Raw genomic sequence first — 100,902 nt, forward strand, 5'->3', positions numbered from 1 at the left:
GTTTATTACCCCTTTAACTCACATGTTTTGCAATCTTGTGAGTTTACTACCCATTTAACTCACATCTTTTTCAATCTTGTGAGTTTACTACCCATTTAACTCACATCTTTTTCAATCTTGTGAGTTTATTACCCCTTTAACTCACATCTTTTTCACTCTTGTGAGTTTATTACCCCTTTAACTCACATGTTTTGCAATCTTGTGAGTTTACTACCCATTTAACTCACATCTTTTTCAATCTTGTGAGTTTACTACTCCTTTAACTTACATGTTCAACAATCTCGCGAGTTTACTCCGTCTTTAACTCACATCTTTCTTCACGCCCAAAATATTGTAGTTTCTTATATAAAAACCATTCCCAAACATACAAAAACGACAGGGTCTCATCGGCACCGCTCCCTTAATAAGGGTGCAGTGCCAAATCATGCCTCTGTCGCTATTTTTAATTTAGAAGAATATATGAGCTAATATAACGATTATCGGTAGAGCTATGATTGTACGTATAATATAAATCATAAATAGTTTCCCTAGGCTAACTGGTATTTTCGAACCGAGTATAACGCCCCCTACTTCTGATAAATATATTAATTGTGAAATACTTAAAGCACCTACGATAAATCTTGTCATATCACTTGGTACATTACTAATCAGTAATGATGGTAAGAACATATCTGCAAAACCGATTAATAATGTTTCAGACATTTCTTTTGCATATGGTATTTGCATTAATTCTAATAATGGTACAAATGGTGCGCCTAATATACTAAATGTTGGTGTATATTCAGCAACAATAGTTGCTAATGTACCGATTGTCATAACGACTGGTAGAACTGCTAACCACATATCCAACACGGTCTTCACACCGTTAATAAAGAATTGTTTAAGGTTAGGTGATTTTACAGCTTTTTGAGTTGCTTGTTCAAATCCCCATGATATTGGATTATGTGTTTTAGGAATTGATTCATTTAATTGCTCAGTGCTACCGTTTGAATACTTATCTGGAATTTGTTTAAGTGGCCAAATTCTAGGCATTATAAAAGCTGCTACAACACAAGCTAAAATAACGGATAAATAAAATTTAAAGAAATAATCCATTAAGCCGATTGTTTGAGCAATGACAATTGCAAATGTGATTGATACAACAGAGAATGTTGTCGCAATGACAGTTGCTTCTCGACGGGTATAAAATCCTTGTTCATATTGTTGACTTGTAATCATAACGCCAACTGTACCATCACCAATAAATGATGCTAGATTATCAACAGTTGATCTACCAGGTAATTTAAACATTGGTCTCATAATTGGAGCAAACATTGGTCCTAAAAATTCTAATAAACCAAAGTCCATTAATAATGGTAAGAACAAACCTGCAAAGAAAAATACGGCAAGTAATGTTGGTAATAAATCATTGTAAACCATTAATCCGGTATTTTCATTTACAACTACCCCTGGTCCGAAATCGAAATAAATAAATATTGCAAATATCGCACCTATTATTCTAATGACGACCCAAATCCAATTGACGTTAAATAATTCATTCGTTATAGATCTCTTAGTAGAAGTACTGAATATCGTAGAATAGATTAATGTCATTACTGCAGAGAAACTAATTAAAAGCATAATAATTAGCCCAGCATAGTCACCTATCCAATCTAAAGCTGTATTTGCAAGGTATGCAACAGGTAAACTTGTTTCCTTCTCCCCTTTATCGTCAGTTACCGTTACAGGTACTAAAAATAAATATATTCCTAACAGTGATAATATAATAAACTTTAACCTTCCTACTAAAACGCTCGTCTCTTTCATACTTTCTCTCCTTTACGCAAGACTAACTATACACAATAATTAATAAATATTCAATACTATTCATCTCTAATTTTATTATATATTTTTATGTAAGCGCTGTCATTATTTTTAGTAAAAATAAAAGAATTATTAATCATAATATACCAATGTATTTATTATATTTTTTCTTTAAATATTTTTAATTTTCAAACAACTATTTATTATCCGTATAATATATAGAACTATTCCAATTAATTCTTTCAATTTATACCTTAAAAACACCTTATATTTCTGATTGTTCGGGTATTAAATTTTATCTGTATTTTTACAAATCACACTGTTATAATCATGATTATATGTCAAAGAGAAGGAGTTATATGATGTCGAAACCTCGATTAATTACATTTATGTTAAGCGTATTTGTTGTGGGAATGGTTGAATTAATGATTGCAGGTATACTTACTTTAATGAGTAAAGATTTGAATGTATCAGAAGCAATTGTAGGACAACTTGTAACAGTTTATGCATTAACATTCGCAATTAGCGGACCCATACTTGTTAAACTGACTAAGAATGTCTCACCAAAGACTGTATTATTAGTGAGTATGGCTATATTTATTTTAGGAAACGGGATTATTGCGATTTCACCTAACTTTACAATACTTGTAATAGGTCGAATATTATCTTCAGCCGCTGCAGCAATTATTGTCGTGAAAATCTTATCTTTAACTGTTGTGTATTCAAAACCAAGTGAACGTGGGAAAATGATTGGTCTTGTTTATACTGGTTTCAGTGCAGCGAACGTACTTGGTGTTCCTCTAGGTACTAAAATAGGAGACTTAGTAGGTTGGAGAATGTCATTTGTATTTATTTCTACAGTTGGTATTATTGCGCTTATACTTATTATTTTTAATGTCGCAAGTAATAAAATTGATACGCTAGAATCTTCTAGCCAAAGTCAAGATTACAAAGTCGTTCATCCTTTAGAAATTGTAAAATATTTAAGCATTACTTTCCTTATATTAGCGGCAAATTATGTTGTCGTAACGTATATTAGTCCATTATTATCTGTGTATGGATATGATTTAAATATTGTATCACTCGTACTACTTGTTGCAGGTATCGGTGCAATTATCGGTACGTCATTAGGTGGATATATTACAGATGCATTAGGTAGTAAGAAGTGGCTATTAATTTCATTAAGTACTTATACAGTACTGATGCTTGTATTTGAACAATTCTTACCGATACTTGTTATTACATTAATTGGTGTATTTGCTTGGAATATTGTCCAATGGGGATCAAATCCACCTATCCAAATCGGTATTATCTCTCAAATTGAAGGAGATACAAGTGCAGCAATGAGTTGGAACATGTCAAGTTTAAATGCAGGAATAGGTGCTGGTTCATTATTAGGTGGTATATTCGTATCATACTTTAATGTCGTATCTAGTTTATATGTAGCAGGTGCATTAAGCTTTATTGCATTCCTAATTTGTTTAACGATTAAGAAACAACCAAAGGCGCAAAAAGCATAAAAAAAGCGAGTGAGAAAAATCTCACTCGTCTTTTTTATAAATTATTGTAATTCTTTATTGCCTTTTGATTGGCCTTCATCATCAGATGATGAATTTTTTTGTTCGTATTCTTTTCTACTCATTACATCATCAACATGCATATTTACTTCAACAACTTCAAGTCCAGTCATATGTTTAACTTGTTCTTTAACTAAGTCTGCAACTTTTTTGAAGATTTTAGGAGCTGATTCGCCATATTCTAAAATAACTTTTAAATCTACAGCTGCTTGTTTTTCTCCTACTTCAACAGAAACCCCTTGTGTTACGTTATTTCCAGATGTGAAACGATCAGTTAAGCTAGAAGCAAAGCCGCCTTTCATATCTAAAATACCTCTAACTTCTCTTGCAGCAATACCAGCAATTTTTTCTACTACTTCATCTGAAAATGATAATGTATTTGAAAATTGTTGCTCTTGAGCTTGAGCTTGTTGTTGTTGTTGAGCTTCGCGCTCTTGTTCGTTTACACCTGTTTGTTCATTGTAACTACTTTTTGCTTTGTTGTTGTCTACGTTTGCCATAATAGATTCTCTCCCTTTAATTTATAATTTGTTTGTTTTCTTTATTTATATTGTAAGCAGTCTAACTTATTCTATTTAGGAAATTTAAGAACTGCTGTGTACAATCTTTAATATACCCCAATCCTACACCTATTAAACATAGGACTAGGATTAAAACTGTTTTCCAAAAACCAATTGTTAAAAATAGTACTGCTAATATTAACATTGCGATAAAACCAATAATTCTCCATTTATATTCTTTAATAAAATTAATGAATTGATTTGGATCTTGATTTTCATTTGGCATAATCGGAACCTCCTATCCTTAGTCTTATAAAACTCTTGTGTCACTCGATTTTTGATCTCTGACATTAATCTCAATATTTTTTACAGGTATTTCTGAGAAATGCTCAACATTTTGTTTGATATCAGATTTTATTCGATCTGTTAATGTTTGAATTTGACCTGTATCTGAAACAACAAAGAAATCAGCTTTGATTGTTGCATAAGATTTATTTTTCTTATTATACAGTTTCGCAATAACATTTGGTTGACGTACTTCATCGTATTTTTGAATAGTACGATAAATACATTTTTCAACTGAATTTCTCGTAATATAAATGTGACCATCCTCATAGTCACGATGTAAGCCTGGCTTTTTATGTGTTGGTTTAAATGTTGCAAAGAACATCAATATACCAAAGAATATTAATACGCCTGCACAAGCAATCAACGTTGGTTCAAACCAATTATATTTTAATAATTCTTGTTGATAGCTCTTAATTTGGCTAATATCCAAGTACATAAAAAGAAGCGTGCCTACAACTACTATTATGAATAAGCCTAGGAAAAAATTTTTTAATCTTCTCACTGGCAACTGCACCTCCTATGTAAAGTTCTATTACTACTCCTTGTTATACCCCTAAAATGATTTTGAAAACAAAATTTTATAATTTATGTATACTTTTTTGAGAAATTTTAATAATTCTTAGAATGTGTCGTGATTATAAGCACGAAAAAACTCTCTTTCATTATAGAAAGAGAGTTCACTATTATATATGCGTTGATTTTTGCATTAAGTATAAGAAATATGGCGCACCTACAATTGCAACGATAATACCTGCTGGAAGTCCGTTAGGTTCTAATACAATTTTACCGATTGTATCTGCTACAACAAGTAAAATCGCACCATTTAAAACTGCAATTGGTAAGTATAATTGATGTCTAGGTCCAACAATACTTCTTGCGATATGTGGTCCCATTAAGCCAACGAAACCAATTCCGCCTGCTACTGAAACTGCAGCTGATGATAATACAACAGCTAAAAATACGAGTAGAATTCTTTCTCTATTATTATTAATACCGAAAGAAACGGAAATTTGTTCATTCGTACTTAATACATTTAATACATTTGCTTTATAGAACAAGAATGGCATAACAATCGCCAACCATGGGATAAATGCGAACACGAATGGCCATTCATCTCCCCATATGTTACCTGCGAACCATCTTGCGATAAATTCCATTTGATCTTGATCAAACGTAGACATAATTGTTATAGATGCTCCACTCAGAGCAGTAGATAAACCTACACCTATTAAGACCATTCTTACAGGGTTTATGCCTTCTCCACGTTTATGACTGAATATGAAAATAACCATTGCAGTTGCTAAACCACCGAGCATACTTACAAGTGGTAATACATATACAAAATCTCCTGCTTTAATCGTACCAACAACAAGAAATAGCGTAATCATAAATCCGCTTCCTGCATTAATACCAAGAATACCTGGTTCTGCTAAAGGATTCTTCGTAATACTTTGAAGGATTGCACCACTTAACGCTAAACTTGCACCAGCAAGTATTGTGATGAGCATTCTAGGCATTCTAAATTCAAATAATACCATTGTATCTAACTCATTACCTTGTCCAAATATCGTTTTGAAAAATTGCGTAAAGGACATATTAAACTCACCAGTTGTCATGGCAAATCCCATTGAAGCAATAAGTGCGATAACTAATATAATAAATGTAATACGTTGTTTTTTAATAACTTTAGGATGTATCATAGTATTTTACCGTCCCTTCTAACAAGATAAAGGAAGAACGGCACACCGATAATTGAGATAACAGCTCCAATAGGTGCTTCTCCTAACATTCTTGCAATCATATCTGCAAATAACAGAATAAAGCCTCCGAGTACTGCTGATAAAGGTATTACACGTTTATAATCTGTTCCAATCATAAATCGAACAATATGTGGCACCATTAAGCCGACAAATGCGATTTGTCCAACGATTGAAACTGCTATACCTGCTAGGAACATTGTAGCAATTAAACTTGTGTATCTTACAAATGTACTATTTTGGCCTAATCCTTTAGAAAGTGTATCACCTAAACTAAGTATAGTAAGTTGTCTACTCATAAAAATAAGAACAATTAAAATAACAATAACAACTGGTGTAGAGATCATAAGTTGTTTCCAAGTTGTACCACTTACACCACCAACACTCCAGAATGTTAATGTTTGATTTAATCTAAATATTAAAGCAATTCCTTCACTTGCAGCTGTTAAAAGCGCAGATACTGCAGCACCCGCAAGTACTAACCTCATCGGGCTGAATCCACCTCGTTTAGATGAGCCTACACTCATAACAAGTATCCCACCTATAGCTGCACCTACAAATCCTGCAAGCATTAATGTGAAATAGCCTGCATTAGGTATAACGGCTAAAGTTAACGCAAGCATCATACTCGCACCAGCATTAAGACCTAATAAACCAGGGTCAGCTAAGCCATTACGTGTAACGCCTTGCATGACAGCACCGGATACAGCAAGTGCCATACCTACAATAACAGCACCTATTTCTCTTGGAATTCTTATTTCTCTTAATATATTATGTTCTTCTATTTTAGGATTATAATGAAAAATCGCATCATAAACCATTTGTATTGAAGTCGTCTTTGCACCAAATAAAAATGACAGAAGTAAAACAGCTACAAGTAAAATGATTGTAACTGTTAATATAATTGGATAGCGATTAGCTTTTAATGTTTTAGTCTGAGTCATTGGGTTGCCATCCTTTTATAACTTCGTATAGTGCTTACATAATAAATTATATGTTACAAGCATTGGTTTTCCAGTACGTGGATCTGTAGAAAGCTCTGCATCAATATTGAAGACTTCTTCCAATATTTCATTTGTTAGAACTTCTTCAGTTTGACCTTGTGCAACAATTTTACCAGACTTCATAGCAATTAAATGATCTGAGAAACGGATTGCTTGGTTAATATCATGTAAGACCATAATAATCGTACAACCTTGTTCTCTATTTAATTCTTGTACAAGTTCTAAAATTTCTAATTGGTGTGAAATATCTAAATAAGTAGTTGGTTCGTCTAAGAAAATGATATCTGTTTTTTGAGCGAGCGCCATCGCAATCCAAACACGTTGTCTTTGACCACCACTTAAATCGTTAATTGATCTATATTTAAATTCATGCGTACCTGTTACATTTAAAGCCCATTCAATTTCCTCTTTATCTTGTTTAGATAATCTACCGAAACCTTTTTGATGAGGAAATCTACCATAAGATACGAGTTCTCCAACTGTTAATCCATCTGCAACATCAGGAGATTGGGGCAAAATTGCAATCTTTTTAGCTATTTCTTTAGTTGAAGTTGAATGCAAATTCTTACCGTCTAACAACACTTGACCTGTTTGTACATTTAAAATACGGCTTAAAGCTTTTAATAAAGTAGACTTACCGCAACCATTTGGTCCGATGATAGAAGTCACTTTGCCATCTGGTACTTCAAGATTCAATTCATTAACTATTAATTTGTCTCCATAACCTATTGAAATAGCTTCTCCCGTTAAACGATTCATAAAGAACCCTCTTTCCATTAAAATAAACTCTATTTATATGATATTTTCATTAATTGTATATATTTGTAAATGATAATCATTATCATCATTCACATTCATGTATTATAGCATTTAATAGTAGCTTTTTCTATCATTTTCTGAATATTTTCGTATTCCGTTCACAAAAAGAGGTTGGCACAATTAACGTGTACCAACCTCTTAAACATTATTATTCATCTACTAAAAAGCCATTTCCAAGAACGTCTCTTACGTCATGGACAACAACAAATGCATTTTCATCGAATTTTCTAATCATGCGTTTTGTTCTAGAAAGTTGTGTCTTTGCAATAACAACATATAAGACATCGGTATCTTTCTTAGAATAATAGCCTCTACCATTTAGAATCGTACAACCACGACCAATTTGTTCATCAATCATTTTGGCGATTTGATCGGGATTTTGAGAAATAATTGTAACGGCTTTTTTAGGATTGAGACCTTCAATTACAAAGTCCATCACTTTTGTTCCTACATATAATGAAATCACTGTAAGTAGCGCTTTTTCTAAAGGCATTACAGTAAGTGAGAACATCACGACGATAAGGTCAAAGAATAGTAGAGCATATGATGTATTAACGTCTAAATATTTATGCGCTATTCGAGCAAGAATCGTCGTCCCAGCAGTCGTACCACCAGATAATACAATGAGTCCTATACCTAGACCAACCATGAAACCACCAAAGATTGTGTTAATTAAAATTTCATTCGTATGCACAACCCAAGATTCAGTCAGACCTAGAAATACAGAAATAGCAATAACCGCTATTATCGTATATACAGTACTTCTCTTGCTTAAAAATTTATAACCTAACGCAATTAAAATAGCATTTAAAATAAACGTAGACCATGCAGGTGAAATATCGAATGCATAAAGTAAGATTAAAGAAACCCCAGTTACGCCACCTTCACCTAAATTAGCAGAAATGATAAAGGCATTAACACCCGTAGCAAAAATAAAAGATCCTGCCAAAATTAATATCATATCTCGTAAAATTCTATTTTTCATGACCTTACCTCCTCTATATTTTTTAACAGACATATAGATACTACCACAATCCTCAAATCCCCTCAACATGCCGATTTTAAATAGAAGACTCTTTTATTTGATTCCGTCTTTAACTCACATGTTTTACAATCTCGTAGGTTTACTGCCTCATTAACTCACATGTTTTACGATCTCGTGAGTTTATTCCTCTTTTAACTCACAAGTTTCACAATTTCGTGGGTTTATTCCATCTTTAACTCACATGTTTCCAAATCTCGTGGGTTTATTCCACCTTTAACTCACATGTTTCTTAATCTCGTGAGTTTATTCCGCCTTTAACTCACATGTTTCCAAATCTCGTGGGTTTACTTCGTCTTTAACTCACATGTTTCTTAATCTCGTGAGTTTACTTCGTCTTTAACTCACATGTTTTACGATCTCGTGAGTTTATTCCGCCTTTAACTCACGTCTTCCATCATCTTCCGCCTTCAATCCCACTCATTTTCACATTCCCCCCTTAATTCAAACAGTCACCACAAAAAATACCGACAAAATCTTTTCTAGACTTTGTCGGTACTACTAAAATCTTCATATATTAAATCCCTGATATATCTTACTATTAAAATTCTTTTTCAAATGGTGCTTGTATATCTTTCAACACTTTAACAGAGTTATCGAATAATGATTTTTCTTCTTCATCTAATGGCATTTCGATGACTTCTCTAATGCCTGATCTGTTTATAAGTGCTGGTACGCCTATATACACGCCTTCATGTCCATACTCGCCTTCTAAATATGCAGACACTGTCAACACCACATCTTGGTTATTTAAAATGGCTTTTGTAATACGCATTAACCCCATTGCTACTCCGTAATAAGTTGCGCCTTTTGCTTCTATAATTTCATAGGCTGCATCTCGAGTTTGTACAAATATTTCTTCTACTCTATGTTTACGTGATTCGTCTTTTTCAATAATACTTCTTAATGGTTTACCTGCAATGTTAGCGTGAGACCATACTGGTAATTCTGAGTCGCCATGTTCACCGATAATGTTTGCATGTACACTTTGTGGTGCGACATCGAATTCTTCACTTAATAAATATCTAAATCTTGCTGTATCTAATATAGTACCTGATCCGATTACACGTTCTTTTGGTAAACCAGAGAATTTCATAGTTGCATAAGTTAATACATCTACTGGGTTAGTTGCAATTAAGAATATACCATCAAATCCTGAGTCCATAATTTCAGTAACGATTGATTTGAAAATTTTCATATTTTTTGCTACTAAATCTAGTCTTGTTTCACCTGGTTTTTGTGCTGCACCTGCACAAATAACTACTAAGTCTGCATCACGACAATCTTTATAGTCACCTGATTTAACCTTAATTGGTGATGGTCCGTATACTGTACCATGATTTAAATCCATGACATCCCCGATAACTTTCTTTTTATCTAAGTCTATGATGACAAATTCATCACAAATACCTTGGTTTATCATTGAAAATGCATAACTTGAACCTACTGCACCATTACCTACTAATACGACTTTTTTACCTTTGAATTGTTTCATTATATTCGCTCCTCAATTTATATTTATAAAATTATTGTTAAAATAAATGTCCATACACAGATGAATATTAAGAATCCGACACTATATTTCAAAGTCATTTTGAGCAATTCAGACTCTTTACCAACTTCTCTAACAGCAGCTGTTGCAATCGCGATAGATTGTGGTGAGATTAATTTAGCTGCTACACCACCTGCTGTATTTGCTGCAACTAACAATGGTCCGCTTGTACCAATTTGACTTGCTACTGACGCTTGAATTGGTGCAAATAATGTGTTGTTATTAACGACTGAACCAGTCATGAATACACCTATCCAACCTAATACTGGAGATAGTATTGGGAAGATGTTACCAGCTTTTGCAATACCTTGACCCATTGCAGCTGTTAGTCCGCCATAAGTTGTGATTTTAGCAATAGCTAAAATAAAACAAATTGTCAAAATTGGTAACCACAATTCTTTAATTGTTACGCCTAGTAAATCGAATGCGTCACTAAACTTAAAGTGTTTCGAAATTAATATTGTAATCACAACTGAGATTAATATTGCTGTACCAGTTGCGCTAAAGATGTCGATTTTTAATGTGATCAGTTTATTAGTAATTTCATTAAATGTTCCCGGAATACTTATATTCCATACTAATGAAGAAAGTAAACCACCTTCAGCAAATAAAGCTTTGAAAAACGGTGCACTCCATATCATGACGAAAATCGTTAAAATATAGAATGGACTCCATGCATACATAATGGATTTAACAGAATGTTTCTTTGTTTCCAATACTTCTTGATCTGAAATTCTGAAAATATTTTTTGGTTGATAATATTTTGAGAAAATTGCTAATGCAACCATAGATAATAATGGTGGAATAATATCAGCCAATTCTGGACCTTGGAAATACGTAATCAATATTTGTAAGCCTGTATAAGTTGTACTTACAACAAGAATCATCGGTAAAATTTCTTTCACACCTTTAAATCCATCCAATATCATGACAAGTAAAAATGGAATAAAGAAGTTCAAGATTGGAAGTGTAAGTGTTGAAATCTGTGATACTTCAAGCGCTGAAATATTACCGTGAAGACCTAAACTATCTATAATGCCAACTGGAATACCAATCGCACCAAAAGCACCCGCTGCTCCGTTAGCAATTAAACAAAGCATTGCTGCCTGTAAAGGTTTAAAACCAATTTGAATTAACAATACACTACATATTGCGATAGGAACACCAAACCCAGCAGCACCTTCTAAAAATGCATTAAAACTAAAACCTATTAATAATAATTGGATACGTTGGTCTTGAGAAATACCTGAAATACTATCTTGAATGATACTAAATTGTCCTGTACCAATTGAAACTTTGTATAACCATACTGCCATTACGACGATATAGCCTATTGGAAGAATACCTTGAAAGAACCCTTCTGTTATAGCACCAATCGCTACAGTATGTGGTAATTCGAAGATAAATGATGCAATGACTAAAGTTACAATAAGTGTTGTAATAGATGCATAAATACCTTTCATTTTAAAAACTGTTAAACATAATAGAAATAATATAATCGGTATACTAGCAACAACTGCTGATAGTGTAACGTTGTCTAATGGATTTATATTATTTAGTAGCACAATGAACAACTTCTTTCTTAATTTTATTTTTTCAAGATGCGCATCTTTAACGTTTGTGATGTTTTTCACAATGTAAATATAGCACCTCAATTCCCTGAGGTCAATAGGTTTGACGTATATTTTGTGAAAAAATTCACGAATTATTTTTGACTCGTTTTTTGATATTTATTGAATCCTTTGCCCTATCTAAATGGTTGCGTTTTCATTATTTCTCATAATTTTTAAATTTTTTTACAATAAAAAACAAGATCCTGAAATATTTTTCTAGGATCTTGTTCAATTCACTTCTATATTATTCAGTTAAACTTTGCGTATTTACAAAATGTCTATACTTTTCATGAGAGCCTAATAATTCTTGGTGAGTACCTACGCCTGTGATTTCACCCTTATCTATAAATACAATTTGATTCGCTTTTTTAATCGTAGCAAGTCTATGAGCAATCACAATAGTTGTACGATCTTTCATTAATTCATTCAACGCTTGTTGAATGTAGAATTCACTTTCACTATCTAAATTAGCTGTTGCTTCATCTAGTAGTAGAATATCTGGATTCTTAATAAAACTTCGTGCGATATCTATACGCTGTCTTTGCCCGCCAGATAATTTGGTACCTCTTTCACCGATTTCTGTATCAAAGCCTTGTGGAAATGCCATTATAAAATCATAACAGCGTGCCATCTTCGTATAATGCACAAGAGTTTCTTCATCTACTTCTGAATAGACACCGTATGTTAAATTATCTCGAATCGTCCCTGACATCATCGCATTAGATTGCATAACATATCCAATTTTCTGTCGCCAATATTTTAAAGATATATCATCTATTGGTTGGTTTCCATATAATATTTGCCCATGATCGATTGGATAAAGTCTTTCAATTAAACTGAACAGCGTACTTTTTCCTGAACCTGAAGGACCAACAAATGCTGTCACTTCTCCAGAACGAATGGATAAAGATAAATCTTTAATGACAGGATTGTCTTCATATCCAAAAGAAACATTTTCAAATGTTATATCTTGATGATTCGTAATCGGTTGATTATGATCATTACCTCTTTTTTCCGCTTCTTCTTGATAAATCTCATAGATACGTTCACTTGCGCCGACAGCTTTCTTATAATCCGTTAAAAACATAGAAAAATTCAAAATTGGCGCTGATAATTGCACAACATAGAATATCATTGCGACTAATGTCCCTGCAGTAATCGCACCACTCGAAACTCTAATACCACCAAACCCAAGTATGACAGCTACGGTTAACGTCATAATAACGCCTGAAAGTGGAGATATGATTGCTCTAATTTTCGCTTCCTTTAATCCTAGATCATATATACCTAGTAAAGTACCTTTTGTTTTTTCTAGTTCTTTTTCTTCTGACGTTGTCACTTTTACTAATTTCATTTCTGTCAGTACTCTTCCTAATATACCGCTGAACCTAGAAATCTCAGTTTGTGTGTCTTTTGAGATTTTACCCATTTTTCGTCCTAATGGTACCATTATCCCGATAAATATAGGTAAGATCAGAAATGTCATGAGTGTCATTTGCCAATCTAAAATAAATAACATCACAATCGAACCAATAAGTGTTAACAATGATGGCAACACACTTGGTGCTTTTTCAGAGATAAATAAGTTAATCACATTTGTATCATCTGTAATTCTACTCATCAATTGACCACTTTCGTTTTTGTCAAAGAAACTCATTTTCAAATTGATTAAATGCTTCCATAACTTTTCTCTAATTGAATAAATTGTTTTTTCACCAATCTTGCTTAGTAAATATGTCCCGATACCGCTCAAGACTGCATTTACTAAAAATACACCTATAAATAGCCAAACCATTCTTAAATCCAAATTTTCTGCATTAAATGTATCTACTAATTTCCCAGTAAATAATGGTACAAGCAAACCACTAAGACTACCTAAAATAGAAAGTGTCATAGCCGTAAACACTAATTTTTTAGGCCAGTCTACCTTTTTTAATAAATAAAGCAGAGGATTTTGTTTTGTCATTTTAATAACCTCTTTACTAAAATTAATGATATAGTATATTTTACAGCATTGAGATTATACATACCAAATTTAAAATATGTTCACAAAAAATTAACGTTCATTTGTTATCTTATTGTAGGGTAGTTAATTAATATATGTTAGAATGATATAGTTAATTTTAAAAATAAATGAAGAGGTCTTATTCATGAAAAAAAGTCTATTATTATTTTTTGCATTACTTTTAATAAGCATACCAGTAACTCAAAGTGCTTATGCAGCGGATAATCCGAAATCACCAACACAAGTAGCCAATGAAGATGGATACTCACTCGGTGAAATCTATGAACCTGAAGGCGCTATTAACTATAGTTCTGATACTGGTCAAATTTTGTATGAATATAAAATAGATGCTAAATGGTATCCAGCTAGTATGTCTAAATTAATGACATTATATTTAACTGAGAAAGCAATCAATAGTGGCAAACTTGATAAAAATGCTAAAGTTAAAATGACAAACGAAGAATATCGTTTATCTACATTACCAGAATTAAGTAATACAAAGTTGTATCCTGGAGATGTTTATACAATCTCTGAACTCATGCAAATTACCGTTTCTAACTCTTCAAATGCAGGTGCGATGATTTTAGGAAGAGAAACGATGAAAGCTGAGAACTTAGCTTCTGCTAAAAAGATAGATAAAAAAGATAAAGACTCTAATAAAAATACAGCATCAAAACAACAAAAAAAGGATTTAGATTCTGACTTTGTTGACTACATGAATGAGACAGCTAAGAAATTAGGCATGGAACATACGAAGTTCTACAATGCTAATGGTGCTTCTAATAATTTATTACTAGAATATAAAGCTAAACGTTACCAATCAGATGAAGATAACTATACAACAGCTAGAGATTTTGCCATTTTAACGCAACATCTTGTAAAACAGTATCCTGACATTTTGGAATACACTAAAAAAGTTGCCCCTACTGTTCACTACGTTACATATTATACGTATAATCATTCACTTGAAGGTGCAGATATGTCACTTAAAGGTACTGATGGTCTAAAAACGGGTTCTAGTGACACTGCCGACTATAACCACAGTCTTTCTACTAAAAGAGATGGATTAAGAATTAACCAAGTTCTTTTAGGTGCAGGAGATTATAACAGTGTTGGTGGAGAGAAAGAACGTAATATGATGGGTAATAGCTTGATGGAAAAATCATTCAAAGAATATGAATGGAAAAAAGTATTATCTAAAGGTACTCAAAAAATTAATGGCAAAAAATACTACGTTACAGAAGACTTATATGATGTCGTACGTAAAGGCGAAGATTATAAAGTCGTACTTAAAGATGGACGTGCAAGCATTGATTATAACCGTTCTTATATCAATGATAGTTATGGTCCACCATCTGTAAAAGTAGAAACACCAAGTAAACATAAATTTAACGAAACAAAGAAAAAAGTAACAAGTACGGATAATAGACCTATTATTATGACAGCATCAATCTTACTTATTGCTGGAATCATTCTTTTATTAACTTGGTTAATTAAGCGTAAGAAAAAATAATAACGGATGTTAAGTCTTAAGTCCGACAACAAAAACGTCATTTTAGTGTAGAATAGTCTTAAACTATTCAATACGAGGTGACGTTTTTTTGATTCAATTTTTACCGAATTTTCTATCAGAACCAATTAATTTATCCTTAACAATGATAACGATCATCGCGCTTATATATGTATTTGTGCATCATAGACGACAACAGCCCATTTTAAGTTTAATTGATATCATTTTAGGTTATTTTCCAATACTCATCCATGAGATGGGTCATGTTATAGCAAATAAACTATCAGGTGGTAAGCCTAAAGACCTCGTAGTTGTTTGGCGTCGTAAAGAGCGCATGGAAACCGGTAGACAAGGTTATGCCGTTACTGGTTCCAAATCACGTTTAAATCAATTTATAACGACTTTATTCGGTTATATCATGCCGCCGATAATGTTGATTTTAGGTGTATGGCTAAAACATCACACATTCGGACCAATTTTCTTAATCATTCTTCTGATCATGTTTTTATTCTATGTCATATTAACATCTAGGAAATTTATCCCAAGTATCATTCTCGTCATTATTGCAGTAGCTTTATATGAAGTACTATCTGCACCGAATATACATGACTTTGGACAAATCATTACGTATATTTATCACATTAGTTTAGGAACATTATTAGGTGAAGTCGCACAATCAAGTATTACAATATTCCTATTAACATTCTCACGTTCAAGACAAGAATGGGATGGTAGTCAGTTAAGACAACTCACTAAAATTCCAACTATTTTCTTTAGTGTTATATGGATAGCGATTAATGTATATGCGGTTATGTATACATTCAATATTTTATGGCCATAGATATTGGAACTTTAAATATGGAGTCTTCGCGTAGTATAATTCGACTTTATACTTTAGCGCACGATATCTTGAAGTCTTCGTGCGTTATACCCTGATTTTGTACCTTAGCGCACGATATCTTGAAGTCTTCGTGCGTTATACCCTGATTTTGTACCTTAGCGCACGATATCTCGTAGTCTTCGTGCGTTACACCCTGATTTTGTACCTTAGCGCACGATATCTCTCAGTCTTCGTGCGTTATTTTAATCCATTAACAAAAAACCAGCAGAAATTCATTCGCTTGAATTTCTGCTGGTTTTTATTTATTAAGCTGTTTTTATACCAAACAAATATGATGCATTTGTTTCACTTATCATAATTGTTTTATCTTTTAGTTTAAGTTCTATGAGCTGGTTTAAGCTATCTTTATTGCTAATTGTTACTACATCGCCAATATGCAATTCTTGATTACTTAAATAATCTAAGAGATTCACGTAATCCATTACACGTTTAATTTCAACGTCATCTCCAATTTCAAACTCATTTAATGATGTATTATAAATTTCCTCTATTTGATTCTCTCTTGGAATAATACCACCATGCGGACAAGTTGTTGGATAACCCATTAACTTATCTATCTTATCTATAAAACGGTCAGATACACGATGTTCTAATATTTCTGCCTCTTCGTGAACTTCATCCCAAGTATATTCAAGTTCTTCTATTAAGAATCGCTCTATGAGTCTATGTCTTTTAATAATATTAGTTGTATGATCTAACCCCTTCTGAGTTAATTTCACACCTTTATAAGGACGAATATCTACGTAGTCATCCTTTTTCAAACGTAACATCATTTCACTAACTGATGAAGGTTTAATATTTAAATCTTGCGCTAAATTCTTATTGGATACGTAATCTGTTGTGCCATTTAATCCAAAAATCGCTTTTAAGTAGTCTTCTTGTTCTTCAGTCAACATCTACTCTGACCTCACTTTTATTATCATATATTTATTGTACCACGATTTATTTTTACAGGCTATCTCTTGACTTTAGATAATTTTCTAATATAATCGAATTATAGTTTAGGTTAACCTAAACTTATTTTTAGAAAAGGTGATAACATGTTGCAGGTAAAAAATTTGAATCTATATTTAGGTCAACAGCACATATTGCATGATATTAATTTAACCATTGAATCTACAGGTGAATTAATTGGCATTATGGGACCGAATGGTGCAGGAAAATCTTCATTTATTAAATCGATTTTGGGTGAATTTAAGGCATCAGGAGAAGTTTATTGGCATGATAAACCGATAAACCAACAGTTGAAACAATTAACGTATATTCCTCAAAGAAATCAATTAGATTTAGATTTCCCTATCACTGTTCAAGATAGTTTATTAACAGGCTATTATGCTACATCAGGTTGGTTTAGGCCATTAAAAAAAGAAGCGTATCAAAAAAGGGATCAATTAATGTCAGAGTTACAACTAACTGAATTAAAAGACAAGACATTAAATCAATTAAGTGGTGGTCAATTACAACGTGTTCTTTTAGCAAAATCTTTAATGAAAGACAGTGATTTATTATGTCTCGATGAACCATTTGTCGGTATTGATTTTAAAAGTGAAGAAATCATGATAAACATGCTTAGAAGATTAAAGTCAGAAGGAAAACTCATCATTATTGTTCATCATGATATTCAAAAAGCCAAATTATATTTCGATAGAATCATCCTCCTCAATCGAACTATTAAATTTTTTGGCACAGCATCTGAAGCTTTAACAGAAGACAATATTAAAGAAGTATTTCTAAAGGAAGGCGTTACACCATGATTAATGAATTTATCTCATCCCTAATACAATATAATTTCTTAAGTCGAGCGCTGATTACTGCTATTGTAGTTGGTGTTGTTTGTGGCATTGTAGGTAGCCTCATTATATTAAGAGGTTTGTCTTTAATGGGTGATGCTATGAGCCACGCTGTACTGCCTGGTGTTGCAATAAGTTACGTATTGAACATCCCGATGTTTATAGGTGCACTCATTACCGGTATGTTAACGAGCTTTCTGATTGGTTACATTGCCCAACACTCAAAAACTAAAAATGACGCAGCTATCGGTATTATCTTTACTGCATTCTTTTCCCTTGGAATTATTATCATAAGTCAAATTAACTCCTCTACTGATTTATATCATATTTTATTTGGGAACATATTAGCAGTAACTTCAAGTGCATTTTATACAACGAGTATAGTCAGTCTAATCGTTATCGCTTGTGTCATATTATTTTACAAACCCTTGCATTTATCAACGTTTGACCCTATTGCAGCTAGAATGAGCGGTTTAAATGTAAAAGTCATTCATTATTTTGTCATGATGCTATTAGCGCTCGTAACAGTTGCTAGTTTACAAACAGTGGGCATTATACTTGTCGTTGCACTACTTATTACACCGAGTTCAGCTGCATTTTTAATCACAAAATCATTAAAATCAATGATGATTGTCGCAAGTGTTATCAGTGCAATATGTGCAGCCTGTGGCATGTATATTAGTTACCTTTATAACTTACCAAGTGGCGCGTGTATCGTATTAGTCTGCTGCTTAGTGTACATGATTACATTCACCATACATAAAATGAAATTAAAATTTGCTTAGGAGGTTAAACATGAAGAAATTATTTATGCCATTACTCGCTATCATTGTTTTACTATGTGCTTGTAATGCAACATCATCTAATGAAGACAAACATTTAAAAATAGTAACAACAAATTCAATATTAGCGGACATGACTAAAGAAGTAACAAAGTCTGATGCAAAAGTTACAAGCATCGTCCCTATCGGACAAGACCCTCACGAATATGAAATTAAACCTAAAGACGTCAAAGCATTAACAGATGCAGATGTTATTATATATAATGGTTTTAACCTTGAAAGTGGAAATGGTTGGTTTGAAAAAGCATTAGAACAAGCAGGTAAAAAAGTCTCAGACAAAAATGTTATTCAAGCAACTGAAGACGTTACACCTATCTATTTAAAAGGTGGAGAAGGCGATAAAAATAAAATCGATCCACACGCTTGGTTAAGTATTGAAAATGGTATTAAATACGTCAATACAATTGAAAAGCACTTAAGTGATATCGATAAAGATCACAGCAAACAATTTAAAGATAATGCTGAAAAATACACGAATAAATTAGATAAACTACATCATAAAATGATGACAGCATTCAATGATATTCCTGAAGATAAACGTGCTTTTATAACAAGTGAAGGTGCATTTAAATACTTTGCGAAAAGCTATCATATAACACCAGGATATATTTGGGAGATTAATACAGAAAAACAAGGTACACCAGATCAAATGAAGCAAGCCATTAAATTTGTGAAAGACCATGATCTAAAATCATTAGTCGTCGAAACAAGTGTTGATAAGAAAAGCATGCAAACATTAGCAGAAGAAACAAACCTCAACATTAAAGATGAAGTATTCACAGATTCAATCGGTAAAAAAGATTCTAAAGGTAACTCATATTACAACATGATGGAACACAATGCAGAAGCAATTCATAATAGTATGAAATAATGAAAAAAGAGGCCGAGATGATGAAATCTCGGCCTCTTTTTTGTGTATTTAACTTCCATTATTCCGAATTGTGGTAATTAGAACGCTGTAACTTCCATTATTCCGAATTCTGGTAATTAGAATGCTGTAACTTCCATTATTCTGAATTCTGGTAATTAGAACGCTGTAACTTCCATTTTTCTGAATTGTGGTAGTTAGAATGCTGTAACTTCCATTTTTCTGAATTCTGGTAATTAGAATGCTGTAACTCCCATTATTCTGAATTCTGGTAATTAGAATGCTGTAACTTCCATTATTCTGAATTGTGGTAATTATAATGCGCTAACTTCCATTATTCTGAATTCTGGTAATTAGAATGCTGTAACTTCCATTATTCCGAATTGTGGTAGTTAGATGAGCGCTCTCTTACGGACATCTCTCGGAATTCTGTCCCTAACGACATCCCATAACATACACTTCTCAAATAAAATCTATTATTTTAATGTTGGATCATCTTTTTTCATGACTTGTTTATATTTACTAAATGTTTCTTTATCATTTTTAGAAAATGCTTCGTTCATCATTTGTCTTTTTTCGGCTCTTCTTCTTCTATCTTTCTTTGTTTCTTTACGATCATATCTAAAGTTTAACGAAGTACCTTTTTTAGTAAATTCTTTCATATACATATATGATCCTGAATTATAAGCTGCTCTAATAATCATATGTCCTGCTACTGGAGATGTTAAATATAAGAACAGTATTGTTAATAATGTTCGGACACTAAAGTATTCTTGTGTCACTAAGAAATATATAAACACACCTGTCAAAGTAAGCAACACAGATAATGTAGAACTTTTAGTAGCGGCATGACTTCGAAGAAATGTATCTCTAAAGCGTACAATTCCTATCGCACTGATGAGCGCTGCTATTGAACCTAACAATATTGATAAAGCGGCAATTAAACTAACGATCTCGCTTAGATTCAAAGACACGACCCCCTTCTATGAAACGTGAAATACCTACTGTACTCAAGAAAGAAAGTATTGCGATAATCAAACTCGCTTCTAAATAACTGAATGTATCATAAATAATGCTTAATACCCCTACTACGGAAACTAAAATCGCACCGATTGCATCAAAAGCAATGACTCTATCAGCAGTAGTTGGACCTATGATCGTTCTGAGAAGTACGACAACAATGGAAATACCATATATAACAAGCGCTGTTTTGATAATTGCTAATATGATAAATGACATTATTTAAGCACCTCCCAGATTAGTTTTTCATATTTCTTAATTTGCTTCGTTAAAATTTCTTTTTCTTTATCTGATATATCAATTGCATGTATAAAGAATCTTCTACCATCAGGTGAAAGTCTAAGCACGACGGAACCTGGTGTAAGCATAATAAGCAATGTTAACAATGTAATCGCCCAATCTTGTTTTAATGTTGTTTCATAAGTTACAAGACCTGGATTAACTTTGTTTGTTTTAAATAAAATATAATTGATTGTTGTCATACTTGAAGTCACAAGTTGATAGTTATAAACACATATAAACTTGAAGATTACCCAAACCTTTTTCAAGTAGAAGACATGTCCAAAGAATCTATGCATTAAATAAACAATAACAATACCAATGAGATATCCACCTACAAAGGTTGATAAATGAAATTTATCTTCATCTTGGAATAACGTCCATAAGAAGGCGATTAAAATATTTAATAACAACTGTGCCATTATTACTTCGCCTCCACTTCTACGTTTGGAATAATTTCTTTAATATATGACTGTTCATGTATGTTAAATTGTGCTGCCAATTCTGAAATGTTCAATACATATTGTGATGCTATACCTAATGCGATAGTAGCTACTGTTAATATGATCATCGCATATAATTTATGTTTAGAAAGTGGTACCCTTTCAACTTTAGGAATATCGTTTCTACCAAAGTACATCACTAAGAATATTCTTAGTAAACTGTACATTGCGATAACACTTGTAATCACCATCACGATGACACCTATTGTATAACCATTATCTAAAGCACCTTTAATAATTAATAATTTCCCAGGAAATCCACTAAAGGGTGGTACACCACCGATTGATAATATCGTGATAAAGAATATAATCCCTAGACTCGGATAATATTTAATTAATCCACCAAATTGATCATAATATCTCGTGCCTGATAATAATACGAAAGTACCGATGATTAAGAATAATAATGTTTTAATGATCATATCGTGACTGACATAGAATATTGCCCCTGTAATACCATCGCTATTATTTGCACTTAAACCGAGGACAGCAAATCCTATTGATAAAATAACTTGGTAAGCTGCAATCTTTTTAATATCTTTAAATCCTAATACACCGATACTGCCGATGATCATTGTGATGATAGCCATGATATATAATAGGAAATGTGTAACTTCTGGCTTTTCATCGAACATCAACACCATAACTCTTATCAATGCATAGACCCCGACTTTAGTCATAAGGCTGGCAAACAATGCTGCTAATTCAGTGTTTAAAGCTGCATATGCTTTCGGCAACCACATAAACATAACTAAGGCTGCTTTACCACCAAAGACGAAAATCATAATAACTGCTACTAAAGTAACGGTCGTTGGTTGATTACTTTCAGTTATGCGCATTGCGATATGTCCAAAGTTCAAAGTACCTAGCGTTCCATATAAATATGCTACACCCATTAAGAAGAACCAAGAACTGACAACGTTAATAACAACATAAATAACACTCGCTCTTAATTGTTCAATAGATTGTCCCAGTGTTAATAATACAAATGATGCTAATAACATAATTTCAAACATAACGTATAAATTGAAGATATCTGCCGTTAAGAAGCTTCCGTTAACACCTGTTAATAAAAATAGTATAAAAGATGGTAAGAAATATCTATTTGCTACTCTTTCTCGTTTACCAAAACCAAAATATATAATAACTGTTACAACAAAACAAGAAACAGACGTAAATAGAAGTGCTAATTCATCTCCGACAAACTGTATACCATATGGCGGTTGCCAATCTCCAAAGTTAATAACAAGTACTTTATTTAAACTAACTTCTATAAGTAGCCATACCGAAATGATTGTTGTAATTGATAAACTCGTTATCGCGATACGTCTTGTTAAAGCTAAACGTTCTTTAAAGAAGAACAATATTAATCCAGTAATTAAAGGTACGAGTAATGGTACTAATATTAAATTATTCATCTACATCTTCATCCTCACCGCGTAACGCCTCTATTCTATTTACTTTCGTCAACTTAAATGTTCTATATATAAGTACGAGTAAAAATGCTGTAACAGCAAAACCAATTACGATAGCTGTTAAGATCAATGCTTGAGGTAAAGGATCGACATAATCTTTTCCTTCTCCATTAATAAGTGGAACATTCTTTCCACCAAACTCGCTCATGGATAAAATCATTAAGTTTGCTACGTGTGTATAAATTGCTGTACCAATAACAATTCGAATTAAGTTTTTAGACAAAATCATATATGTTCCTACAAATGTGAGTACGCCTATTATAATAACTAGTATTAAATTCAACTGTTATCACCACTTATCGCAAGCATGATTGTTACAACTGCCCCTACTACAGTAAGTAGTATGCCGAGCTCAAAAAGTGTAACGCTTGATAAATGAATCTCACCTAACAACGGCCATGTCATATAGCCATCCTCATGTGTTAACATCGGATGTCCAAAGAACATTGGAATAATACCTGTACCAATTGAAATGAGACATCCAATAATCGTAACTGCTCTAAAGTCTAATGGCATTGATTGAACGACTGTTTCCACATCAAAAGCTAAAAACATTAAGATAAAGGCTGAGCTAAAGACGAGTCCACCAATAAACCCACCACCTGGGTTATCGTGACCAGCAAGAAAAATATAAAATCCAAACGTCAATATTATGAATGTAGCAATTTTGGATATCGTTTCTAATACAACATCATTTTCTTTCATTTGGCTCATCCTTTCTTATCTTAAATTTAACTAATGTAAATATACCTAATCCTGCAATTAATATAACGATTCCTTCAAGCATTGTATCTAACGCTCTAAAGTCTCCGAGAATACCGTTAACGATATTTTTAACACCTGCTAATTCGTATGCATTATCATAGTAGAATGAAATTTTGTCGAACAGACTATCTTGTTGCATCATAATGACAAAGACCACAACAAATACTGCCATTAATAAAGCAATTGTTAGTTTCACAATTTCACTCATAACGTTTGGTGTATCTTTCTGAACGTTTGGTAAATGATAGAACACTAATAAGAATAATACTGTCGTAATCGTTTCTATAACTAGTTGCGTTAAAGCTAAATCAGGTGCTTTCATAAATATGAATACGACCGCGATCGAATACCCGATGACACCATTTAAAATCGTCATTGTCATTCTCTCACGTATAAACATTAACGCTGTTGCAGTAATCACTATATTAATTAATATAATGATTTCAAATGTTGTCGCTTCAGTAATATGGTAATAAGCAATATCATAAATACCGACTTGATAAATACCATATCCCATAATGACAAAGAAGATTACATAAATAATGTGTAAATATTGGTTCAGTTTATTATTCATAATACCTTGAATTGAAAACGTACTGATACGATCTAATGCATCCATACCTTTTGTATATAGCGTATTGATTTCTAAGTTTTTAGAAATCTTACTATAAATAACATCCCATTTTGGCACGAGTATAAGAAGTGTCCCAATAATGTATATGCCAAGTGTTAAGAATAATTCTACTGTAAATCCGTGCCATGCTTTAATATGTGGTAAATGAGCCATAATCTCGCTATCGTGGAATATATCTCTTAATGCTGGTCCAATTAAATATTCTCCTAATACATTCGGTACAAAGAAAATGATTGGAACAAACAATACGATAATCATTGGTGAGATTAATAATCCGCCACCATCATGACGTGGTACTTTCGGTAATTGTTCTTTTTTAAGCTTGCCGAAAAATGGTTCTTTAATGAGTTTAATACAATATACAAATGTAAATATACTGCCGACAAACCCAGCTAATATCATCACGGTAGACATCGTTTGATTAAAGATATCTGTGTGACCTGTTTCAACTAAACTCGTAAAGAACTTCTCTTTACTTAAGAAACCATTAAATAACGGAATACCTGCCATAGATAGTGCACTGATTGTCATGACAACGGCTGTTATTGGCATGATTGTTCTTAATCCACCAAGCTTTTTAACATCTCTTGTTCCTGTTTCATGGTCGATAATACCAACACCCATAAATAGAACACTTTTGAAAATCGCATGGTTAATTAAATGGAATAATGCTGCAAATAAACTCGCTAAAAAGATTTCATTATCAGCTTTAAAATTACTATTTAATGCTAATAGCCCTAAACCGATCATCGTCATAATCATACCGAGCTGACTGATTGTTGAATAGGCAAGCATGGCTTTTAAATCTTTCTTGTTAACTGCAAAGAATGAACCGACTAATAACGTCACTAAACCGATAGTAACAACTGTATAAACGACCCATGTACTTTGACCGATAATTGGTGTAAATCTTAATAATAAATATAATCCTGCTTTAACCATTGTTGCTGAATGTAAATAAGCACTGACAGGCGTTGGTGCTTCCATTGCATCTGGCAACCAAATATGAAATGGAAATTGTGCAGATTTCGTAAATGCTCCGAGTAAGATTAAAATGACTGCAAGTACAAACCATGGTGATTCATAAATTTTATCAATCATACCGACTTGTTCAGTAATTGTATTCGTACCCGTAATGCTGTATAGCAAAATCAATCCTACTAACATTGCCATACCGCCAAACACTGTAATTAAAAATGATTTCAAAGCACCGTCTTGACTCTTTCTACGTTGATACCAATATGAAATGAGCAAGAATGAAGAAATACTTGTTAACTCCCAAAATGTATATAACAATATCGTATTATTTGAAAGTACGACACCTAACATTGCTAACATAAACATTAACAAATACGTATAAAATCTTGGAAGATTCTCTTTTTCATGTGAAAGATAATAAATGGCATATAAGAAGACACCTGCACCAATTAATGAAATAAGTAGTGCAAAAATTAAAGATAGACCATCTAAACGTAAATCTAAATTAACATCGACAAGTGGAATCCACTCTTGGAAATAAGTAATACTTTGGCCAGCATATATCGTCTTAATTTGACTTAAGAAATATATGGAACTTAGAACTGGCGCAATTAAACTTAGCCATCCAGCAAATCGGCTAAACTTTGTATTCATCGTCATGAGCACGATTGACATCACAACGATAATCATTAAAAACAGCCATATTAAAGCCATACATTAACCCCTTTCTCTCTATATATTAAGTTCAATTGTCGTTTCTTTTTTTATAGTTGTGACATCAATGAATTTTAATGTTTCTATTAAAGACTGATGTCCAAGGTATTTTTGAATAATCGAAACTGATACCCCTGATTTGAAGGCATGATATGCAAAAGTCTTCCTTAATGAGTACAACCCGATATTCTTCAACCCTACTTCTTCAGCTGCAACATGTATAATTCGATAAGCTTGTTGTCTTGATAATTGTTTTTTTGTTTTGATGGACATAAAAACAAAGTCATCTCTTTTTAATCCTTCTTCATAAATAAAAGTAGATAAACTCGATCTCAAATGTAACGGTATCACAACTTTAATTAAATCTTGTTCATCATTGATCCAATCTTGCTTTATATCATTGTCCTCATCAAATAAATCTTGGACTGTTAAATTAAGTAGCTGGTTTACTTTCATACCCGTATGAATAGCTAAGCTAAACAATAAATAGTCTCGTTCACTATGTGATTTCAATACTTCATACATTGCTCTAATGTCATCTTTATTCTTAATTGGAGATACTTGTTGCATAAATTTGGTCCATCCTTCCTAATTAAGGTACATATTAATAATAATATATATTTGAGTAACATGAAAGTAATTTATACATTTTTTTGTCGTTTTTACATACTTATTTCGATATATAAAGTGAAAGGAGGTTTTACTTATGGAAACAGTTAAAGACATCAACATTATTTTATTGCATCAGTATTTAGATGAAGCTTCTAAAGTAAAAACTGTTCAACGTAAATTTAATGCAATTAATTTAAACGTTACACCAGAACAAGTTAAAACTTTTAAAGGCATTATCGAAACATTAAGTGACGAGAAATTTAAAGATGCGTATATCGTCAAAACAATACAGATAGAAAATTAATGCTATCTAAAAACCATTTAGGAGGTGAAAATATGAAAAGAGTATTGGAGTTAACATTCAAAACATCATTAGATAAGACATTTACATTACAAATTCAAAATCCAAAAGCAAACTTAACAAGCGACATCGTTGAAGATGCGATGAATAAAATTATGAAGCTTAACTTATTTAACTTAAACAAAGGTGAGCTCGTATCAATCCATTCTGCACAATATATCGAGCGCAGCACACGTCAATTGATTAAATAAGTATTCTAGAATAGCAGAAAAGGCAAGGACATAAATTTTGTCCTTGCCTTTTTTCTTATATATCTTTAACGAGTGTTTCGTATTTTTCTTTATGTTCTGCATCCATAAAGTAGTAAACTTTTCTTTCGTCGAGATTACTTCTATATTTATCGATTAAACCTTTTCTATATAATTTTGCTAAGTTTGTACCAATATTAGAAGGTCTTGTTTTTAATTCTAAAAGCTTTCCACTTAGAATTTCTTTGATTGTAATTTCTTTTGCAGTGTATATTTCTTCTAAAATAATGAAGTCAACGAGTGATAATTTCTTTTCATTTTTTAAAGTTGTCACTTTATTTTCATAGTCGATCATTTGTTGAATAGTTTTGTTGAATGTTTCTATCAAGTAAAGCCCTCCCAATTAAATTTTTCCCGATTTTTAATAGTTCACAACACACAAATTTCATTAATTATTATTTTAACGCGTTTTAAATTCATATTTTGATTAAATCGATTAACATATTTGATTTATTATGAAGTATCTTCTCCATTTTATTAAATTAGGTAACATTTACATACGATTTTTGATATCATATTGTTAAATAAATAAATATAATGACAGATTTTGATGTTTTATTCCATAATTTGTCTTTATTGAGAGGTGATTATTTGTACAACTATAAGATTTCACTACATAAAGAAAGTATCATTAATCCGAAATTACTCGGATATGGCGCTTTATGTTTCGTTTTAGAAGGTCATACAGAACTTACTTTAAATCATACGACTTATGAGTATAATGTTGGTGATTTATTTTATCTTCAAGATAACGATAATTATTTACCTATTATTAATAATGGGTTGGTCGCTATACTTCATATTAGTTATGCCATGATGGAAAATTTAAGTGGAGAAGAAGCATTTGTCTTTAGAATCCCCCGTACTTCGAAGACTAATGAATTAGATAGATATAAACATGAAATTAAAGATTTATATATTAGGGCTATTCTCGCAAACTTAACAAACGTTAAAATTAGATGTAGTAATTATGTTGTTGAGATTTATAAAATCATGTTTGAACGCTTTCAAGTGGATACTAAAAATTATGGTCATATTGAAATAGAACTCAGCAGCCTTATTTATAAAGTAAAACAATATATTGATCAAAATTATCACGAAAGATTATCACTTAATAGTGTCGCGAGTCATTTTTATATTTCTCCTGAACATTTATCTAGAGAATTCTCTAAACAAATGGGGACAACATTCATTCAATATTTAAAAGAAACAAGACTTTTTCAAGCGACATATGCATTACTGTTCACGCAGTTTAAAACCGAGCAAATTGCAAACAGTCATGGTTTTTCTAGTTATCATAACTTTAATAGACAATTTAAAGAGCAGTTTCATGTAACGCCTAATCAATACCGACTACAATATAGACGTCATAAAAAAGATAAAGAAAATGCAGTGATTTCTAACGAAGAAAAAGCTTCATTGATTTCTAAATTACAAAAATTGATGCATAATAAATCGTTTGTTCATGAATATAAAAGAATGGCCTTTAGTGATGTACCTTTTAAGACCCTCTCAGCAAACCATAAGACATATTTACATGTCGGTGATGTTCATGATTTCTATACACCTTTTCTTGGGGAAATTTTAGAAAATGTAGAGAAAATGACGGATATGCCAATCATTGTTATTCACTGTTCTATGAAGACTTTCTTTGATACAGAACAACAAAATCATTATAAACAAAATTTAGCATTTTGTTTAAGTATGTTTTCAGATACGAGAATCATACCAGCCATAAAAATATATGATATTGATTATGACGACGACAACTTTAAAAACAACTGGCATGAATTAATAGATGCCATTTACAATTATTTTTATAACAAGAATGGAGAAATATTCTTTGATGTAGATTTTAGCGATATTCATCATGTTAAAAAGCAAATTAGAGAAACAAAGATAAAGTTACCTGATATACAAATTGGAATAAATGCGCCAAATCCATTTATGCATATATATGAAGAATTAGAGATTGATTTCTCGCAATATGAAGACATTGATGCTTTTGCATTAAGTTATAACTTTAACGACTTGTATAACTTAGATGAAATAAACAATTATGATATCGCAGACATTACAAACCAACATACGAAACAACTCATTCAAAATATGGCTTATTTAAAATCAAAAAATAAACATGTTATCCCAATGGAATGGAATATATTAAACGGTGATACGTATACTAGTAAAAGCTTTTATTTTAATGCGGCCATTATGTTAAAGCATTTAATGAGTATTACGAATTACATATCTGGTATAGGATTTTGGTTAATGGAAGAAGCTTCTGCTAAATATTCAGCTATCGAACAACCATTATCTTTGTATTTAAAATATCACTGTAAAAGTCCGACGAATTATTTATTATCTATTCTGAGTCATTTTAACGGTCATGAATTTTATGAAGGGCCAAACTATATTAAATTTGAAATTCACAATAAAATATTCTATTTATTATTTAACTATGAACTGTATCATCCCCATGATATCAACTATCAAAATAATATCGGGATTATCTTATCTTATCGAGACATTCCATTTGATAAATTCAGAGTCACGAAAATTACTTTCGACCAAGACAACGGAAATATCTTTAAAGCGATTAGAAAATTAGATCATACTCATGGTAATTTGGATTTCTTAAATACAGTATTATTAGATAGATATTGTTCACCCGATATAGAAATGGCAGATTATAATACAAATAAAATTGATGAAACTTATTTCTTAAAGACGAACGCTGTTCAATTATTGATCGTACAGAATAGAGGATAGAGAAACACATATTCAAACAAACTTAATAAAAATCCATAAAAAATCTTGGGCATCGTTTGATGTCCAAGATTTTATATTTAATCTAATTCTAAATTAGTACGATAGTTATCTACGACTTCTTTCTTGCTTGAATCGCTAGGTACGAAATAATACAATCCATCATCTAGAATTGTATCTTGGCCTTCTAATTGATTTCTATCAACATTATCTAATGCGTCACTATATTTAGATCTTAAACTATTGATTTGTGAAATTTTTAAATCTGTTTGAACATTATCACCTAATGTATCAAAGATTTGGTTGATTTTCGGTAATGAACCGATACTTACTAATTCATTTGCTAATGCTTGAATAACAAGTTGTTGTCTTTCTTGTCTACCAAAGTCTCCACCAGCACCATCTTCTTTTCTACTTCTAATAAATGCTAAAGCTTCGTCTCCATCAAGCTTGTACTTTTGACCTTTAACATATGAATTACCTTTAACGGTAAATGTTGCATTACTTTTAACGGTTACGCCACCTGCTTGGTCAACTAATTCTTTAACACCATCCATATTAATCGTCGCATAATGGTCAATTGGTACATTCATTAATTTCTCTAAAGAATTAATGGCCATCTTCGGTCCACCGTATGCATATGCATGGTTAATTTTCTCGACAGAATCTCTACCTACGATTTGAGCTCTCGTATCTCTAGGTACACTTACCATAACAGTCTTTTTCTTATCAGGATTGATAGATAATAATAAGATTGAGTCTGATCTTTCTCCTCCACCGGCTGCTGCTCTTGTTGAATCTGAATCTATTCCGAATAATGCGATAGATATCGGATCACCATTTGTATCTACTGCTTTCTTTCGTAATTCTGATTTATCTCTGTCTAATGGATTATGTATTGAATTACCTAATGCGAAGAATTTATAGACAAAAAATGCGATCACTAATAAAAATACGAGTAATAAAATAATGACGATTGTCGTTACTATTTTGAATGCTGTTGACTTCTTTTTCTTTGCAGAACGCTCATATTGGTTTGCCACGTGTTCTCAGTCCATTCTATTTTTTTCTTTATTATACATTTATTTATCTCATATTTCCATATTGAACATAATTCTGTGCACAACTTAAATTTTATTTTAATAATTTTAAAATTTATACAAAGATTTCCTACTTATTTCTGGAAAATCTATACATTATATGATAGAGTATTCTTGTAAATCTACAACGTTACTTGTTTTTTAATTTTAATGACATATTAAACGGGAAAGAGGATGAGATTCGGCGATCTCATCCTCTCTTTTTACGTCTTTTTCTATTTGTTTTTGATTTAATAACTTTTGTTTCTATATTAAACGCATCTGGATATCTAATTCTTACAACTTCACCATAAAATAACCTTTGTTCTCCGTATCTTGTACATAAAGATAACTCTGGATAAACTTCTTCTACTTTTGCAATATAATTATATGACTTATCCCTTTTCAATACATCAATATAATAACCAGGTTTAATACCCTTATTTGTTCCTGCATTAATAATAAATGACGTATCATCTAATATTCTTATAATTTCCACTTGTTTCATAACTTCACGCTAACTTTCTTTAATTCTTAATATATGAAATGTGATGATAAGTGCTTAGAGGACTGTTATGTTCGTTTCATAGAGTTGAAGAATATTTATATAATTTGTCTTATGCCATTTCTTTTTCTTTAGGATATTTAAACTTTTTTGAAATTATTAATATCATTACATTACATATTTTGGCAATAGGTTTATTAGTTAAATTGTACTATTTTTTTATTATTTTTTCAATATAATACTTAATAGAAAGAGCATGGACAAATGTCCATGCTCTTAACCATACTATTCAAGATACAATTCCACTGCATCTCTTGTTTTACTCATCGTTACAACGTGTTCATCATAATTTCTTGATAAATAACTATAGAAAAGAATATCTATTGTCATAAGTTGAGAGATAAGAGAACTTGTCGCTGCTAATCTTAAACTTTTTTCTGAACTTGCATCATGAATTAAATATATATCAGATTTTTTTGCTAATGTAGACTGTTCTGACTGAGTTAAACCAACTATTTTTACACCATATTTTCGAGCTACTTTAGCTAAAGATACCGTCTCATGATTCTCACCTGAATTAGATATACCGATGAGCACACAACTATCACTATGTGAAGCAATGGCTGTAGCTAAAAAGTGTGTATCTAAAGAATGAATCACTTGCTTACCTATTCTAGTGAACTTCTGATACAAATCTTGAGCAACCAAACTTGAAGCACCGACACCAAATACGATAATCGTATCTGTATCGTATAATTGATCAACAACCTGCTCAATATGTTTACTCGAAATATTCTTTTCGGTCATTTCAAGTGTATGCGAAGCTCTTGTGATGAGTTTCTTACTAATTGAGTCGACTGTTTCATCTTGTTTAATTTCTTGATAAATACTTTGTTCATGTTGCGGTAAATATCTAGAAATCGCTAATTTCAAGTCTGTGAACCCTTTAAATTCAAGTTTATGGGTACATCTAATAACAGAAGCTGCACTTGTATTCGTTAATTTGCCTAGTTCTTTAGCGCTCAAGTTAATTGTTTTTTCAGGATGTTCAATAAAATATTCTGCAATACGTTTTTCATGTTTTGTTAAACGTGGCATTTGTTCTTTTATAAATATGAGTAAATGTTGATGTTCCATATGATTTAATCCTCTTCTAATTCTTGTGGTGCCGTCATTTCTTTATTTGTTCCAAATAAATATGTGGCAATGAATCCGCCAAGATATGCCGCTAGCAATCCTGCGATATATCCTAAATACATATTATCAGAAATAAGTGGAATAAGTGAAACGCCACTTGGTCCAATTGCTGATGCACCGATATGACCAATGCCACCGATAACTGCACCACCAACACCTCCACCGATACATGCTGTGATAAATGGTCTACCTAAAGGAAGAGTTACACCGTAAATCAATGGTTCTCCAATACCTAAAATACCAACTGGTAATGCCCCTTTAAGTAAGTTGATAATCTTTTTATTTTTTCTACATTTAAACAATAATGCAAATGCTGCACCTACTTGACCTGCGCCAGCCATAGCTAGAATTGGTAAGAGGTAAGTTGCACCAGACTGATTAATCATTTCAATATGAATCGGTGTTAATACTTGGTGTAAGCCAAACATAACAAGTGGTAAGAACGTTGCACCTAGTACAAATCCACTAAATGCACCACCGATATTTAGAACCCAATCTATTACGCCTAATAAGCCATTTGAAATAAAGCCGGCAATTGGCATGATTAAGAATATTGTTCCTAGCCCCATAATAAATAGTGTAATCGTTGGCGTAACAATGATATCTACCGCACTCGGAACGACTTTGTGTAATCTTTTTTCAATTAAAGATAAAATCCAAACTGCAATGATAACACCAATGACACCACCTTGACCGGCAGCTAATGGTTCTCCATTAAAAATATTTTTAAGCGGACTTTCTGGATCCATACCCGTCAGCATGGTTGTACCACCAATAACACCACCTAAACCTGGTGTTGCGCCAAATTCTTTTGCCGCATTAATACCCACATAAATCACGAGATATGCGAAAATACCATTTTTAATGATATCGAATATTAATACGAACTGTTCCCATGTCGCACCATCTAATGTACCTGCTGTTAACATATTAGATAGTACTGCAGAAATACCACCAATTAAACCTGCACCAACAAAAGCTGGAATTAATGGTACAAATATATTAGCAATAGATCTTAATACTTTTTTAAATGGTGTTTGATTCTTCTTATTAATACTTTGCTTAAATAAATCCGCTTCTTTTTCAACTTGTTCTTTATTAGATGCTTTATGCTTTATATCTTCACCTAAAGGAACCCCTATAATTGAACTCATTTCATTAGCTACTTTATTAACAGTACCTGGTCCAATCACAACTTGAAGCATGTCATCTTCTACTACACCCATTACGCCCTTGATATTCTTTAAACCTTCGACATCGACCTTACTGTAATCAACGATATTCATTCTGACACGCGTCATACAATGTATCACTTTGTCTAAATTATCTCTTCCCCCGACTTCTTTGAGAATATTTTGTGCAATCTCTCTTTCTTTTGTCATAGCCTACACACCCCTTAATTTACGTATTTCTCACAAACCCTTTAGCTTGTTTAAGTCTTTCTAATGCTTCCTCTTTAGAAATCCCATGCATCCCCATTACTATTGCGACTTTCACTTGCTCATCACTTTGTTTGAATAATTTCTCACTATCTTCATCCGTTGTTTGTAATACTTCTTGAATCATGTTTACGGCTCTTTGTTTTAATTTTTTATTAGTTGGTTTAACATCAATCATTAAATTCTCGTATACTTTTCCTATACCAACCATTGCCCCTGTTGATATCATATTAAGAATTAATTTTTGGGCAGTACCTGCTTTCAATCTCGTTGAACCTGTCAATACTTCAGGGCCGACATCTACTTGGACCGGATAATCTGCATGTTTACCAACTTCAGATGCTTTATTGCATGTCACACAGCCAGTAGGTACATTTATACTTTGTGCGTATCTTAAACCACCTATTACATATGGTGTTCTACCACTAGCAGCTATCCCGATAACCGTATCATGTTCATTAATATTTAAATCTCTTAAATCTTGTTCGCCTAGACTTTCATCATCTTCTGCACCCTCAACAGCTACAGTCATCGCACTTGGACCACCCGCAATAAGTCCAACGACAACATTAGGTGTTACACCAAATGTTGGTACACATTCAGCTGCGTCTAATACACCTAATCGACCACTTGTACCTGCGCCCATATAAATTAATCTTCCACCATTGTTTAATCCTTTAATAACTTGCCTAATTAATTGAGCAATTGCATGATTTTCTTCTTTAATAAACTGAGCCACTTTTTGATCTTCGTTATTCATAACATCAACAAATTGCTCAGGTGTTAATGTGTCTAACTTAGACGAGTGCTCATTTCTTGATTCTGTCGTTAAACGACTAATATCCATTTATTCTTCCCCCTTAACAAACTGAAAAGCTGTACCTGCATCAATTAAATCTATGCATGGTATATCATGTTGGCATATATGTCCAATAACATTAACAGCTTCATGACGTTTTAAATCTTTATTGACGATTTGTAATTCATTCATATAGCGACCATACTTTTTATTATCTAAAGTGATCGCACCCCTTGTTCTTGCAACCGTGTTCTCAGGCAATATTTCAGATTGTAACATTTGCCGTCCTTCTTCCGCTCTAATCACATCTCTAGCTTTGTCTTTTCTATTATGAAAAATTCTCCCAATATAACTTTCTAAATGCTTTGTTTCAGATTGCACTTGAAGTGACACGATTCCTTTATGAAAGAAGTTGTTGAATTGATCGATCGTTGTTGTATCGATACCTGTATCCCCTATACAAATATCATCTACTCCTAAAGCTGCTAATTCATGAGCAGCAACTAATGGGTGGCAATATCTATGATCTTCTAATGTAGGTAAACCTTCATATACCGGACCTCTAAATACCGTACCTGGTACAAAAGCCATAATTGAAATATCCGGGAATGATGTCTTTAATTTTGTGTTTTGCTTTATAAAGTAAGCTTTATCCAGTCCAGTTTCAGGACGAGGATAATAATTATGCGCAACCATAATACGAGACATATCAATATCTTGATCTTTAAGTTCATCCATTAAACTTATCGCATCCGTACTCGCATTACAGACAATTTTAACTTCACTTAATAAAGAAATAATATCCGGAATCGCTAGCGAAATATCTAACCTTATATAATCAATACCTAAACCTTTTAATACTTCAGGTTGCTTATAAGAAAGCCCAAGATTTTGAAAAGCATGAGGACTCGCATCAGCTATAATCTCAGCTTTATCACCAATAAGTAGCTTCAATTCCTTCAACCTATCAAAATACAATTCCGAATCCTCTTCAGGAATTTGAAGAGAAGTAAACACATACTTGAAACCATGATTGAGCATCGTCTCAATATATAATTCATCAAACGTTTCACCTAAATATACCGAAAAACCTAACATATCAACACACCCTTATTGGAATCGTTTACATTATCTCATTTTCGGAACAATATTTCAATAGTTAAAAGTTTTTGTGGATATTTGTGAAATCATGTTACAGAATGTGGGGGATGGTAGGTAAATAATGTGTTTATATAGAATAAACTCACATCTTTTGCGATCTTGTGAGTTTACTACTCCTTTAACTCACATGTTTTTCAATCTCGTGTGTTTACTCCGTCTTTAACTCACATGTTTCGCAATCTTGTGAGTTTATTACCTCTTTAACTCACATCTTTTTCAATCTCGTGTGTTTATTCCACCTTTAACTCACATGTTTCTCAATCTTGTGAGTTTATTGCATCTTTAACTCACATCTTTTTCAATCTCGTGTGTTTACTCCGTCTTTAACTCACATCTTTTTCAATCTCGTGTGTTTATTCCACCTTTAACTCACATGTTTCGCAATCTTGTGAGTTTATTACCTCTTTAACTCACATCTTTTTCAATCTCGTGTGTTTACTCCGTCTTTAACTCACATCTTTTATAAATTTTCCTCCCCACCCCAAAAAAACGCCGGGACTTCTGCAGTTCCGGCGCTTTTCCTTATTCTATTATTTCTTATTTATCAAACGTTCTACTAATTGGTTTACTTGTTCGATATTTTTAGTTTGTTGATTCAATATTTCTATAATTTCTTGGTTGTCAGTGCTCGTTTTAATATCTTCTTGAGTATTATGTTCTTGCTTACGACTATGTTGACGCAATGCTTCATATAATACTTCATCTTTATTTGCATCATCTATCTTATCATACAATGCTTTTGTTTTTGAACTTACTTCTATTGTTGTCGCATGTGTATTGTTTGTATCTGCTTCTTCTGTAACGTGATTATTCTCACTTAATGCATGACCTTCTATATCGATTTTAGGTAAAATTGCATTTACCCAATTTGGAATATACCATGATGCTCTACCAAATAGTTTCGTCAATGCTGGAATAATTGTCATTCTTACAATAAATGCATCGAATAATACTCCGAATGCCAATGCTATACCCATCGATTTAATCATCACATCATCTTGGAATACGAAGCTGATGAATACACTGAACATAATGAGTGCTGCTGCGACAATAACTGGTCCACTTTCTTTAAGTCCGACTTTAATGGACTTCGTATTATTCATTGTACGTACATACTCTTCATGTACACGCGACATAAGGAATACTTCGTAATCCATGGCTAAACCAAATAACAGTCCTATTGTGATAACAGGTAAGAATGCTAATAATGGACCTGTTGTATCTACGCCAAACAGGCTACTCATAAAGCCATCTTGCATGATAAGTGTTGTAAATCCTAAAGTCGCTGCTAATGATAATACAAATCCTAGTACTGCTTTTAAAGGAATAATAATTGATCTAAATACAACCATTAATAATATGAAGGCTAATAATATAATAACCCCTGCAAATAACGGTATCGCATCGTTAAGTTTTTCAGACATATCTATATTAATAACACTTTGACCTGATATTTCTGTATCTAAATCATATTTGTCTTTAGCATCTTTATTATAATCTCTTAAATCATGAACTAAATCATATGTTGATTCTGCATTTGGTCCTTTTTCAGGAAGAACCGTCACAAGTGCATAGTCTTGATCTTTGTTCAATTGAGGTGGTGTGACAGTTTCAACATTTTTAATATCGCCTACATCTTTCATCAAATCTTGTAAATCTTTTTGTAATGCTTTAGGATTATCTTTTTTATCAGAAGTATCCACAAGCATGACGATTGGACCATTAAAGCCTTCTCCAAAATCGTCAGAAATTATATCATATGCTTTCTTTTCTGTAGAATCATTTGGTTTCATACCATTATCAGGTATACCTAAACGCATATGTGTAACAGGTAGTGCTGCTGCGATTAAAATAACAAATCCAATAATTAACGCAATCCATGGTTTACCTACTACAAATTTTGACCATGGTGTATCCAAACTTTCATTTGAATGTATTTTACGTTTTTTCGGATGAATTTGTTTATGGAAGACACTAATCAATGCTGGTAGTAATGTTATGGCACTGAGTACAGCAAAGATAACACTAAGCGCTGATGCAAATCCCATTGTAGCTAAGAAATCAATACCAACTAGTGCTAAACCACAGACAGCAATGACAACCGTAACCCCTGCAAAGATAACGGCACTTCCGGCTGTACCTAATGCTAATCCAATTGCTTTAATATGATTTTTCTCAGTCTTAATAATTTGTCTATATCTAAATAAAATGAATAAAGCATAATCAATACCTAACGCTAATCCAATCATAACTGCTAATGATAGTGTAACGTTTGGAATATCAAATGAATACGTTAGTAAAGCGATTGTACCAATACTAGAACCAAGTCCGATAACCGCACTTAATATTGGCATGCCCGCTGCAATAAATGATCCGAAAGTCACAAGTAATACAACGAAAGCAATTACGATACCAATAGCTTCAGAAGCGCCACCGATTTCAGTATTCGCAGTTAAAGCATTACCTGTTAATTCAGTCTGAATATCGTCATCATCTTCTAAAGATTTAACAGCATCTTTAACTTTATCAACGGAATCCGATTTAATAGAAGTTTGAGACACTTTATAATTGATATCTGCAAAAGCAGTTGTTTGATCTTTATTAATTTGTTTATTCTTATAAGGATCTGTCACTTCTTTAATATCATCATCTTTATCTTTTACATCTTTTAAAGCTTTTTGAATATCTTGCATAACCTTTTGATCCGTTATGCCTTTTTTATCTTCACTTTTAAAGACAACTCTTATATTTGCCTTTTCACTATCTTGATTAAATTCTTTCTCAATCTTTTCATTCGTATCGATTGATTTAATACCACTCATTGTAATATCGTTGTCAAATGTAGGTTTATTAATCGTTAATGGCGTTACGATTCCAGCTAATAAGATGACCCATATAAATATAGTTAACCACTTATGTTTAGCAATAGAAGAACCCAATTTGTATAAAAAGTTCGCCAAAAATATTTCCTCCCTTAAATCTACTATATAGTTTATGCATACAGTGTATACAACATAACGCTTATACTAACACCTGTAATATTCCCTAAAAAGAGATAAAATCCCAAATGTGTATACTTTGTCTACACTTTTCAAAAATTGTAGAAAAGCTGTTAACAAAACGTTCACATTTGGGATTTCTGAGTTCTATATTAATAGTAGAATTAATGCAATAATTGCTGGTCCACCTTGTTTTAAAATAATAGACTTTGAACTTGTAAGACTGCCATATATAGCCGCTAATATAATGAATATTAACAGAACTGCTACAAACTCTTTAGGACTACTTGATAAAAAGGCACCATAAAATAATGATAATGCCAGTAAACCATTATAAATACCTTGGTTTTTAAGAAGTGTTTGAATATTTTTATCTTTTAACTCTTGTTGCTTTAAATTAAATGTTTCTGCCGTTTTTTTAGAAGTCGTAGCGATTGTTTCTAAATACATAATGTACAAATGTTCAACTGCTACAATCACGACAAAAATCGTTGCTAGAATACTCATCTCTGGTCACCTCTATATAATTATTTGACTTTCCTTTTCATGAATCATTTCAATAATTTCATTCTTCTCATTCATAACTGCTACTTTCGGTGCATGAGATCTCGCTTCTTCATCTGTTACTTGTACATAGTTCATAATAATAATCACATCATCTACTTGAACAAGTCGAGCAGCAGCACCATTAAGACAAATTTTACCGCTTCCTCTTTCACCTTCAATAACATATGTTTCAAGTCTTGCCCCATTGTTATTATTAACAATCGCTACTTTCTCATTAGGCAAAATATCTACTGCATCTAATATGTCTGCATCTATTGTAATACTACCTACGTAATTTAAATTAGCTTCCGTAACTCTAGCACGATGAATCTTCCCGTTCATCATTGTTCTTATCATGAAATTCATCTCCATATATATTTTTATTTTAAATTTATAAATTTTGATACTCGTTATTATCATACAATGATATTTTCATCCGTCAACTATTAAGTTCTTACACTTTTTATTTTATTTATCTTCTACCACGATTATAGATAGTTCAAAAAGAAAATATTTGTAATAAACAACTTTTTTATTTCACACAAGATAATTATCATTTTATTTGTATAATACAATTATTTTTATAACTTTTCATTTTAATAAAATACATATGATTTTTTACTTATTATATTGCGTAAGTAGTTAATTTTTTGGTATTATTTAGGAGTAAACTATTTACTCTTTGAAAAATTCAACAAGTTTCAGACATTGCAATTTTACATTTTTAAAGATAAGAACAACTAAAAAATTAAACATTAGGAGGATAACATGGAAAACATTATTCATTATGAACTACTAAAAAAAGACATCTTTAATAGAATTTTTGATGAAACGCACTTAAAACGCATGGATTTAATCACACTATTCTATCTTAACGAAATCAATGAAGAGGAAGTCTACGTCCGTAAATTACGCAGACTCATGTTTGAACCTTCTTCGTCAGAATTAACAGGGGCATTAAAATCACTCGAAGAACTAAAATACTTCAATAAAGTAAGAGATCCTCAAGATGAGCGTTCTATCATTTTAAAAAATATTAATTATGATGCAATCAAAGAAACATTAGATACTTGCAAAAAAATCACTTACGAAAATTTAGAAAAAATCAACCAAACTTCTAACTAAAGTATTACATATATCATTATTACGCTTAACAAACTGAAACGCCTGGGACATTTACATATCCCAGACGCGTTTTAATGTTTATATTGATTGTTTATCCATAATAAACTTCCATTATTCTGAATTGTGGTAATTAAAATCCGCTAACTTCCATTATTCTGAATTGTGGTAATTAGAATCCTGTAACTTCCATTATTCTGAATTCTGGTAATTAGAAACTGCTAACTTCCATTATTCCGAATTGTGGTAATTAGAATCCGCTAACTTCCATTATTCCGAATTGTGGTAATTAGAATCCGCTAACTTCCATTATTCTGAATTCTGGTAATTAGAATCCGCTAACTTCCATTATTCCGAATTGTGGTAATTAGAAACTGCTCACTTAGAGACATTTCTCGGAATTCTGTCCCTAACAGCACCTCTTACGGACATTTCTCGGAATTCTGTCCTTAACAGCACCTACTGCTCACTTATTTCTTCTATTTCTTCTTATATCCGAAGTTTGGTATGTTATTCCAGCGTTTTCTGAAGTAATGTGCGACTGCTTTTGGTCTTCTTTCTCTAGTAAAGATACCTTTACGGTTTCCTTGTACGCGAATGACGCCATTACTTGTTTCAAAGTCTGCGAAATTCCATACTTGCTCTCCTACAAAATTAGGACATTGATCAATGATTTCATGGTTTGCTTCGTAATACTTAACTTGGTACTCTTCTGTAAACATAATATCATCTATTGCGTGTAAACCAACTACTGTATCTGCTCCATATTCTGTGAACATGATTGGTTTGTCTGGTTGTTTTTCTAGCCAACCGTCTAATTCTTGTCGCAATGCTTCTTTTGCCGCTTCTAAATCACCACTTTGTACATACCATCCATAATATCTATTTAGACAAATAACATCTACTAAGTCTTGCACTTGGCACACGTCTGGTAATGAATTAAGTAATGTCACAATCGTACATGGTCTATTTTGCGGATCTAGTTCTTTTGCAAGATTCACTAGTGGTTCAAAGTATTCTTTTGCCCCTAATGAAGCAGAGTCTGGTTCGTTCGCAATGGACCACATCACAACACATGCTAAGTTTTTATCTCGAGCAATCAATTCTTTAATAACTTGCTCATGATCTTCTTTCGTTCTAATTTTCTTCCATGTGTCTGTATTTTGACTACCGTCTAATGCTGCTGAGAAATTCAAATGCACACCGACTGCTGTTGTTTCATCAATCACGACTACACCTTGTTCATCAGCAAGACGCATCATTTCTTCAGAATATGGATAATGCGAAGTTCTAAATGAATTGGCACCTATCCATTTCATTAAATTTAAATCTTGAATATTAGAAACTTCATTCAAACCTCTTCCGTGATAATAAGTATCTTCATGTTTACCAAATCCTTTAAAGTAGAACGGCTCACCATTAATGAGAAACTGGCCATTTTTCACTTCAATTGATCTTACACCAAATGGTTCTTCATAATAATCTATCACTTCATCATCAGCTTTAATAGATACTGCTAACGTATATTGATAACCATCACCTGGCTGCCATAAATGAACATTTTCAATTTCTATCGTACTTTCCTCACCATTTTGAGACGCTACGACATAACCTTCTTGATCAACGATATCCACCTGTATAGATTGATTGCCTGATGCTTTAACCGTATATTCTACTTGTGCATTCTGACCATCTACATGCGGTACGATGACGATATCTTCTATATAATGTTCTTTTGGCGTTGTATAAATTTTGACTGGTCTATGTAAACCTGCATAGTTAAAGAAATCGAAGTTCGGTTCATTGACTGCTTTAATATTTCCTTTTGAATCTTTAACTTCTTTAAAATTACCAACTGGAAGTGTTGAATCATCAAGAATATTATTGACGATAACTGTTAATCGGTTTTTCCCTTTTTGTACAACATCATTTATTTCAACTTCGAATGGTAAGAATCCACCTCGATGCGACACAACTTTTTGACCGTTCACAAATACTTCCGCTTCATGTGTAGTTGAACCAAATCTGAGCACTTGTCTTTCTTGTTGTAATACGTTAGGAATTGTAAAAGTTGTTTCATAAACCACTTTGCCGACATGATTTCTAATAGATGATACAACACCTTGATCGTTATAAGAACCTGGCACTGCCATTTGTAAATCTGTATCAATTTCAGTTGTAACGTCATATTCACCTTTATATTCAATCAATTTAAAAGACCAAATACCTGATAAATCAATCACGTTTCTCGTTTCTGTCATAATTGGATATAGCATATAACATTCTCCTTTATCTATTTATTATAGTTTTTCAAATAATGCGAGTTCTGAAACAATTCGTTTATGTTTTTTATCTGTAAGCGTATAGAACAGTCCAAATATGATGAGTGCTAATAATACTGCAACACCTGGCACGATGAAATAAAGTATTTTCAAACCATGTATTGTGCCTGCTGTTTGCTGTACATTCGGTTGATAGCCGATAATTGTTAAAGCCATACCAGGAATAAAACCAGCTAATGCTTGTGACACTTTACGCGCAAAGCTATAACTTGAATAAATAATACCTTCAGATCTAACACCTGTCTTCCATTGTGAATAATCTACAATATCACTGATAAAAGCCCAAACAACTGTATTCGGTATAACAAGGAAAAATTGTGATATACAGTTAATAATTAAGAATGTTATCACATGTTCACCACTGATTAAGAAGTTTGCCGCTTCAGCAATCGCAAACCCTAAAAGTCCGATGATCGCTGTATATTTCTTACCAAATTTTTTATTAAGAAAAGTTGTTAAGAATAATGCCGGAATTAACGTGATAATATTTAATACACTTACGATACCTACTAAATTCTGTTCGCCTAACACGTATTGGAAATAGTACAGTTGTGATTGTTGCTTTAAAAAGAGTGATGTAATACTGAGCAATGTAAATATAATTAAAACGATAAAAGGACCGTTTTTAAAGAGTCCTTTAAACGCTCTCAATTCACTGCCTTTCTTTTCATTTTCATCTCTTTCAACGATAAATCTTTCTTTAACACCTTTGTAACATAGAATATGGAATATCACACCTATTAGTGCTAAACCACCGATTACAACTGGATAGCCAACAGATACACTATCAAAGAGCGATATCATTGGAATAACGATGATACCTGTTATAAACATCGCACCTTGAGAACCGAAATTCCTAAATACAGATAATTGTGTTCTATCATCTGAATTCAAAGTCATTGAAGCTGATAATGAACCATATGGTATATTCACGACTGAGTATGCAACATTAAATAATAAATATGTCGCAAATGCCCAAATAATTTTACCTTGATCAGAAAAATCCGGTGAAATAAATGAAACAATCGTTAAAAATGCAAGTGGTAAAGTACCATATAATATAAATGGTCTAAATTTACCTTTTGGACCGATTTTATTTCTAGAATCTACTAATGCTCCAACACCTGTATCAACAAAAGCATCAAAAAGTTTAGCAACTAAAAACACTAAACCTCCGTAGAATGATGAAATACCTAATACATCTGTGTAGAACTTCAGTAAATAAATTAAACCTAAATCAAACATTAGTCCGTTACCAAAATCTCCGGCACCATATGCCATTTTCTCTCTTAAAGATAGTTTAGGTTTGTTAATATCCTTAAATGTTTCAATTTTTGTTTTCCCTTTATTTGCTTGGTGACTAGTTGTTGTTTTTGCAGTGCTAATAACAACACCCCCTCAATAATTTGGGTAAGCGCTTACATAAATAAACTCGAATCTACGAGTTCATTATAATTCTATTAGCATTCGATGAAAATCATCACACAAAATAACAACGTTGTTACAAAAATTCAAAATTCTTCATAAACACTTATATATCAATGATTACAGCGATATCATTCTCCAACACCTGTTGCCATAAAATGATACGATAAGTGACATTTTTCTATTTAATTTATACGAAAAACCACACATTATAATATCAATATTTCGCTATTTATAACACAATTACGAACTTAATTATAAGAATTTTCAGTTTTTAATGTTTTTCTATAACTTAATGGTGTTTGACCATACACTTTTTTAAACAAACTAATAAAGTAATGAGTATGTTGAAATCCGATATATTCAGCTATTTCTTGTACATTCATATTTGTCTTGATCAGCAAGTCTTTTGCGAGGTCTAAACGAATCTCATTAATATATTGAATCACACTTTTACCGACTTCTTGTTTAAATAATCTTGAAAGATATGATGTTGATACACCTAGGTTTTCACAAATATCATCTAGCGAAATGTCGGTATGAATGTATTTATAAATATATTGTACAGCTGATTTAACATGTGCTGAATATTGAATAGCATGAACTTTCTGTGCAGCTTTCGCATAATTGCAGCAAATTTCTTCTAACAATAATGCTCTTTCTTTATCATCAGACACGTTGGCAATCATTCTCGCATGGGATTTGGACATATCATCTATCGTTAAATAATCTACCCCAGCCGCTTCAATTGCTTTTCTACCAAGTGTATTCGTTAAAGTAGCAGCATATAAGAAGTTATCCATTTTAGTACTCAATCTTTCAAGTCCTTGAACTTTATCATTTAACTTCCTATTTATTTCTAGTACTTCTTCAACTCTCCCATATTGCATAGCGAGCATCATTTGATTTTCAAGTTTATAGCGCTCCTCTAATTCTTTAAGTAAATAAGTCTTTGAAATTGGTTGTTGAATGATTTGGTCTTGATCCGTTTCATCCATATGCACCTCAACAACATCATAATTTCTTTTTTGCTGATGAACATGGCGCCCGACTAATTTAGCAAAGCGAACAATCTGTTGATAATGACCAGTAGAAATTCCCGTTAAATAATGCTTTAATATTTTCAAATCAGCACTAGAACGCATTTGTTCTTCTAACATACTTAGACATTCTTTCTCTGATGGTCGCTTTAATACAAACGGACCAAACAAAATAATCTCATTTATATTATGAAATTTCATCACCATAAAATGAATACCATAACCATTAATCATATGATAAATCTTTTTAGAACTTAGACCCTTTATCCATTTATAAATCTTTCGTTGAAACTTTTTCGATTTCACATTATCAAACGGTGTCGCAAGAACTTTAACAACATCTTCAATATCCTCAACATTAAACACATTTAAATGGATACTCAAAATTTGTTCAGCAACATCCCTATGCCATTGCAATAAAGTCTTCTCCACAATAACACTCCCCCTCAACTAACCATCCTATAGTTATTTTAACGTATAATACGCTTTTGGTGTTTAGTATTGAATTTATAAGGTGGATTGAAAGTGAGTTTGATAAAATAAAAAATCACCTATCATAACCTTTTCAAATCAGGCTATAACAGGCAATTTTTATAGTTATTATTTCTTATTTTCTTTTTCTAATTTATTTGTTTCTGGATTAAAATATGTGAGTTCTTTTTTTCTTAATTTATTAATGTCTTCTGGACTTTGATCATAATTTCCGTTATAAAGTGTTGCTTCCCAACTACCGTACATTGGATTTGGTAATATAATATATTTTTCTCCAAAGTCTTTTTTATGTTTCTTCACAAATTCATTTCTTGATTTTAATGTATTTTCTTTTGGATCATCAAAATCAAGTATGTTGTCCCCAAATAACATAACTAAATCGTGATTTTTACGTACTTTTGCTCTTCTTTCTTCTTTGCCTTTTTCATTTTCACCTTTTAGTAATATATGATGTTTATCTGATTGTGGCATATCAAGGTCTTTCATATTTTTCAAAGTACCTTTAAAATCTTCTTTTTGGTCTCTATCAGACACATAGAAAATTTCTACCCCTTTTTTATCAGCGTATTGTAAAAATTCTTTAGCGCCATAAACTGGCTTTGCTTTTCCTGCTGCAATCCATTCATGCCAACCTTCAGGAAAAGTCTTATGTTTAAGTGATGCGTATGCTTGATATGGTGAATTATCTAGAACTGTTTCATCTAAATCTAATACGATGGCAGGTTTTTTCTTACCTTTATGGTGCTTTAACTTTTCATCTAATTTATCTTGAGCAGTATTATAACCTTGTAGATATAATGCTTTTGCTTCAGCTGATGTTTGATACCATGCAACACTCATCACATTTTGTTCTGCTAAATCCTTTTTAGTGACTTTATCTTTCTTAACTTCTTTAGTTGCTGTTTGATTAGCTGATGCATGATCAGCATTTGAAACACCTGTTACGCCCCCTAATAATACAACTAAAGCTGAACTTGCAATTAATTTTTTCATACTTTCATCCCCTTTTTATTTTTTCACATCCACTTTACATTTAATTAATATTTATTTCAACCTTCAAAAAAATTCCAGTATAGATTAATTTGAAGTTTCATCTATACTGGAATCCCGTTATATTATTCAGCTTTTTTAAGAATTTCTTTTTTAAGTTTTACTCTAAGTTGTTCTAATGTAAGTGGATCTGTAAACCAATAATCTTCTGCTTTATACGTAATGACTCTATCATTTTTTACAGCATCTAAGTTTTTCCAAGTTGCTGTTTTCTCAAAATCAAAGTTACCGTATGATGGTTTACTTAAGAAGATATAGTCTCCGGCATAATCTGATATTTCTTCTTTAGAAATCGATTCATAACCTTTTCCGCCTTTTTTAACTTTAGCTTCATATTCTTTAGTCATTGGCATGCCGAATGCATCATGTACAATGTCTAATCCACGTCCCCAGTTGCTTTCATAAATAAAAATTTCTTTTGAATCTGGTTCAAATACTGATGCAGTTGAATCGCCAACTTTGCTTTGAATCTCTTTTTTATCTTTAGCTGTTTCTTTATTCCACTTGTCGATCCATTCTTTAGCTTTATCTTCTTTACCAGTTAACTTCCCTAACTCTGTTAAAATTTCTTTATGGTTATACTTTGTATACGTATAAGGAACGGTTGGTGCAATTTTTTGATATTTTTTAAGATTTTTATCCATTGCATCCACAATAATTAAATCCGGTTTCTGTTTCGCTACTTGCTCAACATTCCCATCACCAACAAGTTCTACACCATCTAAATGTGGTTTAATAATAGATGAATCTTTCGTCCAATCCGGAACAGCAATTGGCTTAATACCTAATTCAATAAAATCCCCTACATAAAAAGCTGTCAAAACAGCAACTTTCTTAGGTTTCTTTGGAACTTGAATCGTCTTCCCGTTCTCTAGTTTGTAATCTTTCGTTTCATTCGATTCTGACTTTTTCGTATCATTTGAACTATTTGAGCACGCACTTAGAAGTAAAATACAACTTAACAATCCTATAATAAGCTTTTTCAAATTATGCTTCCCACTTTCTAATTGATATACATTATCAATTATATACACTTTTAAAAAAATAACCAGACACATAAGCAAAAATAGTTAAAAATCTTAAAGATAAGATATACTAGAATTAAATAAATTACGAAGGTGATACATTTAAAAACCAATGTATACTTTGCCAGAAAATGAAGACTACATGTCATTAAAATACAAACGTCAATTATAAGGAGCGTTATAACGTGAAATTAAGTGTATTAGATCAAGCACCCATTTCTAAAGGAAGTACACCTGAAGAAACATTACAAAATACTATCGCATTGGCACAATGGACTGAATCGTTAGGTTATCACAGATATTGGGTTGCTGAACATCACAATACGAGTGGTCTCGCAAGTTCATCACCGGAAATCTTGATGACTCAAATTGCCGCTTCAACTGAACGTATTCGAGTTGGCTCTGGTGGCATTTTATTACCACAATATAATCCTTATAAAATTGCAGAGAATGGTAAGACTTTATCTGCATTATTTCCTAACCGTATCGACTTAGGATTTGGTAATTCACCAGGTGGTTCTCCAATTACACAAAAAGCTTTAACTGATGATCATATTAAACCAATTGAAGACTTTTACAGACAAGCATCTGACTTACAAGGATTCTTGCATAACTCATTACCTAGAGATCATAAATTCAGACTCGTTAAAGCAGGACCACGCATAGACAATCCTCCAACAATGTGGTTATTAGGTTTAACTGAAAATGGTGCTAGAAACGCAGCACAATTGGGTATTGGATTTGTATTCGGTCACTTTATAAATCCTAAATATAAAGAAATCGCAATGAAACGCTATTACGAAGACTTTAAACCATCCGTTAATATGAAAGAACCATCAACTATTGTTTGTATTTTTGTAGTATGTGCAGAAACAGACGAAGCAGCAGAGCAATTAGCCATATCACAAGACAAATGGTTATTAAACGTAGGTAAAGGATTAGGAACAAAAGTTCAACCACCAGAAGAAATCAATATAGACGATTATACAGAAGAAGAATTAGAACTCATTAAGACGAACCGAAAAAGAAGCATTATAGGTTCACCACAGACAGTGAGAAAACAACTTAACCAACTAGCAGAAGAATATCAAACAGACGAATTTATGATTATCACAAATATTTATGATTTCGAAGCCAAGAAAAAATCATATCAATTACTAGCAGAAGAAATCTTAACTGAAAATGAGATTTGATGGAGATGTGTTGAGATGGGTTGAGGTGTGTTGAGATATGTTGAGATGCACGCGGGTATTTAACTACCATTATTTCGAATTGTGGTAGTTAGAACGCTGTAACTTCCATTATTCTGAATTCTGGTAATTAGAACGCTGTAACTTCCATTATTCTGAATTGTGGTAATTAGAACGCTGTAACTTCCATTATTCTGAATTGTGGTAATTAGAACGCGCTAACTTCCATTATTCTGAATTCTGGTAATTATAACGCTGTAACTTCCATTATTCTGAATTCTGGTAATTAGAAAGGCACTCACTTAGAGACATTATTCTGAATTCTGTCCCTAACAACACTTCTTACGGACATTTCTCGGAATTCTGTCCCTAACAACATAAACTACTCATCAAAAAGAAAGACAGGCTGGGACATAAAGTAATGTCTCAGCCTGTTTTAGTATATTGGCAGTAGATGACTGAATTGAAAATGCGCTTGTATCAAGCTTTTTTCAACTCTAGTCATCCTTGCCGGGGCGGGACTACGAAATCTTTTTATACAAATTAGATTTCTGTCCCTCTCCCTCTCTTTATCTATTCTAGAATTGTTCTGATAAGATTTTTTGTTCTAAGAAGTTTAGCATATAGTCTGGGCTACCTGTCTTAGCATCTGTACCTGACATTTTGAAGCCGCCGAATGGATGATAACCTACTACTGCTGATGTACAACCTCTGTTCAAGTATAAGTTACCTACGTCATAATCTTCACATGCTTGTCTCCAATGTTCACGATTATTTGTAATGACTGCTCCTGTTAATCCATAATCTGTGTCATTAGCAATTTCTAATAATTCTTCAAAGTTATCGCCTTTAGTGAAGCCAACAACTGGTCCGAAGATTTCTTCTTGCATAATTTGATCACTTGATTTAAGTCCAGAAATAATTGTTGGATGTACGAAATAACCTTTACTGTCGTCAGTCTTACCACCAACTTCTAGCTTGCCTTCTTTACTACCAATTTCGATATAATTTTTAATTTTATCGAATTGTTTTTTATTAATGACAGGTCCCATGTATACATCAGAACCGCCTTCTGTATGATTAATTGAAAGTTCTTTTGTTAATGCAATTGATTTTTCTAGAACTTCATCATAAACATCTTTGTGCACGATTGCTCTAGAACATGCAGAACATTTTTGACCAGAAAAGCCAAATGCAGAATCTACAATTGCTTTAGCTGCTAAATCAGTATCTGTATTTTCATCTACAATAATTGCATCTTTACCGCCCATTTCAGCGATAACACGTTTTAAGAAGTTTTGACCTTCTTGAACTTTAGCTGCTCTTTCAAAAATACGTGTACCTGTTGCTCTTGAACCCGTAAATGTTACAAAGTGCGTATCTTTATGATCAACTAAGTAATCACCAATTTCTTTTGGATCACCTGGTACAAAGTTTACAACGCCTTTTGGAAGACCTGCTTCTTCTAAAATTTCCATTAATTTATATGCAATTAATGGCGTATCTTCTGCTGGTTTAAGCAATACTGTATTACCTGCAATTATAGGTGCAACTGTTGTACCTGTCATAATTGCAAATGGGAAGTTCCAAGGTGGAATTGTAACACCAGGACCCATTGGTTTATAAATATATTGGTTATGCTCCCCTTCTCTATCGAAGACTGGCTTACCATTAGCCAACTCCATCATAGAACGCGCATAATATTCAATAAAATCAATACCTTCATTTGTATCTCCATCTGCTTCATTCCATGGTTTACCCGCTTCATAAACCATTAATGCAGAAAGTTCATGTTTTCTTCTGCGAATGATTGCAGAGACTCTAATTAATAATTCGGCTCTTTCTTTATGAGACCATTTTCTCCAAGTCTTATAGGCTTCTTTAGCCGCTTCCATCGCTTGGTCAACTTGTTCTTTAGAAGCTTTTGAAATTGTACCTAGTACTTGTTGGTGGTTTGCTGGATCTACAGATTCAAATTTATCATCTGTATAAATCTTCTCACCATTAATTACTAGAGGAATTTCTTTCCCAAATTCAGATTTAACTTTTATTAATGCATCTTTAAACGCTTGTTGATTCTCTTGATTTGTAAAATCTGTTGCTGGTTCATTGTGAAATTCTACTACCATCCTTCATACCTCCTAAAAATATAAACCTAATAAGAGATAAATACCTCTTATAAAACATTTTACTATTGTATTTTAAAAATTATCAAGTAAAGGGCTTTCATAAAGAAATGATTTTTATCTGAAAAGCTTATAATCCCTGTAACAGCAGTACTTCAGAGTGACATACAAAAAAAGAAACTGGGACATAATTTAATGTCTCAGTTTCCTTTAGCATCTTGGCAGTAGCTGACTGAATTGAAAATGCGCTTGTCTCAAGCTTTTTCCAACTCTAGTCAGCCTTGCCGGGGCGGGACTACGAAATCTTTTTATACAAATTAGATTTCTGTCCCGCTCCCCTTACCCAAATAGAGAAATTATACACTTTATTTGATCGCTTGGTGAATGTGTTGAATATCTTGTGGCGTTGTTTCACAACACCCACCTACTATTTGAATACCTTGCGATATCCACTCTTTAGACTTTTGAGCAAGCAATGCATGATCTCCTTGACCTATCCAAACTTTCTCTACTGGATCAAATGTCTTACCACCATTCGGATAAATAGCAATGACTTGTGGTAATGCCGTCAATCCTTTTTCAATTGCTTTATCAACACTTTCAATCTTTGAACAGTTCACACCAAATACAGGCAGACGCGCTTCATGCTCTTTAATATATTGGCATACAGTCTTAAAGTCAGTACCATCAGATAAATTGCCTTCATCATTAACGGTACATGATATCCAGAATGTCATGTCATCTGAATATTGAGGAATGATATGTTCAACGATTGCTTTAATTTCATTAAAGTTAGGCACCGTTTCAAATACAAAATCATATATACCTCTATCAATTAGTGCTTGGATACGTGCTTGATGAAAGTCGATATAATCTTCTATAGATACTTCATATGCCCCAGTGTATTCTGAACCATCACTTAAATATGCGCCGTATGGACCTAAACTACCTACTATAACTTGTTCGTCCGTTACAGATGATTTTATTTGTTCGACAGCAACATCAAATAAATGTTCTATTTCCGACGTTTGCATGCCAATAGATTCAAATGTAGCAAAGCTTGCTTGATAAGTACTTGTTAATACAATATCAGCACCTGCATCTGTAAATGCTTGATGCGCTTGTTTCACTTTATGAGGTTCATGAATGATCACTTCACTAGACCATAATGACGAATTCAAATCACATCCATAACCTTCTAATGTTGTGGCTAATCCACCATCTAATACTAAAGTGCGTTCTTGTTTAATTTTATTCAGAAGTCTCAATGATCTGACCGTCCTTTTTATGATATTTTACAAAATAAAATACAATCGCAATAATCGCAAACGGAATACCGAAATATAATGCTGGTGATTGGTTTGGATCAAAAATCATACCAACACATGACACTAAACAAAGTATAAAGCCAATGATTGGTACACTTTGATGAATTTTCAAATGTTTATTTGCACGTTTCGCATTGAAATAAGATAAACAAATACTCATCCATACAATTACAACAGCTAAACCTGCTATAGAAACAAGTACGATATATAAAGTATCTGCAGTATATATACTTGAGAATAATGCCAACAAACCACCACACATACTAAAAATAGTCGCGCGTATCGGCATTTGATGTTTGTTTAGTTTCTTAAAATATTTAGGGAACATGCCTTCATTTGAAAGACTCCAAACCATTCGACTAGCTGCATACAACCCTGAATTGGCTGCTGATAATAATGCAGTTATAATAACTAAATTCATGATATCTCCAGCATACGGGATACCCATATTTTGAAAGATGACAACAAATGGACTTTCTAATGATTTCCCTTGATAGCTCGGTATGAGAATAGAAATAATAACCATTGTTCCAATGAAGAAAATGATCAATCGCCATAATGTTGCATTAATCGCTTTCGGAATGACTTTTTTAGGATTTTTCGTTTCACCTGCTGCAATACCGATCAGTTCAGTACCACTAAATGCATAGTTAACAGCTAACATCGTTAAGAATACGGCACCTAAACCATTCGGAAATGTTGGATTCGTATATCGTGATTTAATTGTATCTAGACCGTTATAACCACTGTAGTGAATAAGCCCGAATAACGTGAGAGCTCCTAAACCAATAAACAGTATAATCGCTAACACTTTCACTAAAGAAAAGTAAAATTCAACTTCAGCATAGAATTTCGTAGATACAATATTAAAAGCTAAGACAAGTATAATCGCAATACTTGAAAATATGTATACAGGTACATCGGGTAGCCACTTCTGCATTAAAATACCCACTGCCGTAAATTCAGAACCAAGTGCTACAGTCCATGTTAACCAATAAAACCAAGCGACAATAAATCCTATTGAAGGATGTATATATTTTGAAGCATAAACATGAAATCCGCCTGTCACCGGATGTTCAATCGCTAATTGTCCGAGACATAGCATAACGAGATACACGAGAATAGCACCAACGATATAAGATAACATCGTACCTAACGGACCCGCTTGTTGCAAGGTATAACCAGAACTTAAAAATAACCCCGTTCCAATTACACCACCAAAACTTAATAACATAATATGACGTTGTTTCATATCACGTCTATATGACTGATTTGACACGATATACCTTCTCTCTAAAATTAAAAATATCTTCAATTTTATATCTTTCGAATAATTCAGTCAACTTATAATTTTCTGTAAATATAAAAAAACCTCTGTATAGCATGGTTTTTATACCTTGCTATACAGAAGTTTTAGGTTGGGAGTTACGTGCGATACACCTTGATTTCGCATCTTTGCGCACGATATCTCAGAGTCTTCGTGCGTTCTCACCGCTTCATCATATACTTTCTAATGCATTTCTTAATTTTTCTTGTATTGTCTCTTTGTCATCTTCAACAGGATTAAATTCAAATTTTTCATCATTTATAAAAACGGTTGGTACGCCTTTAATCCCTCTTTCAAATGTTTCTTGCATAATGGATAAGGATCGGTCGTCTGCATTTTTTTGTGGTGATAAGCCTAATTCATGTTCCATTTTTCTTTCTATTGTTTCAAAATTCAATGTCCATTCGTCTTGTGTTTCATATAGGTATCGTATTATTTTAAAAGTTTCTTCGGGGTCATCGTAATCCAGATAAATATTCGCAACAGTTCCTTTAAGCAATCTTTGTTTCGTCTTATCAAAATGCTTAACGATATATTGTACTTTATTCTCATTAATATAAGGTTCTAAAACTTCGTCAGCTGCTGCAAAATAATTTAAACAATATGGGCATGCAAAATTAATAAATGCCTCAATTGTTATGTTTGCGTCTTTGCTTCCTACTGTTAAATGTTGGATTTCTGTCATAACGTTTACCTCCTATATGTTGTTATACTTATTTAACCATTTCACAGCCGATAAAGCGAATGATTATATTCAGAATTGTTTATCAATTCTATTTTAATATACAAAAAAACACTCCATAACAAAGTTATGAAGTGTTTAACTAATTGGTTAAATATTAGTTTTTGATAACGTTAACTGCTTGAGGTCCACGTTGTCCTTCTTCGATATCGAAAGTAACTGAAGCACCTTCGTCTAATGATTTGTAACCTTCAGTTTGGATAGATGAGAAATGTACGAATACGTCGTTACCATTTTCTCCTTCGATAAATCCGTAACCTTTTTCTGCGTTAAACCATTTTACTGTACCTTTATTCATAATAAAAGTCCTCCTATTGTGCTTTTGCACGTATATTTGCAATAATCAATCTTCAAACTTAAATGGACTTTATTAACTATGAATAAAACTACCAATTAATTTAATCTCGAAATATCACTTGCTACCCACTATACGCTATAAATGATTGAAAGTAAAGCTTTATGTGAAATTAAACTTTTATTTTACTTTTATCATGCGCTATAACCTATAAATAATACTTGTCTATCACTTTTAAAGATTCATCTAATTCATATATTAATGGTGCACCTGTTTTGATTTCTAAGTTTGAAATTTCATCATCTGGAATATCTTCTAAATACTTAATCAGTGCTCTTAAAGAATTACCATGTGCAGAAACTAAAGTCGTTTGATGGTTTAATAAACTTGTTGAAATATGATCTATCCAATATGGAATGACTCTATCCAATGTATCTTTAAGACTTTCTGTAACAGGCATGATCCTTCTATCTAACATTTCATATCTTCTATCATTCAAGTATTCTTCTCGTAACTTTTCATCCGCTTCTGGCGGTCTTGTATCGTAAGAACGTCTCCAAATATGCACTTGTTCTTCACCATATTCTTCTCGTGCTTGATCTTTATTTTTACCTTGAAGTCCACCATAATGACGTTCATTTAAACGCCACGTTTTGTAAACTGGTATCCAAAGTTGATGCGAATGTTTCAATAATAAATATGTGGTTTCAATTGCTCTTGTTAAAAGTGATGTATATACAACATCTATTTCGATATTTTGTTTTAATAATTTTTCACCTGAGATTCTCGCTTCATTATACCCTTGCTCTGATAACTCTACATCTGCCCAACCTGTAAATAAATTTTTCGCATTCCATTCACTTTGCCCATGTCGACATAAAATTAATTTTGGCATATGATTCGCTCCAATCTTTTAATTGTTAAGTCTATTGAACCACTAATTGCAAACTTTTAAAAATAAAAAGACCGTCCGATAGCATTTCAAAATATACCAATCAGTTCTATAATAAATAAATATCATCATAAAATGTTCAAAGGATTGAGTTGTCATGATTTATAAATTCATAAAAATCATACTCCAAATATGTATGATCTATTTTATTACCGTTCTAGGCAGTTGGATTCAAGACACATTAAACATACCTATTGCAGGTAGCATTATCGGACTTGTGATACTTTTCTTATTATTAAAATTTAAAATTATAAAAGAAGAATGGATTAAAGATGGTGCAAATTTATTATTAAGTACGATGATTTTCTTCTTCATCCCTTCAATCGTCGGTGCTATGAATTTAGTTGACCAAATAAACGCACAGTTTATCTTTTTAATTGTATTAGTCATCGCAAGCACATGCATTGTTGCACTCTCGTCAGGATACATAGCTGAGAAAATGTTAAAAAGGAACCATATAGAAGAAAGTGGTGATCAATCATGATGATTAAAGCACTTTTAATGATTCTTTTAACAGTTATCATGTACATATTCGCATTATTTATACAGAAAAAATTCAAGATTGCTATCTTACACCCTGCACTCGTTTCATCCATTGCAATTATATGTGTACTTGTGTTATTTGGATATAATTACAACGACTATATGGTCGGCGGACAATGGATTTATGACTTTTTAAATTGCACAGTTGTATGTTTAGCATATCCACTATATTTATATAGAAAAATGATTGTTCAACATTTCAAAGTCATTATCACAAGTGTATTAGTTGGGATAACTATTAATATTATTTTAATGTTTACGATTTTAAATATTTTCGGTTATTCAAAAGAAATGATTGCATCCTTGTTGCCAAGATCTATAACAGCAGCAGTCGGTGTACAAGTATCACAACAAATAGGCGGAATAGATAGCTTAGCCGTGTTGTTTATTATAGGTACAGGATTAATAGGAAGTATGTTGGGATCATATCTTATCAAAATAGCCAAATTCCAAACATCCATTGCCAAAGGACTCACTTATGGCAATGCATCACATGCTATTGGAACAGCCAAAATATTAGAAACTGATATCGAATCAGCAGCCTTCAGTTCAATCGGCATGATTCTAACAGCCCTAATCAGCTCAGTCTTAATACCATTGTTTGTTATATTAGTATATTGAGAATTTAGAGATATAGATTATAAAAAGATAGAGGTCGGAATGAGTTTGTAGGTTTGTATTTAGGTCTGTATGTTGCTTGTTTGATGTGTCTTGCAACATACGGGCGAGCTATGTTGCTTGTTTGGCCAGTCTTGCAACATACAGGAGCTCTATGTTGCTTGTTTGGGCAGTCTTGCAACATACGGAGGTTCTATGTTGCTTGTTTGGGCAGTCTTGCAATATACGGAGCTTCTATGTTGCTTGTTTGGGGAGTCTTGCAACATACGGGAGCTCTATGTTGCTTGTTTAGGGAGTCTTGATAAATACAGAGCCTCTATTTATCTTGTTTCGCCTGTCTTGATAAATACAGAGCCTCTATTTATCTTGTTTCGCCAGTCTTGATAAATACAAGGCATCTATTTATCTTGTTTCACCAGTCTTGATAAATACAAGGCATCTATTTATCTTGTTTCACCAGTCTTGATAAATACAAGGCGCCTATTTATCTTGTTTTACCTGTCTTGATAAATATGAGGCCGCTATTTATCTTGTTTCACTAGTCTTGATAAATACAAGGTCCTGAATATTGCTAGTCACGTTCCACTTGCAATATTCAGCTTCCCAACATTGCTAGTCACGCCCCACTTGCAATATTCAGCCTCCAACAACACTCATCTCTATCTAAAAAGTAAGAAACCGTCTGAATGTTTCAGACGGTTTCCTTTATTATTCTAAATTCGCGTGTTTATTTTGCATATATGTTTCACTTACGTTTAATTGTTCCATTAAATCCATTACGATACTATCTAAATATAATTGAGTGCTTTGTTCGAATAGACTTCCTAGTGGTTGTTCTGACCCTTTTTCATCATATTTAGTACCTGCTGGTAAAACGATCACTTCATCTGCTATTTCAGCGATTGGTGATTGTTCTTTTGTAGAAATTAATATGACATTCGCTCCGATATCTTTTGCTGTTTGTGCGAGTAATTTTAAGTGAGCTGTTGAGCCTGATCCGGAGACAATCAATAATTTATCACCTTCTTGAATAGAAGGTGTACTCGTCTCACCTACTACATAACTTTTCTTACCTAATTGATTTAATCTCATAGCAAAACTGTTCGCGACAAATGCAGAGCGTCCTTTAGCTGCTACAAACACTGGTTCTTCTAACAACAAGCTATTTACGAATTGCTCAGTAGCCTTCAAGTCTACTTGATTTAATGTTTGCTTAATTTCATCCAATATTAATTGATAACGGCTCATATTATTTACCTTCAATAATTTCTCTACATAATTTTGCAGCTGCTTTTGGATCGTCTGCGTTAGCAATTCCTCCACCAACAATAATTAAATCTGGATTTTCATCAGCAACAGATTGAATTGTTTCTGGTGTAATACCACCTGCTACTGCTACTTTTGAATTTTTGATAACTGATTTAACTGTACGTAAGCTTTCTAATGGTGATACACCTTCAGCTTGTAAGTCATAACCAGTATGCACAGCGATATAGTCTGCACCTAATGCATCTAATTCTTTCGCACGTTTTTCTAAATCTTGAACTGCGATCATATCCACTAATAATTCTTTACCATGTTTATGTGCTTCTTCAACTGCACCTTTAATAGAAGCATCTTCTGCAACACCTAAAATTGTTACAATATCTGCACCAAATTTAACAGCTTGGCTTACTTCATAACTAGCAGCATCCATAATTTTTAAGTCAGCTAATACTTGAACATCTTTAACAGATTGACTTAATTTTTCTACTGCACCTAATCCTTCATTAATAACGATAGGTGTACCGATTTCTACTATATCTACATATTCCTCAACTTGTTGTGCTAATTGAGCTGCTTCTTCTTTATTTAATAAATCAATTGCTAATTGTAATTGCATATTAATCATATCTCCTTTATCTATATTACTTTACACTAATAATTGTGATACAATGTATAAAATCATGCAATACTGACAAATATGTCACTTAGTGAAGAAATGGGGTTGTATCATGGTATTAATTAACTATAAAGAAACGGAATATTATAATTCTAAAGACTTAGCATTATCTGTTATTGGAGGTCGTTGGAAAATACCAATCATCTGGCATTTATTACAAGCGTCACCTCTTAGACTCAACGAATTAGAAAAGAAACTACCAGATATTAATCAGCGTATGCTTATTAGACAGTTGAGAGAACTTGAAGATGATCATATCGTAAATCGTACTGTATATCCGGTCGTACCGCCTAAAGTTGAATATAGTCTGTCACAAATAGGCAAAGATTTAGAACCTGTTGTTAATGGCATTTGTGACTGGGGAGACGAATTTTTAGACTTTTTAAATACAAAAGATAAAGCCTAATCACATATTGCTTTTAATCGCTTCATAGTTTGCTACAATAAAATAAAAAAGGGGTATTTTATGACAACTCAAAAACTTTCACAAGAAGAACAAGCTGAACTGCTTACAACTTTACAAAAGCGATTCGAAAAATTTCCAGAACGTCATAAAAATATAGAATGGTCAGATGTAGAACAGCGACTAAATAAACATCCAGAAAAATTATGGTCCCTTAATCAAATGGAACAAACTGAAGGAGAGCCTGATGTAATAGGATTAGAAGACGATGCTTATATATTCGTAGACTGTTCGAAAGAAAGTCCTAAAGGCCGTAGAAGTGTTTGCTACGATAGAGCAGCATTAGAATCTAGAAAGAAACATAAACCAGAAACAAGCGTAATGGACATGGTTCATGAAATGAAGGTTACATTACTTAATGAAGAACAATATAGACATTTACAAACACTCGGTGAATTTGATAAGAAAACATCTAGTTGGATTGAAACACCTGCAAAAATTAGAGACCTTGGCGGTGCATTATTCTGTGATTTACGTTATGACACAGTATTCACGTACCATAATGGCGCTGATTCTTATTATGGCGCAAGAGGTTTCCGAAGCATGTTAAAAATATAAAATAAAGCTTCCTCAATTTGTCTCGAGAAGACAAGTTCAGGAAGCTTTTTCTATACAATCATTACCTAACCACTTACACCGTATATTCAACCGGTTATGACATAACTACTGACAAATAATGTGTTACAACATACTATATAACCAAAGGAGGTTATGCTATGACAGAGCCATTCAACGTTCAACTAAACATCGACACTTCACAAACGACGACGGATATTTCAATCAGAACCTTTGAACAAGAACTTGGTCATAACCTATTAACGTATATTCAACAATTTGAAACATCCAACCATAAAATAGGTATTAAGACATCACAAGGAACGTCACTTATTTTAAAAGAAGATATCATTTTTGCAGAAGTTTTTGATAAACAACTGAACATCATAACACTTAGTGAAACACTCACAACTCGAATGTCACTCACTGCCTTACAACAAACTTTGCCTAAGCAGAAGTTCGTACAAATTAGTAAATCGTCTATCGTCAACATAGAACAAATCACCAAAGTATCACCGTCATTCTCAGGGAATTTATATGCAACCTTATCCAATAATAAAAAAGTAACCATTTCAAGAAGGTATGTTAAAAATTTAACTGAAATATTAGGTATATAAGGAGGAGAACATTATGAACAAAATCTTTAAATCTATTCTACAAGGTATCGGTATAGGTAGCAGCATTATGCTCATATTCATCGCAATATTTGAAGTAACAATTGACTTCCAAGCAGTATTCAGCGTTTATATATTCGGTGCCATTTGTGGATTTCTACCAATAGTCTATGAAATCGATCAAATACCACTCTTATTCAAACTCATCATTCATTTAGGCGGTAGTATCATTACATTCTTTATCGTTTCAACAATTAATAACTGGATACCATTACAACCAGCACCACTCATTGGCGGACTCACAACCTTCGCACTGATATTCCTCGTTATCTGGTTTATATTTATGTATCTTAATATTCAACAAAGCAAAAAAATAAATACAAAACTTAAAAAAATGTAAACAAAGGCCCTTAAGGTTCTCACCTTAAGGGCCTTATTTTCCGTTTTGACATGTTTTACTGAAATATCTGAAATTCACACGATATAAATTCCTTATCACACAAAGCGTGTAATTATTTTTGAGCATCTAATCGATGAGACCTTTTATCCTCATAACTAATATCCCCAATAATTATGAAAATATCTCATATTTAATACTTAAAATCTAATAGAGCATCATGTTAACGCCATGAAAAATTTATAAACCTAAAACTCCCCAAAACATTCTTTGAATCATTTAAATCCCTCTAAAATTCTTTATAACCTATAATAACCCATCCAAAAAGAGAAAACGTACAATATCACATTAAAATTAAGCTTAACTACAATTATAATCAATTAATAAACTGTGCTATGAACAAATATGTGTAATGCTTTAAACAAAATGTACTACCTATGTGCCAATCGCATCTTCAAAGTGACGATTCAAATATAAACAAATTTCATTTATCGTATCAATCGTCTCACCAAACAAAGCAGAACTTCGTTTGAGAACCTTAAAGTGCTTTTGGTCTTCCTCCAGCCTCACGCATGCAAATATAAAAATTGAATTGAAAAATTCAGTCTGATCAGTAAGAGACTCTCCATATCTCTCGTCCAAATCATCCAAAATATCATCCAAACTTATATCTTTCGGAATCGCCAGTTCCTCCACTCTATGCATACCAATCTTACCTTCAGTAATAAAACCTTGAATGTCGTAAAATTCAAATTTAATGATATTGCACATCTTAACCTCCTTTCCTTGGGGTTGTTATAGGTTATACTCTTATTATATTCAGGACTCATTTAATGTCAACTATTTTCTATTCTTTTTTTATACAAATTCTTTAAAATACAATGAAACGCCGTTAAATCAACGTTTTATAAGCCATAAAATTTAAAAATGTCTCAAAATAAGTAGTTCAAAATCGTAAAATTTTCAAAAAAATTTATTAGACATAATTTAAGTAATAGTAATATTTAAGACACTTTAAACTTCAAAAAATGTAATATAAAAATTAAATTTTTCTCAAAAAAAGTGAAAGAAAAACAAAAAAATCTGCAAAAAATCGACAAAAAAAGACACGACGTAAAAAGTCGTGTCTGGGATTAGAATAATTAATGATTCAATTTTGTGAGGTTAAACATCCATTTCACCCAACCATAAACTGATCCTGATCTTCTATCTATCAGAGCTGGAGTACATACATTTAGTCTTTTCATAATTAATTTAATTTCAGCTTTAGAGATTATTTCACCAGAGGTATAAGTTTTCTCAAAACATTCATGAAAAATTTCATGTTGAAGCATTAATTCTACAATTTTTAATTGTCTTTCTTTATATGGTTTTTTGTATATTGATTTACCTAGATTAGTTAATTGAACTAAAGATTCTTCTCCCTTTTGTTGTTTTACAAGTTTAAATAAGCCTAAGTACTTACCTGCATTATAGTAATAATCAGCTTGTCTACTTGTAAAATCCATAAGTTCTTCTGCAATTGCTGTTTTAGTTAGTGGTTCAACGTACAAGTTTTCTAATAAAGAAATCACTTTATCCATAGAATCAGCTTGGATAAAAGGTGCATCCACTTTCTTTTTATCCGCCATGTTATCATCATATTTAACTTCTGTATTTTTGTATACATTTACTAGATCTTCTATATCTATATCCGTATCCTCTAAAGAATAATTTTTATGTTTCACTAGTTTTATTGACGAAAAATTATCAGGGTCTTCAAAACGATATTCAAATAATCTAAATATCTTATTTGAATAAACTGAAAAGATTAATCTTATTGGTTTATTCACTTTTGACTTCCAAAGTCGATAAGGATAATATAATTGTCTTATATGAAAATCTTCTTTAACAACATTTTTCGCTTCTAAAATTACTACTGCATCATCACATTCAAATCCGCCATCTATTTCACATTGTGCATTTTCAACATTTATATGTACTGATTCTTTGTTATTTGTATTAACATCGAAACTAAATTTTCCTGTTCCCATTCTTCCGTTAAAGGTTGCTTGAAGATTATCTACTTCTAAGAAATGTTCAATAATACCCGATAGAATTAAAACATTTATTGCATTTGCTTCACTACTAATATTTTCGCTATCTATTGTTTCAAATTCGGGTAATTCAACATATTGCATTGCTTTAACATCTTCTGTTATATCAGGAATATCTTCATATAACAAAAAATTTCCTAGCACATATTCCCTTCTACTGATAGGTAAAATATTTATATGCTTTTTCTTAAACGGTTCTGGCAGAGATTGACTATTATCCCATTTACTCATTAATCTAGGTTCTTTGAACTTTTTGATATCGTTAGATGAAATATAAAATAATTTATCTTTTGCCACTTTGTTAGGAATATCATGTTTTTCAAATAATAAAGACCATGCTTGGTTAACTGAGTAATTTTTATTTTCAATCATAGTTGTATACTAGCACCTCATTAATTTCTCCTCTTTTAAGAGAATTACTATTAATTGCGCGTTTAGCTCTAACAGTTTTAATATTGTAATCCTTGTATAACTCCCTAATGAATTCACAATCAGAATTAGATAATAGAAATTTAATGCCTCTCTTATTAAGTTTATCGCACTCTAATTTTAATTCTTCTTGATGTTTCAATGTAAATCCACCTTCAGTATAACCTGTGAAAGAAGATGATGTACTTATTGGAACATAAGGTGGATCGAAATATACAAAGGCTCCTTTTCTTAAACCTTTTAATGCTGCTTTATAATCATCATTTAATATTTTTATATTTGCAGAATTAAAGTAATTGGATAATGCTCTTATAGTTACTTCATTGACTATATTAGGTGATTTATATTTTCCATATGGTGTATTAAAAAAACCAGATGAATTAACTCTGTACAATCCATTATAGCAAGTTTTATTTAGATATATTATTCGAGATGCTTTCTTAATATCATCATATTCGTCATAATTTTCTTCTCTATCAATTGCTCTTAAGTTATAAAAATACTCAGAATCATTATTCTCACTATGTATTTTTAACTCTTCTATTAACAATTCAGGGTTATCTTTAATAGTCTTATAAACATTAATTAATTCAGAATTTCTATCATTAATAATCGCTTTTTTAGGCTGAATATCAAATAATACTGCTCCTCCCCCAATAAAAGGCTCAACATAAGTAGTAATATGTTCAGGTATCATTGGAACAATCTCATTTAATAACTGTCTTTTCCCGCCTACCCATTTTAATAAAGGTTGTACTAATGGATTTTTCATTCCTATCACTTCTCCAAATTTTTACTAAATAATATTATAACATGATCGAAAGATTAATTAGCAGTTTTCAGCACATAATATTATAAATATACTTATCAGATTTATTAATTAGAACAAAGTTATTGTTAGATCTAATTTAACTAAATATATTTTTGTTTTATTATCATTTAGATCTTAAAAATAGATAAAATTTTAAAGTTATAAAAGAATTTCCACACAAAAAAACCAACATGACTTCAATGTCATGCTGGGTTTATAACTTCCGCTTCTACCTCGTTATCAAAGTGATAACCGATTGTATATGTTGTGACTGTGTTTTCTAATATAGGACTTTCGCTATCTTCTCTGTTATGTCGTACGTTCTTATGTGCTTCTTTGAATACGTCTGATTTTAACCAGTTTTTGAAGCATTGTTCTGATTCCCAGATTGTAAGTATTTTTACTTCGTCGTATTCTTCGAGGTTGTTTGTTTTTGTTACATACATTTTCTTGAATCCTTCGATTGTTTCGATACCTTGTCTCATATAGAATCTTTCTATTGTTTCGTCTGCTGTTCCTTTATAGAGTTGTAATTTATTTTCTGCCATAAACATGTTATTTCCTCTTTTCTATTTTATACTTTTACGAGTTTGGCTACGACGACGATTCGTCCTGATGTGAGTGAATATGGGTCTTCACATGTTGAGAGTGTGACGATCTTGTCGTCTTTATTAATTTCTGTTGTTGTTGAGATTTGTGATTTTTTTAATGTTTGTTCTAGAAATTGTTCATATGTTGCTTTGTCTTTAAAGTCTGTTTGTATGTAATTATCTTTTGTTGTTGTTTCATAGGCGCTAATGACTTCTAATTGATATTTACCGTATTGTGTGTCGTACTGAATCGTCTTATGTTGATTATAAAATGATTGATCTAAATATTTTTCTACGACGTCAAACATGGTGTTATCTCCTACGTGATGTCCATATATGACGGTATTCATTTTATCGTGCTTTGGTGTATTACGATAATCCATAAAGATACTACCTTTTCTACTTTCTTGTTGTTCAAAGTCTTTCTTTAAGTAGTCTTTGTTGTCTTTCGATTGTAGTATCGGATAGTTCAATGATGTGCCTTCTAGATGTATCCATCCTATGATATCTTTGTTGATGTTACTGAGTTGTTTGAATTGTGGTCGCACGGTATTAGTGTTTGTCATTTGTGTATAATTTTGTTGTAAATGAATGTAGCGTTCTTCCGCTTCTTTATCTTCTTGCTTATTGTGAAACATGACATATCCAGACCATATGATGACAGCGACTAATGCTATTTGAATGATTTTAATGATGATTTTCATGAGGCGCTCTACCCTTTCTCTTACAAATCAACATGCCACATTCTGGGTCATGGATGATTTTCGCATCGATATTATATACGCGTGAAATAAAGGATTCTGTTACGACTTCTTCTGGAGGTCCTTGGATGACTTGATTGTTATGTATACATACGATTTCATCACTATATTCTATCGCTTGGTTAATGTCATGTAACACCATAATAATGGTGATATTAAAGTTCTCTTTCAGTGATCGGATAATGTCCAACACTTGATATTGATAGTTTAAATCTAAGTAAGTCGTTGGTTCATCTAGCAACATATATTGTGGTTCTTGCGCAAGTGACATTGCGATATACACACGTTGTAATTCTCCGCCTGACAATTCACTAATGGGTTTATCTTGAAAGTCTTCTAATTCTAGTTGATGTAACACATGCTGAATGACTTCTTCTTGTTTGATATCTTTCTTCAATATGGATTGGTAACTATATCTTCCACATTGTACGACTTCTTTTACTGTAAAATCTTCTGGCGCACGGTTAGTTTGATGTACGGTTGCTAACTGCCTTGCTAACGTCTTTCTATTTAATGATGAAATAGCTTGATTATCTAAGTAAACAATACCTTCACTCGGCGCTAAATTACGTGATAATATTTGTAACAATGTTGATTTACCTGATCCATTAGGTCCGATGATAGTTGTAATGGCGTGCTTTTTGAGTTGTATGTTTAACGATTTAAAAATATGCTTTCGCTGATATTTGAAACTAACGTTCTCTGTTCGCATGGACATACGCTCCTTTACAAATAAGGTAAATCAAGAATGGTCCACCTACTACAGTTGTAATCGTACTCGCTGGTATTTCTAAAGGTGGCGCTATTGTTCGGCCTACCGTGTCTGCTAACAATACAAGCCATGCACCAAATATAATGGAATAAGGTATGACCTTTTTATAATTCGTTCCAACGATACGTCTTATAATATGTGGCACGATTAAGCCTACAAAAGCTAATTGACCGACGATAGCTGTTGCGCTACTTGCTAAAAATACAGCAACTAAACCGATGATGAGGCGGTATTTCGTAATATTAAAACCAATATTATGCGCTTGTTTATCTTCGAATGATAACAAGTTCACTTTGTTTACTAACATGAGTGCGAATATAATCCCTATTGTTGAAGTGACGGCGATTATATAAACATCTTGCCATACTTTCATCGTTAACCCTGTCGGTAACTGCATAACAGGACTCATAGATAAAAGCTCTATTACACCATTTAACATGGCATATATCGCAACACCTACTAATATGAGTCTAATCGGTGTTATGTGATAACGAGATACTAATAGGAATAATATAAGAAACGGTATAACTCCACCAATAAAGACGAATATCGGTAAATAGAAATACAAGGTAGGTAAAAATATAAGTATGACACCTCGTGCAACAAGTGCACCAGATGTCACACCAATAATATTCGCTTCAGCTAGAGGATTTTGTAATACCGCTTGTAGCAAAGCCCCTGATACACTCAGAGCAGCTCCAACAAATAACGCGATGAATATTCTTGGCATGCGTAAATCAATAACTGCATCTACTTGAGGTTCAGTACCTGTTGTGAGTTTCGTGATGATTTGTTCTATACTTAAAGGTAACTTACCACTTACAAGCGATATATAAATTGTTATGACAAGCATACATAACATGATCCAGAACGTGAGTCGCGAATATTTTTTCATGTTTTAACCTCTTTACTTATTATATAAAATGTCATAAAGCTGTACTAACGCATCGTCAGCTTTAATACTTGCTGTTATGCCAAATGGTATTTCTTCTAAATCATAAACTCTATTATTTTTAACTGCGTCAAAGTGTTTCCATATATCATTTGTACTAAACTCTTTCTTAAACATTTCTTTTACTTGATCTGGAAAACCATGTGGCAATCTTAAAATAATATCAGGATTGACTTTATAAAGTTCTTCCGTATTAGAAGATAAATAAGCTCTTGATTCATTTTGTATAACATTCTCTCCTCCGGCAATTTTCACTAAATCACCAATATAAGAGTGTTCTGTTGCTACAAGATAACTACCAGGCACACCCATAAGAATTAATACTTTAGGGCGTTCTTTGCCTTGAATCTTAGCTTTAATTTCTGCTTCGGCATTTTCAAACTTTTTATTAAGTTTTTTAGCCTGTTCTTTACGGTTGAACGTATTACCCATTTCGGTGATAGATTTCTTCAAACCATTTAAACTGTCGTAATCATAATAAGTACCTTTCATTTTAAGTTGTTCAAACACAGGATCCATCTCAGATTTAATTGTTGTAACCGTTAATACATGTGTTGGATTAAGTGATTTCACAACTTCAACATTTGGTTTTTTAGGCTGACCAATTTCAGGTACATCTTTGTATCGCTTCGGTAAATCTTTATAAGTTGTCGGTTTACCTACGATATCTAAATCTAATGCATCTAAAGTTTCCGTTAAAGCTACAGTAGTTGGTACGATTCTGAATTCTTCTTTCTTCTGTTTACTTGCAGGTTCTGATGATTTACTAAAGTTGATGTTACAAGCCGCAAGTAGACAGCTACATATAAGTATTAAACTTAATAGCGATTTGATCTTCATTTAGATGCTCGCTTCTTACCTAAGAAGAATGAACCAGCTAATAACAATACTGCACCACTGAAGATAAGTGCATAAGTCATCGCATCTCCACTGCTACTTGTTGAAGGATTAACGAGTTTCATGTTTGTTGAACCATCTGCGTTACGATCGAAACTTGGATTAGCTTTATCTGCAGTTGTAGAACTTGTTGCATTGTTACCACTTGTCACAGCTTGATTTGCAGGTGTGGCAGGTGATGAACTATGATTTGTTGAACTATTTGCTCCAGATGAAGCATTCGAAGATTCGGATTTTTGGTCATCTGATTGTGTTGTCTGATTGTGTTGAACATTATTAGAATCATGACCTTTAGTGTCATCATCTTTACTTGGTGTGCTGACAGGTTGTTGTTGTTCATCACTTGTGTCTGTATTTCCGTTGCCAGATGCCGCTTCTTTATCAAATTCAATTCGTGTTGTGTAATGATTGTCGTAATTAATTGCTGGTACAACAATGTGCACTTTAGATGTTAATACTTTTAAATCTTTCGGCTTTTCAAAGCGAATGATTTTTGTATCTGCAGATTGATCTTCTGACACGGTTGTGACATTTAATTTTTTATCATGATCGAATAATTCAAACGACTTCCAATATGAAGCTGATTTCAATGTTAATTCAACATATTGTTTACCATTTTCTTCAACAATACGTGCAGGTTTCACCATATATTGGTCCATATAAGATATTTCACTTGAACCATTTTTATAGACCATGTAACCTAACGTTGAAGTTGCTTTTTCTTGTTGAGTTGATCCTTGGTTGGAGCCAGACGGATTTTTAACTTTATCAGGAATTGGCACTTCTTTTTTTGTTATCGGCTTATTATCATTCTTTGGTGTTTCGTTCTTTGGTGTATCCTTCTTTGGTGATTCATTCTTTGATGTATCTTGCTTTGGAAGTTCTGTTTGTGGTTTCTCATGATTCGTATCCTTGGCAGGTGCTTGTTGTGTATCTTCATTATTCTGCGTTGTATTATCCTGCTTTTGATCAGTCGTTGATTGGTTTGAATCATCTTTTGCTTTATCGTTTGAATCTACTTTTCCTGTATCTTGTTGATTTGAATTCTGAGTTGTCGGTGCACTAGGAATAACTTCTTTAAAATTTACATGAGTTGTATATTTGTTGTCATAATTGATTGCCGGTACAACAATGTGAACTTTTGAAGTAAGCGATTGGCTACCTGGTTTAACTTTAAACTTAATGACTTTAGTATCAGCTTGATGATCTTCTTTAACTGTTTGAATGGCTATTGCGCCTGATTCATCATACAGTTCAAATGACTTCCAATAAGAAGCACTTTTCAAAGTCATCTCAACATACGTTTCCCCATTCTCAAAATATACCTTTGCTGGTTTCACCATATATTGATCCATATATGAGACTTCATTTGATTTATCTTTATTTACAACAAAATCAATTGTCTTACTTTCCACTGCTGATGCTTGTTCTTCTGCTGCTTCAACTTTTTTCATTGTTGTATGACTAAGCGGTTCATAAGTGTTGAATGAAAGAGTTGAGAATAATAAAGAAAACGCTAATAGTGACTTAACATTTTTCTTCATTAATTATGACCTCTTTTCAATTTTTTATTGAACATAAACGTAACGATTAATAACATACCCGCAACAATTGGAAGGACTGTGATCATTACTGGTGTGCCTGCGCTCGTTTGAGGATTTTTCACATCTTGTGAAGTTGTAGAAGTAGTAGAACCACTAGATGGTGTACTACTATCTGAACTAGTTGATGCTGCTGTTGTTGAATCTTTTGAAGCATCACTAGATGAATCTGCTGCAGCCTGTCCAGAAGGTTCTTTCACGTCAAATGTGATTTTATATTTGTTATCGTATAAGAACGGTTTACCATCGACTTTTTCATTGATATAAACATCAATTGTTCCAGCAAGTTGTCCAGATGTAGAATTCACTTTAAAGCTAGACGTTCTAACGTCTGAACCTTTATCTTCACTTACGATACTTTCAGCAGAACCATCAACTGTAATACCTTTAATCCAATGGCTATGATTCATCGTTAATTGAAGTTGCTTTTCACCATTCTTAACAACTAACTTACCTGGTTTATTAAAATAATCATTTGCAATCGAAACATCTGAAGTACCATGTTTCAATACTGTGTAATCAACGTCATAAGTACCATCCTTCACATCAGCAGAAGCCACCTTACCTACACCTACTGATAATAAAATAAGTACTAATAACCCAATATTTAAAACTTGTTTAAACCTTTGCATAATATACCTCCTTTGTAAATTTATTGAAATTCTCCTTCCATCTTATAATTTAATTGATAATAGTTATCAATGTCAATATTATTTTCTGTTTTAATAAATAATTGGTCTTTAAAATTTTATTTCATGGAATTTAAAAAATAGATTAATGGAATAATTTAGGATGTAACTCAATAACATATAAATTTGAACATTCTTACTTTTATATGTACAATGGATGTAATAACTGAATAAATGTCCACTGGAAGTGCCTTATTATAGGCTGAGACTGAAGTAGTGACTTCGGGATTCCTTGAACCTGATCCAGTTCATACTGGCGTAGGAAAGTGGCGTATATAAGCTTACTTATACTTATAATTAAATTTTTACGCTATTTTTCTATCCAGAAAAATAGCGTTTTTTATTTGGAGTGATTTCATTGTTTATTGCTGTTACACCGTATAAAGACTTAGATGTTGAAGATTTAGAACATTATTTAGAGATTGCAGAAGAGATTGATTTGTTATTACTGAGAGTGCCTATGACACGTGATGATCTATGCTGGGCGCTTGATTATTTATTAGCACATGGCTTTCCACAAACGAAATTAATGATTCATTCTGATAAGACCATACTTGAAAAATATGATCTGAATTTTATTCATTTTCGTGAAAATGACGTGCAAGCATTTGAATATAAAAAGCTTCACCCACATATATCAGTCAGTATGTCTACACATTCAGTTGAAAGTGTGAAGCGCGCACGTGAGTGGTCTTTAGATTTTGTATTCTTTGGTCACGTGTTTGAAACGCGTTCTAAACATGGTCTTAAACCAAGATCTTCTAAAGACATAAAAGATGCAGTATCTATAGATATTCCTGTTTATGCAATTGGTGGTATAGATACCCATTCTATTAAGTCGTTGCCTCATGGTTTTGAAGGTGTTTGTGCAATTTCATTTTTCAGAGATCGAAGTTTGCGTGAAATTCAGTTATTAAGAGAGGAGTGGCTTGCATATGTATGACGTGTTAATTGTTGGTTCAGGCGTCATGGGCATGTCTATTGCACGTGAATTAGCACTTAAGAATGATTCATTGTCTATCGCTGTGATAGATCGAGATGTTCCTGGATTACATGCATCTTATAAAGCTGGTGGCATGTTAGGTGCGCAAAATGAATTTATTGAAGATACACCCCTTTATCAACTTGCATTACGTTCGAGAGATTATTTCGAATCACTTAGTCATACGTTATATAAAGAGACGAATATCAATATTGATTATCAAGCGCACGGTTTAATTAAAATGGCCGCTTCACGAGAAGATATCGACAGCTTAACAGCGCAATATCGTTTTTTGAATAAGCGTGATCGATCAGTTACGACGTTAGATAGTCAATCACTTCGTAATCTTTCAAATCATACGATTTCTTATAATCATAAGGCAATTTATATTCCATTTGATGGACAAATTAATGCCAATCAATATGCTAAAGCTTTATTGAAATCTATTGAGTATAAAGGAATTGAGCGAATTTATCATACTGAAGTTAAATCCATACATCGCTTAAATGATGCGTTTAAAGTGCTCACTGCAAACCAAATCTTACTTTCCAAAAAAGTCATTGTTGCCGGTGGTGCATGGAGTCATCAGTTATTAACCGACTATGAAATTGAGCCAAAAGTAACTGGTGTTAAAGGTGAAGTACTACTGTTAGAACATCCAGACTTAAAATTAGAACAAACACTTTTTATGACGAATGGCTGTTACATTGTCCCGAAACGTGGCAATCGATTTTTAGTGGGTGCGACGAGTTATGTAGATGACTATACTGTAGGCACATCAGTTGAAGGTGAAAATTGGTTAATGCGTCAAGCGTGTAAATACATTCCATTATTATCAAGTAGTCGACTCATTCATAAATGGTCGGGAATCAGACCATACACTGATAATGAATGGCCTATTATGGATGAAATCGATGAAGATTTATATATTGTTACGGGTCATTATCGTAATGGCATATTACTGTCACCTATCATCGGTAAATTAATGGCTGAATGGATTGTTTATGAAGAAAGACCTACGTTATTAGAAGCATTTAAAGTGAGGAGGTGTGTCCATTTATGAAATGTATTATTAATGGTGATGAATTTAATTTTGAAGATGCGTTAACGTTGTCAGATTTACTAGACTCGCTGGAACTTGATAAAGATAGAATCATTGTCGAATGGAACGATACACTCATCAAAAGTGAACAATTTAATGATATTACTGTTAGAGAATCGGATAGATTAGAACTACTAGAATTTGTTGGAGGCGGATAAAATGTTAAAAATAGGACCATATGAACTCAACTCAAGATTATTATTAGGTACTGGTAAATTTAAAGATGAAGAAACACAATCTAAAGCAATCCAAGCATCAGGTGCAGAAGTGCTCACTTTTGCTGTAAGAAGAATGAATCTTTATGATAAATCACTACCCAACCCATTAGCAAATGTTGATTTAAATCGATTTATTACTTTTCCTAATACTGCTGGTGCACATACTGCAGAAGAAGCTGTACGTATTGCAGAAATTGCCAATCATGCTGGGCTTTGCAACTTAATTAAAGTAGAAGTCATTGGTGACGATAAGACTTTATTGCCAGACCCAATCGAAACTTATAAAGCATGTGAAATATTATTAGATAAAGGCTATATTGTCTGTCCATATATTTCGTGTGATGTTGTGTTAGCTAAACGACTTGAAGCATTAGGTGTTCACGCGATTATGCCCCTAGCTTCTCCAATTGGAACAGGCAGAGGTATTAATAACCCACTCAATTTAAGATATATCATTGAACAAGCTAACATCCCCGTTATCGTAGATGCTGGTATTGGTTCACCAAAAGATGCTTGTTTCGCGATGGAACTTGGTGCAGATGCAATTTTATTAAATACTGCTATTTCTGGTGCGAAAGACCCTGTCAAAATGGCTGAAGCGATGAAATTAGGTATTGAAGCCGGACAATTAAGTTATGAGGCAGGTAGAATCCCTGTTAGATATACAGCACAAGCATCAAGTCCAACTGAAGGATTAGGATTCTTGTAATGGAACGATACGAGCGACAAATGAAGTTTCAACAGTTCGGTGAGCATAGTCAAGAATCATTGCAGAATACCCGTATATTGATCATGGGTGCAGGTGCATTAGGCAGTCATGTTGCAGAACTACTCGCTCGCATGGGCGCTCATCAATTAACGATAATCGACATGGATATCGTTGAGCTTTCTAATTTACATCGTCAAGCACTCTATGATGAACGTGATGCACAGGAAATGCTTCCTAAAGTCGTTGCTTTAAAGAGGAAAATCAAACAGATTAATCGCCATGTTGATTTGAATGCTATCCATCAAGAATTAACGGCACAAAACATTGAAACGATTATTAAAAATGTCCAACCAGATATTGTAATCGATGGCATGGATCAATTTGATATGCGCTTTTTAATCAATGAAGCTTGCCATAAATTAAACATTCCTTGGATATATGGCGCAGCAGTTGGAAGTAAAGGAACTGTTTATGCAATTGATTATAGTGGACCTTGCTTAAGATGTATCCTTCAAAACGTACCTCAAACTGGAGAAAGTTGTGCGATAAACGGCGTGCTACCACCAGTCGTTCAACAAGTAGCCAGTTACGAAGTGTCAGAATTACTCAGATATGTTGCTGGAAAATCTTTTTCTAAAAAGCTCATAACAATAGATACATTTGAAATGAACATACGCGCAACAAATATCAATTTATTAAAAGATGATGACTGCGTTGTCTGTGAACAAGGGATTTATCAAACATTAAACACACCACCCCTTTCATCAATAGAAGCATTATGTGGGGATACGTTCATGTTTAGATTTAAACAACACGCATTTGAATTAGCACATCACTTCCCAGGACATATCGCTAAAGAAAACGCATATGTAAAATTTATAGCATATGACGATATGACCATGACCTTATTTAAAGACGGTCGCATGAACGTACGCGGCATAGCATCACAAGAAATCGCAGAAGATATATATCAACAGTTTAATAGGTGTATAAAGTAGGGAGAGGATTGGAGTTGGACCAAGTCTTGGAGGCAGTTGCGGGTGAAGTCTTGGCTTTATTCGGTACTTAAGCCATGACTTAGACGATCTCTTGGCTTTATTCAGTACTTAAGCCATGACTTTGGCTATCTCTTGGCTTTATTCAGGACTTAAGCCATGACTTGGGGCATCTCTTGGCTTTATTCAGGACTTAAGCCATGACTTGGACCATCTCTTGGCTTTATTTGGTACTTAAGCCAAGACTTGGGGCTTCTCTTGGCTTTATTTGGTACTTAAGCCATGACTTGGGGCATCTCTTGGCTTTAATCGGTACTTAAGCCATGACTTGGGGCATCTCTTGGCTTTATTCGGTACTTAAGCCATGACTTGGGGCATCTCTTGGCTTTACTCGGTACTTAAGCCATGACTTGGAACATCTCTTGGCTTTACTCGGTACTTAAGCCATGACTTGGACCATCTCTTGGCTTTATTCGATACTTAAGCCATGACTTGGACCATCTCTTGGCTTTATTCAGGCGTTAAGCCAAGACTTGCCTCTTCTCTTGGCTTTATTCGGTACTTAAGCCATGACTTGGACCATCTCTTGGCTTTATTCAGGCGTTAAGCCAAGACTTGCCTCTTCTCTTGGCTTTATTCAGGCGTTAAGCCATGACTCACCCATCCAATATTTCTTTTAACACGATTGCTTGATTGTGTTTTTCGTCTTTGGCGCCATACAGAATGATGAGTGTTTGTTTATTGTCTTTATAAATTTCTTTTAGCTGATTTAAAGCTTCTTGTTGATCTCCTGATTCGAGTTCTTGTTTATATTTTTCTTTAAATTCTTCAAATTTGCTTGGTTCGTGATTGAACCATTTTCTTAATTCACTAGAGGGTGCGATGTCTTTTAACCAATGATCTAAATTTGCTTTGTCTTTAGATATCCCTCTCGGCCATACTCGGTCCACTAATACTCTTACACCTTTTTCATCAAGATTATTATAAATTCTATCTATTTTACATGCCATGAATGATCGACTCCTTTATATATATTTAGCCTACAGAAGTGAATCTTAAACCATAAAAGAAAACGCTTAATGTGTTATACTATATCTCAAATGGTAGGTTTAATTTCTAAATAAAAAATCTCGAAATGATGAACGGAGTGAATTTTTTTATGACTCAATACGACAGCCAGATTTTAAAAGAAAAATACTTAAATTTATTAGCAGAAAAGTTTGATGAAGAAGAAAAAGTAGCAACTGAAATTATTAATTTACAATCTATTTTAGACTTACCTAAAGGAACAGAACATTTCGTAAGTGATTTACATGGTGAATATCATGCATTCCAACATGTTTTAAGAAATGGTTCTGGTAATGTGAGAGCTAAAATTAATGATATTTTTAAAGAGACACATTCTGAAGAACATATTAGCGACCTTGCTGCACTCGTTTATTATCCAGAAGAAAAATTGAAACTTGTTAAAAATCAATTTGCATCGAAATCAGAATTAAATGAATGGTATATTGAAACAATTCAACAGATGATACATCTTATTTCATACGCTTCAAGTAAGTATACACGTTCTAAGTTACGTAAAGCTTTACCAAAACAATTCGTATACATAATTGAAGAGTTATTATATAAAAGCAATGTCTATAACAATAAAACGACTTACTACGAAACAATTGTTCAAAAAATCATTTCACTCGGACAATCGGATAAACTGATTATTGGTTTAGCATACACGATTCAAAGATTAGTCGTTGACCATTTACATGTTGTCGGAGATATTTATGACCGTGGTCCTGAACCTGATAAAATTATGGAAACGTTAATTAATTATCATTCTGTTGATATCCAATGGGGTAACCATGACGTATTGTGGATTGGTGCTTATGCCGGTTCAAAAGTATGTTTAGCGAACATTTTAAGAATATGCGCGCGTTATGATAATTTAGATATTATTGAAGATGCATATGGCATTAATTTGCGACCTTTAGTTAATTTAGCTGAAAAATATTACGGCGATAATATTGCATTTCATCCAAAAAAACATGCCGACAAAGAACTATCAGAAGAAGAAAAACTTCAAATCACTAAGATTCATCAAGCAATCGCCATCATTCAATTTAAACTAGAAAGTCCAATTATTAAACGTCGTCCTTCATTTGATATGGAAGAAAGACTCGTACTAGAAAAAGTAAATTACGATAAAAATGAAATTACTATTTACGGTCAAACGTATCAATTAGAAAATACATGTTTTGAAACCGTTGACCGAGCAAATCCAGCACAACTAAACGAAGAAGAAGAGGAAGTCATTAATAAACTTCTACTTTCAGTACAAGAATCTGAAAAACTGAAACGTCATATGAACTTTTTAATGAAAAAAGGTAACTTGTATTTAAAATATAATGGTAATTTACTTATCCACGGATGTATACCCGTAGATGAACAAGGTAATATGGAAGAAATGGAAATTGACGGTAAAGTGTATAATGGGCGAGAATTATTAGACCAATTCGAATATCATATTAGAAATTCATTTAGTCGTAAACATGAAACAGATGACTTATCTACAGATTTAATTTGGTATTTATGGACAGGTAAATATTCTTCATTATTCGGTAAACGTGCCATGACAACATTCGAAAGATATTTTATAAAAGATAAAGCATCACATAAAGAAGAAAAAAATCCTTATTATTACTTAAGAGAAGATAGCGATATGTGTCGTAAAATGTTAGAAGAGTTTGATTTAGATCCTGAACAAGGCCGTATTATCAACGGTCATACACCTGTTAAAGAAATTGATGGTGAAAATCCAATTAAAGCAAATGGTAAGATGATCGTTATCGACGGCGGATTTTCAAAAGCTTATCAATCTACAACAGGTATCGCAGGCTATACATTGCTGTATAACTCATTTGGTATGCAGCTCGTTGCCCACAAACACTTCGGTACAAAAGAAAATGTACTACTCAACGGGGCTGATGAACTATCCGTTAGACGTGTTGTAGATGAAGAACTCGAAAGAAAGAAAGTTCGAGATACAAATATCGGCGCCAAATTACAAGAAGAAATTCAAATGTTACAAGAATTAATGTCGTATCGTTATATAGATTAAAAAACCCGCGAAAACTAACAATTCACGTTAGTTTTCGCGGTTTTTCTTATATGTTATTTGAAAAAGAACATATGCCTTTTCAAATATTAGCGCATGATATCTTACAGTCTTCGTGCGATACGACCTGATTTTGCACCTTAGCGCACGATATCTTACAGTCTTCGTGCGTTATGCCCCTTTTTTATACCCTAGCGCACGATATCTCGCAGTCTTCGTGCGTTATGCCCCTTTTTTGTACCCTAGCGCACGATATCTCGCAGTCTTCGTGCGTTATGCCCCTTTTTTGCACCTTAGCGCACGATATCTTACAGTCTTCGTGCGTTATGCCCCTTTTTTGCACCCTAGCGCACGATATCTCGCAGTCTTCGTGCGTTATGCCCCTTTTTTATACCCTAGCGCACGATATCTCGCAGTCTTCGTGCGTGATTCTCCAATTCAAATTTCATCTTCAAGTAAAGTCTCGCTCTATTTTCTTTTTCCATGTTTTTGAGAAGCATTGTTCGCCTTCGTTATAAGCTACAACTTTATTATATAAGTAATAATAGTCTGCATCACATGTCATTGTACTAAATGTCTCTACTTCCGTATCTATATCATCATCTTTAACAATCACTTTCCAATCACATTGGACTTTGGCTGATAATGGATCGTCTTCTTTAATTGTATAGACATTTAAGTTCTCTGTTCCATATGTGATATGACTATCTTTTAATGTTCTTAATCCTTCATCTGAATAATCTCTTAATTCCCATTCATTGGTCGTTAATCGCTTCGTGATATCCCTCGTTCGAGACCCTTCTCTATGAATGATTTTTTCTAGAGGCTGTGCAGTTTCTGATAAAGGATAGTCTAATTGAATTTCTTCAAAATGATCAACTAAAGGTAATATCAATTGTGAATACTCTAAATCCACTTTTATATTTGCTACCTCTTTGCTCGGCCAAATTTGTGGCCAATATGTAGGAGAGATAGACACTTCTATTTTATGTCCTGCTGGTATTTGATAGCCTATAACATCTAGAGGTACTTCTGCATTGATATACTCGTTAATCGGTAGTTTCTCTGGCGTTTCATGACTCTTGTAGTGATTTAGATTCAACTGACCTTTCGTAATCAATGTCTTCTTGCCATTTGGATGCACGTCAGAAATACGCACATGGATATTTCCATAAGCACGATCAGATTTAACATGAAGCTTTGCGACAGGTTGTCCAATGATATTCATCGTTTCACCATACGTTTCAACCATAAATGAGCATGCTAAAGCATTATCGATTGTTTGGTCATCTGGCAAGTCCCCTTCTTGGCCAAAAGGACAGAACACGCCTGAATAAAGACCATGTTGTTGATTATTTTTCAACGTGATTTCTTGCGTCATACTACTAAAAATATCTTTCGACTTAATGTCTTCTTTTAATAAATCTAGCCATTTGCCTTCTCGATAGTCGTATGAAGTTTGTGGTTCTACACTCTCTTGAACATAAACAAGAAATTCATCTTTATGGTTAATATGTTCATCCGGTTCCATCCATTTGTCTAACCATGCGACAACTTCTTGTAAATATCCAAATTGAGGTCCAGGAATTGCGACGTCTGGAAATTCATGTGCCCAAGGTCCTATAATACCTTTCTTCGGAACATTCAAATGACGCATTAAACGAAACACAGCATTTGTGTAGCCGTCAGCCCAACCACTCATCGTTAATACCGGAATGGTAATGTTTGAATAATCTTCATTGATAGAACCGTGCTTCCAATAATCATCTCTTGTTTGATGACTAACCCATTCTTCCACAAACGGTGGTGTATGTTCTAAACGTTCAAGCCAATTTTCATACCATTTATCACCGAAATATTTCGGAAAAGCTGGTCGTGCATTATATGCAAACATCGTAGAAGCCCACCAAAGCATATCAGAAGCCATAAGCGTTCCGCCTTTATAATGAACGTCATCCGCGTATCGATCATCCGTTGAACATAATGAGATAATGGTCTTCAATACTTCTGGTTGTCTCGCAGCAACTTGTAATCCGTTAAATCCTCCCCACGATTTACCAATCATTGCTACTGATCCATTTGACCATTCTTGGTTTGTTATCCATTCTATAATGTCCAATGCATCGTCTTGTTCTTGTAACGGATATTCGTCTTCGATAATACCTTCAGAATCCCCAGTTCCCCTTATATCAACTCGAATAGCAGTATACCCAAACCCTGCAAAATACTTATGTCTAATTTCATCCCGTAAAGCTGTAAATTCATCTTTTCTATATGGTAAATATTCTAATACCGCACCTTTAGTCTTAGTGTCGGTCTTAGGTTGCCAGATTTTAGCTGATAATTTCGTACCATCTTGCATCGTTATCCAAGTATGATGAATCACTTCGATTTCAAATGGAAATTGTGTTCGCTCAGTTATTTTATTATAGTCTACATCAAAAACACCCATGTAAAATCCTCCTCTATTTATCTATTACTGCTTATTATACATAATTACATATATAAAAACTGACCAGACACTTTCGTCTGATCAGTTCGTACTATTATCCATTTTGAAGTAAATACATTTTGTGATAAATGCCGTCTTGTTTAATCAATTCGTCATGTGTACCTCTTTCAACGATTTCGCCTTTATTCAATACGAGTATTTGATCAGCATCTTGAATAGTTGAAAGTCTATGTGCAATCGCTAATGTTGTTCTGCCTTTTCTCATTTTTTCTAATGATGCTTGAATTTGCGCTTCTGTTTCTGAATCAATATTAGCAGTCGCTTCATCCAGTATTAATATTTTCGGATCACTTGCAATCGTTCTTGCAAAGGCCAACAATTGTCTTTCTCCACTTGAAAATGCACTACCTTTTTCGATTACTTTATGTTCATATTTCCCAGGTAATTTATTAATAAATTGATCTGCATTAACAAATTCAGCCGCTTCTTGCACTTTTTCAAAAGTCATCGTCGGGTGATACAATTTTATATTCGATGTAATCGTTCCGTAGAAAATAAATGCATCTTGAAGCACAAGCCCAATATTAGATTTGAGTTCTTTTTTCGGTATTTGCTTAATCGATTGTTGATCGATTAGTATTTTACCTTGTTCAAATTCATAAAATCTCATAAACAAGTTAATGATTGAACTTTTCCCAGAACCTGTATGCCCAACAAGTGCAACTGTTTCACCTGGGTTTGCGGTAAATGATATATTTTTTAATACATCTGTTTTGCCATCATAACTAAACGTTACATCTTTAAATTCAATTTTGCCGTCAGTAATATGAAAATCTTGACGCTCTTGTTGCGCGGGTTCAAGCATATCATTATCGATAAGTTTAAATACACGACTCGCTGATACGAGTGCTTGTTGAAGTACGTTTAAATTTTGACTGACTTGGTTAATCGGTTCAAAGAAGCGTTCCATATATTGTACAAATGCAAATACAACACCTGCTGTAATACCACCTGAAAAGCTCAATATACCGAAGTAACTTAATATCATAATGACAGCAAATACTGAAATCATACTGATTGCTGGTCTCAGTAGTAAGCCATCGATTTTGACAGTCTTCATATTAAACTCATAGTGCTCATCGTTAATGTCATTAAATTCTTTTTGCAATCTGTTTTCTTGATTAAATACTTGTATAATTCTCATACCTTCGATAGATTCAGCTAACTTCGCATTTAAATCTGACAAAAGCTGTCTCGCTTGAGAAAAGTATATCGCAGAATATTTTCTATAAAGTGCTAATATGACAACTATAATAGGTACAAATACAAGTGCCATTAAAGCTAATTTAAAATCTAAAATAAACATCATGACATAACTTGAAATAACCATAAATAATGCCATTAAAAATGATGAAAATACACCGATAAACATTTCTACAATGGCTTCAGTATCATTCGTTAACCTTGATACTATACTGCCACCAGGCTCTTTATCAAAATAGCGCATGCCCAATTGGCCAATTTTATCAAAAGCATCAATTCTTAATTGTTGAATGACTTTAAAAGCTAAATATTGAAATAAGTATACATTCCAATATGTTGTTACAGCACCAATAATTTGAACGACAAAGAATATCACAATCAATAATGTCATATCTGATTCTGGAAATACTCGTGGCGTTAAATAATCATCGATAAATACTTTTACTAAATAAGGTGTTGCAACACTTGCAACTGTCGAAATCGTCAGCATTAAGAAAGCAAGTGCAATGATACCTTTAAAGGGGAACGTATATTTAATTAATCTTTTAAGTACATCAAACTGATCTTTGGCAGTTAAATTATGATTTTGTGCCATCGTTGTCATCCCCCTTTGCCAATTCATCTAGACTACTCGCAAGCTTTTCATGTAACGCTTGTGATTGATAAGTGTCATAATACCATCCTTTAAGATTCATCAACTCTTGATGTGTACCGCGTTCAATGATTGTGCCTTCATCCATCACGATAATCATATCGGCATGACTGACAGCACTCATTCTATGAGCTGTTATAATATTCGTCTTACCTTGTCTGACATTCTGCATATTTTCTAGTATATGTTCTTCAGTCTCTGCATCTACTGCTGATAATGAATCATCTAATATCAGTACAGGTGGATTCATGATTAATGCCCTTGCGATAGAAATCCTTTGTTTCTGACCGCCTGATAATGATACACCTCTCTCACCAACAACTGTATTGTAGCCTTCAGGAAAGCTTAATATATCTTGGTGAATATAACTAATATTACTCGCGTTATGAATAATATCATCATCGATAGTAGGATCACTAAAGGCAATGTTATTTCTTATTGAAGTCGAGAATAAAAAGTGGTCTTGAGGGACATAACCAAATTGCGCTCTTAAATGACGAATATCAAAATAACTTAATGGATGACGACCATATATAATTTCATCCGCTTCTTTCGTATCAAATTCGCGTAATAATAGTCGAATGATTGCACTTTTACCTGAACCTGTTCGACCAACAATACCTAATGTTGTCCCTTTTTCAATCGTGAAATGAATGTCATGTAATGCCACATTATCATCGTTTGGAAATTTAAAGGATTTAATGTCGACATGAATATCCCCTTCAGGAACCATATCCGTCTTAACTTCCGTATCGACATCGTTTGGAACATTGGTAATTTCATTAATTCTTTCATATGAAGCATGACCTCTTTGAACAATGTTAAAGAATAATCCAAGTGCGAGCAGTGGCCAAACCATCATCCCTAAATAAGTTGTAAATGTAACAAGTTGTCCAATTGTAATATCATCTTGAATCACCATTCTTGCACCAAAGAATATCGCTAAAAAATAACTCACACCAATTACTGACATAATCGTTGGATCAAACAATGCATCAATTTTAGAAACTTTTAAATTTTTGTATACGACATCATCACTTAGTTGCTTAAAATCTGCTTGATCGTCTTTTTCATAGCCGAATGTCTTTGTGACTTTTATCCCAGCAATACTCTCTTGAGTCTTATCATTCAACTGACTAAACGCAGCTTGTGCTTTTTTGAAACCGCGGTTAAGCAACTTACCATAATAACTCGTTAATATAATCATAATAGGAAGTGGAATCATCACAATTAAAGTTAAACGCCAATCAACAGTAATTGCCATAGTAATCAGAACAGCCCCACCTGACATCAGTGAATCCGCAATTGTCAGAACGCCGCCACCCGCAGTATTCTGAACAGCTCTAATATCATTTGTAGCATGTGCCATTAAATCTCCAGTACGTCTTTCTTGGAAAAAAGAAGGACTCATCGACGTATATTTATGATACAGTCGCTCTCTTAATATCTTCCCTAACCTCATACTTGCCCCGAATATCATAATGCGCCAGTAGTAACGAAATACATATGTTAATACAGCAGCAAGAAATAAAATGATGAGATAAATAAGAAGCGTCTTTCCCGTTAAAGTATTAAAGCTAATACCATCAATCACTCGACCGATAATTTGTGGAGGCAACAAATCAATCAGCGCTACAAGTAATAAAATGAGAATGCCAAAAATATAATTTTTCCTTTCTTGTTTAATAAACCAGCCCAATTTTGCAAATACCTTCATAATCGTCCACACTCCCCTTATATCTACACATTTAAAATTTTAGCACAAAACAATCATCTGAAAATTGAAAGTTCATAATTTTCATACATTTATATAAAAATCATCCGAATGGCGTATACAGGAATTATGTAGATGAGGGAGATTGGGAGGTGTGGGGTTCTGGGTTTCGGCGGAGTTCTGAGGTTCGGGGATTCGGCGGATTGGAGGATGTATGTTGCTTGTTTGGTGGGTCTTGCAACATACGGACGTTCTATGTTGCTTGTTTGGGCAGTCTTGCAATATACGGGCGTGCTATGTTGCTTGTTTGGGCAGTCTTGCAACATACGGGCGTGCTATGTTGCTTGTTTGGGCAGTCTTGCAATATTCGGACGCTCTATGTTGCTTGTTTGGGCAGTCTTGCAACTTACGGGCGTGCTATGTTGCTTGTTTGGGCAGTCTTGCAACTTACGGACGCTCTATGTTGCTTGTTTAGGCTGTCTTGATAAATACAGCGCCTCTATTTATCTTGTTTTACCTGTCTTGATAAATACAGAGCCTCTATTTATCTTGTTTCACCTGTCTTGATAAATACAACGCCTCTATTTATCTTGTTTAGTCAGTCTTGATAAATACAACGTCCCTATTTATCTTGTTTTGCCAGTCTTGATAAATACAACGCTCCTAATTTTCTTGTCGACCCCATTTCTATAATTACAAACCGCTCCATCCTCCTCACCATCCCCGACCTACTCCCCATCCCATATACTTCTCCCAAAAAAGAAAGTCAGGGACATCACGCGAGGTGTCCCTGACTTTTTATTAGAATTTTAATTTATCTGGTCTATAAAATGCGATGATAATTGAAGCGATGATAAAGAATGCCATGGCTATAAATAACGGGAAGTCGATTTTAATATCGAATGCTGCTCCGGCTACTAATGGCCCTATCAAGTTACCCACACTTGTGGCGGCTGAGTTCAAGCCACCTGCAGTACCTTGGTTATTACCTGCTAATTTAGAGAAATAGTTCGTCATGGATGGTCTGATCAAATCAAATCCTATAAATATTACGAAACTGACTAACATCACAGTAATGTAGTGAGAAGCATATACAAAGGCTCCTAGAATTAACACTGAGTAGATTAATGAGAATAGCGTTAATTTAATTTCACCGATCTTACCGACAAGTTTCTCGAATAAGAATAATTGGAATATTACCCCTACTATAGCGCCACCTGTAATCGCGATAGAAATATCTTTCGGTTCAAAGCCTACTTTCTCTGCTGTATATAGTGAGAACATTGTTTCTGTAGATGCTAAACCGTATGACAATATCAACATAATAATGACTGGTACGATAAACAATTTATATGGAAATGGCTCTTTGACTTTAGGACGTGCTGTTTCATTTGAATCATCGTCACTTGCTTCTTTTAAAAGGAATACTGAGAATAACAAAGCGATGATGCCAAGTGCACCAGCAAAATAAAAAGGCATTCTATGCGAAATTTCTGCTAAGAATCCTCCTACACCCGGTCCAACTATGAACCCTGTATTAATAACGGCTGACATATAACTAAAGTTCTTTGCTCTATTTTCTGAAGTTGATAAATCTCCAATCATACCATTTACACCAGGCATGACAAACGCTGCACTAATGCCACCTAATACTCTTGAAACTAAAAGTATTGAAAATGAATTACCCATCGCGAAAATAAATTCTGAAATGGAGAATAACAGCAGGCCGATAATGATAATAATTTTTTTACCAAACTTATCTGCAAATCTTCCTCCAAACGGTGAAGCGATCATTTGGAACATTGCAAATACTGCGACCAGCATGCCTAAATCACTTCCATTTAAATCTAAATCATGCAAAATTGTAGGTAATACTGGTATAACAATACTGATACCTAAAAACATTAAAAATATATTAAAATATAAAACGTTTAACTTATTATTCATTTTAGACCTCCTTCTTCATTACTTTTTCAAACATTAAGTGATTTTCACTATATTCTAATCTATTTATTTTGATTTGCATAACATAATGCAATCTTTAATATATACAATTTATAGTGTATAGTAACTATACAGTCAATAGGAGGAACTTAATTTATGCAAAAAATTAATCAAATACCTATAAGTGAGTTTGCAAGCTTAACAAATGTTAGCCGCCAGACACTCATATACTATGATAAAATCAATCTTTTTAAACCAGATTATAAGAACGAAATTGGATACCGATATTACTCCATTAAACAAATTGAACTTATAAGTGTGATTACTTTATTGAAAGAACTCGGCATGCCACTTAAAGAAATTAAAGAATATACACAAAATAAATCACCAGAGCACTTTTTAAATTTAATGACGCAACAGAAGAAAACGATTCAAGAACAGAAGAAGCATTTGGAATACAATGAAATGATCATTGATAGTAAAATTCAACTCATCAGAGACGCTATGAAAACTTCCTTTGATCAAATTGAAATTGAAGAATATGATGAAATGACTTTCTATATCAGTGACAACATCGCGAATGCTTCAGAACTCGATTTCTTAATATCGATTAACCAGTTTATTGATGAGCTGAAATCACACGAAATTTTTTCTAGTCAGCCAATCGGTGTCGTAACGCACAAAAATGATATTTTAAGTGGTAATTACTATCATTATAGTTACCTTTACGTGAATATCCCAAATTCTAAAAAGCACTATAAAAATACCGTTACGTTAAAAGGTAAATATTTAGTCGGTTATTATATTGGCATTGATGAACATGTTGAAGAAGCGTATAACAAAATGTTAAATAAAATCGATGAATTGAATTTAACAATGGGTGAATATGTATATGAAGAATATGTATTTGATTCAGTTATTAAAAATAATGAGAATGAATATATCACTAAAATTATGATTGAAATCATATAAAAAAGCATAGATTCCGGGATATCAATTCCCAGTCTCTATGCTTTTATTTTATTGGAAACATCTTGAAATACGTACCGATTTTCCATAAGTATTCTAACGGACCATATTTAAAATAACTCAACCATAAACTTGAGAATATTAGCTGTATGACAAGAATGATTAAACAAAGATTCGCCGTATGTATTAAGCGACAATCTGATAATCCTAATCCATAGCTAAATAATAGTATCAATAATGTCTGCCCGATATAATTCGTAAGTGCCATTTGTCCATACGTTCTTAACGGTTTCAATAATTGTTGCACGATTTTATATTGTAACAACGTGACGAGTACACTAAAGTAACATACCGTCATGATAGGACTCAGTATTAAAATAAATTGATTTGTTAAAGCGTATTGTTTCAAATATTGCGCTTCAGTTATACCTGTATATTTAATCGCTTGATAAGAAGCGCCAACGTAGATTTGATTCAAGTAATAGATGCCGATTACCGAAATGATCATCGAAATTACCGCAATAATGGCATAATACTTTTTATGCTGGAACATTTTTTGATGTAGACCAAATTGAGCAAAGGTTAAACCTAAAGTAAACAGTGGAAGCGGCATTAATATTTTTCCGCCCAAACCAATCGCTACGCATAAGAGCACGATACCGATTACGAAATTCACCCACTTATTCACTTTAAACAGTGGTAATAGTACTAAACCAAATATGGCATACACGAGCAATACCTCTCCCGGTTGGAGTTGCATATGCCCTAATCCTAACAGCGCCAATATCACAATTCTTCTCAAATAAATCACATACGGATGTTCACTTTTCGCTTTCGCACGATTAATAAAAATATAAAAACCAACACCAAATAAAAATGAAAAAATCGACATAAACTTTGATTCAATAAATATATCTAAAAACTTCTGATAACGAACTTCTACTATTGAAAAATCAAATGGTATTTGTAAAATACTCGAAACATTAAGAAAAATAATACCTAATAAAGCAAATCCTCTAATATAATCTAATTCATAAATACGATGATTCGATGCAGTCGGGTTCATGACTTATGCCTCCTTTAATTCCTTGTTATAATTTACCATTTATACAAAGAAATACAACGAACAATATTGTCACATGCCCTGTCACATCACATTAAAAAAGACTTAGACACCCATCATGTCTAAGTCTCTTATAATAATTACATCTAAAACAACGTATGAATTGCTTTGTCGAAATATTTTTCAAAGTATTCATGTCTATGAATGCCTTCTTTATCTGTTATAAACGTTAAAGTCGAATCATCATTGACCAGCTTCTCTTTCACTAATTCAACCGCTTCATACGTATTCGGTACCATCCATTTTAATATATTAGGATATTCTACTCCTTCTTGCTCTCCTACATACCAATAAATATGACGTGGATATTCTATCGGTTTGCTATTTTTAATGAAATCTAAAAAGTTCGGATACCACATAGAAGCAGACATTAAGATATAACTACCGAATAAGTGCGGTCTTGTTAATAATGCATATAATGACACTAACGCGCCGAATGACCCACCACCGATTGCTAAATATTCCGCTTCATCAAAGATATGATAATGTTCTTTAAGAAATGGTATTAATTCAAATTCCAACATATCTAAATATTGATCAGCTTCTCCCGCATAATGTGCTTGATCGACTTGCTCTTCCCATGGTGTATATTCCCTATTTCTATCAACCGGTTCAATACCGACATACATAATATCTCGTGGCTTATCTTCTATCAGTTTATTAAATATATAATCCCCATCTTGAACGATTACTGTCTTGAATGGTTTAGGATTTTGTTCATCATAACCAACTGGCATAGCCACCGTTACGAATCGATCATTCCATAAAAATTTTTGTACAACTTGCATAACTTTTCACTCCCGTTATATCTCTTCTTTAATTGAGAAACGTTATCATTTATTACATCATACCACAAATACTATTAGTTATCATTTGCATATGAGATGCCTTTGTATCATGATAAAAATAATCTTTAAATAAATTTAACAAGGGGTGTTATTTTTATGAAAAAAGCGCTAATCGTTCTTACAGAAGCATATGCAGATTGGGAAGTCAGTTACGTTGCTGCTGAACTCGCTATGTCACACGGATTTGAAATCGATACAGTATCATTAGGTGAGTCAACTGTTACATCTATCGGGCAATTGAAGACAATCGTTGACTATACAATAGATAACATTAAAGATCCTTACGATGCTTTAATTATCATTGGCGGTAACAATTGGTCACAAATTGAAAATGAACAACTCGTGCAACTTATTAAAATATCTTTAGATAACAATATCGTTGTAGGCGCAATATGTGCAGCCGTTGACTTCTTTGCAAGAAATGGATTACTTACGGGATATAAACATACAGGAAATGATTTAAACCAATGGACGACCGAAAAAAACTACAAAGCCTATACAAACGCATTAGACTTTATGAATGAAGATAGTGTCGTTGATAAGAACCTTGTCACAGCAAACGGATCTAGTGCAGTAGACTTTGCATTTAATGTAATTCGTGCATTAGGACTTCTAGATTACAAAGAAGCGGAAAAACAAAAATACTTTTATAAAGCAGGTTATGTATCTTATAAGATGAAATACGGAGAAATTGGCTAAAAAGCGAGAAATATAAAAATAACCTTTAAGGAGCGCTCAATATGACACAACATGAAAACATTGTCACGATTGCCTCACAATGTGGTTTAGATATTCAACCTGAATCAATTTCGATAAATGAATCAGGACTTGATTTTCAAGTAGCATTTGCTGAAGATAGACATGGTGTTGAATGGGTATTACGTATACCTAGAAGACCAGAAGTGTATGCGCGAACAGGCTCAGAAAAAGAAACCGTAGACTTCATACAACAACATGTACCATTTGAAGTCCCTAACTGGCAAATTCATAAAGAAACACTAATTGCATATCCTAAACTAACAGGTGTACCTGCAGCTACAATTGATCCTGAATTACAACAATATGTATGGGAAATTGAACATAAACCCGTACCTCAGAATTTTATTGATACATTGGCAGAAGTACTCGTCGATTTACATCGAATAACAAACGAAGAGCTCGCTTCAAGTGAAATTAAGACGACAACAATTCAACAAGTCAAAGAAGATTATCAAGAACGTATGCATAAAGTGAAAGAAACGTTCGGTGTCTCCCCTGACTTATGGAATAGATGGCAAACATGGTTAGAGAATGATGAGCTCTGGCCAAATCATGTCACGATGATACATGGAGACTTGCATCCAGGACATATTATGGTGGATAAAGAAGCAAATGTGACAGGTTTGATAGATTGGACAGAAGCCAGTCATGCAGACCCGTCAAATGATTTCATGGGACATCATCGTGTATTTGGGGATGAAGGGCTAGATGAGCTAATAGAAGCTTATGATAAAGCTGGTGGAACGACATGGCCACATATGAAAGAACATATTATTGAATTGAATGCAGTGTTTCCTTTGTTTATCGCTGAATTTGCACTTGCTTCAGGAGAAGCGGCATATGAGAAGATGGCAAAGAAAGAATTATGCGTTGATGAGTAAGATAACATTAAAAAAGGTTAGCTCGTATGAGCTAACCTTTATATATGTGTTGCAAAGAAATTATTTAAGATGGTTAATTGTTCTGGTACGCTATTTCTTGAAACTTCAGGATGTGACGTAATATGTTTATCTGGTAAGTTGATTTTGTAAATCTTAGATGCATCAATACGATCTGTCTGTTTATAATACAGTTCAATCCTAATTTTAATACTCAAAAAAGTTATTTATCCAAATATACCATTCAAATGACGTTAAAATTAGTTTATAAGAATTATTATTTATAAATGTTTAGTGATTCTGTTTTAATATTATTATCACATACAATCCCTACACTATATCTAGCTCTTGTAATTGCAACATAAAATTTGCACCTAACATCAAAATTATCAAGTTCCTTATTATTTAAAACCCAGTCTGTTATTTTGGCAGTAGGGTATATCAATACTCTATCACGAGTTAACCCTTTAGTTTCTCCATAATTTTTTACTTCATAATTAAGATTCACTTTCTTCTTTCTTGAATATCTTAGTTGTGTAGGGGAATATTCTTCTAAATATCGTTCAACATCTTTTTCTTTCACTAGGAAAATTCCATCATGTCCCGTAACTACATTATGAAGTGATTTACAAGATGGATATTTAGGAAATAATCGGTTAGCATATTCACAAATATCTTGGTTATTACGCCAACTATCTTTAAGAGTAACAGTATCAATATTACAAATTATTGATTTACATTCTTTTTCAATAAATTCCTGTATTTTACCATTAGTATATTTTTTATATTTTTCAGGATTATGTGTGTGATAAGTCACTTGCCTAGGGTCACCAGCAATTTTAATTATCGATTCAGTTTGGAATAAGAGTTTTATTATTTCTAAATCATACCCAGCCATATCTTGTACTTCGTCTATATAAATAAATTTAAATAATGAAGCCATCCGTTCAATTACTAAACCATTGCTTTTTTCATTACAACGAACTACAAATTTTGAAAGTTTATCAGAATAAATTTGAAACTCTCTTGAAAAGTAATGTTTTTCAACTTCTGTTTCTTTATAATAAACTTTATTCTTCCCGGCATACTTTAATCCCGATTTATTATTCACCAACAACAAACCATTTATTTTTTTCTCAGTTAGTTTTCCTTGATACGGTTTTGCACCATGTTCTATTAAAAATGAAAACCATGTTTTTATTGTTACATTATGTGGTATTACTCCATTATTCAATTCAAAAAATTTATTCCTAATTTCTTTTTCATTTTCTTCAGTAAAAGTAGTAATTAGAACGCTTTCTTTACACTGGATAGCTTCCTTTACTATATGAGTTGTTTTGCCTGCTCCAGCCGAAGCAACTAAAAGATTATTTTTCATTTTAATGCCCTTTCAATAAATTCTGGGTAACATATCTGATTGGTAGATAAAAATATTTCTAATGCACAGTCAGTTTTGTGTGATTTCATGTATTTCAATAAATCATCTTCATTCTCATATTTAGTATTAAATATAGAATTTAGTATATTTAAACTGTTTGCACGCAACAAGGCTGGCTCTAGTGTATTATAATTAAAAGGTTTTTCATTATTTCCTGTAGTTAGAGGACCAGTATGTACGTTTTCATCATAGCAAATTTCAATATTTTCTTTTCTCTTATCACCCAAATATTCAGCATATTTTTTTTCTAGAGCCTCAAGATTTCCATCGTTGTCTGTAACAACTTTTACAGGAATTTTTAAATGTTCAGCAATTTCTAGGAACCTTAAGAAAGATGTCCCAACAGATATAATTTCAACCTCATCTTCGATTGGCAATTTATTATTATTTTTATCCCGATATGCTCTTTGAAGTACTAACTCATCAGAATCTCCTTCTACTAATATGGCTTTCTTAGATAAGATTAACCTTAGAGTGTCATATCCTGATACTTTTTCAAAAAATTTTTTAGCATTTAAATTCTCAAATTTAACTGTCCGTTGTTGGTTTAATAAAATAAGATTATCTAAACCTAATTTATTTGAAACAAAACTACTATGAGTAGACAGTATAATCTGCTTATCATGATAATTGTCTTTAATACTATTTAACAAATGATTTAGACGTGTATGACTTATATGACATTCTGGTTCTTCAATTAGGATAATTGAGGAAGCTTCTGCTCTTTTGTTAGATAAAGCTAAATCAGTTTTTATAATAGATTGTTCACCTTTTCCTATAAAATCAAAAGGAATATTATCTAGCTGTGTTATTAAACTGCCATCCCAAGTTGAACCAGAACCTAAATCTACTGTTAATTCAATATTTTTATCACTTAATTTGGAAATATTAGTTATCTTTGAATTAATTTCTGCAATCGATTTATCCTTTGAAAAGATTTCTTTAACTTTTCTATAAGCTTGTGCTACCTTAGTTTTTTCATCAGTTTCTAAAATATTTTGGACAATTCTAGATATATATATATCTGATCCATTATAAAATTTACTAAACCCTACATCAATAAATGATGATTTAATTGGGATACTCCTAGAAGTCAATGCTTTTCTAGCAAATGAGTACCACTCTATATCGTAATATTCAATTGGAAGACTTTCTAATTTACCCATTTCAATTAATGATTTATACTCTTCATTATATTTTTCATCTAAGGCAATTTTTAAAGCAATTCCACTTGCTTTTCCCGTAAAATTTTTTTCTGAAAATTTGTCACCTTCTAGAATAGGTTGGCTATCATCTAAATATAACTCAATCAAAATATAGGGTGGTATTGAACTTTCACCATTATTAACTTTTTCAATATACTCTTTTATAACTTCATAATTAAATAAATATTGAGTTAAGTTACCTTTGATATTCTTCCCTCTAAATATACCGGTTAGAGCTAGATGTATTGCCTCAAGAATGGTAGATTTTCCAGCTTCATTATTTCCAACTAAAATGTTAATTCCATTTTTAAAATCTAATGTAAACGTTCCTTTAAAACATTTAAAATTTTCAATTTTTATTCTTTTTATCATCGATTCTCTCCCAATTCTTAGCTTATATTAATTATTATCATGTATTTTTACATAAAATACAATGTGATTTAGTATAGAAAACTAAATGCACAAGATTTATCAATATATTTTCCCCAAATTTTATTGAAATCAATTAATAGTTGTGACGAATATAATGTAATATCAGATCTCCCTAAAATAAACAAATACTTTGTGCAAAAATTCTAATAATTATTAAAATTTTTTTGTCATTTCCCATGTTTATCGCTGAATTTGCACTTGCTTCAGGAGAAGCGGCATATGAGAAGATGGCAAAGAAAGAATTAGGCGTTGAGGAATAAGATAACATCAAAAAAGGTTAGCTCGTGTGAGCTAACCTTTAAATATGTGTTGCAAAGAAATTATTTAAGATGGTTAATTGTTCCGGTACGCTATTTCTTGAAACTTCAGGATGTGACGTAATATGTTTATCTGGTAAGTTGATTTTGTAAATCTTAGATGCATCAATACGATCTGTCTGTTTATAATAAAGTTCAACATTTTCACTACATATCACGTATTTCGTATGTTCATTGCTATCATCTAAATGCTGATTAATTTGAGGCACTAAATCGTCATTTCTCAAATCCTTTAAGAACCTTCTATCTTTCTGCTCTAACGCACCACCAATATTCACAATTGGATCTACTGCTAAAGTATTCATATCCAGCGCCGTACCGTGATAAATCGCACCCGTACCGCCTTTAGAACCACCGTAAAGTACAACATGCTCTTTATCAATATTAAGTTCTTCCATCACCTTTAAAATCGTACTTTGAATTTCCTCCTCATATTCAGGATAATTCGTCGTACTAATATAATGCGAACCATGTGATACATTTAAATCCATTATTCTTAGAGTATAAACATTCTTCACGAGACTTCTTTCAATACCATCAAAGAACTTAGGAAACATCCTGTTCGGAATCAACGAACTATCATATCGCTTAGCATCTGGCATACAAGTAAAAATAACAAGCAACTTCTTAGGCACCTCATCATTTACCTTCCTACCAACCGGCTCATCTAACGTATAGAAAATATCCTTATGTCTAATTAAATCTTTTCTCTGAAATAATTCTTGAACATCAGAACGCTTATAGAACTTAGAAATCGTCTTTTGATGAAAATACAAAATATAATCATTAGCCAAGATTTCTTTATACATTTCATGTAGTTTACGATCCTGTCTAGCTAACTGAATAAAATTCGAATCACTACCCGTATCAATTTGAATACGCTTTTGATTCATAAAATCAATAGGCTCATGAAGCGCATAGATTTCTTTAGGTTTATTACGATCCTTCGAAACAAACCTCCCCTTATCAAACAAATAAGCCATAAATATCCCAACTCCCATTTTAGTATTAAGCTTTATATCTCTCACGTCGTACTAAAAAAGAAATGTTTGTTATAGCTTAACATATTGGGGAATTCTTATAGAAAGAATTATATAAAAAGCGGTCAATTATCTCTATAATTATAAGTGACTATACTTAATAAACAAGGTATCTTTATGTAAATAAATGATACTATAATAAATAGAAAATAAACTTGTAGGTGAAGAACATGAAGAAATTAATAGGTATTAGTATATTAAATTGTATATTATTAGTTGGGTGTGGGAACAGCACTTTAGATAAAGACTATTTAAACATAGCGCACAGAGGCGCAAGTGGTTCAAAACCAGAACATACATATGCATCTTATGATAAAGCCATAAAACAAAATGCAGATTATACAGAGTTAGATTTACAAATGACTAAAGATAAAAAGTTAATCGCAATGCATGATAATAAAGTAGATAGAACTACAAATGGTACTGGATTAGTTAAAGATAAAACTTTAAAAGAAATAAAAAGCTTAGATGCTGGATCCTGGTTTGATAAAAAATATAAGAATGAAAAAGTACCAGAATTAAATGATATTTTAAATAAATATAAAGATAAAACTAATTTCTATATTGAAACTAAACATCCAGATATGTATCCAGGGATGGATAAAAAACTAATAAAAGATTTAGAAAATAATGGTTTGCTTAAAAAAGAAAGTTTGAAAAAAGGCAACTTAATTATTCAATCTTTCTCCGAGACTAGTCTACAAAATATACATAAATTAAACGAAAATATACCGTTAATTCATCTGATAGATGATAAAGATGTAAAAAAATTAAACGACAAAGAATTGGAAAGACTATCTGAATTCACATATGGACTTGGTTTCAATAAAGATATTGTTAATGAAGAATTAGTAGAAAAAGTACATAAACACGGCTTAAAAGTTCATGTCTTTACACTAAATAATGAACAAGAAGTTCAAGAAATGAAAGATATTAATGTTGACGGTGCTTTTAATAACAATCCTTAATAAGTTTTGATTTAAATATATAAAGAACTAATTCTAATTTAATTATTAGATTTCTTCATATTTTAATATTTATAGATTAACTTCCTCTTCCAAATGTAATCATATCTCACATTGGAAGAAAAGTAATAGCCCAATCAAATATGTGGTTGGGCTATTACTGGTTGTGTAATTATAATATTAATCCAAACTTTACGATGGATAGTTAATAAAATTGTAAATTCTTTATTATAAGATCATTATTTATTATTTATTTCTTTATTAATTAATTCACCAATATACTTAGATGATTCCCCTTGTTCTAAGCTACAGAATCGTTCATAGAATTCATCAATTTTATCTTGATAAGATTCTTTAATTAAATCTATATCTTTCAAACTATCAGCTAAATCAAACGGATCTTCAAAAATTGGTCCTGGCAAGTCATTAACATAATCTAAGTAAAATCCTCTTAAATCTTTATCATATTTTTCAATATCATATGCAAAGAAGAATTGTGGTCTTTTTAAAACGCCATAATCAAACATTACTGATGAATAATCTGTTATTAAGGCATCCGTAATAAGATATAATTCTGAAATATCATCATAATCTGAAACATCTATAGCAAAGTTTTCATATCCAGATAAATCTATAGCATTTGATATTAAGTAATGCATTCTTAACAAGATAACATATTCTTCACCAATACTTTCATAAAGGTTTTGCAAGTTGATTTTTAACTCAAATAAATATTGACCTTTCTTAATAAACTCATCATCTCTCCAAGTTGGTGCATACATTAAGACTTTCTTACCTTCTGGTATATTCACATTTTCTCTTATTTTAGAAATGAATTCTTCATCATTTGCATGTGTAACTAGAATGTCATTTCTTGGATAACCGATTTCAAGTACTCTTTCTTCATCCATCCAAAAGGCTGATTCAAAGATTTCTGAAGAATAACGGTTAGGGGATACTAAATAATCCCATCTAGAAGTTTCCATATGGAAATTCCTTTTATATTGTGGTGTTGTTGTACTTGGCATTCTTACAACCTTCATATCGTTAGCTAATTTTTTTAGTGGTGTACCATGCCAAGTTTGAATATATTTTTGATTCTCTTTTTTATTTAAAGTTAGTGGTAATCTCGCATTATTAACCCAAACTTTAGCTTTAGAATATGCTTTATAGTATTCTAAAGAACCCTTTTTAATTTTTAATGGGTTTCCTGGTATATCAGATTGACTTGGTTTTTTTAGTATCCAAACATACTGATTTTCCGGATAATTTTCTAGCATATATTCATAGATATATTTCGGGCTATCACTATAGTTTTTACCTCCAAAGGCTTCAAATACAACTACATTATCATCAACATTTGATTCATTATCAAATAAGGAATAAATAGCTTTATTTTTATTTTTTGTTCTAAGAAGGATACTTTTAAAATGTCTTGAATACTTTCTGAATTTATTAACTTTCAAAGCAAGTTCTGGTTTTTTCATACGTAATAAGAACATTTCTATTTGGAATAAGTATTTACCCTCATTTAAATTAGGTGATTTCAATTCTTTTGCTATTCTACTTAGAAGTTCTCCATGTTTTTGATATCGAGATTGAATGTCCCTTTGACCAGGATTAAACTCTTTTATAATCTTTATTTTCATTTTATCTAATAAAAATTTTCTATGAATTTTATTTTTATTTCTCTTCAATGAATCAAAGAAACTTTTCGCATAATCAACAAATAATTTATCAAATTCTTGTTCAGTTAATACTTGTGTTTTAAACGGATCATAAACTTCACCACGATAATAAAATGGGAAGTTAAATACTCTCACGAATTCATCTACATGAGAAGCGTAGTCGATAAGGAATGAATTATCAGTATAAATTTCTAGTTCTTCATTAAATTTGACATTATATTTTTTAGCAATACTTGTTTTAAATAAAATGTTACAAGCTGAATTCTTTCTCAAGAACGAATTAGCATTTGTTTCATAATTCAGTCTTCTCACTTTAACTATATTCTGGTTAATGAATTGTGGCTTTCGAAGTGTAAATTTATAAATTGGTGCAATTAAAGCATCTAGTCCATCAATATTCTTTAAGTAATAACCAATTGCATAAGAGGCAAGTTGATCATCAGCATCTAAAAACATAAAGTAATCAGTATTTACATTCTCAATTGCTTTATTTCTTGCTTTTGCATGACCTTGGTTTTTTTCAAAATTAATAATTTGTACTTCTTTATCATAAGTTTCTAACTCTTCTAATAATATTTCAGTCGTTTTATCTTCTGAGCCATCATTAACAATAATCACATTAAAGTCTTGGTTTCTTTGATTTTTAAGACTTCTAATACATTCTCGAATATACTCTTCCTCATTATAATATGTGACAATAACTGTTAATTCATTCATTATATATCTCCTTATCTATACTAATTGCGCAACAATACATTTATTTCTATTAGCTAATAACTATTTTAGTGTACTAATTATCTCCAGAATTTTTCTTCAACCATACTGATTCTTCATATGCATAAATCGCTTCTTGATAACTATGACTTCGTGGTAATATCCCTTTTTTGATTGCTTCATTATATGCGTTCATCTTTGTTTGCTCATCTTGTTTACTGTAAATAATTTCAGCTAGTTCTTCTTGATTCTTTATATTGATTGCTTTATCTTGTTTCTTCGGCTGTTGTTCTTTTTTCTTAGTCGTCTGTTCCGTTTTTTCTTTTTTTGTCTTTTTACTATCTTTAGCTTCATTGTCTGTTGTTATCATTAAGACTGCAGACATTATTGTGAGACAAAAAATAACCACTACCAGAACTATATTCTTCAATGCTCGACCTCTCCCCTTTGTAAACATCAATATTATTATTAAACTACAAAATATTACATTTGTAAATTTGATTTTCAACATTTTATTTTTAATATTACAATTCAACGTTTTTAAATCAATTAAACTATTCATCTTAACTAATAAAAAAGTATAATAATTACAAATCTAGTTTTACAAAATTTAATAGTATACAAAAAACAACCTACTTATTGAAGGTTGCTTTTTTACATAATGAATTATTTTAAATTAAACTTTTCCCTAAATAACTCTATCACATCGTTCAACTTCTCTACATTCAATGAGAAATACAGTTTCATTTTTGGTTCTGTTCCTGATGGTCTAACCGCTATAAATCCTTCTTCAAAAATAAATTTGATAAGATCTGTTTGCGGTAACTGAATAGTGCTTGTTTCACCACTTTGTATATTATGAGATTCTTGTGTGATGTAGTTTTCTATATACAATGGTGTTAAATTGTCTAACTCAATTGTTTCTAACTGTTTAAAGTCATTCATAATTTGTTGGATTTTTTCTCGTCCTTCTGCACCTGCAAATGTTGGTGAGAGTGTCTTATCTTTATACTGTCCTAGTTCTTGATAAATATTGTCTAAAACATCTTTGAAAGTTTGATTATCTTGTGACAATTGTTCTTTATATTTAATCAATAGTGCTGCTGTTTGTATGGCATCTTTATCTCTTGAGAAGTCTTCTACTAAATAACCATGGCTTTCTTCGAAAGCTAAGACTAGTTGTGATTGTTTTTCTTCTAATTGCTTTAATTGTTCTGAGATGTATTTGAAACCTGTTAATACATTGATGACTTCAATGTTCAATGATTGTGCTAATTTTTCACTTAAAGCACCTGTTACGACAGATTTAATCATGTATTTATGTACATCACTTGTTAATTGCGCATGTCTTAGTTTAATGAGTAATAGTCCAATCTCATTACCATTGAAATATCTTGTTGTCCCATCTTCATAACGTTCAACAATACCGATTCTGTCGGCATCTGGATCAGTTGCGATAATAAGTTGAGCCTGTTCTTTCTCAGCTAGTTGTTTACTTAAATCAAACGTATCTGCTTCCTCTGGATTGGCTATACGCACTGTTGGAAAATCACCGTTAGGTGTAGATTGTTTTTCTTCAACAACATAGTTTGTATATGACAAATCTTCAAGCACATCAGACAATAAAGGCAGACTTGTACCATGTAAACTTGTTAAAATTGTTTTTGTTTCAGCTGATTCAAATGAACCAACAAGATTTTTAACCGCTGCTTGATAAGCTTTAGTTGTTTCATCTTTAAATGGTAAAATCAGTTTACGTTCTTGTAACGCTTCAAAGTCGTCTGCTTGTATATTTAATAGGTCTTCTACTGTATCAATATATCGACTTAATTCTAATGAAGGCTCAGTTAATAACTGGCCACCATCTGAACCATATACTTTAATTCCATTATAATTCTTAGGGTTATGGCTTGCCGTAATCATAATACCCGCTGTTGTTTTCAAGTGTCGTACTGCGAATGACAGTTCTGGTGTTGATTTGTATGTTTCTGGCAAGATAACTTCAATACCATTAGTACCTAATACTTTCGCGATTTCTTTCGCAAATTCTTTAGATAAATGACGTGTATCAAAATGAATCACGATTTTAGGCGTATTTGAAATATGCGTTAAATATTTAGCTAAGCCTAGCGCAAACTTTTGAATCGTGAATTTATTCAATCTACCTGGTCCTATACCGAAGG

The 100,902-nt window shown here is 32.6% G+C and carries 94 protein-coding genes and 1 riboswitch; of the genes, 27 read left to right on the forward strand and 67 right to left on the reverse strand.

The annotated features are described in order from the left end of the window. Positions 1–447 precede the first annotated feature (447 nt). Positions 448–1,806: a YjiH family protein gene (locus tag LQ617_RS13755; protein ID WP_239740617.1), complete on the reverse strand. Its 1,359-nt coding sequence runs from the start codon at positions 1,804–1,806 to the stop codon at positions 448–450. Positions 1,807–2,165: 359 nt separating this feature from the next. Here LQ617_RS13755 and LQ617_RS13760 point away from each other — a divergent pair, with 359 nt between their 5' ends. Further along, positions 2,166–3,323 carry an MFS transporter gene (locus LQ617_RS13760; protein ID WP_037590413.1) on the forward strand — a complete coding sequence of 386 codons (1,158 nt, stop codon included), beginning with the start codon at positions 2,166–2,168 and terminating at the stop codon, positions 3,321–3,323. A gap of 41 nt (positions 3,324–3,364) precedes the next feature. Here LQ617_RS13760 and LQ617_RS13765 read toward each other — a convergent pair whose 3' ends face one another. From LQ617_RS13765 to LQ617_RS13810, 10 genes are all read right to left on the reverse strand, one after another. Further along, positions 3,365–3,880: an Asp23/Gls24 family envelope stress response protein gene (locus LQ617_RS13765; RefSeq protein WP_037590412.1), complete on the reverse strand. Its 516-nt coding sequence runs from the start codon at positions 3,878–3,880 to the stop codon at positions 3,365–3,367. A gap of 61 nt (positions 3,881–3,941) precedes the next feature. After that, the gene (locus LQ617_RS13770) at positions 3,942–4,169 is read right to left on the reverse strand and encodes a DUF2273 domain-containing protein (RefSeq protein ID WP_369919472.1); all 228 of its coding nucleotides are present in this window, start codon (positions 4,167–4,169) and stop codon (positions 3,942–3,944) included. A 21-nt stretch (positions 4,170–4,190) separates the two neighbouring features. Beyond that, positions 4,191–4,730, reverse strand: coding sequence for an alkaline shock response membrane anchor protein AmaP (amaP, locus tag LQ617_RS13775; RefSeq protein WP_025906320.1), 540 nt, complete (start codon positions 4,728–4,730; stop codon positions 4,191–4,193). Between the two features lie 181 nt (positions 4,731–4,911). Beyond that, positions 4,912–5,928, reverse strand: a complete 1,017-nt coding sequence (locus LQ617_RS13780; RefSeq protein WP_126477902.1) for a FecCD family ABC transporter permease — start codon at positions 5,926–5,928, stop codon at positions 4,912–4,914. Then, a complete protein-coding gene (locus LQ617_RS13785; RefSeq protein WP_204258749.1) occupies positions 5,925–6,929 on the reverse strand; it encodes a FecCD family ABC transporter permease in 1,005 nt (334 codons plus the stop codon). Before LQ617_RS13785 ends, LQ617_RS13780 begins: the two co-directional genes overlap by 4 nt. A 15-nt stretch (positions 6,930–6,944) precedes the next feature. Continuing rightward, positions 6,945–7,748, reverse strand: a complete 804-nt coding sequence (locus tag LQ617_RS13790; RefSeq protein ID WP_025906315.1) for an ABC transporter ATP-binding protein — start codon at positions 7,746–7,748, stop codon at positions 6,945–6,947. A gap of 208 nt (positions 7,749–7,956) precedes the next feature. Beyond that, the gene (locus tag LQ617_RS13795; RefSeq protein WP_025906313.1) at positions 7,957–8,793 is read right to left on the reverse strand and encodes a YitT family protein; all 837 of its coding nucleotides are present in this window, start codon (positions 8,791–8,793) and stop codon (positions 7,957–7,959) included. 598 nt (positions 8,794–9,391) lie between these two features. Continuing rightward, positions 9,392–10,345, reverse strand: a complete 954-nt coding sequence (locus LQ617_RS13800; protein WP_126477901.1) for an L-lactate dehydrogenase — start codon at positions 10,343–10,345, stop codon at positions 9,392–9,394. A 23-nt stretch (positions 10,346–10,368) separates the two neighbouring features. Then, complete coding sequence (locus tag LQ617_RS13805) at positions 10,369–11,967, reverse strand: L-lactate permease (RefSeq protein ID WP_239740656.1); 1,599 nt, start codon at positions 11,965–11,967, stop codon at positions 10,369–10,371. Positions 11,968–12,259: 292 nt separating this feature from the next. Continuing rightward, positions 12,260–13,981: an ABC transporter ATP-binding protein gene (locus tag LQ617_RS13810; protein WP_239740618.1), complete on the reverse strand. Its 1,722-nt coding sequence runs from the start codon at positions 13,979–13,981 to the stop codon at positions 12,260–12,262. Positions 13,982–14,165: 184 nt separating this feature from the next. Between LQ617_RS13810 and pbp4 the strand changes: the two genes are divergently transcribed. Continuing rightward, positions 14,166–15,533: a penicillin-binding protein PBP4 gene (gene pbp4 / locus LQ617_RS13815; RefSeq protein ID WP_126477898.1), complete on the forward strand. Its 1,368-nt coding sequence runs from the start codon at positions 14,166–14,168 to the stop codon at positions 15,531–15,533. Positions 15,534–15,621: 88 nt separating this feature from the next. Beyond that, a complete protein-coding gene (locus LQ617_RS13820; protein ID WP_051575454.1) occupies positions 15,622–16,371 on the forward strand; it encodes a M50 family metallopeptidase in 750 nt (249 codons plus the stop codon). Positions 16,372–16,676: 305 nt separating this feature from the next. Here LQ617_RS13820 and LQ617_RS13825 read toward each other — a convergent pair whose 3' ends face one another. Next, positions 16,677–17,327 carry a metal-dependent transcriptional regulator gene (locus LQ617_RS13825; RefSeq protein ID WP_025905995.1) on the reverse strand — a complete coding sequence of 217 codons (651 nt, stop codon included), beginning with the start codon at positions 17,325–17,327 and terminating at the stop codon, positions 16,677–16,679. A 144-nt stretch (positions 17,328–17,471) separates the two neighbouring features. On the opposite strand from LQ617_RS13825, the gene LQ617_RS13830 reads away from it, so the two are divergent. From LQ617_RS13830 to mntC, 3 genes are read left to right on the forward strand one after another with little or no spacing between them, the layout of a single operon-like run. Next, complete coding sequence (locus LQ617_RS13830; RefSeq protein ID WP_204255350.1) at positions 17,472–18,185, forward strand: metal ABC transporter ATP-binding protein; 714 nt, start codon at positions 17,472–17,474, stop codon at positions 18,183–18,185. Further along, complete coding sequence (locus tag LQ617_RS13835; protein ID WP_037589829.1) at positions 18,182–19,006, forward strand: metal ABC transporter permease; 825 nt, start codon at positions 18,182–18,184, stop codon at positions 19,004–19,006. Before LQ617_RS13830 ends, LQ617_RS13835 begins: the two co-directional genes overlap by 4 nt. A gap of 10 nt (positions 19,007–19,016) precedes the next feature. Continuing rightward, positions 19,017–19,934 carry a manganese ABC transporter substrate-binding lipoprotein MntC gene (gene mntC / locus LQ617_RS13840; protein ID WP_159316347.1) on the forward strand — a complete coding sequence of 306 codons (918 nt, stop codon included), beginning with the start codon at positions 19,017–19,019 and terminating at the stop codon, positions 19,932–19,934. A 473-nt stretch (positions 19,935–20,407) separates the two neighbouring features. Here mntC and LQ617_RS13845 read toward each other — a convergent pair whose 3' ends face one another. From LQ617_RS13845 to LQ617_RS13880, 8 genes are read right to left on the reverse strand one after another with little or no spacing between them, the layout of a single operon-like run. After that, positions 20,408–20,899, reverse strand: coding sequence for a Na+/H+ antiporter subunit G (locus tag LQ617_RS13845; RefSeq protein WP_025906003.1), 492 nt, complete (start codon positions 20,897–20,899; stop codon positions 20,408–20,410). Beyond that, on the reverse strand, positions 20,877–21,170 hold the full coding sequence (locus tag LQ617_RS13850; RefSeq protein WP_049320936.1) for a monovalent cation/H+ antiporter complex subunit F: 294 nt from the start codon (positions 21,168–21,170) through the stop codon (positions 20,877–20,879). Before LQ617_RS13850 ends, LQ617_RS13845 begins: the two co-directional genes overlap by 23 nt. Beyond that, positions 21,170–21,652, reverse strand: a complete 483-nt coding sequence (locus LQ617_RS13855) for a Na+/H+ antiporter subunit E (protein WP_025906008.1) — start codon at positions 21,650–21,652, stop codon at positions 21,170–21,172. The genes LQ617_RS13850 and LQ617_RS13855 overlap by 1 nt, the downstream gene beginning before the upstream one ends. A gap of 2 nt (positions 21,653–21,654) precedes the next feature. After that, a complete protein-coding gene (locus LQ617_RS13860; protein ID WP_159316348.1) occupies positions 21,655–23,151 on the reverse strand; it encodes a Na+/H+ antiporter subunit D in 1,497 nt (498 codons plus the stop codon). Continuing rightward, positions 23,144–23,491: a Na(+)/H(+) antiporter subunit C gene (locus LQ617_RS13865; RefSeq protein WP_025906012.1), complete on the reverse strand. Its 348-nt coding sequence runs from the start codon at positions 23,489–23,491 to the stop codon at positions 23,144–23,146. Before LQ617_RS13865 ends, LQ617_RS13860 begins: the two co-directional genes overlap by 8 nt. After that, positions 23,488–23,913 carry a monovalent cation/H+ antiporter subunit B gene (locus tag LQ617_RS13870; RefSeq protein WP_239740619.1) on the reverse strand — a complete coding sequence of 142 codons (426 nt, stop codon included), beginning with the start codon at positions 23,911–23,913 and terminating at the stop codon, positions 23,488–23,490. The genes LQ617_RS13865 and LQ617_RS13870 overlap by 4 nt, the downstream gene beginning before the upstream one ends. Then, positions 23,900–26,299, reverse strand: a complete 2,400-nt coding sequence (locus LQ617_RS13875) for a DUF4040 family protein (RefSeq protein ID WP_239740620.1) — start codon at positions 26,297–26,299, stop codon at positions 23,900–23,902. The genes LQ617_RS13870 and LQ617_RS13875 overlap by 14 nt, the downstream gene beginning before the upstream one ends. Positions 26,300–26,317: 18 nt before the next feature. Then, entirely contained in the window at positions 26,318–26,869 is a 552-nt protein-coding gene (locus tag LQ617_RS13880; protein WP_048540039.1) for a tyrosine-type recombinase/integrase, read from the reverse strand. 136 nt (positions 26,870–27,005) lie between these two features. Here LQ617_RS13880 and LQ617_RS13885 point away from each other — a divergent pair, with 136 nt between their 5' ends. Both LQ617_RS13885 and LQ617_RS13890 read left to right on the forward strand, forming a co-directional pair. After that, entirely contained in the window at positions 27,006–27,215 is a 210-nt protein-coding gene (locus tag LQ617_RS13885) for a DUF1659 domain-containing protein (RefSeq protein ID WP_025906021.1), read from the forward strand. 32 nt (positions 27,216–27,247) lie between these two features. Continuing rightward, a complete protein-coding gene (locus LQ617_RS13890; protein ID WP_037589835.1) occupies positions 27,248–27,463 on the forward strand; it encodes a DUF2922 domain-containing protein in 216 nt (71 codons plus the stop codon). 55 nt (positions 27,464–27,518) lie between these two features. Here LQ617_RS13890 and LQ617_RS13895 read toward each other — a convergent pair whose 3' ends face one another. After that, entirely contained in the window at positions 27,519–27,848 is a 330-nt protein-coding gene (locus tag LQ617_RS13895; RefSeq protein WP_025906024.1) for a MarR family transcriptional regulator, read from the reverse strand. 263 nt (positions 27,849–28,111) lie between these two features. On the opposite strand from LQ617_RS13895, the gene LQ617_RS13900 reads away from it, so the two are divergent. After that, positions 28,112–30,292 carry an AraC family transcriptional regulator gene (locus tag LQ617_RS13900; protein ID WP_204167851.1) on the forward strand — a complete coding sequence of 727 codons (2,181 nt, stop codon included), beginning with the start codon at positions 28,112–28,114 and terminating at the stop codon, positions 30,290–30,292. A 77-nt stretch (positions 30,293–30,369) separates the two neighbouring features. Here the strand turns inward: LQ617_RS13900 and LQ617_RS13905 are convergent, their stop codons facing one another. From LQ617_RS13905 to panD, 9 genes are all read right to left on the reverse strand, one after another. Continuing rightward, entirely contained in the window at positions 30,370–31,332 is a 963-nt protein-coding gene (locus LQ617_RS13905) for an LCP family protein (protein WP_037589837.1), read from the reverse strand. Between the two features lie 247 nt (positions 31,333–31,579). Then, the gene (locus LQ617_RS13910) at positions 31,580–31,876 is read right to left on the reverse strand and encodes a hypothetical protein (RefSeq protein WP_159316352.1); all 297 of its coding nucleotides are present in this window, start codon (positions 31,874–31,876) and stop codon (positions 31,580–31,582) included. A 282-nt stretch (positions 31,877–32,158) separates the two neighbouring features. Continuing rightward, complete coding sequence (locus LQ617_RS13915) at positions 32,159–33,010, reverse strand: MurR/RpiR family transcriptional regulator (protein ID WP_037589840.1); 852 nt, start codon at positions 33,008–33,010, stop codon at positions 32,159–32,161. 5 nt (positions 33,011–33,015) lie between these two features. Then, complete coding sequence (locus LQ617_RS13920) at positions 33,016–34,452, reverse strand: PTS transporter subunit EIIC (RefSeq protein WP_239740621.1); 1,437 nt, start codon at positions 34,450–34,452, stop codon at positions 33,016–33,018. A gap of 19 nt (positions 34,453–34,471) precedes the next feature. Then, positions 34,472–35,356 (reverse strand): N-acetylmuramic acid 6-phosphate etherase, encoded by an 885-nt coding sequence (murQ, locus tag LQ617_RS13925; RefSeq protein ID WP_239740622.1) that lies wholly within the window; start codon positions 35,354–35,356, stop codon positions 34,472–34,474. Further along, positions 35,357–36,406: a MupG family TIM beta-alpha barrel fold protein gene (locus tag LQ617_RS13930; RefSeq protein WP_239740623.1), complete on the reverse strand. Its 1,050-nt coding sequence runs from the start codon at positions 36,404–36,406 to the stop codon at positions 35,357–35,359. 593 nt (positions 36,407–36,999) lie between these two features. Next, a complete protein-coding gene (locus LQ617_RS13935) occupies positions 37,000–39,429 on the reverse strand; it encodes an MMPL family transporter (RefSeq protein ID WP_239740624.1) in 2,430 nt (809 codons plus the stop codon). Between the two features lie 186 nt (positions 39,430–39,615). Next, on the reverse strand, positions 39,616–39,975 hold the full coding sequence (locus LQ617_RS13940; protein ID WP_025905022.1) for a DUF1304 domain-containing protein: 360 nt from the start codon (positions 39,973–39,975) through the stop codon (positions 39,616–39,618). 12 nt (positions 39,976–39,987) lie between these two features. After that, complete coding sequence (gene panD / locus LQ617_RS13945) at positions 39,988–40,371, reverse strand: aspartate 1-decarboxylase (protein ID WP_135017003.1); 384 nt, start codon at positions 40,369–40,371, stop codon at positions 39,988–39,990. 411 nt (positions 40,372–40,782) lie between these two features. Between panD and LQ617_RS13950 the strand changes: the two genes are divergently transcribed. After that, positions 40,783–41,139, forward strand: a complete 357-nt coding sequence (locus LQ617_RS13950) for a transcriptional regulator, SarA/Rot family (RefSeq protein ID WP_126476379.1) — start codon at positions 40,783–40,785, stop codon at positions 41,137–41,139. A 476-nt stretch (positions 41,140–41,615) separates the two neighbouring features. On the opposite strand, the gene uidA is transcribed toward LQ617_RS13950, so the two are convergent. The 5 genes from uidA to LQ617_RS13975 all read right to left on the reverse strand — a co-directional run bounded on the left by uidA (position 41,616) and on the right by LQ617_RS13975 (position 48,471). Beyond that, entirely contained in the window at positions 41,616–43,412 is a 1,797-nt protein-coding gene (gene uidA / locus LQ617_RS13955; protein ID WP_239740625.1) for a beta-glucuronidase, read from the reverse strand. Between the two features lie 24 nt (positions 43,413–43,436). Next, on the reverse strand, positions 43,437–44,759 hold the full coding sequence (locus tag LQ617_RS13960; RefSeq protein ID WP_078099965.1) for a glycoside-pentoside-hexuronide (GPH):cation symporter: 1,323 nt from the start codon (positions 44,757–44,759) through the stop codon (positions 43,437–43,439). Positions 44,760–45,154: 395 nt separating this feature from the next. Beyond that, positions 45,155–46,375 carry a helix-turn-helix transcriptional regulator gene (locus LQ617_RS16105; RefSeq protein WP_239740626.1) on the reverse strand — a complete coding sequence of 407 codons (1,221 nt, stop codon included), beginning with the start codon at positions 46,373–46,375 and terminating at the stop codon, positions 45,155–45,157. 168 nt (positions 46,376–46,543) lie between these two features. Continuing rightward, positions 46,544–47,428, reverse strand: coding sequence for a 5'-nucleotidase, lipoprotein e(P4) family (locus LQ617_RS13970; protein WP_204167857.1), 885 nt, complete (start codon positions 47,426–47,428; stop codon positions 46,544–46,546). A 122-nt stretch (positions 47,429–47,550) separates the two neighbouring features. Next, positions 47,551–48,471: an ABC transporter substrate-binding protein gene (locus tag LQ617_RS13975; protein ID WP_239740627.1), complete on the reverse strand. Its 921-nt coding sequence runs from the start codon at positions 48,469–48,471 to the stop codon at positions 47,551–47,553. 224 nt (positions 48,472–48,695) lie between these two features. Here LQ617_RS13975 and LQ617_RS13980 point away from each other — a divergent pair, with 224 nt between their 5' ends. Beyond that, positions 48,696–49,703, forward strand: a complete 1,008-nt coding sequence (locus LQ617_RS13980) for an LLM class flavin-dependent oxidoreductase (RefSeq protein WP_239740628.1) — start codon at positions 48,696–48,698, stop codon at positions 49,701–49,703. 575 nt (positions 49,704–50,278) lie between these two features. Here LQ617_RS13980 and pruA read toward each other — a convergent pair. From pruA to LQ617_RS14010, 6 genes are all read right to left on the reverse strand, one after another. Further along, the gene (pruA, locus tag LQ617_RS13985; protein WP_037589857.1) at positions 50,279–51,829 is read right to left on the reverse strand and encodes an L-glutamate gamma-semialdehyde dehydrogenase; all 1,551 of its coding nucleotides are present in this window, start codon (positions 51,827–51,829) and stop codon (positions 50,279–50,281) included. A gap of 362 nt (positions 51,830–52,191) precedes the next feature. Beyond that, the gene (gene mmuM, locus LQ617_RS13990; protein ID WP_239740629.1) at positions 52,192–53,094 is read right to left on the reverse strand and encodes a homocysteine S-methyltransferase; all 903 of its coding nucleotides are present in this window, start codon (positions 53,092–53,094) and stop codon (positions 52,192–52,194) included. Further along, a complete protein-coding gene (locus tag LQ617_RS13995; RefSeq protein WP_275590289.1) occupies positions 53,078–54,406 on the reverse strand; it encodes an amino acid permease in 1,329 nt (442 codons plus the stop codon). The genes mmuM and LQ617_RS13995 overlap by 17 nt, the downstream gene beginning before the upstream one ends. Positions 54,407–54,653: 247 nt before the next feature. Beyond that, on the reverse strand, positions 54,654–55,166 hold the full coding sequence (locus LQ617_RS14000; RefSeq protein WP_037589861.1) for a thioredoxin domain-containing protein: 513 nt from the start codon (positions 55,164–55,166) through the stop codon (positions 54,654–54,656). Between the two features lie 154 nt (positions 55,167–55,320). Next, entirely contained in the window at positions 55,321–55,521 is a 201-nt protein-coding gene (locus tag LQ617_RS14005) for a cold-shock protein (RefSeq protein ID WP_025905033.1), read from the reverse strand. A 205-nt stretch (positions 55,522–55,726) separates the two neighbouring features. Further along, a complete protein-coding gene (locus tag LQ617_RS14010; protein WP_049320582.1) occupies positions 55,727–56,413 on the reverse strand; it encodes a 2,3-diphosphoglycerate-dependent phosphoglycerate mutase in 687 nt (228 codons plus the stop codon). Between the two features lie 154 nt (positions 56,414–56,567). On the opposite strand from LQ617_RS14010, the gene LQ617_RS14015 reads away from it, so the two are divergent. After that, the gene (locus LQ617_RS14015) at positions 56,568–56,954 is read left to right on the forward strand and encodes a CidA/LrgA family protein (RefSeq protein WP_239740631.1); all 387 of its coding nucleotides are present in this window, start codon (positions 56,568–56,570) and stop codon (positions 56,952–56,954) included. Then, a complete protein-coding gene (locus LQ617_RS14020) occupies positions 56,951–57,634 on the forward strand; it encodes an LrgB family protein (RefSeq protein ID WP_204258738.1) in 684 nt (227 codons plus the stop codon). Before LQ617_RS14015 ends, LQ617_RS14020 begins: the two co-directional genes overlap by 4 nt. A gap of 705 nt (positions 57,635–58,339) precedes the next feature. Here LQ617_RS14020 and hxlB read toward each other — a convergent pair. Further along, on the reverse strand, positions 58,340–58,879 hold the full coding sequence (gene hxlB / locus LQ617_RS14025; RefSeq protein WP_239740632.1) for a 6-phospho-3-hexuloisomerase: 540 nt from the start codon (positions 58,877–58,879) through the stop codon (positions 58,340–58,342). A 1-nt stretch (position 58,880) separates the two neighbouring features. Then, entirely contained in the window at positions 58,881–59,513 is a 633-nt protein-coding gene (gene hxlA, locus LQ617_RS14030; protein WP_239740633.1) for a 3-hexulose-6-phosphate synthase, read from the reverse strand. Between the two features lie 112 nt (positions 59,514–59,625). Here hxlA and LQ617_RS14035 point away from each other — a divergent pair, with 112 nt between their 5' ends. The 4 genes from LQ617_RS14035 (at position 59,626) to LQ617_RS14050 (ending at position 61,605) form a co-directional block, all read left to right on the forward strand. Then, complete coding sequence (locus tag LQ617_RS14035; protein WP_107634340.1) at positions 59,626–59,979, forward strand: winged helix-turn-helix transcriptional regulator; 354 nt, start codon at positions 59,626–59,628, stop codon at positions 59,977–59,979. 60 nt (positions 59,980–60,039) lie between these two features. Then, positions 60,040–60,594, forward strand: a complete 555-nt coding sequence (locus LQ617_RS14040; protein ID WP_196307954.1) for a DUF4256 domain-containing protein — start codon at positions 60,040–60,042, stop codon at positions 60,592–60,594. Positions 60,595–60,752: 158 nt separating this feature from the next. After that, on the forward strand, positions 60,753–61,208 hold the full coding sequence (locus tag LQ617_RS14045) for a LytTR family DNA-binding domain-containing protein (protein ID WP_126476392.1): 456 nt from the start codon (positions 60,753–60,755) through the stop codon (positions 61,206–61,208). A gap of 13 nt (positions 61,209–61,221) precedes the next feature. Then, a complete protein-coding gene (locus tag LQ617_RS14050) occupies positions 61,222–61,605 on the forward strand; it encodes a DUF3021 domain-containing protein (protein WP_075578408.1) in 384 nt (127 codons plus the stop codon). A 432-nt stretch (positions 61,606–62,037) separates the two neighbouring features. Here the strand turns inward: LQ617_RS14050 and LQ617_RS14055 are convergent, their stop codons facing one another. The 10 genes from LQ617_RS14055 to isdC form a co-directional block, all read right to left on the reverse strand. Then, positions 62,038–62,373: a hypothetical protein gene (locus LQ617_RS14055; protein WP_037589869.1), complete on the reverse strand. Its 336-nt coding sequence runs from the start codon at positions 62,371–62,373 to the stop codon at positions 62,038–62,040. A 371-nt stretch (positions 62,374–62,744) separates the two neighbouring features. Beyond that, positions 62,745–64,070 (reverse strand): type II restriction enzyme, encoded by a 1,326-nt coding sequence (locus tag LQ617_RS14060; RefSeq protein WP_239740634.1) that lies wholly within the window; start codon positions 64,068–64,070, stop codon positions 62,745–62,747. Beyond that, positions 64,063–64,899: a DNA adenine methylase gene (locus LQ617_RS14065; RefSeq protein WP_239740635.1), complete on the reverse strand. Its 837-nt coding sequence runs from the start codon at positions 64,897–64,899 to the stop codon at positions 64,063–64,065. Before LQ617_RS14065 ends, LQ617_RS14060 begins: the two co-directional genes overlap by 8 nt. 242 nt (positions 64,900–65,141) lie before the next feature. Beyond that, on the reverse strand, positions 65,142–65,492 hold the full coding sequence (locus tag LQ617_RS14070; protein WP_107565989.1) for an antibiotic biosynthesis monooxygenase: 351 nt from the start codon (positions 65,490–65,492) through the stop codon (positions 65,142–65,144). Positions 65,493–65,512: 20 nt separating this feature from the next. Then, positions 65,513–66,232, reverse strand: coding sequence for a class B sortase (gene srtB, locus LQ617_RS14075; RefSeq protein ID WP_126477303.1), 720 nt, complete (start codon positions 66,230–66,232; stop codon positions 65,513–65,515). Further along, entirely contained in the window at positions 66,216–67,001 is a 786-nt protein-coding gene (locus LQ617_RS14080; RefSeq protein WP_239740636.1) for an ABC transporter ATP-binding protein, read from the reverse strand. Before LQ617_RS14080 ends, srtB begins: the two co-directional genes overlap by 17 nt. Beyond that, the gene (locus LQ617_RS14085; RefSeq protein ID WP_239740637.1) at positions 66,982–67,956 is read right to left on the reverse strand and encodes a FecCD family ABC transporter permease; all 975 of its coding nucleotides are present in this window, start codon (positions 67,954–67,956) and stop codon (positions 66,982–66,984) included. The genes LQ617_RS14080 and LQ617_RS14085 overlap by 20 nt, the downstream gene beginning before the upstream one ends. Before the next feature lie 12 nt (positions 67,957–67,968). Further along, positions 67,969–68,853 carry a heme ABC transporter substrate-binding protein IsdE gene (gene isdE, locus LQ617_RS14090; protein ID WP_126477300.1) on the reverse strand — a complete coding sequence of 295 codons (885 nt, stop codon included), beginning with the start codon at positions 68,851–68,853 and terminating at the stop codon, positions 67,969–67,971. Then, complete coding sequence (locus LQ617_RS14095; protein ID WP_239740638.1) at positions 68,850–70,454, reverse strand: NEAT domain-containing protein; 1,605 nt, start codon at positions 70,452–70,454, stop codon at positions 68,850–68,852. The genes isdE and LQ617_RS14095 overlap by 4 nt, the downstream gene beginning before the upstream one ends. Continuing rightward, on the reverse strand, positions 70,454–71,143 hold the full coding sequence (isdC, locus tag LQ617_RS14100) for a heme uptake protein IsdC (RefSeq protein WP_126477298.1): 690 nt from the start codon (positions 71,141–71,143) through the stop codon (positions 70,454–70,456). The genes LQ617_RS14095 and isdC overlap by 1 nt, the downstream gene beginning before the upstream one ends. Positions 71,144–71,373: 230 nt before the next feature. Beyond that, positions 71,374–71,482: riboswitch (TPP riboswitch) on the forward strand. 67 nt (positions 71,483–71,549) lie between these two features. On the opposite strand from isdC, the gene LQ617_RS14105 reads away from it, so the two are divergent. The 5 genes from LQ617_RS14105 to LQ617_RS14125 are packed head-to-tail and all read left to right on the forward strand — an operon-like array spanning position 71,550 to position 75,209. Next, positions 71,550–72,143 (forward strand): thiamine phosphate synthase, encoded by a 594-nt coding sequence (locus LQ617_RS14105; protein WP_481816980.1) that lies wholly within the window; start codon positions 71,550–71,552, stop codon positions 72,141–72,143. Continuing rightward, complete coding sequence (thiO, locus tag LQ617_RS14110; RefSeq protein WP_239740639.1) at positions 72,136–73,245, forward strand: glycine oxidase ThiO; 1,110 nt, start codon at positions 72,136–72,138, stop codon at positions 73,243–73,245. The genes LQ617_RS14105 and thiO overlap by 8 nt, the downstream gene beginning before the upstream one ends. After that, positions 73,242–73,442, forward strand: a complete 201-nt coding sequence (thiS, locus tag LQ617_RS14115) for a sulfur carrier protein ThiS (RefSeq protein ID WP_025905802.1) — start codon at positions 73,242–73,244, stop codon at positions 73,440–73,442. Before thiO ends, thiS begins: the two co-directional genes overlap by 4 nt. A gap of 1 nt (position 73,443) precedes the next feature. After that, positions 73,444–74,211 (forward strand): thiazole synthase, encoded by a 768-nt coding sequence (locus LQ617_RS14120; RefSeq protein ID WP_126477296.1) that lies wholly within the window; start codon positions 73,444–73,446, stop codon positions 74,209–74,211. Further along, positions 74,211–75,209, forward strand: a complete 999-nt coding sequence (locus LQ617_RS14125) for a ThiF family adenylyltransferase (RefSeq protein WP_239740640.1) — start codon at positions 74,211–74,213, stop codon at positions 75,207–75,209. Before LQ617_RS14120 ends, LQ617_RS14125 begins: the two co-directional genes overlap by 1 nt. A 653-nt stretch (positions 75,210–75,862) precedes the next feature. Here the strand turns inward: LQ617_RS14125 and LQ617_RS14130 are convergent. Beyond that, the gene (locus LQ617_RS14130; protein ID WP_159316374.1) at positions 75,863–76,216 is read right to left on the reverse strand and encodes a DUF488 domain-containing protein; all 354 of its coding nucleotides are present in this window, start codon (positions 76,214–76,216) and stop codon (positions 75,863–75,865) included. A gap of 149 nt (positions 76,217–76,365) precedes the next feature. On the opposite strand from LQ617_RS14130, the gene LQ617_RS14135 reads away from it, so the two are divergent. After that, positions 76,366–78,321 carry a fructose-1,6-bisphosphatase gene (locus tag LQ617_RS14135; RefSeq protein ID WP_239740641.1) on the forward strand — a complete coding sequence of 652 codons (1,956 nt, stop codon included), beginning with the start codon at positions 76,366–76,368 and terminating at the stop codon, positions 78,319–78,321. Between the two features lie 448 nt (positions 78,322–78,769). On the opposite strand, the gene LQ617_RS14140 is transcribed toward LQ617_RS14135, so the two are convergent. The 4 genes from LQ617_RS14140 to norA form a co-directional block, all read right to left on the reverse strand. After that, positions 78,770–80,770, reverse strand: coding sequence for a CocE/NonD family hydrolase (locus LQ617_RS14140; RefSeq protein ID WP_239740642.1), 2,001 nt, complete (start codon positions 80,768–80,770; stop codon positions 78,770–78,772). Between the two features lie 94 nt (positions 80,771–80,864). Next, positions 80,865–82,628, reverse strand: a complete 1,764-nt coding sequence (locus tag LQ617_RS14145) for an ABC transporter ATP-binding protein (protein ID WP_239740643.1) — start codon at positions 82,626–82,628, stop codon at positions 80,865–80,867. Continuing rightward, entirely contained in the window at positions 82,612–84,402 is a 1,791-nt protein-coding gene (locus tag LQ617_RS14150) for an ABC transporter transmembrane domain-containing protein (protein ID WP_239740644.1), read from the reverse strand. The genes LQ617_RS14145 and LQ617_RS14150 overlap by 17 nt, the downstream gene beginning before the upstream one ends. Positions 84,403–85,200: 798 nt before the next feature. Continuing rightward, positions 85,201–86,346, reverse strand: coding sequence for a multidrug efflux MFS transporter NorA (gene norA, locus LQ617_RS14155; RefSeq protein ID WP_191836526.1), 1,146 nt, complete (start codon positions 86,344–86,346; stop codon positions 85,201–85,203). Positions 86,347–86,499: 153 nt separating this feature from the next. Here norA and LQ617_RS14160 point away from each other — a divergent pair, with 153 nt between their 5' ends. Beyond that, entirely contained in the window at positions 86,500–87,315 is an 816-nt protein-coding gene (locus tag LQ617_RS14160; protein WP_239740645.1) for a MerR family transcriptional regulator, read from the forward strand. 43 nt (positions 87,316–87,358) lie between these two features. Here the strand turns inward: LQ617_RS14160 and LQ617_RS14165 are convergent, their stop codons facing one another. Both LQ617_RS14165 and LQ617_RS14170 read right to left on the reverse strand, forming a co-directional pair. Further along, positions 87,359–88,378: a DUF418 domain-containing protein gene (locus tag LQ617_RS14165; RefSeq protein WP_239740646.1), complete on the reverse strand. Its 1,020-nt coding sequence runs from the start codon at positions 88,376–88,378 to the stop codon at positions 87,359–87,361. Positions 88,379–88,521: 143 nt separating this feature from the next. Next, a complete protein-coding gene (locus LQ617_RS14170) occupies positions 88,522–89,223 on the reverse strand; it encodes an alpha/beta hydrolase (protein ID WP_159316382.1) in 702 nt (233 codons plus the stop codon). A 156-nt stretch (positions 89,224–89,379) separates the two neighbouring features. Here LQ617_RS14170 and LQ617_RS14175 point away from each other — a divergent pair, with 156 nt between their 5' ends. Together LQ617_RS14175 and LQ617_RS14180 are read left to right on the forward strand one after the other, a co-directional pair. Next, positions 89,380–89,982, forward strand: a complete 603-nt coding sequence (locus LQ617_RS14175) for a DJ-1/PfpI family protein (protein WP_239740647.1) — start codon at positions 89,380–89,382, stop codon at positions 89,980–89,982. Between the two features lie 41 nt (positions 89,983–90,023). Next, entirely contained in the window at positions 90,024–90,923 is a 900-nt protein-coding gene (locus LQ617_RS14180) for a macrolide 2'-phosphotransferase (RefSeq protein WP_239740648.1), read from the forward strand. A 38-nt stretch (positions 90,924–90,961) separates the two neighbouring features. On the opposite strand, the gene LQ617_RS14185 is transcribed toward LQ617_RS14180, so the two are convergent. The 4 genes from LQ617_RS14185 to LQ617_RS14200 all read right to left on the reverse strand — a co-directional run bounded on the left by LQ617_RS14185 (position 90,962) and on the right by LQ617_RS14200 (position 95,295). Further along, the gene (locus LQ617_RS14185; RefSeq protein WP_239740649.1) at positions 90,962–91,138 is read right to left on the reverse strand and encodes a hypothetical protein; all 177 of its coding nucleotides are present in this window, start codon (positions 91,136–91,138) and stop codon (positions 90,962–90,964) included. A gap of 59 nt (positions 91,139–91,197) precedes the next feature. Continuing rightward, on the reverse strand, positions 91,198–92,298 hold the full coding sequence (locus tag LQ617_RS14190) for a UvrD-helicase domain-containing protein (protein WP_239740650.1): 1,101 nt from the start codon (positions 92,296–92,298) through the stop codon (positions 91,198–91,200). Then, complete coding sequence (locus tag LQ617_RS14195; RefSeq protein ID WP_239740651.1) at positions 92,295–93,935, reverse strand: ATP-dependent nuclease; 1,641 nt, start codon at positions 93,933–93,935, stop codon at positions 92,295–92,297. Before LQ617_RS14195 ends, LQ617_RS14190 begins: the two co-directional genes overlap by 4 nt. Positions 93,936–94,293: 358 nt before the next feature. After that, on the reverse strand, positions 94,294–95,295 hold the full coding sequence (locus tag LQ617_RS14200) for an accessory Sec system protein Asp2 (protein ID WP_239740652.1): 1,002 nt from the start codon (positions 95,293–95,295) through the stop codon (positions 94,294–94,296). Positions 95,296–95,522: 227 nt separating this feature from the next. Between LQ617_RS14200 and LQ617_RS14205 the strand changes: the two genes are divergently transcribed. Continuing rightward, positions 95,523–96,320 (forward strand): glycerophosphodiester phosphodiesterase family protein, encoded by a 798-nt coding sequence (locus tag LQ617_RS14205; protein WP_239740653.1) that lies wholly within the window; start codon positions 95,523–95,525, stop codon positions 96,318–96,320. A 236-nt stretch (positions 96,321–96,556) separates the two neighbouring features. Here LQ617_RS14205 and LQ617_RS14210 read toward each other — a convergent pair whose 3' ends face one another. The 3 genes from LQ617_RS14210 to LQ617_RS14220 form a co-directional block, all read right to left on the reverse strand. Next, positions 96,557–98,722, reverse strand: a complete 2,166-nt coding sequence (locus tag LQ617_RS14210) for a bifunctional glycosyltransferase/CDP-glycerol:glycerophosphate glycerophosphotransferase (protein ID WP_126477281.1) — start codon at positions 98,720–98,722, stop codon at positions 96,557–96,559. Between the two features lie 73 nt (positions 98,723–98,795). Continuing rightward, positions 98,796–99,104, reverse strand: coding sequence for a hypothetical protein (locus tag LQ617_RS14215; RefSeq protein WP_239740654.1), 309 nt, complete (start codon positions 99,102–99,104; stop codon positions 98,796–98,798). A 281-nt stretch (positions 99,105–99,385) separates the two neighbouring features. Beyond that, on the reverse strand, positions 99,386–100,902 hold a 1,517-nt coding region (locus tag LQ617_RS14220; protein WP_239740655.1), incomplete at its 5' end, for a phospho-sugar mutase.

This window comes from Mammaliicoccus sp. P-M59, assembly GCF_022386135.1.
In the GTDB taxonomy this organism is placed as follows: domain Bacteria; phylum Bacillota; class Bacilli; order Staphylococcales; family Staphylococcaceae; genus Mammaliicoccus; species Mammaliicoccus sciuri_A.

What these genes read in the sequence shown, in the direction of transcription:
- LQ617_RS13755 (WP_239740617.1), bottom strand. Translation starts at nt 1,806, where the DNA reads ATGAAAGAGACGAGCGTTTTAGTAGGAAGGTTAAAGTTTATTATATTA.
- LQ617_RS13760 (WP_037590413.1), top strand. Translation starts at nt 2,166, where the DNA reads ATGTCGAAACCTCGATTAATTACATTTATGTTAAGCGTATTTGTTGTG.
- LQ617_RS13765 (WP_037590412.1), bottom strand. Translation starts at nt 3,880, where the DNA reads ATGGCAAACGTAGACAACAACAAAGCAAAAAGTAGTTACAATGAACAA.
- LQ617_RS13780 (WP_126477902.1), bottom strand. Translation starts at nt 5,928, where the DNA reads ATGATACATCCTAAAGTTATTAAAAAACAACGTATTACATTTATTATA.
- LQ617_RS13785 (WP_204258749.1), bottom strand. Translation starts at nt 6,929, where the DNA reads ATGACTCAGACTAAAACATTAAAAGCTAATCGCTATCCAATTATATTA.
- LQ617_RS13790 (WP_025906315.1), bottom strand. Translation starts at nt 7,748, where the DNA reads ATGAATCGTTTAACGGGAGAAGCTATTTCAATAGGTTATGGAGACAAA.
- LQ617_RS13795 (WP_025906313.1), bottom strand. Translation starts at nt 8,793, where the DNA reads ATGAAAAATAGAATTTTACGAGATATGATATTAATTTTGGCAGGATCT.
- LQ617_RS13800 (WP_126477901.1), bottom strand. Translation starts at nt 10,345, where the DNA reads ATGAAACAATTCAAAGGTAAAAAAGTCGTATTAGTAGGTAATGGTGCA.
- LQ617_RS13810 (WP_239740618.1), bottom strand. Translation starts at nt 13,981, where the DNA reads ATGACAAAACAAAATCCTCTGCTTTATTTATTAAAAAAGGTAGACTGG.
- pbp4 (WP_126477898.1), top strand. Translation starts at nt 14,166, where the DNA reads ATGAAAAAAAGTCTATTATTATTTTTTGCATTACTTTTAATAAGCATA.
- LQ617_RS13825 (WP_025905995.1), bottom strand. Translation starts at nt 17,327, where the DNA reads ATGTTGACTGAAGAACAAGAAGACTACTTAAAAGCGATTTTTGGATTA.
- LQ617_RS13830 (WP_204255350.1), top strand. Translation starts at nt 17,472, where the DNA reads ATGTTGCAGGTAAAAAATTTGAATCTATATTTAGGTCAACAGCACATA.
- LQ617_RS13835 (WP_037589829.1), top strand. Translation starts at nt 18,182, where the DNA reads ATGATTAATGAATTTATCTCATCCCTAATACAATATAATTTCTTAAGT.
- mntC (WP_159316347.1), top strand. Translation starts at nt 19,017, where the DNA reads ATGAAGAAATTATTTATGCCATTACTCGCTATCATTGTTTTACTATGT.
- LQ617_RS13850 (WP_049320936.1), bottom strand. Translation starts at nt 21,170, where the DNA reads ATGTCATTTATCATATTAGCAATTATCAAAACAGCGCTTGTTATATAT.
- LQ617_RS13855 (WP_025906008.1), bottom strand. Translation starts at nt 21,652, where the DNA reads ATGGCACAGTTGTTATTAAATATTTTAATCGCCTTCTTATGGACGTTA.
- LQ617_RS13860 (WP_159316348.1), bottom strand. Translation starts at nt 23,151, where the DNA reads ATGAATAATTTAATATTAGTACCATTACTCGTACCTTTAATTACTGGA.
- LQ617_RS13870 (WP_239740619.1), bottom strand. Translation starts at nt 23,913, where the DNA reads ATGAAAGAAAATGATGTTGTATTAGAAACGATATCCAAAATTGCTACA.
- LQ617_RS13875 (WP_239740620.1), bottom strand. Translation starts at nt 26,299, where the DNA reads ATGGCTTTAATATGGCTGTTTTTAATGATTATCGTTGTGATGTCAATC.
- LQ617_RS13880 (WP_048540039.1), bottom strand. Translation starts at nt 26,869, where the DNA reads ATGCAACAAGTATCTCCAATTAAGAATAAAGATGACATTAGAGCAATG.
- LQ617_RS13885 (WP_025906021.1), top strand. Translation starts at nt 27,006, where the DNA reads ATGGAAACAGTTAAAGACATCAACATTATTTTATTGCATCAGTATTTA.
- LQ617_RS13890 (WP_037589835.1), top strand. Translation starts at nt 27,248, where the DNA reads ATGAAAAGAGTATTGGAGTTAACATTCAAAACATCATTAGATAAGACA.
- LQ617_RS13910 (WP_159316352.1), bottom strand. Translation starts at nt 31,876, where the DNA reads ATGAAACAAGTGGAAATTATAAGAATATTAGATGATACGTCATTTATT.
- LQ617_RS13915 (WP_037589840.1), bottom strand. Translation starts at nt 33,010, where the DNA reads ATGGAACATCAACATTTACTCATATTTATAAAAGAACAAATGCCACGT.
- LQ617_RS13920 (WP_239740621.1), bottom strand. Translation starts at nt 34,452, where the DNA reads ATGACAAAAGAAAGAGAGATTGCACAAAATATTCTCAAAGAAGTCGGG.
- murQ (WP_239740622.1), bottom strand. Translation starts at nt 35,356, where the DNA reads ATGGATATTAGTCGTTTAACGACAGAATCAAGAAATGAGCACTCGTCT.
- LQ617_RS13930 (WP_239740623.1), bottom strand. Translation starts at nt 36,406, where the DNA reads ATGTTAGGTTTTTCGGTATATTTAGGTGAAACGTTTGATGAATTATAT.
- LQ617_RS13940 (WP_025905022.1), bottom strand. Translation starts at nt 39,975, where the DNA reads ATGAGTATTCTAGCAACGATTTTTGTCGTGATTGTAGCAGTTGAACAT.
- panD (WP_135017003.1), bottom strand. Translation starts at nt 40,371, where the DNA reads ATGATAAGAACAATGATGAACGGGAAGATTCATCGTGCTAGAGTTACG.
- LQ617_RS13950 (WP_126476379.1), top strand. Translation starts at nt 40,783, where the DNA reads ATGGAAAACATTATTCATTATGAACTACTAAAAAAAGACATCTTTAAT.
- uidA (WP_239740625.1), bottom strand. Translation starts at nt 43,412, where the DNA reads ATGCTATATCCAATTATGACAGAAACGAGAAACGTGATTGATTTATCA.
- LQ617_RS13960 (WP_078099965.1), bottom strand. Translation starts at nt 44,759, where the DNA reads ATGGCATATGGTGCCGGAGATTTTGGTAACGGACTAATGTTTGATTTA.
- LQ617_RS13970 (WP_204167857.1), bottom strand. Translation starts at nt 47,428, where the DNA reads ATGAAAAAATTAATTGCAAGTTCAGCTTTAGTTGTATTATTAGGGGGC.
- pruA (WP_037589857.1), bottom strand. Translation starts at nt 51,829, where the DNA reads ATGGTAGTAGAATTTCACAATGAACCAGCAACAGATTTTACAAATCAA.
- LQ617_RS13995 (WP_275590289.1), bottom strand. Translation starts at nt 54,406, where the DNA reads ATGAAACAACGTCATATTATGTTATTAAGTTTTGGTGGTGTAATTGGA.
- LQ617_RS14000 (WP_037589861.1), bottom strand. Translation starts at nt 55,166, where the DNA reads ATGACAGAAATCCAACATTTAACAGTAGGAAGCAAAGACGCAAACATA.
- LQ617_RS14005 (WP_025905033.1), bottom strand. Translation starts at nt 55,521, where the DNA reads ATGAATAAAGGTACAGTAAAATGGTTTAACGCAGAAAAAGGTTACGGA.
- LQ617_RS14010 (WP_049320582.1), bottom strand. Translation starts at nt 56,413, where the DNA reads ATGCCAAAATTAATTTTATGTCGACATGGGCAAAGTGAATGGAATGCG.
- LQ617_RS14015 (WP_239740631.1), top strand. Translation starts at nt 56,568, where the DNA reads ATGATTTATAAATTCATAAAAATCATACTCCAAATATGTATGATCTAT.
- LQ617_RS14020 (WP_204258738.1), top strand. Translation starts at nt 56,951, where the DNA reads ATGATGATTAAAGCACTTTTAATGATTCTTTTAACAGTTATCATGTAC.
- hxlB (WP_239740632.1), bottom strand. Translation starts at nt 58,879, where the DNA reads ATGAGCCGTTATCAATTAATATTGGATGAAATTAAGCAAACATTAAAT.
- hxlA (WP_239740633.1), bottom strand. Translation starts at nt 59,513, where the DNA reads ATGCAATTACAATTAGCAATTGATTTATTAAATAAAGAAGAAGCAGCT.
- LQ617_RS14035 (WP_107634340.1), top strand. Translation starts at nt 59,626, where the DNA reads ATGGTATTAATTAACTATAAAGAAACGGAATATTATAATTCTAAAGAC.
- LQ617_RS14040 (WP_196307954.1), top strand. Translation starts at nt 60,040, where the DNA reads ATGACAACTCAAAAACTTTCACAAGAAGAACAAGCTGAACTGCTTACA.
- LQ617_RS14045 (WP_126476392.1), top strand. Translation starts at nt 60,753, where the DNA reads ATGACAGAGCCATTCAACGTTCAACTAAACATCGACACTTCACAAACG.
- LQ617_RS14050 (WP_075578408.1), top strand. Translation starts at nt 61,222, where the DNA reads ATGAACAAAATCTTTAAATCTATTCTACAAGGTATCGGTATAGGTAGC.
- LQ617_RS14055 (WP_037589869.1), bottom strand. Translation starts at nt 62,373, where the DNA reads ATGTGCAATATCATTAAATTTGAATTTTACGACATTCAAGGTTTTATT.
- LQ617_RS14060 (WP_239740634.1), bottom strand. Translation starts at nt 64,070, where the DNA reads ATGATTGAAAATAAAAATTACTCAGTTAACCAAGCATGGTCTTTATTA.
- LQ617_RS14065 (WP_239740635.1), bottom strand. Translation starts at nt 64,899, where the DNA reads ATGAAAAATCCATTAGTACAACCTTTATTAAAATGGGTAGGCGGGAAA.
- LQ617_RS14070 (WP_107565989.1), bottom strand. Translation starts at nt 65,492, where the DNA reads ATGTTTATGGCAGAAAATAAATTACAACTCTATAAAGGAACAGCAGAC.
- srtB (WP_126477303.1), bottom strand. Translation starts at nt 66,232, where the DNA reads ATGAAAATCATCATTAAAATCATTCAAATAGCATTAGTCGCTGTCATC.
- LQ617_RS14080 (WP_239740636.1), bottom strand. Translation starts at nt 67,001, where the DNA reads ATGCGAACAGAGAACGTTAGTTTCAAATATCAGCGAAAGCATATTTTT.
- LQ617_RS14085 (WP_239740637.1), bottom strand. Translation starts at nt 67,956, where the DNA reads ATGAAAAAATATTCGCGACTCACGTTCTGGATCATGTTATGTATGCTT.
- isdE (WP_126477300.1), bottom strand. Translation starts at nt 68,853, where the DNA reads ATGAAGATCAAATCGCTATTAAGTTTAATACTTATATGTAGCTGTCTA.
- LQ617_RS14095 (WP_239740638.1), bottom strand. Translation starts at nt 70,454, where the DNA reads ATGAAGAAAAATGTTAAGTCACTATTAGCGTTTTCTTTATTATTCTCA.
- isdC (WP_126477298.1), bottom strand. Translation starts at nt 71,143, where the DNA reads ATGCAAAGGTTTAAACAAGTTTTAAATATTGGGTTATTAGTACTTATT.
- thiO (WP_239740639.1), top strand. Translation starts at nt 72,136, where the DNA reads ATGTATGACGTGTTAATTGTTGGTTCAGGCGTCATGGGCATGTCTATT.
- thiS (WP_025905802.1), top strand. Translation starts at nt 73,242, where the DNA reads ATGAAATGTATTATTAATGGTGATGAATTTAATTTTGAAGATGCGTTA.
- LQ617_RS14120 (WP_126477296.1), top strand. Translation starts at nt 73,444, where the DNA reads ATGTTAAAAATAGGACCATATGAACTCAACTCAAGATTATTATTAGGT.
- LQ617_RS14125 (WP_239740640.1), top strand. Translation starts at nt 74,211, where the DNA reads ATGGAACGATACGAGCGACAAATGAAGTTTCAACAGTTCGGTGAGCAT.
- LQ617_RS14130 (WP_159316374.1), bottom strand. Translation starts at nt 76,216, where the DNA reads ATGGCATGTAAAATAGATAGAATTTATAATAATCTTGATGAAAAAGGT.
- LQ617_RS14135 (WP_239740641.1), top strand. Translation starts at nt 76,366, where the DNA reads ATGACTCAATACGACAGCCAGATTTTAAAAGAAAAATACTTAAATTTA.
- LQ617_RS14140 (WP_239740642.1), bottom strand. Translation starts at nt 80,770, where the DNA reads ATGGGTGTTTTTGATGTAGACTATAATAAAATAACTGAGCGAACACAA.
- LQ617_RS14145 (WP_239740643.1), bottom strand. Translation starts at nt 82,628, where the DNA reads ATGGCACAAAATCATAATTTAACTGCCAAAGATCAGTTTGATGTACTT.
- LQ617_RS14150 (WP_239740644.1), bottom strand. Translation starts at nt 84,402, where the DNA reads ATGAAGGTATTTGCAAAATTGGGCTGGTTTATTAAACAAGAAAGGAAA.
- norA (WP_191836526.1), bottom strand. Translation starts at nt 86,346, where the DNA reads ATGAATAATAAGTTAAACGTTTTATATTTTAATATATTTTTAATGTTT.
- LQ617_RS14160 (WP_239740645.1), top strand. Translation starts at nt 86,500, where the DNA reads ATGCAAAAAATTAATCAAATACCTATAAGTGAGTTTGCAAGCTTAACA.
- LQ617_RS14165 (WP_239740646.1), bottom strand. Translation starts at nt 88,378, where the DNA reads ATGAACCCGACTGCATCGAATCATCGTATTTATGAATTAGATTATATT.
- LQ617_RS14170 (WP_159316382.1), bottom strand. Translation starts at nt 89,223, where the DNA reads ATGCAAGTTGTACAAAAATTTTTATGGAATGATCGATTCGTAACGGTG.
- LQ617_RS14175 (WP_239740647.1), top strand. Translation starts at nt 89,380, where the DNA reads ATGAAAAAAGCGCTAATCGTTCTTACAGAAGCATATGCAGATTGGGAA.
- LQ617_RS14180 (WP_239740648.1), top strand. Translation starts at nt 90,024, where the DNA reads ATGACACAACATGAAAACATTGTCACGATTGCCTCACAATGTGGTTTA.
- LQ617_RS14190 (WP_239740650.1), bottom strand. Translation starts at nt 92,298, where the DNA reads ATGAAAAATAATCTTTTAGTTGCTTCGGCTGGAGCAGGCAAAACAACT.
- LQ617_RS14195 (WP_239740651.1), bottom strand. Translation starts at nt 93,935, where the DNA reads ATGATAAAAAGAATAAAAATTGAAAATTTTAAATGTTTTAAAGGAACG.
- LQ617_RS14200 (WP_239740652.1), bottom strand. Translation starts at nt 95,295, where the DNA reads ATGGCTTATTTGTTTGATAAGGGGAGGTTTGTTTCGAAGGATCGTAAT.
- LQ617_RS14205 (WP_239740653.1), top strand. Translation starts at nt 95,523, where the DNA reads ATGAAGAAATTAATAGGTATTAGTATATTAAATTGTATATTATTAGTT.
- LQ617_RS14210 (WP_126477281.1), bottom strand. Translation starts at nt 98,722, where the DNA reads ATGAATGAATTAACAGTTATTGTCACATATTATAATGAGGAAGAGTAT.
- LQ617_RS14215 (WP_239740654.1), bottom strand. Translation starts at nt 99,104, where the DNA reads ATGTCTGCAGTCTTAATGATAACAACAGACAATGAAGCTAAAGATAGT.